At 69.8% G+C, this 114,895-nt stretch carries 96 protein-coding genes, 1 tRNA gene and 9 pseudogenes (1 of these 106 running past the window's edge); 44 read left to right on the forward strand and 62 right to left on the reverse strand.

What is annotated here, in order from left to right:
• Nucleotides 1-1,138 carry the 3' portion of a hypothetical protein gene (locus tag ACQPZW_RS45175; protein WP_433792142.1) on the forward strand. The gene continues 248 nt to the left of window position 1, outside the view, so 1,138 of the gene's 1,386 nt are visible here — the last part of the coding sequence; its start codon lies beyond the left edge, outside the window; its stop codon occupies nucleotides 1,136-1,138.
• A 5-nt stretch (nucleotides 1,139-1,143) separates the two neighbouring features.
• On the opposite strand, the gene ACQPZW_RS45180 is transcribed toward ACQPZW_RS45175, so the two are convergent.
• Together ACQPZW_RS45180 and ACQPZW_RS45185 are read right to left on the reverse strand one after the other, a co-directional pair.
• The gene (locus ACQPZW_RS45180) at nucleotides 1,144-1,968 is read right to left on the reverse strand and encodes a phosphotransferase family protein (protein ID WP_433792143.1); all 825 of its coding nucleotides are present in this window, start codon (nucleotides 1,966-1,968) and stop codon (nucleotides 1,144-1,146) included.
• Nucleotides 1,969-2,269: 301 nt separating this feature from the next.
• Complete coding sequence (locus ACQPZW_RS45185; protein WP_433792144.1) at nucleotides 2,270-3,061, reverse strand: alpha/beta fold hydrolase; 792 nt, start codon at nucleotides 3,059-3,061, stop codon at nucleotides 2,270-2,272.
• 146 nt (nucleotides 3,062-3,207) lie between these two features.
• Between ACQPZW_RS45185 and ACQPZW_RS45190 the strand changes: the two are divergent.
• The 4 genes and pseudogenes from ACQPZW_RS45190 (at nucleotide 3,208) to ACQPZW_RS45205 (ending at nucleotide 8,488) form a co-directional block, all read left to right on the forward strand.
• A pseudogene (locus ACQPZW_RS45190) lies at nucleotides 3,208-4,709 on the forward strand (AlkA N-terminal domain-containing protein).
• Nucleotides 4,710-4,851: 142 nt separating this feature from the next.
• Complete coding sequence (locus ACQPZW_RS45195; RefSeq protein ID WP_433792145.1) at nucleotides 4,852-5,346, forward strand: methylated-DNA--[protein]-cysteine S-methyltransferase; 495 nt, start codon at nucleotides 4,852-4,854, stop codon at nucleotides 5,344-5,346.
• 41 nt (nucleotides 5,347-5,387) lie between these two features.
• Nucleotides 5,388-7,925, forward strand: coding sequence for a valine--tRNA ligase (valS, locus tag ACQPZW_RS45200; RefSeq protein WP_433792146.1), 2,538 nt, complete (start codon nucleotides 5,388-5,390; stop codon nucleotides 7,923-7,925).
• A gap of 23 nt (nucleotides 7,926-7,948) precedes the next feature.
• Complete coding sequence (locus ACQPZW_RS45205; protein WP_433792147.1) at nucleotides 7,949-8,488, forward strand: hypothetical protein; 540 nt, start codon at nucleotides 7,949-7,951, stop codon at nucleotides 8,486-8,488.
• A 108-nt stretch (nucleotides 8,489-8,596) separates the two neighbouring features.
• Here the strand turns inward: ACQPZW_RS45205 and ACQPZW_RS45210 are convergent, their stop codons facing one another.
• The gene (locus tag ACQPZW_RS45210) at nucleotides 8,597-9,373 is read right to left on the reverse strand and encodes a hypothetical protein (protein WP_433792148.1); all 777 of its coding nucleotides are present in this window, start codon (nucleotides 9,371-9,373) and stop codon (nucleotides 8,597-8,599) included.
• Between the two features lie 54 nt (nucleotides 9,374-9,427).
• On the opposite strand from ACQPZW_RS45210, the gene ACQPZW_RS45215 reads away from it, so the two are divergent.
• Nucleotides 9,428-10,561: a DNA recombination protein RmuC gene (locus ACQPZW_RS45215; RefSeq protein ID WP_433797825.1), complete on the forward strand. Its 1,134-nt coding sequence runs from the start codon at nucleotides 9,428-9,430 to the stop codon at nucleotides 10,559-10,561.
• Here the strand turns inward: ACQPZW_RS45215 and ACQPZW_RS45220 are convergent.
• The gene (locus ACQPZW_RS45220; protein ID WP_433792149.1) at nucleotides 10,558-11,529 is read right to left on the reverse strand and encodes a 4-hydroxy-3-methylbut-2-enyl diphosphate reductase; all 972 of its coding nucleotides are present in this window, start codon (nucleotides 11,527-11,529) and stop codon (nucleotides 10,558-10,560) included. The genes ACQPZW_RS45215 and ACQPZW_RS45220 overlap by 4 nt on opposite strands.
• Nucleotides 11,530-11,702: 173 nt before the next feature.
• On the opposite strand from ACQPZW_RS45220, the gene ACQPZW_RS45225 reads away from it, so the two are divergent.
• Genes ACQPZW_RS45225 through ACQPZW_RS45240 form a run of 4 tightly spaced genes read left to right on the forward strand, consistent with a single transcriptional unit; the run spans nucleotide 11,703 to nucleotide 13,999 of the window.
• The gene (locus tag ACQPZW_RS45225; RefSeq protein WP_433792150.1) at nucleotides 11,703-12,029 is read left to right on the forward strand and encodes a hypothetical protein; all 327 of its coding nucleotides are present in this window, start codon (nucleotides 11,703-11,705) and stop codon (nucleotides 12,027-12,029) included.
• A gap of 9 nt (nucleotides 12,030-12,038) precedes the next feature.
• Nucleotides 12,039-12,560: a hypothetical protein gene (locus ACQPZW_RS45230; protein WP_433792151.1), complete on the forward strand. Its 522-nt coding sequence runs from the start codon at nucleotides 12,039-12,041 to the stop codon at nucleotides 12,558-12,560.
• Nucleotides 12,561-12,569: 9 nt separating this feature from the next.
• Complete coding sequence (xseA, locus tag ACQPZW_RS45235; RefSeq protein ID WP_433792152.1) at nucleotides 12,570-13,796, forward strand: exodeoxyribonuclease VII large subunit; 1,227 nt, start codon at nucleotides 12,570-12,572, stop codon at nucleotides 13,794-13,796.
• A complete protein-coding gene (locus ACQPZW_RS45240) occupies nucleotides 13,796-13,999 on the forward strand; it encodes an exodeoxyribonuclease VII small subunit (protein WP_433792153.1) in 204 nt (67 codons plus the stop codon). Before xseA ends, ACQPZW_RS45240 begins: the two co-directional genes overlap by 1 nt.
• Before the next feature lie 84 nt (nucleotides 14,000-14,083).
• Here ACQPZW_RS45240 and ACQPZW_RS45245 read toward each other — a convergent pair whose 3' ends face one another.
• Nucleotides 14,084-14,554: a DUF4245 domain-containing protein gene (locus ACQPZW_RS45245; RefSeq protein ID WP_433792154.1), complete on the reverse strand. Its 471-nt coding sequence runs from the start codon at nucleotides 14,552-14,554 to the stop codon at nucleotides 14,084-14,086.
• A 339-nt stretch (nucleotides 14,555-14,893) separates the two neighbouring features.
• Here ACQPZW_RS45245 and glpX point away from each other — a divergent pair.
• Nucleotides 14,894-15,918: pseudogene (gene glpX / locus ACQPZW_RS45250) on the forward strand (class II fructose-bisphosphatase).
• Between the two features lie 363 nt (nucleotides 15,919-16,281).
• Here glpX and ACQPZW_RS45255 read toward each other — a convergent pair.
• The 4 genes from ACQPZW_RS45255 to ACQPZW_RS45270 form a co-directional block, all read right to left on the reverse strand.
• Nucleotides 16,282-16,899: a rhomboid family intramembrane serine protease gene (locus ACQPZW_RS45255; protein ID WP_433792155.1), complete on the reverse strand. Its 618-nt coding sequence runs from the start codon at nucleotides 16,897-16,899 to the stop codon at nucleotides 16,282-16,284.
• Between the two features lie 44 nt (nucleotides 16,900-16,943).
• On the reverse strand, nucleotides 16,944-17,708 hold the full coding sequence (locus ACQPZW_RS45260) for a S1 family peptidase (RefSeq protein WP_433792156.1): 765 nt from the start codon (nucleotides 17,706-17,708) through the stop codon (nucleotides 16,944-16,946).
• 77 nt (nucleotides 17,709-17,785) lie between these two features.
• A complete protein-coding gene (locus ACQPZW_RS45265) occupies nucleotides 17,786-18,475 on the reverse strand; it encodes a lytic transglycosylase domain-containing protein (RefSeq protein WP_433792157.1) in 690 nt (229 codons plus the stop codon).
• Between the two features lie 198 nt (nucleotides 18,476-18,673).
• Complete coding sequence (locus tag ACQPZW_RS45270; RefSeq protein WP_433792158.1) at nucleotides 18,674-20,086, reverse strand: PhoH family protein; 1,413 nt, start codon at nucleotides 20,084-20,086, stop codon at nucleotides 18,674-18,676.
• A 277-nt stretch (nucleotides 20,087-20,363) separates the two neighbouring features.
• On the opposite strand from ACQPZW_RS45270, the gene otsB reads away from it, so the two are divergent.
• Nucleotides 20,364-21,170 carry a trehalose-phosphatase gene (gene otsB, locus ACQPZW_RS45275; protein WP_433792159.1) on the forward strand — a complete coding sequence of 269 codons (807 nt, stop codon included), beginning with the start codon at nucleotides 20,364-20,366 and terminating at the stop codon, nucleotides 21,168-21,170.
• A 352-nt stretch (nucleotides 21,171-21,522) separates the two neighbouring features.
• On the opposite strand, the gene ACQPZW_RS45280 is transcribed toward otsB, so the two are convergent.
• Both ACQPZW_RS45280 and ACQPZW_RS45285 read right to left on the reverse strand, forming a co-directional pair.
• Nucleotides 21,523-22,293, reverse strand: coding sequence for an isoprenyl transferase (locus ACQPZW_RS45280; RefSeq protein WP_433792160.1), 771 nt, complete (start codon nucleotides 22,291-22,293; stop codon nucleotides 21,523-21,525).
• A gap of 158 nt (nucleotides 22,294-22,451) precedes the next feature.
• Nucleotides 22,452-24,257, reverse strand: coding sequence for a phosphoenolpyruvate carboxykinase (GTP) (locus tag ACQPZW_RS45285; protein ID WP_433792161.1), 1,806 nt, complete (start codon nucleotides 24,255-24,257; stop codon nucleotides 22,452-22,454).
• A 310-nt stretch (nucleotides 24,258-24,567) separates the two neighbouring features.
• Between ACQPZW_RS45285 and ACQPZW_RS45290 the strand changes: the two genes are divergently transcribed.
• The 3 genes from ACQPZW_RS45290 to ACQPZW_RS45300 are packed head-to-tail and all read left to right on the forward strand — an operon-like array spanning nucleotide 24,568 to nucleotide 26,462.
• The gene (locus ACQPZW_RS45290) at nucleotides 24,568-25,332 is read left to right on the forward strand and encodes a sigma-70 family RNA polymerase sigma factor (RefSeq protein WP_433792162.1); all 765 of its coding nucleotides are present in this window, start codon (nucleotides 24,568-24,570) and stop codon (nucleotides 25,330-25,332) included.
• Nucleotides 25,313-25,867: a GtrA family protein gene (locus tag ACQPZW_RS45295; RefSeq protein WP_433792163.1), complete on the forward strand. Its 555-nt coding sequence runs from the start codon at nucleotides 25,313-25,315 to the stop codon at nucleotides 25,865-25,867. The genes ACQPZW_RS45290 and ACQPZW_RS45295 overlap by 20 nt, the downstream gene beginning before the upstream one ends.
• A gap of 37 nt (nucleotides 25,868-25,904) precedes the next feature.
• Nucleotides 25,905-26,462: a GtrA family protein gene (locus ACQPZW_RS45300; RefSeq protein WP_093619256.1), complete on the forward strand. Its 558-nt coding sequence runs from the start codon at nucleotides 25,905-25,907 to the stop codon at nucleotides 26,460-26,462.
• On the opposite strand, the gene ACQPZW_RS45305 is transcribed toward ACQPZW_RS45300, so the two are convergent.
• Genes ACQPZW_RS45305 through ACQPZW_RS45315 form a run of 3 tightly spaced genes read right to left on the reverse strand, consistent with a single transcriptional unit; the run spans nucleotide 26,426 to nucleotide 28,671 of the window.
• Nucleotides 26,426-26,986 carry a PH domain-containing protein gene (locus tag ACQPZW_RS45305; RefSeq protein WP_433792164.1) on the reverse strand — a complete coding sequence of 187 codons (561 nt, stop codon included), beginning with the start codon at nucleotides 26,984-26,986 and terminating at the stop codon, nucleotides 26,426-26,428. The two genes, ACQPZW_RS45300 and ACQPZW_RS45305, sit on opposite strands and share 37 nt — an antisense overlap.
• A gap of 4 nt (nucleotides 26,987-26,990) precedes the next feature.
• Complete coding sequence (locus ACQPZW_RS45310; protein ID WP_433792165.1) at nucleotides 26,991-27,812, reverse strand: biotin--[acetyl-CoA-carboxylase] ligase; 822 nt, start codon at nucleotides 27,810-27,812, stop codon at nucleotides 26,991-26,993.
• 22 nt (nucleotides 27,813-27,834) lie between these two features.
• The gene (locus ACQPZW_RS45315; RefSeq protein ID WP_433792166.1) at nucleotides 27,835-28,671 is read right to left on the reverse strand and encodes a hypothetical protein; all 837 of its coding nucleotides are present in this window, start codon (nucleotides 28,669-28,671) and stop codon (nucleotides 27,835-27,837) included.
• A gap of 125 nt (nucleotides 28,672-28,796) precedes the next feature.
• Between ACQPZW_RS45315 and ACQPZW_RS45320 the strand changes: the two genes are divergently transcribed.
• Complete coding sequence (locus tag ACQPZW_RS45320; protein WP_433792167.1) at nucleotides 28,797-30,359, forward strand: acyl-CoA carboxylase subunit beta; 1,563 nt, start codon at nucleotides 28,797-28,799, stop codon at nucleotides 30,357-30,359.
• Between the two features lie 67 nt (nucleotides 30,360-30,426).
• Here ACQPZW_RS45320 and ACQPZW_RS45325 read toward each other — a convergent pair whose 3' ends face one another.
• The 4 genes and pseudogenes from ACQPZW_RS45325 to ACQPZW_RS45340 all read right to left on the reverse strand — a co-directional run.
• A complete protein-coding gene (locus ACQPZW_RS45325; RefSeq protein ID WP_433792168.1) occupies nucleotides 30,427-31,167 on the reverse strand; it encodes a M50 family metallopeptidase in 741 nt (246 codons plus the stop codon).
• A gap of 23 nt (nucleotides 31,168-31,190) precedes the next feature.
• Nucleotides 31,191-31,409: a hypothetical protein gene (locus tag ACQPZW_RS45330; protein WP_433792169.1), complete on the reverse strand. Its 219-nt coding sequence runs from the start codon at nucleotides 31,407-31,409 to the stop codon at nucleotides 31,191-31,193.
• A 56-nt stretch (nucleotides 31,410-31,465) separates the two neighbouring features.
• Complete coding sequence (locus ACQPZW_RS45335) at nucleotides 31,466-33,187, reverse strand: hypothetical protein (protein WP_433792170.1); 1,722 nt, start codon at nucleotides 33,185-33,187, stop codon at nucleotides 31,466-31,468.
• Nucleotides 33,188-33,369: 182 nt separating this feature from the next.
• A pseudogene (locus tag ACQPZW_RS45340) lies at nucleotides 33,370-34,605 on the reverse strand (serine/threonine-protein kinase); the annotation flags it as partial.
• 101 nt (nucleotides 34,606-34,706) lie between these two features.
• Here ACQPZW_RS45340 and ACQPZW_RS45345 point away from each other — a divergent pair.
• The 7 genes from ACQPZW_RS45345 (at nucleotide 34,707) to ACQPZW_RS45375 (ending at nucleotide 42,181) form a co-directional block, all read left to right on the forward strand.
• Nucleotides 34,707-34,904, forward strand: coding sequence for an acyl-CoA carboxylase epsilon subunit (locus ACQPZW_RS45345; RefSeq protein WP_433792171.1), 198 nt, complete (start codon nucleotides 34,707-34,709; stop codon nucleotides 34,902-34,904).
• Nucleotides 34,905-34,990: 86 nt separating this feature from the next.
• Nucleotides 34,991-35,392, forward strand: a complete 402-nt coding sequence (locus tag ACQPZW_RS45350; RefSeq protein ID WP_433792172.1) for a hypothetical protein — start codon at nucleotides 34,991-34,993, stop codon at nucleotides 35,390-35,392.
• Between the two features lie 56 nt (nucleotides 35,393-35,448).
• Nucleotides 35,449-36,714, forward strand: coding sequence for a hypothetical protein (locus ACQPZW_RS45355; protein WP_433792173.1), 1,266 nt, complete (start codon nucleotides 35,449-35,451; stop codon nucleotides 36,712-36,714).
• Nucleotides 36,715-36,762: 48 nt separating this feature from the next.
• A complete protein-coding gene (locus ACQPZW_RS45360; protein ID WP_433792174.1) occupies nucleotides 36,763-37,857 on the forward strand; it encodes a S8 family serine peptidase in 1,095 nt (364 codons plus the stop codon).
• Between the two features lie 162 nt (nucleotides 37,858-38,019).
• On the forward strand, nucleotides 38,020-38,634 hold the full coding sequence (locus ACQPZW_RS45365; RefSeq protein WP_433792175.1) for a Maf family protein: 615 nt from the start codon (nucleotides 38,020-38,022) through the stop codon (nucleotides 38,632-38,634).
• 775 nt (nucleotides 38,635-39,409) lie between these two features.
• Nucleotides 39,410-41,155 carry an acetyl/propionyl/methylcrotonyl-CoA carboxylase subunit alpha gene (locus tag ACQPZW_RS45370; RefSeq protein WP_433792176.1) on the forward strand — a complete coding sequence of 582 codons (1,746 nt, stop codon included), beginning with the start codon at nucleotides 39,410-39,412 and terminating at the stop codon, nucleotides 41,153-41,155.
• Between the two features lie 312 nt (nucleotides 41,156-41,467).
• Complete coding sequence (locus tag ACQPZW_RS45375) at nucleotides 41,468-42,181, forward strand: DedA family protein (protein ID WP_433792177.1); 714 nt, start codon at nucleotides 41,468-41,470, stop codon at nucleotides 42,179-42,181.
• Here ACQPZW_RS45375 and ACQPZW_RS45380 read toward each other — a convergent pair.
• Nucleotides 42,135-43,535: an NAD(P)H-quinone dehydrogenase gene (locus ACQPZW_RS45380; protein WP_433792178.1), complete on the reverse strand. Its 1,401-nt coding sequence runs from the start codon at nucleotides 43,533-43,535 to the stop codon at nucleotides 42,135-42,137. The genes ACQPZW_RS45375 and ACQPZW_RS45380 overlap by 47 nt on opposite strands.
• Nucleotides 43,536-43,622: 87 nt before the next feature.
• Here ACQPZW_RS45380 and ACQPZW_RS45385 point away from each other — a divergent pair, with 87 nt between their 5' ends.
• Nucleotides 43,623-44,084 carry a gamma-glutamylcyclotransferase gene (locus ACQPZW_RS45385; protein ID WP_433792179.1) on the forward strand — a complete coding sequence of 154 codons (462 nt, stop codon included), beginning with the start codon at nucleotides 43,623-43,625 and terminating at the stop codon, nucleotides 44,082-44,084.
• Here ACQPZW_RS45385 and ACQPZW_RS45390 read toward each other — a convergent pair.
• Nucleotides 44,081-45,058, reverse strand: coding sequence for a GNAT family N-acetyltransferase (locus tag ACQPZW_RS45390; protein WP_433792180.1), 978 nt, complete (start codon nucleotides 45,056-45,058; stop codon nucleotides 44,081-44,083). The genes ACQPZW_RS45385 and ACQPZW_RS45390 overlap by 4 nt on opposite strands.
• Nucleotides 45,059-45,276: 218 nt before the next feature.
• Here ACQPZW_RS45390 and ACQPZW_RS45395 point away from each other — a divergent pair, with 218 nt between their 5' ends.
• The gene (locus tag ACQPZW_RS45395; protein ID WP_433792181.1) at nucleotides 45,277-46,941 is read left to right on the forward strand and encodes a methionine--tRNA ligase; all 1,665 of its coding nucleotides are present in this window, start codon (nucleotides 45,277-45,279) and stop codon (nucleotides 46,939-46,941) included.
• Here ACQPZW_RS45395 and ACQPZW_RS45400 read toward each other — a convergent pair.
• The 3 genes and pseudogenes from ACQPZW_RS45400 to ACQPZW_RS45410 form a co-directional block, all read right to left on the reverse strand.
• Nucleotides 46,898-47,634 (reverse strand): annotated as a pseudogene (locus ACQPZW_RS45400) (SCO6745 family protein). The gene ACQPZW_RS45395 and the pseudogene ACQPZW_RS45400 sit on opposite strands and share 44 nt — an antisense overlap.
• 73 nt (nucleotides 47,635-47,707) lie before the next feature.
• Entirely contained in the window at nucleotides 47,708-48,661 is a 954-nt protein-coding gene (locus ACQPZW_RS45405) for a hypothetical protein (RefSeq protein ID WP_433792182.1), read from the reverse strand.
• 1 nt (nucleotide 48,662) lies between these two features.
• Nucleotides 48,663-49,295, reverse strand: a complete 633-nt coding sequence (locus tag ACQPZW_RS45410) for an MBL fold metallo-hydrolase (RefSeq protein ID WP_433792183.1) — start codon at nucleotides 49,293-49,295, stop codon at nucleotides 48,663-48,665.
• Between the two features lie 160 nt (nucleotides 49,296-49,455).
• On the opposite strand from ACQPZW_RS45410, the gene ACQPZW_RS45415 reads away from it, so the two are divergent.
• Nucleotides 49,456-50,331: a DUF4349 domain-containing protein gene (locus tag ACQPZW_RS45415; RefSeq protein ID WP_433792184.1), complete on the forward strand. Its 876-nt coding sequence runs from the start codon at nucleotides 49,456-49,458 to the stop codon at nucleotides 50,329-50,331.
• 290 nt (nucleotides 50,332-50,621) lie between these two features.
• Here the strand turns inward: ACQPZW_RS45415 and ACQPZW_RS45420 are convergent, their stop codons facing one another.
• The gene (locus ACQPZW_RS45420; protein ID WP_433792185.1) at nucleotides 50,622-51,878 is read right to left on the reverse strand and encodes an amidohydrolase; all 1,257 of its coding nucleotides are present in this window, start codon (nucleotides 51,876-51,878) and stop codon (nucleotides 50,622-50,624) included.
• Between the two features lie 217 nt (nucleotides 51,879-52,095).
• Nucleotides 52,096-53,660, reverse strand: a pseudogene (locus ACQPZW_RS45425) (acyl-CoA mutase large subunit family protein).
• A 206-nt stretch (nucleotides 53,661-53,866) separates the two neighbouring features.
• Here ACQPZW_RS45425 and ACQPZW_RS45430 point away from each other — a divergent pair.
• Nucleotides 53,867-55,831 carry a protein kinase domain-containing protein gene (locus ACQPZW_RS45430; RefSeq protein ID WP_433792186.1) on the forward strand — a complete coding sequence of 655 codons (1,965 nt, stop codon included), beginning with the start codon at nucleotides 53,867-53,869 and terminating at the stop codon, nucleotides 55,829-55,831.
• 23 nt (nucleotides 55,832-55,854) lie between these two features.
• On the forward strand, nucleotides 55,855-57,504 hold the full coding sequence (locus tag ACQPZW_RS45435; RefSeq protein WP_433792187.1) for a phospho-sugar mutase: 1,650 nt from the start codon (nucleotides 55,855-55,857) through the stop codon (nucleotides 57,502-57,504).
• A gap of 43 nt (nucleotides 57,505-57,547) precedes the next feature.
• Here ACQPZW_RS45435 and ACQPZW_RS45440 read toward each other — a convergent pair whose 3' ends face one another.
• From ACQPZW_RS45440 to ACQPZW_RS45450, 3 genes are read right to left on the reverse strand one after another with little or no spacing between them, the layout of a single operon-like run.
• On the reverse strand, nucleotides 57,548-58,234 hold the full coding sequence (locus tag ACQPZW_RS45440; protein WP_433792188.1) for a GOLPH3/VPS74 family protein: 687 nt from the start codon (nucleotides 58,232-58,234) through the stop codon (nucleotides 57,548-57,550).
• A gap of 17 nt (nucleotides 58,235-58,251) precedes the next feature.
• Nucleotides 58,252-61,587, reverse strand: coding sequence for a bifunctional glycosyltransferase/CDP-glycerol:glycerophosphate glycerophosphotransferase (locus ACQPZW_RS45445; protein ID WP_433792189.1), 3,336 nt, complete (start codon nucleotides 61,585-61,587; stop codon nucleotides 58,252-58,254).
• Nucleotides 61,580-63,685: a bifunctional glycosyltransferase/CDP-glycerol:glycerophosphate glycerophosphotransferase gene (locus ACQPZW_RS45450; protein WP_433792190.1), complete on the reverse strand. Its 2,106-nt coding sequence runs from the start codon at nucleotides 63,683-63,685 to the stop codon at nucleotides 61,580-61,582. Before ACQPZW_RS45450 ends, ACQPZW_RS45445 begins: the two co-directional genes overlap by 8 nt.
• 304 nt (nucleotides 63,686-63,989) lie before the next feature.
• Between ACQPZW_RS45450 and ACQPZW_RS45455 the strand changes: the two genes are divergently transcribed.
• On the forward strand, nucleotides 63,990-64,478 hold the full coding sequence (locus tag ACQPZW_RS45455) for an NUDIX hydrolase (protein ID WP_433792191.1): 489 nt from the start codon (nucleotides 63,990-63,992) through the stop codon (nucleotides 64,476-64,478).
• A 276-nt stretch (nucleotides 64,479-64,754) separates the two neighbouring features.
• Here ACQPZW_RS45455 and upp read toward each other — a convergent pair.
• A pseudogene (gene upp / locus ACQPZW_RS45460) lies at nucleotides 64,755-65,386 on the reverse strand (uracil phosphoribosyltransferase).
• Nucleotides 65,387-65,446: 60 nt separating this feature from the next.
• Here upp and deoC point away from each other — a divergent pair.
• The 7 genes and pseudogenes from deoC (at nucleotide 65,447) to ACQPZW_RS45495 (ending at nucleotide 73,051) form a co-directional block, all read left to right on the forward strand.
• Nucleotides 65,447-66,376 carry a deoxyribose-phosphate aldolase gene (deoC, locus tag ACQPZW_RS45465; protein WP_433792192.1) on the forward strand — a complete coding sequence of 310 codons (930 nt, stop codon included), beginning with the start codon at nucleotides 65,447-65,449 and terminating at the stop codon, nucleotides 66,374-66,376.
• 40 nt (nucleotides 66,377-66,416) lie between these two features.
• A pseudogene (locus tag ACQPZW_RS45470) lies at nucleotides 66,417-67,840 on the forward strand (aldehyde dehydrogenase family protein).
• Nucleotides 67,833-68,669 carry an aldehyde dehydrogenase family protein gene (locus tag ACQPZW_RS45475; RefSeq protein ID WP_433792193.1) on the forward strand — a complete coding sequence of 279 codons (837 nt, stop codon included), beginning with the start codon at nucleotides 67,833-67,835 and terminating at the stop codon, nucleotides 68,667-68,669. The pseudogene ACQPZW_RS45470 and the gene ACQPZW_RS45475 overlap by 8 nt, the downstream one beginning before the upstream one ends.
• A gap of 92 nt (nucleotides 68,670-68,761) precedes the next feature.
• A complete protein-coding gene (locus ACQPZW_RS45480; protein WP_433792194.1) occupies nucleotides 68,762-69,625 on the forward strand; it encodes a DNA primase in 864 nt (287 codons plus the stop codon).
• A 24-nt stretch (nucleotides 69,626-69,649) separates the two neighbouring features.
• A complete protein-coding gene (locus ACQPZW_RS45485; protein ID WP_433792195.1) occupies nucleotides 69,650-70,096 on the forward strand; it encodes a hypothetical protein in 447 nt (148 codons plus the stop codon).
• The gene (locus ACQPZW_RS45490) at nucleotides 70,093-72,126 is read left to right on the forward strand and encodes a transposase (protein ID WP_433792196.1); all 2,034 of its coding nucleotides are present in this window, start codon (nucleotides 70,093-70,095) and stop codon (nucleotides 72,124-72,126) included. The genes ACQPZW_RS45485 and ACQPZW_RS45490 overlap by 4 nt, the downstream gene beginning before the upstream one ends.
• Before the next feature lie 220 nt (nucleotides 72,127-72,346).
• The gene (locus tag ACQPZW_RS45495; RefSeq protein WP_433792197.1) at nucleotides 72,347-73,051 is read left to right on the forward strand and encodes an HAD family hydrolase; all 705 of its coding nucleotides are present in this window, start codon (nucleotides 72,347-72,349) and stop codon (nucleotides 73,049-73,051) included.
• A 134-nt stretch (nucleotides 73,052-73,185) separates the two neighbouring features.
• Here the strand turns inward: ACQPZW_RS45495 and ACQPZW_RS45500 are convergent, their stop codons facing one another.
• From ACQPZW_RS45500 to ACQPZW_RS45520, 5 genes are all read right to left on the reverse strand, one after another.
• Entirely contained in the window at nucleotides 73,186-73,773 is a 588-nt protein-coding gene (locus tag ACQPZW_RS45500; protein WP_183222624.1) for a GTP-binding protein, read from the reverse strand.
• A 1-nt stretch (nucleotide 73,774) separates the two neighbouring features.
• Nucleotides 73,775-74,155 carry a DUF742 domain-containing protein gene (locus tag ACQPZW_RS45505; protein WP_433797827.1) on the reverse strand — a complete coding sequence of 127 codons (381 nt, stop codon included), beginning with the start codon at nucleotides 74,153-74,155 and terminating at the stop codon, nucleotides 73,775-73,777.
• Nucleotides 74,156-74,286: 131 nt separating this feature from the next.
• Entirely contained in the window at nucleotides 74,287-74,691 is a 405-nt protein-coding gene (locus ACQPZW_RS45510; RefSeq protein ID WP_067706828.1) for a roadblock/LC7 domain-containing protein, read from the reverse strand.
• Nucleotides 74,688-78,131 carry a sensor histidine kinase gene (locus ACQPZW_RS45515; protein WP_433792198.1) on the reverse strand — a complete coding sequence of 1,148 codons (3,444 nt, stop codon included), beginning with the start codon at nucleotides 78,129-78,131 and terminating at the stop codon, nucleotides 74,688-74,690. Before ACQPZW_RS45515 ends, ACQPZW_RS45510 begins: the two co-directional genes overlap by 4 nt.
• Before the next feature lie 452 nt (nucleotides 78,132-78,583).
• Nucleotides 78,584-79,705 carry an adenosine deaminase gene (locus ACQPZW_RS45520; RefSeq protein WP_433792199.1) on the reverse strand — a complete coding sequence of 374 codons (1,122 nt, stop codon included), beginning with the start codon at nucleotides 79,703-79,705 and terminating at the stop codon, nucleotides 78,584-78,586.
• A 26-nt stretch (nucleotides 79,706-79,731) separates the two neighbouring features.
• On the opposite strand from ACQPZW_RS45520, the gene ACQPZW_RS45525 reads away from it, so the two are divergent.
• On the forward strand, nucleotides 79,732-80,535 hold the full coding sequence (locus ACQPZW_RS45525) for a putative RNA methyltransferase (protein ID WP_433792200.1): 804 nt from the start codon (nucleotides 79,732-79,734) through the stop codon (nucleotides 80,533-80,535).
• Here the strand turns inward: ACQPZW_RS45525 and ACQPZW_RS45530 are convergent.
• The 12 genes and pseudogenes from ACQPZW_RS45530 to trpS form a co-directional block, all read right to left on the reverse strand.
• Complete coding sequence (locus tag ACQPZW_RS45530; RefSeq protein WP_433792201.1) at nucleotides 80,532-81,212, reverse strand: DUF4272 domain-containing protein; 681 nt, start codon at nucleotides 81,210-81,212, stop codon at nucleotides 80,532-80,534. The genes ACQPZW_RS45525 and ACQPZW_RS45530 overlap by 4 nt on opposite strands.
• Before the next feature lie 6 nt (nucleotides 81,213-81,218).
• Nucleotides 81,219-82,496: a thymidine phosphorylase gene (locus ACQPZW_RS45535; RefSeq protein ID WP_433792202.1), complete on the reverse strand. Its 1,278-nt coding sequence runs from the start codon at nucleotides 82,494-82,496 to the stop codon at nucleotides 81,219-81,221.
• Complete coding sequence (locus ACQPZW_RS45540; protein ID WP_433792203.1) at nucleotides 82,493-83,209, reverse strand: cytidine deaminase; 717 nt, start codon at nucleotides 83,207-83,209, stop codon at nucleotides 82,493-82,495. The genes ACQPZW_RS45535 and ACQPZW_RS45540 overlap by 4 nt, the downstream gene beginning before the upstream one ends.
• A 115-nt stretch (nucleotides 83,210-83,324) precedes the next feature.
• Nucleotides 83,325-84,593, reverse strand: a complete 1,269-nt coding sequence (locus ACQPZW_RS45545) for an ABC transporter permease (protein ID WP_433792204.1) — start codon at nucleotides 84,591-84,593, stop codon at nucleotides 83,325-83,327.
• 4 nt (nucleotides 84,594-84,597) lie between these two features.
• Nucleotides 84,598-85,797, reverse strand: coding sequence for an ABC transporter permease (locus tag ACQPZW_RS45550; RefSeq protein WP_433792205.1), 1,200 nt, complete (start codon nucleotides 85,795-85,797; stop codon nucleotides 84,598-84,600).
• Nucleotides 85,794-87,275 (reverse strand): ABC transporter ATP-binding protein, encoded by a 1,482-nt coding sequence (locus ACQPZW_RS45555; protein WP_433792206.1) that lies wholly within the window; start codon nucleotides 87,273-87,275, stop codon nucleotides 85,794-85,796. Before ACQPZW_RS45555 ends, ACQPZW_RS45550 begins: the two co-directional genes overlap by 4 nt.
• Before the next feature lie 159 nt (nucleotides 87,276-87,434).
• Nucleotides 87,435-88,525: pseudogene (locus ACQPZW_RS45560) on the reverse strand (BMP family lipoprotein).
• Between the two features lie 199 nt (nucleotides 88,526-88,724).
• Nucleotides 88,725-88,952 carry an SCO4848 family membrane protein gene (locus ACQPZW_RS45565; protein ID WP_433792207.1) on the reverse strand — a complete coding sequence of 76 codons (228 nt, stop codon included), beginning with the start codon at nucleotides 88,950-88,952 and terminating at the stop codon, nucleotides 88,725-88,727.
• Between the two features lie 21 nt (nucleotides 88,953-88,973).
• Nucleotides 88,974-89,351 carry a hypothetical protein gene (locus ACQPZW_RS45570; protein ID WP_433792208.1) on the reverse strand — a complete coding sequence of 126 codons (378 nt, stop codon included), beginning with the start codon at nucleotides 89,349-89,351 and terminating at the stop codon, nucleotides 88,974-88,976.
• A 7-nt stretch (nucleotides 89,352-89,358) separates the two neighbouring features.
• Nucleotides 89,359-90,279 carry a YihY/virulence factor BrkB family protein gene (locus ACQPZW_RS45575; protein ID WP_433792209.1) on the reverse strand — a complete coding sequence of 307 codons (921 nt, stop codon included), beginning with the start codon at nucleotides 90,277-90,279 and terminating at the stop codon, nucleotides 89,359-89,361.
• Nucleotides 90,280-90,405: 126 nt separating this feature from the next.
• Nucleotides 90,406-90,830: pseudogene (locus ACQPZW_RS45580) on the reverse strand (2'-5' RNA ligase family protein); the annotation flags it as partial.
• 5 nt (nucleotides 90,831-90,835) lie between these two features.
• Entirely contained in the window at nucleotides 90,836-91,861 is a 1,026-nt protein-coding gene (gene trpS / locus ACQPZW_RS45585) for a tryptophan--tRNA ligase (protein WP_433792210.1), read from the reverse strand.
• A gap of 131 nt (nucleotides 91,862-91,992) precedes the next feature.
• On the opposite strand from trpS, the gene galE reads away from it, so the two are divergent.
• The 4 genes from galE to ACQPZW_RS45605 all read left to right on the forward strand — a co-directional run bounded on the left by galE (nucleotide 91,993) and on the right by ACQPZW_RS45605 (nucleotide 95,261).
• Nucleotides 91,993-92,967 (forward strand): UDP-glucose 4-epimerase GalE, encoded by a 975-nt coding sequence (gene galE, locus ACQPZW_RS45590; RefSeq protein ID WP_433792211.1) that lies wholly within the window; start codon nucleotides 91,993-91,995, stop codon nucleotides 92,965-92,967.
• Entirely contained in the window at nucleotides 92,964-94,106 is a 1,143-nt protein-coding gene (gene galK / locus ACQPZW_RS45595) for a galactokinase (protein WP_433792212.1), read from the forward strand. The genes galE and galK overlap by 4 nt, the downstream gene beginning before the upstream one ends.
• A gap of 36 nt (nucleotides 94,107-94,142) precedes the next feature.
• Nucleotides 94,143-94,334, forward strand: coding sequence for a hypothetical protein (locus tag ACQPZW_RS45600; protein WP_433792213.1), 192 nt, complete (start codon nucleotides 94,143-94,145; stop codon nucleotides 94,332-94,334).
• A 216-nt stretch (nucleotides 94,335-94,550) separates the two neighbouring features.
• Nucleotides 94,551-95,261, forward strand: a complete 711-nt coding sequence (locus tag ACQPZW_RS45605; protein ID WP_433792214.1) for an ATP-binding protein — start codon at nucleotides 94,551-94,553, stop codon at nucleotides 95,259-95,261.
• Between the two features lie 42 nt (nucleotides 95,262-95,303).
• Here the strand turns inward: ACQPZW_RS45605 and cysN are convergent, their stop codons facing one another.
• From cysN to ACQPZW_RS45655, 10 genes are all read right to left on the reverse strand, one after another.
• Complete coding sequence (gene cysN, locus ACQPZW_RS45610) at nucleotides 95,304-96,602, reverse strand: sulfate adenylyltransferase subunit CysN (protein ID WP_433792215.1); 1,299 nt, start codon at nucleotides 96,600-96,602, stop codon at nucleotides 95,304-95,306.
• Nucleotides 96,602-97,513, reverse strand: coding sequence for a sulfate adenylyltransferase subunit CysD (cysD, locus tag ACQPZW_RS45615; RefSeq protein ID WP_433792216.1), 912 nt, complete (start codon nucleotides 97,511-97,513; stop codon nucleotides 96,602-96,604). The genes cysN and cysD overlap by 1 nt, the downstream gene beginning before the upstream one ends.
• A gap of 55 nt (nucleotides 97,514-97,568) precedes the next feature.
• Nucleotides 97,569-98,441: a 3'(2'),5'-bisphosphate nucleotidase CysQ gene (locus tag ACQPZW_RS45620; protein ID WP_433792217.1), complete on the reverse strand. Its 873-nt coding sequence runs from the start codon at nucleotides 98,439-98,441 to the stop codon at nucleotides 97,569-97,571.
• Nucleotides 98,442-98,471: 30 nt separating this feature from the next.
• Nucleotides 98,472-100,025, reverse strand: a complete 1,554-nt coding sequence (locus ACQPZW_RS45625; RefSeq protein WP_433792218.1) for a sugar transferase — start codon at nucleotides 100,023-100,025, stop codon at nucleotides 98,472-98,474.
• 261 nt (nucleotides 100,026-100,286) lie between these two features.
• Nucleotides 100,287-100,874: an aminoacyl-tRNA hydrolase gene (pth, locus tag ACQPZW_RS45630; protein ID WP_433792219.1), complete on the reverse strand. Its 588-nt coding sequence runs from the start codon at nucleotides 100,872-100,874 to the stop codon at nucleotides 100,287-100,289.
• 84 nt (nucleotides 100,875-100,958) lie between these two features.
• A complete protein-coding gene (locus ACQPZW_RS45635) occupies nucleotides 100,959-101,564 on the reverse strand; it encodes a 50S ribosomal protein L25/general stress protein Ctc (RefSeq protein ID WP_433792220.1) in 606 nt (201 codons plus the stop codon).
• 376 nt (nucleotides 101,565-101,940) lie between these two features.
• Nucleotides 101,941-102,921, reverse strand: a complete 981-nt coding sequence (locus ACQPZW_RS45640) for a ribose-phosphate diphosphokinase (RefSeq protein ID WP_043533348.1) — start codon at nucleotides 102,919-102,921, stop codon at nucleotides 101,941-101,943.
• 110 nt (nucleotides 102,922-103,031) lie between these two features.
• Nucleotides 103,032-104,474 (reverse strand): bifunctional UDP-N-acetylglucosamine diphosphorylase/glucosamine-1-phosphate N-acetyltransferase GlmU, encoded by a 1,443-nt coding sequence (gene glmU, locus ACQPZW_RS45645; protein WP_433792221.1) that lies wholly within the window; start codon nucleotides 104,472-104,474, stop codon nucleotides 103,032-103,034.
• A gap of 76 nt (nucleotides 104,475-104,550) precedes the next feature.
• A tRNA-Gln gene (locus ACQPZW_RS45650) sits at nucleotides 104,551-104,621 on the reverse strand.
• Between the two features lie 36 nt (nucleotides 104,622-104,657).
• Nucleotides 104,658-105,545 (reverse strand): helix-turn-helix domain-containing protein, encoded by an 888-nt coding sequence (locus ACQPZW_RS45655; RefSeq protein ID WP_433792222.1) that lies wholly within the window; start codon nucleotides 105,543-105,545, stop codon nucleotides 104,658-104,660.
• A gap of 116 nt (nucleotides 105,546-105,661) precedes the next feature.
• Here ACQPZW_RS45655 and ACQPZW_RS45660 point away from each other — a divergent pair, with 116 nt between their 5' ends.
• The gene (locus tag ACQPZW_RS45660) at nucleotides 105,662-106,264 is read left to right on the forward strand and encodes a TetR family transcriptional regulator (protein WP_433797829.1); all 603 of its coding nucleotides are present in this window, start codon (nucleotides 105,662-105,664) and stop codon (nucleotides 106,262-106,264) included.
• Between the two features lie 31 nt (nucleotides 106,265-106,295).
• On the opposite strand, the gene ACQPZW_RS45665 is transcribed toward ACQPZW_RS45660, so the two are convergent.
• The 4 genes from ACQPZW_RS45665 to rsmA form a co-directional block, all read right to left on the reverse strand.
• Entirely contained in the window at nucleotides 106,296-106,757 is a 462-nt protein-coding gene (locus ACQPZW_RS45665) for a DUF4383 domain-containing protein (protein WP_433792223.1), read from the reverse strand.
• Nucleotides 106,758-106,835: 78 nt separating this feature from the next.
• Nucleotides 106,836-108,635 carry an ABC-F family ATP-binding cassette domain-containing protein gene (locus ACQPZW_RS45670; protein ID WP_433792224.1) on the reverse strand — a complete coding sequence of 600 codons (1,800 nt, stop codon included), beginning with the start codon at nucleotides 108,633-108,635 and terminating at the stop codon, nucleotides 106,836-106,838.
• Nucleotides 108,636-108,642: 7 nt separating this feature from the next.
• On the reverse strand, nucleotides 108,643-109,596 hold the full coding sequence (locus tag ACQPZW_RS45675; protein WP_433792225.1) for a 4-(cytidine 5'-diphospho)-2-C-methyl-D-erythritol kinase: 954 nt from the start codon (nucleotides 109,594-109,596) through the stop codon (nucleotides 108,643-108,645).
• Nucleotides 109,597-109,729: 133 nt separating this feature from the next.
• Nucleotides 109,730-110,617 carry a 16S rRNA (adenine(1518)-N(6)/adenine(1519)-N(6))-dimethyltransferase RsmA gene (gene rsmA / locus ACQPZW_RS45680; RefSeq protein ID WP_433792226.1) on the reverse strand — a complete coding sequence of 296 codons (888 nt, stop codon included), beginning with the start codon at nucleotides 110,615-110,617 and terminating at the stop codon, nucleotides 109,730-109,732.
• Between the two features lie 58 nt (nucleotides 110,618-110,675).
• On the opposite strand from rsmA, the gene ACQPZW_RS45685 reads away from it, so the two are divergent.
• Nucleotides 110,676-111,098, forward strand: a complete 423-nt coding sequence (locus ACQPZW_RS45685) for a hypothetical protein (protein ID WP_433792227.1) — start codon at nucleotides 110,676-110,678, stop codon at nucleotides 111,096-111,098.
• 175 nt (nucleotides 111,099-111,273) lie between these two features.
• Here the strand turns inward: ACQPZW_RS45685 and ACQPZW_RS45690 are convergent, their stop codons facing one another.
• A complete protein-coding gene (locus ACQPZW_RS45690) occupies nucleotides 111,274-112,182 on the reverse strand; it encodes a TatD family hydrolase (RefSeq protein ID WP_433792228.1) in 909 nt (302 codons plus the stop codon).
• 70 nt (nucleotides 112,183-112,252) lie between these two features.
• On the opposite strand from ACQPZW_RS45690, the gene ACQPZW_RS45695 reads away from it, so the two are divergent.
• Nucleotides 112,253-113,287 (forward strand): hypothetical protein, encoded by a 1,035-nt coding sequence (locus ACQPZW_RS45695; RefSeq protein WP_433792229.1) that lies wholly within the window; start codon nucleotides 112,253-112,255, stop codon nucleotides 113,285-113,287.
• 54 nt (nucleotides 113,288-113,341) lie between these two features.
• On the opposite strand, the gene ACQPZW_RS45700 is transcribed toward ACQPZW_RS45695, so the two are convergent.
• The gene (locus tag ACQPZW_RS45700) at nucleotides 113,342-114,781 is read right to left on the reverse strand and encodes a hypothetical protein (protein ID WP_433792230.1); all 1,440 of its coding nucleotides are present in this window, start codon (nucleotides 114,779-114,781) and stop codon (nucleotides 113,342-113,344) included.
• Between the last annotated feature and the right edge of the window lie 114 nt (nucleotides 114,782-114,895).

A 114,895-nucleotide genomic window follows, 5' to 3' on the forward strand; every position in this document is an offset into this window, starting at 1 on the left:
TTCGCCACAGACAGGGAGCGCAGATCTACTTCTCGATGGCGTGAGGTATCTGCCGGAAAGCTCCCGTGCGATAGATATTCTCGAAGGACTTACCGATGCCGACATGGGTGATTACCCGTTGGCCACGAAGGCTCAATGGGATCCAACGGTCTCACCCGGAATTATCACGGGCTATCTCTTCGCGGCATCAAGCTGGGAACCCTCACCCAGCGAATTTGATGCTGGCCTAGGGCTCGCGGCACGCATCCGAGCTACAGTCAGGAACCTAACAGAACTCGAATTCCAGTACGGTGGCGGTCATACCCGGAAAATGCTCCTGGCCTACTGGAAATCCGAAATTCTGCCCGAGCTTCGTAACGGTCACAAAGGACTTGCCCGGCAAGAATTGTTTGCTGCGGCGGCAGACGCTGCCGAGGTGCTTGGATGGAATGCGTACGACGCCGGTCGACACGGCACCGCGCAGCGATACTTCGTCCAAGGATTGCGGCTTTCCCGTGAAGCCAACGACGCGGTAATGGGTGGGCAAATCCTTTCAAACCTGAGCCATCAGGCAAACTATCTCGGCAATTTCAATGAGGCCGTACACTTTGCACGGGCAGCTCAAAGCGCAACCACGGGAAGGGCATCCGCAACAGTGAACGCAATGTTCCTCGCGATGGAGGCTCGTGCACTCGCCAGCCTTGGCGATTCGCGGGGATGCGGCGCCGCCCTCAACAGGGCAGAGCAGGAATTTGCGAGGCGTCGACAGGAGGATGACCCAGAATGGATTTCCTACTTCGACGCCTTTGAACTAGCCGGTGAGGCAGCGCATTGCTTCAGGGACCTGGGGCACTCGCGTCAGACGCAGATTTTTGCCACACAGGCGATCGATCCAGAGCTAACACCTGCTAGAACCCGGTCGTTTATCTGCATCGTGCACGCGGATGGCGCATTGGCGGACGGCAACCTAGATGAGGCACTATCTCTCGCGTCTCAGTCGGTCGAGCTAGCGGGGTCGCTTCAGTCGAGTCGTCACGGCCGGTACCTCTCTGACTTCTACGGCTCCCTTACAGGGGGACGACACATCAAGCATCCTGCCGTAAAAGCATTCGCGGACCTGCTGCGATCAAAGCACCCAGAAATGGTTCATTCGGATTAGGGAAACTAGAACGGGCGCCACTTAGCCTTGATCCCGTCGCGGATCGTTCGCATCCTGACTTGAAATTCGTCAGCAATGTCGGATGATTCGCCGATATTCTGCATCAGCCATGTAGTCATCTTCAGCTCATGAACCCGCCGCAGGATCGCGTATCCCTCACTCCATGATCTGACGTCGTAGCCATAAGCAGAAGCAAACGCACCATATTCTTCCTCAGTCCACCAACCCGCCGTTTCATATTCGGTGGCGGTCATCGCTAGGTCCCATTCCGGTTGCCCCCAAGCGAATCTCTCAAAGTCGATTAGGACTGGCACACCATCGCGGATCATTATATTTTCCGAGTGCGCATCTCCGTGTGTCGGGGCAGACGCAAGGGGAAAGCAGAGTGACTCCAACTTCAACCGGAGTTCCCCAAGGTTCCTTAGAAGAAAATCTTTGTCATTCGATGGAATCTCCGCCATTCTAATCCGGGATTCCACTCGCCCTAAGATGTCTTCGTCCGGGAGCACAAAAGCGGTTGGCCTCCCAAGCGCGTGCAGTCGGCGAAGCACTGTTCCAAGTGTCCCGATATCTCGGCGGTCGCCATCCCTTCCCTCGATATAGCGCCAAAAGGTGACGGGATGCCCACTTACCTCGATAGGCTGGTCGATTGCCACCGCCTGGGCCGCAGGAAATTTTTCCTCCGCGAGCCAGCGGGCTACGTTCACCTCATTCACGGCATCAGCCCAGTAATCCATTGTCCGGGCAATGCGTACTACCGTCGATTCAACCGGAAGGTAGTAGAGAGCATTTTCGCCCAACCGTAACGGCCGAGCATCCGTCGAATCCACTCCGGTCACCTGGCAGCTATCGGCTAGCACTCGGGCAGCCAGCCGCGCGGTAAAGGGCGGCACAGTGGGGCTAGGCATGGCTTCACCTTACGGTCGGCGCGGTTATGGAGCCGCCGGGGATACGTGAGCAACGATCCATGCCGGCAGACGGTGCCGAGCCGGGCTGAATCCGGGCCGGGCGGGCCGAGGGGAGCGATGACGGGCCGCGAAGCAGCGCGTTCGAGCTGGTCAGCGTGTTCGTATGTCTCGTCAGACGATACCGATGCTGAGGCTCACGGAACGCCAGTCTACGCAAGCGTCATCAGAAGAACTTCCGCAGTTCGGCGGCCACCGTTTCCGGCTTGCCGCTGTCGTCGGCGGCGAGATGACCGACACCGGTCAACGTCACCCGTCGCACCCGCGGCAGGACGGGCTCCAGGCCGTTCAAGACCCCTTTGAGGTACGCCGGGGAGCGGTCCCCACCCAGCAGGAGCGTCTCCGCCGTCACCGACCGGTACATGCCCAGTGGGCCGGCCGCGTCCTCGACGACCGCCGCGTCCAGGCGCATCGTCGGGATCAGGTCACCGATACGCCTGCCCTCGCCGGCCCGGATCGCGAGCCCCAGCAGCGGGATCAGGGCCGCGCGTGGTGCGTACCGAAGATCGCCTGTGCCTTTCGCGGCCGTGACGAAGGCCGCGGCCCGGCGCCCCCGGGAGAGCTCCTTCTCGAACCGCGGAAGCCACGCGACCGGGTCATGATCACCATGCTTGAGCGGCGGCTCGTAGAGCGCCAGCCGCTCGATCGGCAGCTCCATCGCCGCCCGAAGCGCGATGACCGCGCCGGAGCTGAGGCCGAACACGTTGCGCGCGCCCGTCTCGTCGAGCACCGCCGCCAGGTCGCTGATCTCGTCGCGCAACCCGTGGCCCGGACGCGCCGGGCCGCTGCGCCCACGACCGCGCCGGTCCGGGACGTACACGGTGAAGTCGCCGGCCAGCGCACGTGCCAGCTTCGTGAAGTTGCCCGAGGTCTGCATGCCGCCGTGCAGAAGCACGACCTTGGGCCCGCCCCCGAAGGCGCGCCACCGGATGTCGATCCTTGTCGCCTGCCCCATCATGTCGTCAACCGTAGTTGACACCTTCCGACGCGTCAACCAGAGTTGACATCAGCCCTCCCCTCCGGAGGCGACGGCCCCTCGACCCGACACGGTCATGTCCGAATCCCGCCAGCCGAACCCGGCCCACCGGGAGCAGACTCGACGACATGGAGCTGGACTTCGAGCACTGCTACCGGGCCGTCGACAGCCGCGACCCGCGGTTCGACGGATGCTTCTACACCGCCGTACGCACCACCGGCATCTACTGCCGGCCCTCCTGCCCGGCCGTCACCCCGAAACGGGAGAACGTCACGTTCTACCCCAGCGCGGCCGCCGCCCAGCGCGGCGGATTCCGGGCCTGCCGCCGCTGCCGCCCCGACGCCGCACCCGGCTCCCCCGAATGGGACACCCGCGCCGACACCGTCGGCCGTGCCATGCGACTCATCGGTGACGGCGTCGTCGACCGCGAAGGCGTCCCCGGACTCGCCGGACGACTCGGCTACACCGAACGGCACCTCAACCGCATGCTCACCGCCGAACTCGGCGCCGGGCCACTCGCGCTCGCCCGCGCCCAGCGCGCCCAGACCGCACGGATCCTCGTCGAGACCACCGACCTCGGGCTCGCCGAGATCGCGTTCGCCGCCGGGTTCGGAAGTGTGCGGCAGTTCAACGACACGATGCTCGAGGTCTATGCGCGGTCGCCGAGCCAGATGCGGGAGAGACAGCCCGTCGGGCGGGGCGAGGCCGGGGTCGTCAACCTGCGGCTCGCGTACCGGCCACCACTGCACGCCGAGTCGCTGCTGTCGTTCTTCGCCGGACGGACGCTGCCCGGCGTGGACGAGGTCGTGGACGGCGCCTACCGGCGAGGACTCGACCTGCCGCACGGAAGGGCGACCGTCACGCTGCGGCCCGGCGACCGAGTCGTTCACGCGACGTTGCAGCTCGACGACGTACGCGATCTCGCGCCGGCCGTCGCCCGGTGCCGGCGGCTGTTCGACCTGGACGCCGACCCGGTCGCCGTCGACGGGTTGCTCGGTGCGGATCCGGCGATGGCGGCTGCGGTGGCGGGTGAGCCGGGGGTGCGGGTGCCGCGTGCGGTCGACGGGTTCGAGATGGCCGTCCGGGCGGTGGTGGGGCAGCAGGTGAGTGTGGCGGGGGCCCGGACGACGCTGGGGCGGATGCTGCGGGCGGCGGGCGGGGGCGGCGCTGTGACCGCTGGACAGGTCGCGCCGGTCGCTGTGAGGGGGCTGGGGAACCCACCCCCATCCCCCAAACCGATACCACCGCGCGGCTCGCCGGTTTCCCGGCGGCCGACGTCGTCGCCGCCCTGCCGGACGCCGCCTTCGGCATGCCGGCGGCGCGCCGCGCCACCATCCGGGCCCTGGCCGAGGCGGTAGCCGACGGCAAGCTCGACCTCGACCCCACCGCCGACCGGACCGAGACGGTCAACCGCCTGACCGAGCTCCCCGGCATAGGCCCGTGGACCGCCGGTTACGTCGCCATGCGCGCGATAGGCGACCCCGACGTCTTCCTTCCCACCGACCTGGCGGCCCGCCGCGGCGCGGAGGCGCTGGGTCTGCCCGCCACCGCGAAAACCCTTTCGTCGTACGCCGAGCGCTGGCGTCCCTGGCGCTCCTACGCGTTGATCCGCCTGTGGCGTGCCGCGTAACCGAACCTACCTCTCAGCGTCCCCCGCCCACCGGTTGTCCACATTGCTGAAAGTGCCGTCGCGGTTGTCCACAGGCGGCCCGCTTTCCGCCCCGCGGACCGCGGGAACGCGCCACGCTGTAGCCCCCACCGAGGAGGAAACGATGTTGCTCCATTCGACCCTGGACACCCCCGCCGGCCCGTTCACCATGGTCGTGGCGAATACCGGGGCGGTGCGCGCGGCCGGTTTCACCACCGACGTCGCCGAGTTGCTGAAACTGGTGCATCCGGTGTTGCTGGAGCCTGCCCGTCCCGGTGATCCGGGCGATGTGGGCCCGGCCGTCCGGGCCTATCTGGCGGGTGACCTGACCGCGATCGACGGGATCGAGGTGGAGCAGCACACGGCCGGCGCGTTCATGTCGCACGCGTGGCGGGTGATGCGGGGCATCAAGCCGGGCGCCCCGGTGACCTATACGGGCTTCGCCGAGTTGTCCGGCCGGCCGGCGGCGATCCGTGCGGCGGCGGCTGCCTGCGCGCGCAATCCGGTGGCGCTGTTCACCCCGTGTCACCGGGTTCTGCGGACGGACGGGTCGCTCGGCGGCTACCGCTGGGGCCTGCACGTCAAGGAGTGGCTGCTGCAGCATGAGTCGGCTGGTTAATCACATGGCGACGCGGTGGCGCCGGTCCTACGCTGACCGGCATGACTGATACGGGAACCGGGCGCCACGGTCTCCCCGAGCGGCCGTCACTGGACGGGCTCGAGGAGAAGTGGGCGCCGCGCTGGCAGGAGGAGGAGACGTATGCGTTCGACCGCTCGAAGGAGCGGGCCGACGTGTACGCGATCGACACACCTCCGCCGACCGTATCGGGCTCGTTGCACATCGGGCACGTCTTCTCGTACACGCACACCGACACGGTCGCGCGGTTTCAGCGGATGCGCGGCAAGGCCGTCTTCTATCCGATGGGGTTCGACGACAACGGGCTTCCCACGGAGCGCCGGGTCCAAAACCTGTTCGGTGTCCGTTGTGACCCGTCGCTGCCGTATGACCCGTCGTGGGAGCCGCCCGCGAAGCCGTCGAAGGACCCGGTCTCGATCTCGCGGCGCAATTTCGTCGAGTTGTGCGGCCGGTTGACCGTCGAGGACGAGAAGGGTTTCGAGGCGCTGTGGCGGCGGCTCGGGCTGTCGGTCGACTGGGGTTTGACGTATACGACGATCGGCGGCAAGGCGCGGGCCGTCTCGCAGCGGGCGTTCCTGGCGAATCTCGCGGCCGGTCAGGCGTATACGGCGGAGGCGCCGACGTTGTGGGACATCGGGTTCCGGACGGCGGTCGCGCAGGCGGAGCTGGAGGATCGGCAGCGGCCGGGTGCGTATCACCGGCTGCGTTTCCACGGTCCGGACGGGCCGGTCGAGATCGACACGACGCGGCCGGAGCTGCTGCCGGCGTGTGTCGCGCTGGTTCATCATCCCGGCGATCCCCGCTTCGCGGGTCTCACATCGGTCCGCACTCCGTTCTTCGACGTCGAGGTCCCGGTCCGGGAGCACCCGCTCGCGGCAGCCGACAAGGGTACGGGCATAGCCATGGTCTGCACGTTCGGTGACCTGGCCGATGTCACGTGGTGGCGCGATCTGGCCCTGGACACGCGGGTGGTGCTGGGCCGGGACGGCCGGTTCCTTCCCGATGCTCCGGCGGGTGTCCCGGTCGCGGCCTATCAGGGGCTGGCCGGGTTGACGGTCAACGCGGCGCGGGCCGAGATGGTCCGGGTTCTGCGGGAGTCGGGTGATCTGCTCGGTGAGCCGACGCCGATCACGCATCCGGTCAAGTTCTACGAGCGTGGCGACCGGCCGTTGGAGATCGTGACGAGCCGGCAGTGGTTCATCCGTAACGGCGGGCGCGACCCGGGCTTGCGGGAGGAGCTGCTGGGCCGGGGCAGGGAGCTGCGCTGGGTTCCGGAGAGCATGCGTCACCGCTATGAGCACTGGGTCGGTGGCCTGACCGGTGACTGGCTGATCAGCCGGCAGCGGTTCTTCGGCGTCGCGATCCCGGTCTGGTATGCGCTGGATGCGACCGGGGAGCCCGACTACGACCGGCCGCTGCTGCCGGATGATGCGGCGTTGCCGGTCGACCCGTCATCGGACTGTCCACCCGGTTGGTCCGAGGAGCAGCGGGATGTTCCCGGCGGGTTCACCGCGGATCCGGACGTCATGGACACGTGGGCGACGTCGTCGCTGAGCCCGCAGATCGTCACGGGCTGGAGCACCGATCCGGATCTGCACGCCCGTACGTATCCGATGGATCTGCGGCCGCAGGGTCAGGAGATCATCCGGACGTGGTTGTTCTCGTCGGTGTTGCGGGCCGGCCAGCTTGCCGGGGGCCTGCCGTGGCGGCGGGCGGTCCTGTCCGGCTGGATCCTCGACCCGGACCACAAGAAGATCTCGAAATCGCTGGGCAACGAGGTGGAGACACCGATCCAGCTGCTGGAGCAGTACGGGTCGGACGCGGTTCGGTACTGGGCGGCGTGTGGCCGGCCGGGGGCGGATCTGGCGTTCGAGCCGGCCCAGTTGAAGGTCGGGCGACGGCTGGCGACGAAGTTGCTGAACGCGTCGAGGTTCGCGCTGGGTCTGGGTGCGGCGGACGCGTTGCGGCAGCCGGTGACCGAGCCGCTGGACCGGGCGATGCTGGGCCGTCTGGCGGAGGTGGTCGTCACGGCGACGACCGCGTTCGACGACTATCAGCACACCGATGCTCTACAGGCGACGGAGACGTTCTTCTGGACGTTCTGCGACGACTACATCGAGCTGGTCAAGAATCGGGCGTACGCGGAGGGCCCGGGCGGTGACTCGGCTCGGGCGGCTCTGGCCACGGGGCTGTCGGTTCTGTTGCGGTTGTTCGCGCCGTTCCTGCCGTTCGTGACCGAGGAGATCTGGTCGTGGTGGCGGTACGGGTCGGTGCACCGTTCGACGTGGCCGACCCGGTACGAGTTGACCCGGGCGGCGCCGGAGAGCGATCCGTCGCTGCTTGATCTGGCCGGTGAGGCGCTGCGGCAGGTCAGGCGGGCCAAGTCGGACCGGAAGCTGTCGATGCGGACGGAGGTTCCGCTGGCTGAGGCGCTCGGGCCGGCTGATCTGCTGGACCGGCTGGAGTCGATCGACGGTGACTTCCGGGCGGCTGCGCGGATCGGCAAACTGGACCTGCTCCGGGACCGCACCCCAGAGCTGGTGATCGCCTGCGCATTCTGAGCGGGACGGCCACCATAGGAGGCATGTCGATCGCACCTGAGGAGGTCCGGGCTCCGGCCCGGGACGCGGTGTTGTTCCGGTCGTCGCCGGCCCGGACCTTCGTCATGGTGTTCGTGGTGCTGATGCTGGCCTACCTGGCGGTCTCCCCGGTCGTGGGGTGGATCGCCGGGGACAGCGGGGACCCGTGGTGGGTGACCGCTCTGCAGGCGTTGCTCATCGGGGCGACCGTGGCGGGCGCGTATGCGGTGTCGGCACGGGCGGCGCTGTCGACGTGGGTGCGGGTGTCGTCCGGCGGGCTGGAGCTGGCCGCTCAGGAGTCCGATCCGATCCTGCTGGACTGGGCGGACATCGCGGCGGTGGTGATCCGGCGGGACGGGTTGCGGACGCTTCTCGACGTGGTTCCGGTGGATCTGGACAGCGTGCACCCGGTGCAGGAGGGTGACAGCGGCGGGCCGGTGTTGGCGGATACGCCGCGCGGGCCGGCGTTCACCGCCGATCTGACGCAGATCTGGCCGAGCCCACGAGCGCTGCGCCGCGCCATCGACCATCACATGAGCCGCTAGGCGATTCGCAAGCCGCCCATGTAGCCGCTAGGCGATTCGCAAGCCGCCCATGTAGCCGCTAGGCGATTCGCAAGCCGCCCATGCGGTGCTTGCTGCCGGGGAGCGGCTTCAGAAGTCGAAGCCGCCGCCACCGCCGAAGTCGCCGAAGCCGCCGCCGATGTCGCCGCCCCCGAAGTCGCCGCCGGAGAAATCGCCGCCGCTGGGATCGCCGCCGGCGAAGTCGCCGCTGAAGTCGCCACCGGCGAAGTCGGTGCCGGTGAAGTCGGTGCCGGTGAAGTCGCCGAACTCCGGGGAGAACAGGGCGTCGAAGATGAGCATGCCGCCGAGAACTCCCGCGCCTGCGCCGAGAGCCGTCCGCCAGACCGGCGTCGAATACCAGCCGGACGGCACCGGGCGGCCCTCGACCCGGCCGCCGGGGTAGTAGTAGGGGGTGTCGGAGCCCGGGCGGGGCCCGGCCTTGTACGAGTGGCCCTGCACGGTCACCTCACGCTCGTGGGTGATCTGGCCGGTGTTGTGGGCGGAACTGAGCGGCGGCAGGTCGGGGCCGGGGTCGAGGCCCATGGCCAGGCGCGCGGCCCGGGCGTAGGTGAGGCCCTCCAGCGCCGACTCGCGGGCGAACTGGAACTGGCGGACCGAGTTGGCGGTCTGCAGTTGGCCTCCGGCGGCGTTGTAGCGCTCGCTCGCGTCGGCGAGTGCCTGCCGTGCGGCCGGCTCCTCGGAGGTGAGGTTCATGACCTGGCCGCCGAGCCGCTCATACCACCTCTGGGCGTCGGCCCGGGCGTCGTCGAGCTCGGTCTGGCGCCGGGCTTTGCCGCCTCGCTGGGTGGCCGCGATGACCAGGCCGGCGAGCACGACGATGAGCAGGATCAGCAACACGCCCTTCATGTTTCCCACGGTACCCCCGCATGTCGCGGGTTCCCGGTCTGGCAATCTTCGATGGTGACGTTCTCGACACTGGCCGTGATTCTTCTCTGTCTGGCGGCGGGCGCTGCGGTCGGCTGGCTGGCCGCGCGGGCTCGTGCGGCGACCGACATCGCCCGGCTGGAGGCGACGGTGGCGGCTGCCCGGGATGGTGAGCAGCGGCTGGAGCAGTCGCTGCGGGCTCTGTCCTATGAGGCGACGGCGCAGTCGCAGGAGGCGGTGGCACGGGCGGTGGCGCCGCTGCACGACACTCTGCGCCGCTATGAGGATCGGGTCGCCCAGTTGGAGCACGACCGGATCGACGCGTATGCGGAGTTGCGGGAGCAGGTGCGGGCGATGGGTGCGGTGTCCGGGGAGCTGCGGACCGAGACGAGGCAGCTGGTGGCGGCCTTGCGGGCGCCGCAGGTGCGGGGCCGGTGGGGTGAGCATCAGTTGCGGCGGATCGTGGAGGCGGCGGGGCTGCTGGAGCACTGCGACTTCGCCGAGCAGGTGACGGCGGCGACCGACGATTCCGGGGTGCGCCCGGATCTGGTGGTGCGGCTGCACGGCGGGCGGACCGTGGTGGTGGATGCGAAGGCGCCGCTGGAGGGCTATCTGTCGGCGATGGAGGCCCGCGACGAGCACACCCGGGACGGGCATCTGGATCAGCATGCCCGGCATCTGCGGGCACACGTGGACGCGTTGTCGGGGAAGCGGTACTGGTCGGCTTTCGAGTCGACGCCGGATTTCGTGGTGCTGTTCGTGCCGGCGGATCCGTTCCTGGATGCGGCGTTGCAGCGGGATCCGTCGCTGATGGAGCACGCGTTCCGCCGCAACATCGTGCTGGCGACGCCGGCGACGCTGATCGCGATGCTGCGGACGGTGGCGTACTCGTGGCGGCAGGAGGCTCTGACCCGGAACGCCGCGGCGGTGCACGGTCTCGCCCGCGAGTTGTACGGCCGGTTGTCCACACTCGGCGATCATGTGGACAAGCTGGGTACGGCGCTGGGTGGGGCGGTGACCGCCTACAACCGGGCGGTGGGGTCGCTGGAGTCGCGGGTGCTGGTGAGCGCCCGGAAGCTGGCCGAGATGGGCGTCTCGGACGAGGAGCTCTTTCCGCCGGTGCAGGTGGAGACGGCTCCCCGGCAGCCGCAGGCTCCCGAGTTCAGCTAGGCGCCGGCTGCGGCTGCGGCCTTCATGTCCTTGCGCAGCTCCTGCGGCAGGGAGAAGGTGAGGCGCTCCTCGGCGGTGGTGTATTCGGTGACCTCGCCGAATCCACGGGACGCGAGGTGGGCGAGGACCTCCATGACGAGGTCCTCGGGGACGCTGGCACCGGACGAGACGCCGACCGTGGTGGCGCCCTCCAGCCACTCGTCCTGGATCTCGGAGGCGTAGTCGACGAGGTGGCCGGCCCGGGCTCCGGCGCCGAGGGCGACCTCGACGAGGCGCACCGAGTTGGACGAGTTGGTGGAGCCGACGACGATGACCACGTCACAGTCGGGGGCGATCTCCTTGATCACGTGCTGCCGGTTGGACGTGGCGTAGCAGATGTCGTCGCTGGGCGGTGACTGGAGCAGCGGCAGCCGGGTCTTGAGGCGGGCGACGGTCTCCATCGTCTCGTCGACGGAGAGGGTGGTCTGGGACAGCCAGACGACCTTGGCCGGGTCACGGACGACGACGTTGTCGACGTCGTCGGGGCCGTCGACGAGCTGGATGTGGGCCGGCGCCTCACCGGCGGTGCCGATGACCTCCTCATGGCCCTCGTGGCCGATGAGCAGGATGTCGTAGTCCTCGGCGGCGAACCGTTTGGCCTCGTGGTGGACCTTCGTCACCAGCGGGCAGGTGGCGTCGATGGCCTTGAGCTTGCGCTCGCGGGCCTGCTCGTGGACCTCGGGGGCGACGCCGTGGGCGGAGAAGACGACGGTGGCGCCCTCGGGCACCTCGTAGTTCTCCTCGACGAAGATCGCGCCGCGCGCTTCGAGGGTGCTGACCACGTGTTTGTTGTGCACGATCTGCTTGCGCACGTAGACCGGGGCGCCGTAGAGCTTCAGCGCCTCCTCGACGGTCTGCACGGCGCGGTCGACACCGGCGCAGTAGCCACGCGGCTTGGCGAGCAACACCCGCTTACGAGGTTCAGTCACCCCGCCATGGTACGTGGCAGGTCGCGTCCCCCGCCCGTGTGAGACGTGGGGCACAGGCCGTGCATACTGCCCGGTCATGACGAGTCGCATCATTCGAGTGACGGTGGGTCAGCTGACTCTCACCTTCGGCATGTTCTGGCTGGTCATGAGCGTGACAGGACCGGATCCACGGCATGTTTCGGCGGGCTTGGCGGCGGTCGGGGGCGATCGGGCTGGCCGGTACGGCGGCGGGGCTGATCGTGCGGACCATCACCACGGGCGGGATGTTCGGCTGGTTCGAGGACCGGGGCTGGCCGTTCGCCTGGCTGGGCCGTGGCGCGGTGGCGGACGGTCTCGACGAGGCGCGCCGGCAGGCCGTGGCAGAAGGATGGGCCCTCGACCCGACCCGGCTCGTCGTGGATGTGATCGTGTGGGCGTACGCCGGCCTGGTGTTGATCTGTGTTCTCGGTCTTGCCGTGCGCGCGCAAAAGGCACGCGGGAACCCGGAGAGGCCGGAATAATCCCAGTTCATGAGCATGGAGCAGTGGCCGTCGATCGCGGCCGTGCTCCGTGTGATGACCGGCTGGTTCCTGATCGGGATCGGGCTGCTGAATCTGGGCGTCGAGGTCGACGGCGGGCTGTCCGGGGCGTATCTGGTCTTTCATCTGATGCTCGCCGCCGGTGGTGTGCTGCTGCTGTTGCGGCGGCGGCCGGCGCCGGGCCGTGCCGGGTCCGCGCTGGCGGCGGCCCTGGTCCTGGTGGCGATCGTGGCGACCGCCGTCCCGCACACGTCGGGCTGCTGCATGGAGGACTATCCGGGGCGGCACGGCTATCCGTTCCCGTTCCTCGGCGTGGGGGGCGGGCTGCACCTGGCCCCGCTGTACCTGGTCGCCGACCTGATCTTCTGGAGTTGTGCGGGCCTGCTGGCCGTGGTGGCGCTGGCGGGGATCGAGCGGGTGCTCCCGGAACGGCGCACCCCGGTGGACCTGAGCCGATATCACGCGTACGCCGAGCCGTCGCCGCGCGGCGAAAATGTCGGTGGGCTTACGTAATCTGGCCGGGTGAACGAGCCCGAGAGCGCGCCGCGCAGCTCCGCCGACGAGCCATGGCCGGTCCGCGTGGTCAGTCAGAAGATCACTGCCTGGATCAGCCGGCTCGGCTGGGTCTGGGTCGACGGGCAGGTCGCGCAGATCAGCCGCCGGCCCGGCTCCAACGTGGTGTTCCTGACCCTGCGTGACCCGTCGGCTGATCTGAGCCTGACCGTGACGACCAGCCATGACGTGCTGCACGCGGGCGCGCCGGAGCTGGCCGAGGGCGCACGGGTGACGTTGCACGCCAAACCGGAGTTCTATCCCGGCCGGGGCACGCTGAGCCTGCGGGCCGACGAGATCCGCCAGGTCGGCATCGGTGAGCTGCTGGCCCGTCTGGAGAAACTGAAGCGGCTGCTCGCCGCGGAGGGGCTGTTCGCCGTCGAGCGCAAGCGGCGGCTGCCGTTCCTGCCGGGCCGGATCGGGCTGATCACCGGGCGGGCCAGCGCCGCCGAGCGTGACGTGCTGATGAATACGCGGCGTCGCTGGCCGTCGGTCGACTTCCGGGTGATCAACGTGCCGGTGCAGGGCCCGACCGCGGTGGCGCAGCTCATCGACGCGTTGAAGGTCCTCGACGGTGACGACACGGTCGACGTGATCGTGATCGCGCGGGGCGGCGGCAGTGTCGAGGACCTGCTGCCGTTCTCCGACGAGGCGCTGTGCCGGGCGGTGTTCGCGGCACGGACCCCCGTGGTCAGCGCGATCGGCCACGAGACCGACGCGCCGTTGCTCGACTATGTCGCCGATGTGCGGGCGTCGACGCCGACCGACGCGGCGAAACGGGTGGTGCCCGACCTGGCCGACGAGCAGCGCCTGATCGCGCAGGCGCGGGGGCGGCTCGACCGGGCGGTGCTCGGCCTGATCGATCGGGAGCGGCACCGGATCGACGCGTGGCGGTCCCGGCCGGTGCTGGCCCGGCCGGAAGCGCTGATCGGGCAGCGCGACGCCGAGGTGACGGCGTTGCGTGACCGGGCCGGCCGCAGCCTGGAGCACCGGCTCCGGCGGGCCGACGACGCGCTGGAGCACACCGTCGCCCGCCTGCGTGCCCTGTCCCCGGCCAAGACGCTGGAGCGTGGCTACGCGATCGTGCAACGCCCCGACGGCCAGGTGGTCCGCGCCGCGGACGAGGTGGCCGCGGACGACATCCTTCGGATCCGGCTCGCCGATGGCGAGCTGCGAGCAGCAGTGACGGAGAGCTGATGAGCGACGAGAAACTGTCCTACGAGCAGGCGCGCACCGAGCTGGCGTCGGTGGTGGAGCGGCTGGAGCAGGGCGGCGGCACCCTGGAGGAGTCGCTGGCGCTGTGGGAGCGCGGGGAGAGACTGGCCGACGTCTGCCATCGCTGGCTGGAGGGGGCCCGCGAGCGGATCGAGGCGGCCCGGGCCGCCCGCGCCGACGGCTGACGCCCGCTTGGGGAGCGGCCGGGCCTCGCCTCGTACCTGCCCCTTCCGGGCTCGCGGGCCGGGCCTTCTCTCCCCGGACCGGAGTCAGAGGGCGGACGCGAGCTTCTCCAGGTTGGTGGTGTCGGCGCTGTTTCCGAGGATCACGATCGTCCGGGTCTGCTCGGTGACGATCAGGGCGGTCTCGTCCTCCCGCCCGGTGTAGCGCATCCAGGTGCGCTCACCGGACCGGTAGGCGCCGACCCGCTGGCCCTGGGCACCGACTTCGGCGGGGACGAGCGTGGCCGCCTCGACGGTGCTCTGTACGAGCAGGATCGGCTTGCCGTCGGGGTCGACGTAACCGAGCCGCAGGGTGGCCCCGGTGTCCTCGCGGCGGAAGTTGGCCGACGTCACGTGCCAGTCGTCGCCGAGACCGGCCGGCCGGGCCACCGGGAACTCACGCGTGGCCAGCTCGATCGATGAGGTCGGGTCGACCGAGATCGGCTTGTCGCCGTCGAGGACGACCCGGTAGAAACCGAGGAACAGCGCGATCGGCACTAGGAGCACCAGCAGCGACATGACCATGTCGCGTGGTCGGCGCTCCTCCCGCGCGGCAAGGCGCGGGCCCGCGGACGGCCCGACGGCGGACGGCCCGGCAGAGGACGGCCCGGCAGCGGACGGCTCAACCCCGGACGACCCGGGAGCGGCCGGCCCGGGAGATGGCGCCGACGGCCCGGGAGGTGGCGCTGACGATCCGGCGGCGGGTGCTTCGACTGCGGGCGCCGGCGGTTCGGCGGCGGGGGTGACGGCGGGTTCCACAAACCCCATTGTTAACCACGTCGCTGAAACGGGACTCAACACGTCCTCGGATGCCAGGATCGGAGGGATCACACCCCGCAACGTCGCGAGGAGGCCGCCGTGCCCGCCCGAGTCCCTCAGGATCTCGACCGCAACATCGCCCTCGACCTCGTCCGCGTGACCGAGGCCGCCGCCATGGCGGCCGGTCGCTGGGTCGGCCGAGGAGACAAGAACGGCGGTGACGGCGCGGCCGTCGACGCCATGCGCAAACTCATCAACTCGATCCAGATGCGCGGCGTCGTCGTCATCGGCGAGGGTGAGAAGGACGAAGCGCCGATGCTCTTCAACGGGGAGCAGGTCGGTGACGGCACCGGGCCGGAGGTGGACGTCGCGGTCGACCCGATCGACGGCACCACCCTGATGAGCAAGGGCATGCCCGGTTCGATCGCGGTGCTCGCGGTCGCCGAGCGGGGCGCCATGTTCGATCCGAGCGCGGTCTTCTACATGGACAAGATCGCCGTCGGGCCGGACTGTGCCGACGTCGTCGACATCGATGCCGGGGTCAAGGAGAATCTGCGGCGCATCGCCAAGGCGAAGCGGTCCAGCGTCTCCGACGTCACGGTCTGCATTCTGGATCGTCCGCGTCACGCCAAGCTGGTCGAGGAGGTGCGGCAGGCGGGTGCCAACATCAAGTTCATCTCGGACGGCGACATCGCCGGCGCCATCTCGGCGGCCCGTCTCGAGTCCGACGTCGACGTGCTGATGGGCGTCGGCGGCACCCCGAGGGAATCACCGCGGCATGTGCCCTGAAATGTCTGGGTGGGACGATCCAGGCCAAGCTGTGGCCGCTCGACGACGCCGAGCGGGAGAAGGCGATCGGCGCCGGTCACGACCTCGACCGGGTCCTCTCCACCGACGACCTGGTCACCGGTGACAACTGCTTCTTCGTCGCCACCGGCGTGACCAGCGGCGACCTGCTGAAGGGGGTTCGCTACCGCTCGGGCGGCGCGCATACCCAGTCGATCGTGATGCGGTCCAAGAGCGGCACGATCCGGGTCATCGACTCCTACCACCGGCTGGAGAAACTGGCCCTCTACTCGGCCGTCGACTTCGACGGGCATCTGCCGACGGTCCCGCACTCCTGACCATTCCCGGTCAAAACCTTTCGGGGGTACGGGTCGGCCCACTCCGCCCGACCGGGACCGTCCCGTGGCTCCCGCGCGACGCGGGCGCCACTCACGACCGCAGCGCGACCGCCGGGCTGATGCGGTGGGTGCCGCATACACCCGGCGGTCACGCCGTGGCAGGGATGACCGCCTGCGCTGATGCGGCGCCTTCCGCATACACCCGGCGGTCACGCCCGGGCCGGGATGACCGCCTGCGCTGATGCGGTGAGTCCCGCATCAGCCCGGCGGTCGCGCCCGGGCCGGGAGGAGCGCCTGCGTCGCGCGGACGCGGCGGGACGGCCCGGATTCGGCGGGGCGGGCCGGCCCGTACCGCACAATGGCCTAACGCCGCCGGAAGACGACCGCGGCGACCATCCCACCGAGCAGGCCCAGCAGGTGCCCCTGCCAGGAGATGCGCTGGTCGGTGGGCAGGACGTTGAAGAACTGGTACCAGTAGAGCAACCCGACGAACGCGGCGACCGCGAAGTGCCACCAGCTGCGTTCCACCACGCCGCGGACGAGCAGCAGGCCGAGATAGCCGAAGATGACGCCGCTGGCGCCGACGACGACCGTGTCGGGGTCGCCGATGAGCCAGACGCCCACACCGGACACCGCCGCGATCAGCACGGTCGACCAGATGAACCGGCGTGCGCCGCCGGCCATGACGAACGTGCCGAGCAGGATGAGCGGGATCGCGTTGCCGTAGAGGTGCTGCCACCCGTCGTGCAGGAACGGGCTGAACAGGATGCCGTCGATCCCCGCCATCGAGCGGGGGATGATGCCGCCGGCGAGGTCGAGGGTCCCCGAGCCGAGGCCGACGTCGATCGCCTCGATCAGGAACAGGGCCGGGATGATGGCGCACATCGTCACGAACGCGCGCCCCAGCGATGCGTAGAAAGCCTCGGTGCCGAACCGTCCCGCCTCGTCGGAGCGTGCGGCGGCCGCCCATTCGTAACCCATGTCGTCGATGGTGGCAGGACACGGCGAGCACGGCCACCCGAGTATCAGCTCAGCTTGTGGGCCGCTTTCTGGATCTCGTCCCGGAATGTCGCGATCTGCGTATAGACGCCGAAGTAGCCGTCGCGGGCACATCCGAGGCCCCAGCTGACGATGCCGACCTGCACCCACCGGCCCAGGCGGTCGCGGCGGACCATGGGGCCGCCGGAGTCGCCCTGACAGGTGTCGACGCCGCGCCGTCCGGCGCAGATGGAGTCGCCGCGGACCAGGGTGACGCCGGCCTTGCGGTAGGCCTTCGCGCACTCTTCGTCCGGGATCGTCGGGACGGTCGCGTAGTGCAGCCGTCGTTCCTGGGCCGGCGACGTCTCCCGGGTCTGCCCCCAGCCCATGACGGTGAAGTCGCCCTCGTCGACGTCGTCGGGCGTCAACGGCAGGGTGGGCAGTGTCAGCTCGCGTTCCAGGCGGACCACGGCCCAGTCGTCGCCGCTGGTCTCGGTGACGAAATCCGGGGAGCGGTAGACCTCCACCGACTTGACGGTGATCGCGGAACGCGACTCCAGGTCGGTGGCGCCGGCGGTCACCGTGATCCGGTCGTTGGGGCCGGTCGGGCCGACGCAGTGCCCGGCGGTGAGGACGAGCCGGGGTGCGGTCAGGGCGCCGCCGCAGCCCATCGAGAGGCGGACCGCCCAGGGGAACCTCCCGTCACCGGCGATCTTGCCGCCGACGACGTCACGTGCCGGCGCCCGTCCGGATGCCGCCCGTGCCGGCACGTCGGCGCCCGCCAGAGCACAAACCAGAAGGCAGATCGCCACTTTCCGGACCATGTGGACATTTGATCACAGCAAAACGGGGCCGCGCGGAAAGCCGCGCAGCCCCGTCTCGAAGTTCGTCAGTACCAGCCCACGTTCTGCGAGTGGCTCCACGCGCCACACGGGGTGTTGTAGCGGCCCTTGATGTAGCCGAGACCCCACTTGATCTGCGTGGCCGGGTTGGTCTTCCAGTCCGAGCCCTCCGACGCCATCTTCTCGCCGGGCAGGGACTGCGGGATCCCGTACGCCCCGGAGCTGCTGTTGAGGGCCTTGTAGTTCCAGCCGCTCTCCTTCTTCCACAGCTTGTCCAGGCACGGGAACTGGTCGAGCTTGAAGCCGTCCTCGAGCATGAGCGCGCACCCGATCTCGCGGCTGCCGCTGTACTCGCTGCAGGACTCCGGGATGTCGCCGGTGTAGCCGACCGGGCCGGACGCCTCCTCGGCCTTCTTGGCCTTCTCGGCCTCCTTGGCCTCGATGACCTCTTTCTCCAGCTTCCGCGCCTTGGAGGCGGCGGACTGAGCCTCGGTGGCGGCCTTCGCGGCGGCGGCCTCCTCGGCGACCACGCGGTGCGCACGGGCCGCTGCGTGGTCGGCCTGACGAGCCTTCAGCAGCCGCATCTCGTCCTCGTTGGCCTGCAGGACGAGTTGCGCCCGAGCGCTCTGCTGTTGGACTTCCCGGTTCTGACCCAGGTACACACCGCCGGTGAGACCCAGAACGAGAAGACCGACCGAGGCCGCACGGACACCCATCCGGCTCCAGAGCCGCTTCACGAAGATTCCCTTCGTCGGGGGCAAGGAAACGGCGCGTCATCACCCCGGGCGGGGTGGACCGCGCCGCATGTTGCTCGCCGAACACCATGGCGCAACGTGAAGTGGATGTGAAACGCCAGCGTGGCTATGTGACTTTAGTCACACGACTTACCGGTTGAATCCGGCACTAAATAGCCACGCTGGCGTTCTCAAGATCTCTTACAGCGGGATTTCCTCCAGCAGGTCGGTCACCACCTCAGCAATCGGCGAGCGCTCCGATCGCGTGAGGGTCACGTGCGCGAAGATCGGGTGACCCTTCAGCGCCTCGATCACCGCGGTGACACCGTCGTGCCGGCCGACCCGCAGGTTGTCGCGCTGGGCGACGTCGTGGGTCAGCACGACCCGCGAGTTCTGCCCGATGCGGGACAACACGGTCAGCAGCACGTTGCGTTCCAGTGACTGCGCCTCGTCGACGATCACGAACGCGTCGTGCAGGCTCCGGCCCCGGATGTGGGTCAGCGGCAGCACCTCCAGCATGCCGCGGGCCAGCACCTCCTCGACCACGTTGGCGTGCACCACCGCACCCAGGGTGTCGAAGACCGCCTGCGCCCAGGGCGACATCTTCTCCGACTCGCTGCCGGGCAGGTAGCCGAGCTCCTGGCCGCCGACCGCGTAGAGGGGACGGAACACCACCACCTTCTTGTGGCGGTTGCGCTCCATCGTCGCCTCCAGGCCCGCGCAGAGGGCCAGCGCCGACTTGCCGGTACCGGCACGGCCGCCCAGCGACACGATGCCGATCTGCTCGTCCAGCAGGATGTCCAGCGCCACACGCTGCTCCGCCGAGCGGCCCCGCAGCCCGAACGCGTCCCGGTCACCGCGGACCAGTTTGATCGACTTGTCCGGGTTGACCCGGGCCAGCGCCGAGCCGCGCGGCGAGTGGATCACCAGGCCGGTGTGGCACGGCAGGTTGTCCCCCTCGTCCACCTCCAGCTCCTCGCCGGAGTAGAGCGAGGCCACCTGCTCCTCGGTCAGCTCCAGGTCGGCCATGCCGGTCCAGGTGGGGTCGCTCGCCTGGCCGTGCCGGTACTCGTCGGCGGTGATGCCGACCGACGCGGCCTTCACCCGCAGCGGCATGTCCTTGCTGACCAGCGTCACCTCACGGCCCTCGGCGGCCAGGCCCAGCGCCACCGAGAGGATGCGGGTGTCGTTCGAGTCGTTGCGGAAACCCAGCGGGAGCACGCTCTGGTCGGCGTGGTTCAGCTCCACCCGCAGCGTGCCGCCCTCGTCGTTGCAGAGCACCGGGTGGTCCAGACGGCCGAACTTGATCCGCAGCTCGTCCAGCATCCGCAGCGACTGCCGGGCGAACCAGCCGAGCTCGGGGTGGTGACGTTTGCCCTCCAACTCGGAGATGACCACGAGAGGCACGACCACCTCGTGGTCGGTGAACCGGCGGAAAGCCGCCGGGTCGGACAGCAGGACCGAAGTGTCCAGGACGAAGACCCTGCCGGCAGTGGCGGGTTCCGCGTCGGCGTGCCTGTCCCGGGCCCTACGGCGACCCGTCGTGGCACTGCTGCTGGAGACCTTGTCGGCCGGGTTCGCATCGACCCCGGCATCGGTACGGCGAGATGTCACAGGCCTGCTCCAGCGGGCGTGCAACCCGGTACGCCCGCGGTCCGCCACCTACCGGTCGCCGGCCCTCTGCACGGGGTCGGATTGCGGTCCCCGTGGCGCAGTCGTCGCAGGTCCGGGCCGACCGGCTGGCCCGGGACGACCCCGCGCCATGACTCAAACGCTAGCGGTCAACTACGTCCCGCGGTAGTGCGCAAAATCGGGCACCGGAGGGTGACGCTCGCCTCCCCGACCAATCGCCAGGCTTAAAAGACGACCATCCGCGGGTAATCTGACTCCCGTGGCAGAGACTGCGCGTCCGACACACCCGCTGACCACTGACGAGGCGTGGGCGTTCACCGCTTCACGCGCCTCCGCGACCACGTTCTTCTTCGACTTCGACGGTGTCCTTTCGCCTGTCACCGACGACCCCGACGTCTCCCAGCCGGTGCCCGAGGTGCTCGGCGTTCTGGAGCGTCTGGCCGACTCGGTCGCCCGAGTGGCGATCGTCTCCGCCCGGCCGGTCAGTTTCCTGCGCTCCCGGTTCGAGACCCTCGACAATGTCGACCTGCACGGCCTCTACGGCCTCGAGGTCTGGCACGACGGCCAGGTCGTCACCGAGCCGGCCGCCCTCGACTTCGTGCCCGCCATGACGGGGCTGGCCGAGCAGGCCCGCACCGAGCTGCCCGCTGAGATCCTCGTGGAGTACAAGAGGCTCTCCGTGGCCCTGCACTACCGCACCGCCCCCGACCAGAGCCGTGCCGTCGAGCGCTGGGCGCACGAGCAGGCCGAGCGTCTGGGGCTGCGCATCCAGCACGGCCGCATGGTGGTCGAGCTGAAGCCACCGGTCGACCAGGACAAGGGCATGGTCATCACCGAGGGCGTCCGCAACGCCGGCTGCGCCTGGTATTTCGGTGACGACATGTCCGACATCAAGGCTTTCGACGCGCTGCGCGCCCGCGAGGCCGTCGACCCGGCCTTCTTCGGCATGGCCGTCGCCGTGGCCAACCCCGAGACCGGCGCCGAGGTCTCCAGCGCCGCCGACCTCACCCTCGAGTCCCCCGACGCGGTGGCTGCCTTCCTCACCGAGGGCCTGCGCCGCTTCTGACCCTATTTTTCGGTACGAGCCAGGCGGCGCCCGACCGCACCCGGGGCGTCCCGTGGCTCCCCCGCGACGCCCGACGGGCTCCCGACCGACAGCGCGTCCGCCGGGCTGAATGCGGTGGGCCGCGCGACGCGGACGATGCACCAGCTACCCGGGCGCCCTGCCGCTTTGCGTCAGGGACCACCGGATCAGCCCGGTGCGGGCGCTGCGGACACGCAGTTGCTTTGCGTCTGGGACCACCGCATTCAGCCCGGCGCGGGCGCTGCGATCGTGCCTGCCGCCTGCGTCGCCGGGGAGGCTCGGGACGGGGTGGGATGCGGTGGTGGGGTGACCGGCTCGTACCGGATGAAGGCCTTCAAGCGCCGTAACGTCTCTGGCGGGAGGCGTAGGACCGCAACGCCCGCAGGAAGTCGATGCGGCGGAAGTCGGGCCAGTTCGCGTCGTGGAAGTAGAACTCGGAGTGGGCCGACTGCCACAGCAGGAAGCCGGACAGGCGCTGCTCGCCGCTGGTGCGGATGACCAGGTCGGGGTCGGGCTGGCCGCGGGTGTAGAGGTGCTCGGCGATGTGCTCGACGTCGAGGGTCTCGGCGAGCTCCTCGATGGTGCCGCCGGTCGCGGCGTGCTCGTAGAGCAGGGAGCGGACCGCATCGGTGATCTCGCGGCGGCCACCGTAGCCGACGGCCATGTTGACCTCGACGCCGTCGCCGCGGTTGCGGGTCTTCTCCTGCGCGGCCTTGAGGGTGGCGGACGTCGGGGCGGGCAGCAGGTCGAGGGCGCCGACCATCCGCAGACGCCAGGGATTGCCCTCTTCGGCCAGCTCGGTCGCCAGATCTTCGATGATCTTGACGAGGGGGTCGAGCTCGGCGGCCGGGCGGCGCAGGTTGTCGGTGGCCAGCAGATAGAGCGTCACGTGCTCGATACCGGACTGGTCGCACCACGACAGCAGGTCCTTGACCCGGGTAGCGCCGACGCGGTGGCCGTCGTTGGGGTCGACGAAGCCCATCTCCCGGGCCCACCGCCGGTTGCCGTCGCACATCACGCCGATGTGCTGGGGCACGGGCTTGCCGGCCAGCTTCGCCGCCAGCCGCCGCTCGTAAAAGGTGTAGACCAGAGAACGCAGACTCATCACCCCAAAGCGTAGCCACCCCCGCCCAGGGCTCAAGCGGGGCGGCCCGGCATGGGGCCGTCCGCGAGGAGGATGCGCCCGATCGTGCGAGCGCGCGCATCCGCCGACCGGCCGGTCCCGCCCGCGGCGTCGTTGCCGTGGGCGGGACCGGGCGGTTGTCATGCGTCGGCGAGCCGCGCCTTCAGCGCGTCGAGCTCGGCCCAGAGCACGGCCGGAAGCTTGTCGCCGAACTTGTCGAACCATTCGGTCACCTGCGGGATCTCCGCCCGCCACTCCTGCGGGTCGACCCGCAGCACCGCCGCCAGGTCAGCCGGGTCGATGTCGAGGCCGGTCAGGTCGAGGGCGTCGGGCGTGGGCACGTGACCGATCGGGGTCTCGATCGCGTCGGCCTTGCCGTCGAGGCGCTCGCACACCCACTTGAGGACCCGGCTGTTCTCGCCGAATCCGGGCCACAGGAACTGGCCCTCGTCGCCGCGGCGGAACCAGTTGACGTAGAAGACCTTCGGCAGCTTGGCGGCGTCGCCGGACGCACCCTTGGCCATGTCGATCCAGTGCTGGAAGTAGTCGCCGGCGTGGTAGCCGATGAACGGCAGCATCGCCATCGGGTCGCGGCGGACCACGCCGACCTGACCGACCGCGGCCGCGGTGGTCTCCGACGACAGGGTGGCGCCCAGGTAGACCCCGTGCACCCAGTCACGGGCCTCGCTGACCAGCGGGATCGTGGTCTTGCGGCGGCCACCGAAGAGGATCGCGTCGATCGGCACGCCACGCGGGTCGTGGTATTCGTCGGCGAGGATCGGGCACTGCTCGATCGGCGTGCAGAAGCGGCTGTTCGGGTGGCTGGAGACGGCCTCGGACTTGGGCGTCCAGTCGTTGCCCTTCCAGTCGGTCAGGTGCGCGGGCGGCTCGCCCATGCCCTCCCACCAGATGTCACCGTCGTCGGTGAGCGCCACGTTGGTGAAGACCGAGTTGCCCTTGGCGAGGGTGCGCATGGCGTTCGGGTTGGTGTGGAAGTCGGTGCCGGGTGCGACACCGAACAGGCCGAACTCGGGGTTGGTGGCCCACAGCCGGCCGTCCTCACCGAACCGCATCCAGGCGATGTCGTCACCGACGGTCTCGACCTTCCACCCGTCGAGAGTCGGCTCCAGCATCGCCAGGTTGGTCTTGCCGCACGCCGACGGGAACGCGCCGGCGATGTACCGCACGACGCCCTCGGGCGAGGTCAGCTTCATGATCAGCATGTGCTCGGCGAGCCAGCCCTCGTCGCGGGCGGCCACACTGGCGATCCGCAGCGCGAAGCACTTCTTGCCCAGCAGCGAGTTGCCCCCGTAACCCGAGCCGAACGACCAGATCTCCCGCGTCTCCGGGAAGTGCGAGATGTACTTCGTCTCGTTGCACGGCCAGGCGACGTCCTGCTGACCGGGCTCCAGCGGCGCGCCGATCGAGTGCAGCGCCGGCACGAAGTCGGCGGCGTCGCCCATCACCTCGAGGACCTCGGCGCCCATCCGGGTCATGATGCGCATGCTGGCCACCACGTACGGGCTGTCGGTGAGCTCGACGCCGAACATCGGCTCGGCCGCGTCCAGCGGGCCCATGCAGAACGGGACGACATACATCGTGCGGCCCCGCATGCAGCCCCGGTAGAGCCCGGTCATCAGCTGCTTCATCTCGGCCGGGTCCATCCAGTTGTTGGTGGGACCGGCGTCGGCCTCGTCGACCGAGCAGATGAAGGTGCGTTCCTCGACCCGCGCCACGTCGGACGGGTCGGTACGCGCCCAGAACGAGTTCGGTTTCTTCTCCTCGTCGAGACGCACCAGGGCGCCCCCGTCGACGAGCTCGTCGGTGAGACGGGTCCACTCGGCCTCGGAACCGTCACACCAGACGATGCGGTCGGGTGTGGTCAGGGCGGCGACCTCGTCGATCCACGCGAGTAGTCGCGGGTGGGAGGTAGGGGGCTGAGTCAAGGTGAAGCTCCTTCGGTCGGCACTGACCTATGACTGATCAGCCGGTAAACCGGCTCTGTCATGGGGGAGTCACGTCAGCGTAAGCCCGACTGAGCATTGAGTTCATCGGTTACTCCTGTGGACAACCGCACAATCTTTGGCTGCTTTGCGCGCAGACGAGCGATTCTTCGCCGCAAAGCGCAACTGTGCGCAAGGTGGCCGGATCTGACCGAGCCACACCGTCGCTCTCGACAACTTTCACAAAAAGGACTTATCAGCTTAGAATTTCGCGTATCGGGCTTTCTTCGCAGTTCCTGCCACTGGAGGCGGAATGACGATGCCGGGCGACGACGCGGACTCGGACACCGGCTTGCTCGCCGCGGTCCGGTCCGGCGACACCGCCGCGTACGGCACGCTCTACGAGCGGCACCACGCGGCAGCCCGCAAGTTCGCCTTCGGACTCGTTCACGACCCCGCCGACGTCGACGACCTGGTGGCCGAGACGTTCGCCAAGGTGTTCGCGACGCTACGGGCCGGACGGGGACCACTCGTGGCGTTCCGTGCCTATCTGCACACCACCATGCGCCACCTCCGCTACCAGCGGGCCCGGCTGGACCGCCGACTGGAGTTCACCGACGACCTGACCCGCTACGACGCCGGCGAGCCGTTCACCGATCCGGCTCTGGACCGGCTTGAGCGCACCTTCGCGGCGGCCGCCTTCCGGCAGCTGCCCGAGCGCTGGCGCGACGTGCTGTGGCAGACCGAGGTCGAGGGCAGCACTCCCGCCGAGCTGGCGCCGAGGATGGGCCTCACCCCGAACGCCGTGGCCGTGCTCGCCCACCGGGCGCGCGAGGGACTGCGCAGCCTCTATCTCCAGCAGCACGTGGCGGCGGCCGATCACCCGGAGTGCCGATGGGCCGGCGAGCGACTCGGCGGCCAGGTGCGGGGACGGCTCGCGCCGCGTGACGCCCATCGCATGGGTACGCATCTCGGATGGTGCTCGGACTGCCGCAACAGGCTCGCGGAGATCCGCGAAGTCGACGGCTTCCGTCACGCTCCGTATCGCCAGCGTCACCATGCCGAGACGTCCGGTTAAGACCCGGCAACGAGGACAGCGATGGGTGACCTCCGCCGGTACCCTCGGATCCGTGCCCCCCAAACCTCCGCAGACGACCACCCTGCGCACCCGGATAAGGGGACTCGTCCGCGAGTTGGGGAGATTCGGCATCGTCGGGGGCATCGCCTTCACCGTCGACTTCGTGCTCTTCAACATCCTGCTGCGGGCGGGGCTGGAGACACTGACCGCCAAGGCCGCCTCCACGATCGTGGCCACCACCATCGCGTTCTTCGGAAACCGGTTCTGGACCTGGCGTGACGGTGAGCACACCAACATGGCACGGCAGTACACGACGTTCTTCGTACTGAACCTGATCGGCCTGGGTATCGCTCTGGCATGCCTCGCGATCAGCCACTACGGCCTCGGGCAGATCTGGCCACAACTGCAGAGCCCGCTCGCTGACAACATCGCCGGCGTCGGTGTCGGGACAGCACTCGGTACCATGTTCCGCTTCTGGTCCTACCGCCGTTTCGTCTTCCGGGTCACTGCCGCCCCGGCGTCAGTTTCACAGTGACTCGGCGTAATCGCCCCCGTTCCCGTAAGGTTGCCCAATGCCCTCAGCCAGTCCGCTGACGGAACGCCTCCGCCGGCTCGCCCCCGAAGCCATCGCCTTCGGCATCATCGGCGCCGGCAACACGCTGCTCTATCTCGCGATCTACTGGGTGGCGATGCCGATCGGCCCGGTGAAGGCGAGTGTCCTCGCCACCGTGATCACCACCACGCTGGCGTACGTGGCGAACCGCTACTGGACCTACCGGCACCACACGCGGACCGCGTTGCGCCGGGAGTACACGCTGTTCTTCGGCTTCAACCTGGTCGGCATGGTCATCCAGTCCGGCATGACCTACCTCGGCAAGTACGGCTTCGGCCTCTCCGAGCACGACGACAAGTTCCTGTTGCTCGGCATGACGACCGTCGGCATCGGCATCGCCACGGTCTTCCGCTTCTGGGCGTACCGGACGTTCGTCTTCCTGAAGCCGCCGGTCGACGGCCATGAGGGCGCCATCACCGACATGGACGCGACCGCCGGGTTCGCCGAGCTGAGCGCGATCGACGAGCCGGGCAGCGTGGCTCACCTCGATCTGCGGCCCGAACTCGACCCCCGCTGAGGCTGCGCCACCTCTTCCTCCTCCTCGGAGTCGTCGGCGGCCGGGGCCAGCTCGATCAGCTCGTAGAGGGTGCTCTGCACCAGCTGCGCGGCGGGCACCCCGGCCAGCACGGCACGCTGATCCCCGATCGAGTCGATGGTGAGCGTGCCGCTGCCGAGGATCCGGTCCAGCAGGGACTGTGTCAGGGCGTGATCGTTGATCCGGTTGAGCGGCAGGTCACGCCGCTCCCGGTCGACGATGCCCCGCTGGGTGAGCAGTCGCTCGCCGGTCAGCACATACTCGGTGCAGCGCCAGTCGAGCAGCGGGTGCAATCCGTAGCGGCCGCCGTAGTAGACCGTGATCGCGGCGACCAGCAGCAGGCCGATCCGGCCGCCGTCGGTCGACGGGAGCAGCACCAGGCCCATGATCAGGCCGGCCACCGCCAGCAGCACCACCACGACCGGCAGCACCACTGCCTTCCAGTGCGGACGCAGATGGAGGACGATCTCCTCCTCGTCCGCCAGAACATCCTCGGGGAACGCCACGCCGTCAGCGTACGTGCAGCACATCCCCCGCCGAGACACGGAATTCCGTGCCTTCCTCCGTACGGACCACCAATTGGCCGTCCCGATCGACCGACAGCGCCTCGCCGGACCGCTCCCCGCCGCCCGGCAGCAGCACCCGCACCCGGCGGCCTATCGTCGCGCAATGCCGCTGGTAGGCGGCGAGCAGCCCGCACATCTCGGCATCGCCGCCGGCCTCGCGCCACCCCTCATACCACCGGGCGGTGCCGCGCAGCAGCGCCCGCAGCAGGGGGCTCCGGTCCGGTTTGTCGGCACCGGCGACGAGCAGCGAGGTGGCCGGCGCCCCGGTGGTCTCCGGCAGCTCGTCGGCCCGGGTGCTGACGTTCAGCCCCACCCCGATCACCACGGCGTCGCCGGACACCTCGGCCAGGATCCCGGCGCACTTGCTCTCACCGACCAGGAGATCGTTGGGCCATTTCAGTGCGGCCTCCACCTCGGCCACCCGGGCCACCGCCTCGACCAGCGCCACCCCGGCCAGCAGCGGCAGCCAGCCGAACGCCGACGTGGGCACCCCCGGCCCGGGGCGCAGCAGCACACTGACGGTCAGGCCGGCCCGCGGCGGCGACACCCACTGCCGGTCCCGCCGCCCACGCCCGGCGACCTGGCTCTCGGCCACCACCACGAGACCCTCCGGCTCACCGGCCGCGGCGGCCGCCGCCGCATCGGCGTTGGTCGAGCCGGTCTCCTCCCGCACGTCGATCCGCGACCACAGTCCACCGGGTACGACCAGCGCGCGGGTCAGCGCCCGTGCGGACAACGGCGGCCGGTCGAGCTCGGTGTAAGCCATCCCGGCAGCCTAGCCGGATCTGTCAGTGCGGCCCCGCGCTGTGCTTGCTGATGTAGGGGCCGGTCGGCCGTGGACGCGGGCTGGGCCGGTCCTCGGTCTCGTCCGGGACGACGCGCCGGGACTGGGCGTCACGTTCGGCCCAGGACAGCGGCAGACGTACCCGCGGCTCGCGTGGCGGCCACTCCGGCGCCGGGCCGATCGGCGCCACCGGCGGGTCGAACCCGGTCGACGGCTCGTAGTCGGGCACCGGCGGCAACGGCGCGATCTCCGCGGGCTGGAAGAGGTCGTCGGGCAGCGGGGTCCAGTAGTCGCCGGGCTGCCGCTGGTCGACGTCCAAATCGGTGTAGCGGCCCGCGTAGCCGCCCGGGTTCTCGACGTCGCGCCGTGCCCAGGCGAGGCCGTCCGGCTCCGGCTCGCGGCGGCGCCGGCGGGGAGGAGGCCACGCCTCGCCGTCGGGGTAGCCGTGGTCGTCGTAGCCGAGGCGCTCGTCGTCGTCGTACGGCGGCTCACCGAAGTGCTCGTCCTCCTCGTCGGCGAGCCCGATCTCCTCGTCGGCGAGCCCGATCGACGCCAGACCGGTCGGGTTCGCGTCACCTTCGGCGGGCCGGCCACTGAAGGCGGCCGCCAGCCTCCGCCGGCGCTCGGGCCTGGGCTCTCTCTCGTCCGCGGCGGCGTCCACCGTGGCGGGCGGTCCGGGATGGGACCTCGCGACGGATTCCGGGCGTCGACGGCGAGAGGATGAGCCGGCACGGTTCGCCCGACGAGCGCCGCCACCGAAGATCACGGTGCGGAAGCTGATCAGTGTGGCGAGGCCGCCTGCGATGAAGGCGAGCCCGGCCGCGGTCATCCAGTTCGTCACGCCGGTAGTAACGAATGGGGCATTGGGTATGAAACGCACGCGTAGCGACGCCCTCCGTGTGCGACGCCGCTCCAGTTACGATGCTGATCGTTGCCTGAACGATCGCTCAGAGGGCGGAGACCTTCGTGACGACAGAGCCCGACATCCACACCACCGCCGGCAAGCTGGCTGAACTCGCCCGGCGCACCGACGAGGCCGTCCACGCCGGATCCGCGCGCGCCATCGAGAAACAGCATTCCCGCGGCAAGAAGACCGCACGCGAACGCATCGAGCTGCTGCTCGACAAAGACTCCTTCGTCGAGCTCGACGAGCTGGCCCGGCACCGGTCCACCGCCTTCGGCCTGGAGCGGAACCGGCCGTACGGCGACGGTGTCGTCACCGGCCACGGCACCATCGACGGGCGCCAGGTCTGCGTCTTCTCCCAGGACTTCACGGTCTTCGGCGGCTCCCTCGGAGAGGTCTTCGGCGAGAAGATCGTCAAGGTGCTGGACCTGGCCATGAAGATCGGCTGCCCGATCATCGGGATCAACGACTCCGGCGGCGCCCGCATCCAGGAGGGCGTGGTCGCGCTCGGCCTCTACGCCGACATCTTCTTCCGCAACGTCCGGGCCAGCGGCGTCATCCCGCAGATCTCGCTGATCATGGGGCCGTGCGCGGGCGGTGCCGTCTACTCCCCCGCGATCACCGACTTCACCGTCATGGTCGACCAGACGTCGCACATGTTCATCACCGGGCCGGATGTGATCAAGACGGTCACCGGTGAAGAGGTCGGGATGGAGGAGCTGGGCGGGGCGCGGACCCACAACACCCGCAGCGGCAACGCCCACTACCTGGCCAGCGACGAAGAGGACGCGATCGAGTACGTTCGCGCGCTGCTCTCGTACCTCCCGAGCAACAACCTCGACGAGCCGGTCGTCTTCGACGCCGTCGACGCGCTGGACGCCGATCTCGAGCTCGACACCCTGATCCCGGACTCGCCGAACCAGCCGTACGACATCAAGAAGGTCGTGGAGACCGTCGTCGACGAGTTCCTCGAGGTCCAGCCACTCTATGCGCAGAACATCGTGGTCGGCTTCGGCCGTGTGGAGGGCCGGCCGGTCGGCGTCGTGGCCAACCAGCCGATGAGTCTCGCCGGGACACTCGACATCGCCGCCTCCGAGAAGGCCGCGCGCTTCGTGCGTACCTGTGACGCGTTCAACATCCCGGTGCTGACGTTCGTCGACGTGCCCGGCTTCCTGCCCGGCACCGGCCAGGAGTGGGACGGCATCATCCGGCGCGGGGCGAAGCTCATCTACGCGTACGCCGAGGCGACCGTTCCCAAGGTCACCGTGATCACCCGTAAGGCGTACGGCGGGGCCTACGACGTGATGGGGTCCAAGCATCTCGGCGCCGACGTCAACTTCGCCTGGCCGACCGCGCAGATCGCCGTCATGGGCGCACAGGGCGCCGTCAACATCCTCTACCGGGGCGAGCTCGCCGCCGCCGAGGACCCCGCGCAACGACGGACCGAGCTGATCCAGGAGTACGAGGACACGCTGGCCAACCCGTACATCGCGGCCGAACGCGGTTACGTGGACGCGGTCATCCAGCCGTCACAGACCCGCGCCCAGGTGACCCGTGCGCTGCGGATGCTCCGCACCAAACGGGAGACCCTGCCGCCCAAGAAGCACGGCAACATCCCGCTGTAACACGGGCTCCGCTTCGCTCCGCGGCAAACGCCTACCACCTCACCGGCGGCGTTCTGCGGTTCAGGAGTTACGTGGTGGACAAGGCCGGCAGCCACTGGCCGGCCAGCAGGAACGCGCCGGAGACCAGGGCGATCAGGTTCACGACGAGGAAGACGCCGACCCAGAACAGCGCCGGCAGGTGGGTCAGCCGGGCCAACTGGTCGGCGTCCGAATCGCGCATCCGGCCCCGGCTGCGCAGACTCTGCAGCTCGAAGACCGGGCGGACACCGCCGAAGAGCAGGAACCAGACGCCGGCGTACGCGAAAGCCGCCTGCGTCTCCGGCTCCGCATACCAGGACACGGCGAACACGATCGCGCCCGTGACCAGCAGCGACACCACGCCGAACAGGTTCCTGATGTTGATCAGCATGAGGAGCAGCAGCGCCACGGCCAGCCACAGCAGCAGCGTGATCCGGTTGCCGCCGAGCAGCCACGCACCCAGCACCCCGACCAGCGACGGCGCGATGTAGCCGCCGAGCAGGGTCAGGATCATGCCGAGGCCGGTCGGGCGGCCAGCCGACAGGGTCAGGCCGGACGTGTCGAACTCGAGACGAATGCCCCGCAGCCGGCGCCCGGTCAGCAGGGCGATCAGCGCGTGCCCGCCCTCATGGGCGATGGTGACGGCGTTGCGGGCCACCCGCCACACCGGCCGGACCGCCACCGCGAGAAGACCGGCCACCGCAGTGAGCAGCACCAGCATCCCGGGCGGGTCGGGCTGGGCGCCCAACAGCTGGTCCCAGAGATCAGTCACACCGTCGATCGACAACACGCCGGGGACTGTAGCCGATCCGGCTATGCGCGTCGCCTCATGACGGCCTTGACCGGCTCCGGGTCGCGGCGGCCGAGCGACCGGGCCGCGAACACACCGGCGGTCACCGTCACCGCGAGAATGGTCAGGACCAGCATCAGCGCGACCAGACCGGTGGACGCCACGATGATCGCGACGTCCGCCGCGGCCACCAGCATCCACAGGGCGATCGTGGTCTTACCGCCGTGTCGTCGGCAGCTCATGATGCACCTCCATCCGTGATGCTGGATAACTACCCAACATCATGAATCTCACGCACCTACTTCGCCTGGAACCCCGCGTAGATGTTCGCCAGGTCGCCCTTGGCCGCTTCCCAGTCCGAATCCACGGTGTACCACGTCAAGACATAGGTGGTGCTCTTGACCACGAAGACCCGACGAACCACCCGCTGCTTGGTGCCCCCGCTCGCGTTGCGGGAGTACTCCAGGTCAGCGGCCTGCACGCCGTTGAAGTCCTTGACGGTCGGCCCGGACCGGTCATAGCCGGTGTTTCGGTCCCGGTTGAGGTAATCGACCGGGTCGTTCTTGCCGGGCACGATGTCGATGCGGATCTGCCGGCCGTCGCCCCAGTTGAGCGTCGTCCCGTTGCCACCGCCGCCGCCGCCCGAAACGCTCTTCGGAACCGGGAAGCTGTAACCCTGACCCTGGTAGAGGCGCCAGCCGGCCGGGATCCCCGAAGCTGCCGAGGGTGAGGGTGAGCTCGGCTGCGCCGGGCTCGGCGACGTCCCACCGCTCTGCTTCGGCCCCTCCGACCTGCCGCCACCCGGCACCGCCGGAGCGGACGCGCCGGTCTGTGCCTTGGTCAAGTCCGGGTCGTTCGCGTCGTCCTCGCCGAACGCCTGCACCACGATGATGCCGACGAGCAGCAGGAACGTCAGAACGATTCCCAAGCCGATGGCGGCCTGGCGGCGGGTCAGCGTCGTGCCGAGGATGGTTATCCCATTGGTACGGCGTTCGACCGGCCGCATCTGCATCGGCGTCCACGCCGGACGGCTCGGGCGGGCGAACCCGGGATCCGCCTCCAGGTCGCCGACCACCTGGGTGGCGGGCTCGTTCGCGGTGATGATGCGCCGGCGCGGTGGCATGCTGACCACCGACGTCTTGTCCTCGTCGGCCGCCGGGCGTGGCCGGGCCATCGGGAGCAGCAGAGACGTCTTCTCCCCCTCGGCCGCGGGCGGCGGCGGGAGGGCGACCACCGAGGTCTTGTCCTCGTACTCGGCCGGCGTCTCCTCGACCTCGGCCTTCGCCTCCGGCTCGGCTACCGCCGGCTCGTCGGCCGGTGTCGTCTTCTCGTCGGTGACATCCGTCGCCGCCACGGGTTCGTCGCCGGCTTCCGTCGGCGCGGGCGTCTCCGCCTCGGCGTCGACCGCGCCCGGCCGCTCCGGGGCGTCCGGCGTTTCCGGCTGCTCCGGCGTTTCCAGACCGGCGGCGGCGTCCGATGCGTCGGCTGTTTCCGGCGTGCCGGCGGACTCCGGCTTCCCGGATGTCTCCGGCTTCTCGGATCTCTCCGACTGCTCCGCCGCTCCCGGCTTCCCGGCGGCTCCTGACCTCTCCGCCGCTCCCGACTTGCCGGTGGCTCCCGACTGCGCGGTGGCTTCCGACTGCGCGGTGGCTCCCGACTGCTCGGGTGTTCCCGACTTGCCGGTGGCTCCCGACTGCGCGGTGGCTCCCGACTGCTCGGGTGTTCCCGGCTTCTCGCCGTCGGCCCCCGACGCGGCCGGGGCCTCGCCGCCGGTGGACGGAGCGTTACGCGGGGTCACCACGGGGAAGCCGGACGTCGCCTGGGCGAGGGAACGCTCGTGCTCGGGCGCAGCCTGCTTGCGGCGGTGGGCGGCCACGTCGGCGGCGGTGAAACCGGTGCGGAGCGCGTTGGTGGGCGCGTTGCTGCCGACGGCCGGCGGCGTGTCCGTCGGCCCGGCGCCCTGTGCCGAACCCGGCGCGGGCCTCTGACCTGCGCCGGAGACCGGCTTCTGCGGGGTCACCGGGACGGAGGCGGACGGCGTGGCCTGACCCGCGGCGGACGGCGTGGCCTGACCCGCGACCGGCGGCGAGGCCTGACCTGCGACCGGCGGTGTGGCCTGACCGATTCCGGGACGGCGCACCTGACCCGACGCGGGCGGCGGCGCCTGGCCCGAGACGGGGCGGGGGCTTGGCCCGAGACGGGACCGGGCGCCCGGCCCGTGGTCGGGCGCGGCTGCTGAGAGGTGGGACGCGGAGGCTCGCCCGCTCCGGGTGGGGACGCGTGGCCCGTACCGCTGAAGGGGTTGAAATCGTCGCGAACCGGAGGTGTGTCGAGGCGCGTCGGGTCGAGTGGTTTGGCGCCGCGGCGCGGCGTTTCCGGCGGCTGGCCGCCGACCTGGGCCTTTCCGGAGGCGAAATGCGGCGGCCGTCCGTCGGCGGCGGGCGGCTGCACGACCGGAGGGCGCGGATTGGGTACGACCGGAGCCGAACCCGACGCGGTCACCCACCCCGAGCCGGGCAGCACCGGCGGGCCACCCGGACCACTCGGCAGCGACGGACGCTCCCGGCCCGCGCCCGGCCGGCGCATCGTCGGGCTCATCGGGAACGTGATCTTGGAGCGGCGGCCGGCGGCACGCGCCAGCAGACGCTCCGCCTCCTCCGCGTTGATCCGGTGAGCCGGGTCCTTGCGCAGCAGGCCGTTCAGCACCGGCTTGAGAGGGCCGGCGTTACGCGCGACCGGCACGTTCTCCGTCGCCAGCGCGGCCAGCGTGGCGATCGCCGACGGGCGGGCGAACGGCGAGGCACCCTCGACCGCGGCATAGAGAGTGGCGCCCAGCGACCACAGGTCGGCGGCCGGACCAGCCGTGCCGTCCCGCGCCCGCTCCGGGGCGATGTAGGCCGGCGAGCCCAGCACCAGACCCGTCCGTGTCACATTCGGATCACCGGGAACCGTGGCCAGGCCGAAGTCGGTGAGCACCACACGGCCGTCCGCGCCGAGCAGCACGTTGCCCGGCTTGACGTCGCGGTGCATGACGCCGTTGCGATGCGCGGCCCGCAGGGCGTTGAGCACACCCAGGCCGATCTCGGCGGCGCGCAGCGCGTTGAACGGGCCGTCCTGCGCCAGCGTGTCCTGGAGGGAACGTGAGGCCACATACTCCATCACGATCCACGGATCAGCGTCCGTGCTGAGCACGTCGAAGACGCGCACCACGTTGATGTTGTTGAGCCGGGCGATGGCACGCGCCTCACGAAGGGAGCGCTCACGCATCTCCTGTCGCTCGCCCGGGGTCAGCCCCGGAGGCGGCACGAGCTCCTTGATCGCCACTTCTCGGTGCAGGACGACATCGGTCGCTCGCCAGACACGTCCCATCCCGCCCTGACCGAGCGGCGCAATGAGCCGGTAACGATCAGCGACAACGAGTGGGGGAGAAGAAGACATCACGCAGAAAATACCTGGTTCTGTCGAGCGGCCGCGAATTGATCAGCCGAGTGTGGGACACGTGTCACCGGATCTCCGGGCCTGAGTCGTACGCTCGGTTGATGAATGAGGAACCGCTGGTCAGCGTCGTACGAGGAAGCCTAGACGATCATGAGCTGGCCGCGTTGGCCGCCATCCTGGCATCTCGATCCACTTCGGTCAATTACCCCACGCCGTCGCAAGCCCCCTCAGATTGGCTGCGCTCAGCTCGCCCGGGAGCCCACCCCCGCACCTGGCGGACCGCATCCCACCCGCGCTGAGGCGTCATCCACAGGGGGCGGTGGCCCTGGCCAGGATTCGCTAACCTCTCAGAGTCATTCACCGTCTGTCGATGGGAGGCTCGCCGATGCCTGTAGACAACGAACCCGTGCCGAAGAGCACGGTCGGAAACTACGACCTCAGCGAGATCGACGGCATCGAAGCAGACATTGCGGCCATGGAAGAGTTCGCAGCCGGCCTGAAGGCCGACCTCGAGAAGAACTACATGCCTCATGCCAAGGCAGCCGCCGCCAACATGCTCGCCGAGTCGCCGAACGCCAGCGAGTTCTACGAACTCCACCTCTTCCTCTACGCGCACCAACTGGTCCAGGACGCGACCATCCGGAACGTTGACGGCTACGTCGAGGGGACCTACAAGTTCGCCACGTCGGCCGAGGAGATCAGCGCGAAGTACCGCGGCGCTGACGCCTTTTCCCGGGCCAAGCTTGCCGACGTACAGGCCACCTTTGAGGGGAACGGGAACGCCTGATGGCACAGTGGCACGGCGATGGCGGCGGCGGTGACCGGGCTGCACGATTCCCCTACATGCAGATTCCCGCCATGTGGGACATGCTTCGCAACCACGACAGCACAGCTCACCGAAAGGCGATGGAGGGCTGGCGCCAGTCGTACGAACTAGTCTTGATGCACCGAACTCAGGTTGAAAAGTACAAGGAGAAGCTGATCACGGCTTGGCCGCCGTCGCGCAACAAAGCGGCAGCCGCCTACATCGAGCGCCTCGACAACCTCATCGAGAACCTCACCGAGACGTATAACGCGGCAATCGCCAACCACCGGACCTACACGACGATCATCGGCGCCGTCGACGCAGCCAAGTGGGAACTGGACCGCATCCAGCAGGAACACTCGACAAACCAAACGGCTCTCGACAAGTACACGGCGGAACTGGCTTCCCGTCCTGTCCACTACGGGAAATACGTCGTCCCGGAGACCAAGCCTTCACCTGTCGCCGCCGGCCGACAGGAGGAACTGCACCTGCAGGCTGTAACGCTCATGACCTCACTAACCGTCGAACTCGCCCAAGCCCAGACCGCCCTCGTCACCCCTAGGCCATACTCGCCGAAAGCGGTACGCGACGACGGGACTGAGCCACTCGGTTCAGGTGGCGTAAGTTCAATACTGCCGGGTATCTCGTCTTTCTCTGGAAACACCAAGGCCCCTACGAGGATTTCAAGACCTAGCAGCTCGGATAGAGGTGCGGCTAGACCCACCACGGGAACGAACCTGGGGAAGACTGAGCCGCCGCCGGGCAGAGCCCCGTCAATCGGGCCAATCCTTGGCGGAACAAAGCAGCCCGTACTGCCCGCGCCGCCTGTTGGTACGCCTACGACACCGCCGAATTTCACGCCGAGTGCAAATTTCCCCGAATCGTTCAATATTCCTCCGGCTCAAAATCCTTCCGCCTCACCCATTACGGTTGCGCCCAGCAAGACACCGAACGGCATCCAGTTTGGTACAACTCCACCGGCCGCCGGAACACGAGGCGCCTCTGCACTTCACGGAGGCGTGATCGGCGGCGTGCCGCCGATCGGTGGCATGCCCTCCGGAAGGGCGGGGCAGCTAGGATCCCCGACCCGTGCGGGCCAGAAAATCAACCCGGTCGGCGGCCTGATCGGACAGGATCATGGCGCGCGTCCTCCGCAACGTTCTAGCTCACAGCGAGATGAGGAGACGCGACCTCAATACTGGGATCCGGACAATCCTTGGGAAACCGAGTCCGGCATGGACCCCATACTTTTCCCTCGGGACGAACAGCGCATCGACCCCGGACCCACAATCGGTGGACGATAAGTGAGTGTCGGCAGGCAGCTAGCGGCCTTCACGTGTACTTTCCTTGCCATGGCACTCTGTGCTGCCACTCCAGCCAAGGCCGACCAGATACGTTCCGCACAATGGCATCTGGAGTTTCTGCACATCTCCGAGGTCCACCGAATTACCACAGGTTCAGGCTCATCAGTGGCCGTCGTAGATACCGGCGTGTCACCCCACGTTGACTTTTCCCGCAATCTACAAAAGGGAACAAATACCGGCCCTGGCGGCGACGAGACTGGGCGAGTCGACGAAAACGGACATGGCACCATGATGGCAGGCATTATTGGCGCACATGGCCACGGTTCCGGCGCCGGCATCATGGGCATAGCTCCGAATGCTCGAGTAATACCCGTGAAGACTGCCGCCAAAATTTCCAACGGTCTAGGCATTCCTGCTGGCATAAAATGGGCGGCCACATCCGGGGCGAATGTAATAAATGTATCAGGATCTGTGGCAATTTCGCGAGAGTTAAACGAATCAATAGCTGCAGCATTAGGGTCCGACGCTGTCGTTGTCGCAGCCACTGGAAACAGGTCCGATGATCCAGAAGTCGCCCTTCCAGCTGCACTACCAGACGTACTGGCCGTAGGAGCCACCGATCAAAATGGTAGGCTCGCCAACTTCTCAGTCACCGGGCCCGAGGTTGACATCTGCGCGCCCGGCGTAGACATAGTCACCACAGACCGCAATAACAAATACGCCAAGGGTAGGGGGACCTCCCAGGCAACGGCTATTGTTTCGGGGGCAGCAGCTCTCGTTCGGGCTAGATTTACGGAGCTTTCGGCGCCTGAGGTTATTCATCGGCTTACTGCTACCGCTGATGACAACGGGCCTCCTGGTCGCGATAATCAATGTGGATATGGGGTACTCAACATTGTCAAGGCTTTGACCGCTGATGTGCCTCCACTCCATCCATCGGGAGGCGCGGCGTCGACCGCGCCCAGTGGCGCGCCCTCGGCTAGAACCTCGACGTCTTCGGGTGGCGCGACCTCCAACGAGATGGCTGCTCCGGACCCCGCGAGGTCCAATCTGCTGCTCGTCACGGGGATCGGGGCTGTAGTTGTAGCCGTGGGAACGGTTGCAGCCTTGCTGGTTCGGCGCCGGCGACGAATATCTTCCTGAACGAGGCTTCCCGACTGCCGCAAGGAACTGTCGGCGACTTGTGACTTACAGAAGAGACGAGGGCCCCTACGGGGCGGTAGCAGCAGGTTTAACGTAGAAGGTGGCTGTAACACGCCGGTTGCTCACTGTTTTACATCCGTGGGGCTTGTAGGCTCGATTGTCGTGCAGACCGACATCGCGTATCGCCTGATTCTTGCCTCTGCTAGCCCTGCTCGGCGGGCTCTGCTCACTGGGGCCGGGATCGACGCTGAGGTGATCGTCAGTGGCGTGGACGAGAGCGTCGTCGATGCCGATGACGCCTATACGACCAGTCTTGCGCTCGCTCGGATGAAGGCTCGTACGGTGGCCGCCAATCTGCCGGCGGATCCGGCGGCCTTGGTACTCGGGTGCGATTCGGTGCTGGCGTTCGAGGGGGAAGTGTTCGGGAAGCCGGACAGTCCGGACGAGGCTGTCCGGCGGTGGACGGCCATGCGCGGGAAGTCGGGAGTACTACACACGGGGCATCATCTGACCGGGCTGGTCAGTGGGCTCCAAGCGGAGGCGGTCGGTACCACTACCGTGCATTTCGCTGATGTCACCGACGCTGAGATCGAGGCCTATGTGGCTTCGGGTGAGCCGCTTCAGGTAGCGGGTGCGTTCACTCTCGATGGGCGGGGCGGCGCGTTCGTTGAGCGTATCGAGGGCGACCCAGGCAATGTGATCGGCCTCTCGCTTCCGCTGCTTCGGCGCCTGCTCGCCGACATGAACATCCCGATCACATCTCTTTGGCGCCGCTGACTCGCATTAAGAGCGCTGCGTCATTCGCCCGATCGGATTCGGGGGCGGAGGGAATCGCGTCAGCTTCACGCTTCTGGGTAGGTCAGGCTGTTGCAGTGGCTGCACCCACTACCCGAATCGGGCTCCGCTCGGCTGATCAGAGCGCTCGCCGCGCCCCATAACCAGGTGTGGTTGCGCGCGGCGCCCTACCGGCGGCGGCAAACGCACCCTGCCATGGCATCGGGTGACTGCCGCGGCGAGGTGACACGCATCAACCACCCGGTGCGGCGAGCTGCACTGAGCCGCCTGCACAGCGGGGGGTAGCTCCACCCAATGACCGCCCGGTAAAAGAAGCGAAACTGAACGCACCCGCCCAGTGCAGCAGACCCCCGCAGAGCTCAGCACCGCCGGCGACGAGATCGAGGGTCAGCCGGCGAATCCAGTTGAAACCCGCGTCGGGGTTCGGCCGCTGGAGAAGGATCCTGACGAAGCCGATCGCGAAACCGTAGAAGGTTTCTAGGCTGGCCAGCAGAGCGCATCGAACAGAACAAGGCGTGACGACGCGAGCCCGGCGGGCGGGTGGGCCAAGCAGGGCGGGATATGGACAGGCGAGCGGAACATGAGGCCAACGGCCGGACGATCAGACCGCGGAGTGACATACTCCACCCCACTGGTCGGCGAAAATCGGTGAATTGGGATTAACTTACCGACCGCAGGCACACGGTCTCCGAAGGATCCGGAATCGCGGTGGAAGCGGCGGGACTGAACGACCTGAGGAACCGTTAGGCTCATAGCCGTGCGGAAGATATTGATCGCCAACCGTGGCGAGATCGCCCTCCGGGTCATCCGGGCCTGCAAGGACGCCGGCCTCACGAGCGTCGCCGTCTATGCCGACAGTGACCGGGACGCGCTTCACGCGCGCCTGGCCGACGAGGCCTACGCGCTGGACGGGGAGACCGCCGCCGAGACCTATCTCCGCATCGACAAGCTGCTCGCGGTGGCGAAGCGGAGTGGCGCCGACGCGGTGCACCCGGGCTACGGTTTCCTCTCCGAGAACGCCGAGTTCGCGCAGGCCGTACAAGATGCGGATCTGACCTGGATCGGGCCGACGCCGCAGGCGATCCGCGACCTGGGCGACAAGGTCACCGCGCGGCACATCGCGCAGCGTGCGGGGGCGCCGCTGGTGCCGGGAACGGCGGATCCGGTCGCGGAGGCGGCCGAGATCGTCGCTTTCGCCGAGGAGCACGGGCTACCGGTGGCGATCAAGGCGGCGTTCGGCGGCGGTGGCCGGGGGCTGAAGGTGGCGCGGACGCTGGAGGAGATTCCGGCGTTGTTCGAGAGCGCGACGCGCGAGGCGGTGGCCGCGTTCGGGCGTGGCGAGTGTTTCGTGGAGCGCTATCTGGACCGGCCACGGCATGTGGAGGCGCAGGTTCTGGCGGACACGCACGGCACGGTGGTGGTGGTCGGCACGCGGGACTGTTCGTTGCAGCGCCGCCATCAGAAGCTGGTGGAGGAGGCTCCGGCGCCGTTCCTCAGTGACGAGCAGCGGACGAAGATCCACGAGAGCGCGAAGGCGATCTGCCGGGAGGCGGGCTATCACGGCGCCGGGACGGTGGAGTATCTGGTGGGCCAGGACGGGACGATCTCGTTCCTGGAGGTGAACACGCGTCTGCAGGTGGAGCATCCGGTCAGTGAGGAGACCGCCGGCATCGATCTGGTCCGGGAGCAGTTCCGGATCGCGGCGGGCGAGAGGCTGGCGTTCACCGAGGATCCGGCGCCGCGCGGCCACGCGATCGAGTTCCGGATCAACGGGGAGGACGCGGGGCGCGGCTTCCTGCCGGCGCCGGGGACGGTCAACCGGCTGCAGTGGCCGTCGGGGCCGGGGGTGCGGGTCGACTCGGGTGTCACCGAGAAGGATGTGATCGGCGGCAACTTCGACTCGATGCTCGCGAAGATCATTGTGACCGGCGCCACACGCGCCGAGGCCCTGGAGCGGTCGCGGCGGGTGCTGGACGAGACGGTGATCGAGGGCATCGCCACGGTGCTGCCGTTCCACCGGGCGGTCGTTCGCGACGAGGCGTTCACCGGCGAGCCGTTCACCGTGCACACCCGCTGGATCGAGACCGAGTGGGTCAACGAGGTGTCGCCGTTCGCGGCGCCCGCGCCGCCGGACGGCGAGAAGGAGGACCGCGAGACCGTCGTGGTCGAGGTCGGCGGGCGGCGCATCGAGGTGCGGCTTCCCAAGAACCTCAGCAGTGGTACGGTCGCCGGCCCCACCCCCCGACGGGCTCCGACTCGCGCTCAGGGTAAGGCGCAGGCCAAGGTGGCCACCGGTGGTCTTGCCGCCCCGATGCAGGGCACGATCGTGAAGGTCGCCGTGCAGAACGGTGACGAGGTCGCCGAGGGTGACACGATCGTCGTGATCGAGGCGATGAAGATGGAGCAGCCGTTGCAGGCCCCGAAGGCGGGCACCGTGGCGGGCCTGTCCGTCGAGCCGGGCACGACCGTGACCGCCGGCACCGTGATCTGCGAGATCAACTAGCCGGGTCGCACGACGTCCACCGGGGCAGGGTCTCCACGGTGGACGGGACATCGGTGCATCAGGGGCGGGCCGCCGATACGGGACCTATCGACGGCCCGCGGCCACGCGCCGTCAGTGCGGCACGGGCAGGTCAACGGTACGCCGGGCACAGGCGTCGGGCGCAAACCGGGAGCGGCTCCGGATGCCGGGCCGTAGCGTGTCCGGCATCACCGCGGAAAGTGCCGGACCGAGCGCATGCTGTGAACACAGCGCTTTCTCAGCCGGCCTCACGCAGAATGCCGGGAGTCCCGAAGCCGCGAGGTGGCCGCACCGATGACCGAACTGCTGACCCTGTTGGCGACGCCTGCGTGGGCCTATCTTGCCCTGTTCGCGTTCCTCACGGTCGACGCTCTGGTCCCTGTGGTACCCACCCAGGCCATCATGATCACCTCCGGCGCCCTCACGGTGTACGGGAATCTGGAGCTGGCCCTGGTGATCGCGGTCGGCGCGCTCGGCATGTTCGCCGGTGACGGCATCGCGTTCGTGCTGGGCCGCTCGACCGGCTCCCGGATGGGCATGCTTGCGGCCCGGTTCGCGCCGCACCATTCCGAGTCCGAGTCGCGGACCAGGCGGGCGGCCGAGCGGTTCACCCGCGGGCTGCGCCGGCCCGGCCCGCTCGTGGTGCTGCTCTGTCGATTCGTGCCGGGTGGCCGGATGGCCTCCGGATACAACGCGGGCCGCACCGGCTACCCGATCCGCAGTTTCGTCGGGTATGACGGCGCGGCCGCGCTGACGTGGGCCGCCTACGGCGGACTGGTCGGGCACCTGGGGGGCACCGCGATCACCCAGTCCGCCTGGCGGCTGTTCGCCCTGGCCGCCGGCGCCGCGGTGGTCTTCGGCGCCGCCGGCTGGGCGCTGGCCCTCTTCGGGGGTCAGAAGAGCGATCAGACAAGCGATCAGACAAGCGAACTGCCGAGCGGCCGAAGGAGCGGGCCGACCGCTACTGCACCTCGTGCAGCATCAGCTGACGTGCCGCTTCCGCGATAGACCCCGACAGCGAGGGGTAGATCGTGATGGTGTGCGCCAGCTGATCGACGGTCAGGTTGTTCTCGATGGCCATGGTGATCGGCAGGATCAGCTCGCTCGCCTTCGGCGCCACCACGACACCACCGACGATCTGCCCGGTCGCCGGCCGGCAGAACAGTTTCACGAACCCGTCCTGCAGCCCCGACATCTTGGCCCGCGCGTTGCCGGTCAGCGGCAGCATCACCTGGCGCGCCGGGAAGCGGCCCGAGTCGACCTCGTTCTGCGAGACTCCGACGGTGGCCAGCTCCGGGTCGGTGAAGACGTTCGCCGACACGGTCCGCAGCCGCAGCGGGGCCACGGCCTCGCCCATGGCGTGCCAGATGGCGATCCGGCCCTGCATGGCCGCCACGCTGGCGAGCGGCAGGACACCGGTGCAGTCGCCGGCCGCGTAGATGCCGGGGACGTTGGTACGCGACACCCGGTCCACGGCCACGTAGCCGCTGTCGGAGACCTCCACCCCGTACTCCCGCAGACCCAGCTCGGTCGTGTTGGGGATGGCACCGACCGCCATCAGGCAGTGCGAGCCCTCGACGATGCGCCCGTCGGAGAGCGTCACGCGTACCCCGTCGCCGGTGTTCTCCACCGCGTCGCCCCGGGATTGACTGTGAATGGTCATGCCCCGCTCACGGAAGACCCGCTCGATCGCCATCGCGGCGTCGGCGTCCTCGTGGGGCATGACGCGCTCGCGGCTGGAGATGAGCGTCACCTTCACACCCATCGCCAGGTAGGCGCTGGCGAACTCGGCGCCGGTCACGCCGGAGCCGATCACCACCAGATGGCTGGGCAGCTCCTCGAGGTCCCACACCTGGCGCCAGTCGAGGATCCGCCGGCCGTCCGGCCGGGCCGTGGGCAGCACCCGCGGGGTGGCCCCGGTGGCCAGCAGCACGGTGCTCGCCTCGACCGGGTAGGTCTCCCCACCGTCCGGGGTGATCAGCACCTGGTGGGTGTGCCCCAGCCGGTCCTCCCCGAGCCGGGCCCAGCCCCGGACCACGTTCACCCCGGCCTTGACCAGCTTGGTCTGGATGTCACCGGACTGGGCGAGGGCGAGTTTCTTGACCCGTTCGTTGACCGCTTTCGCGTCGACGCTGACCCCGGACAGGCCGGAGGACCGGATTCCGAACCGCTCCTCGTGGCGGTAACCGGTCATCACCTCGGAACTGGCGATGAAGGTCTTGGACGGCACGCAGTCGGTGAGCACACACGCGCCACCCGGCCCCTCCGCCTCGACGAGCGTGACGTCCGCCCCGAGCTGCGCGGCGACCAGAGCCGCCTCATATCCGCCCGGTCCGCCACCGATGATCACGATCCGACTCACGACAAACCGACCCCCAAAAACCATTAGACGTGCCGACACGCACTCCTCATATTCTCACCACCGCTCGCTACGACTATCGTCGTCGCCGTGCGTCACTACGCCGCGTATGGCTCGAACCTGGATCCCGCCCGCATGCGGGCCTACTGCCCACACTCGCCGATGGTCGGCGTGGGGTGGGTGGAAGGCTGGCGCCTCACCTTCGCCGGTGAGGGAGAAATGGGCTGGGAGGGGGCGGTAACCACGATCGTCGAGTCACCCGGCGACCGGGTCTTCGTCTCGCTCTATGACGTCCACCCATGGGATGCGTCACAGCTCGACGAGGTCGAGGGGGTGACTGCAGGGGCGTACCAGAAGGTAACCGTGCGTGTATCGACGCTGGACGGAGACGTACCCGCGTGGGTCTACGTCTTCACCGGCTACGAGGGCGGCCTGCCGACCGCGTGGTATTTGTCGGAGATAGCGAATGCGGCCGAGAAGGCCGGCGCGCCCGACGACTACGTCGCCGATCTGCGCGGCCGGCCCACCGGCACGGCGTCCCCGGAGATCTAGCCCGCTCCGACGCTCGCCGCCGCCTCGACCGTGGTGCGGTAGATGTTGGCCCGGTACAGCGCGTCCATGCCGACCTTGAAATACAGGCTCGCGGCATCGGTCGGGTTGGCCAGGTCGACACCGAGACCGGCCTTCGGCCGTCCCTTCGCGGCGTAGGTCGCGAAGGCGCGGCGCAGCAGGGCCTCGCCGACACCCCTCTTGCGGTACGCCCGGAGCGTCGCGAGATGCTTCACCCAGCCCTCGGAGGTGTCCTCACCACCGTCGCTGGACTGGAGGACGCCGACGATCAGCCCGTCCGCCTCGGCGACGAACCACTCGTCGAACGGGGTGCCGGGCTTGGCGATCTGCTCGCGCCAGCCGTCGAACGGGATCGCCCGGTGGTCGGAGTCGACGAACGCGTCCTCGATCACCGAGTGGAAGTCCCGGAGCTCGGTCTCGTCCTCGTGGCGGACCGGACGCACGGTGATGCCGGCCGGCGGCTCCGGGGCGACCGGCGAGAACCCGTCGAGCGACATCTGCATCCGGGCGAACTGCTTGAGGAACACGAACCCGGCGTCGGTCAGCGCCGCGATCAGCTCGGTCTCGCCCGGGATAGCCCCGGACCGCACCTCGTAGACCGGGTGCCCCAGCTCGGCGGCCCGCTCGGTCATCCGGACCATCAGCAGCTCGAGCAGCGGTTTCAGGGCGGGCAGGCCGCTGCCGGGCCAGAAGTAGACGTTTGCCATGTCACGGGCGCCGCCGGTGGAGTTACCGGGGAACGACCAGCCGACGATCCTGCCGGAGTCGTCGAGGGCGAGCAGGCAGTCACGGGCCATGTCGGTGTTCGGCGTGGTGAGGTCTTCGCGCACCTCGTCGGCGGTGTAGTCGGGCTCCCCCACCGCGGCGATGTCGCTGGCGTGCACCAACTCGAGGATCGCGGGCACGTCGTCGAGAGTCGGCCGGCGGGTGGTCCAGCCCGGGGGAAGTTCCGTCATGCGGGCATCGGACCACGGCGTACCCGCCCGTGCCAATCGAGTTTCGCGGGCCGCCCGGGGCGCCTACGATGGCCGCATGCAGTCGCGCCGTGAGTCGATGACGCGCCCCTTCCCGGGGCTCCTCGCCGTGCGCTGACCAGATCACACGAGCAGGCCCCGTCCCGTCGGGGCCGTGGTTCGGCGTCTCCCCGTCCGGGACCGGGCGGAAAGAGACGATCATGAACACCTTCTACGTGACGACCGCCATTCCGTACGTCAACGCCGCCCCGCATCTCGGGCACGCGCTGGAGCTGGTGCAGGCCGACGTGCTGGCGCGGCACGCCCGGTCCCGCGGGCGCCCGGTGCGGTTCCTGACCGGCACCGACGACAACGCCCTGAAGAACGTCACCGCGGCCCGTGCCGCCGGGGTGGACGTGCGCGCCTTCGTCGACGCGAACGCCGCCCGCTTCGCCGCCCTGCGCGAGCCGCTGTCGCTGTCCTTCGACGACTTCGTCCGGACCAGCGCCGACGCCCGGCACACGGCCGGCGTGGCCCGTCTGTGGCGGGAGTGCGCGGCCGCGGGTGACTTCTACCGGCGCACCTATCAGGGCCTCTACTGTGCCGGCTGTGAGCAGTTCTGGGCCGCCGTCGAGCTCGCCGACGGGCTCTGCCCCGAGCATCGGGTGGCCCCGGAGCCGGTCGCCGAGGAGAACTGGTTCTTCCGGTTGTCCCGCTACACCGGCCGGATTCTGGAGCTGCTGGAGTCCGGGCGACTGCGTATCGAGCCGGCCGCCCGGCGCAACGAGGTGCTCGCCTTCGTCCGGGCCGGCCTGACCGATTTCAGCGTCTCCCGTCCGGCGGCCCGGGCCGGTGGCTGGGGCATCCCGGTTCCCGGCGATCCGGATCAGGTCGTCTACGTCTGGTGGGACGCGCTGGCCAACTACGTCACCACGCTCGGGTACGCCGGCGACGACCCCCGCTACCGGCGCTGGTGGTCCGGTCCGGGCGAGCGGGCGCACGTGGTCGGCAAGGGCATCGTCCGGTTCCACGCCGTCCACTGGCCGGCCCTGCTGCTCTCCGCGGGTCTGCCCCTGCCCACGTCGATCCTGGTCCACGACTACCTGTCGGCGGACGGGGCGAAGCTGTCCAAGAGCGCCGGCAACACGATCGACCCGTTCGCGCTCGCCGGCCGGTATGGCGCCGATGCCGTGCGCTGGTGGCTGGTGCGCGAACCGGCCCGGGTCGGTGACACCGACTTCACCGTCGAGCGGCTGATCCGGCGGGCTGACGGCGACCTCGCCAACGGGCTCGGCAATCTGGTCAACCGCACCCTCTCGCTGGCCTGGAGGCATCGCGGGGGCCGGGTGCCGGAGACCGTGCCCACCGGCCCGCTCGGGGCGGCGTGTGACCGTCTGGCCGGCCGGATCGACCGGGCGCTGCACGACTTCGACTTCCGGGCCGCCACCGACGCGCTGGTGGCCGTGGTCGACGAGGGCAACCGGCTGGTCGAGGCCGAGCGCCCGTGGGAGCCGGCCGCCGACGCCCGTCTCGACGCGGTGCTGGGTGCCCTGATCACAGCCTGTCGCCTGGTCGCCGCCGAACTGTCCCCGTTCCTCCCGGACGGCGCCGCCCGTCTCCGCGACCGTCTCCTCACCGGCGACCGGGTGGCCCGCCCCGAGCCGGCCTTCCCCCGCATCGCCGGCGGCCGACCGCGACCGGGCACCACGGAAACGCGGGACCGGCACAGCGGACCGGACGGCAGCCCGACGGCGCGGGACCGGCACAGCGGACCGGACGGCAGCCCCGCGGCGCGGGACCGGCACAGCGGACCGGACGGCAGCCCCGCGGCGCGGGACCGGCTCAGCGGGCCAGCCGGTGGCCCAGCGACTCGAGCAGACCCGTGAACTCGATGCGCTCGGACTGGTCGAGGGCGGCGTAGGCCTGGCCGGCCAGCGAGTCGGCCACCGCGTCGGACCACATGAGGCGGCGGATCAGCGGGCCCGACGGAGGGTACGGCCCCTGCCAGCCGAGCGCCACCGCGCCGGTCTCGCCCTCCGGGCCCGCGATGATCGCCTCGAGTGGGGTGAGCCCGCTGGCCCGGACCGCCAGGACGTGCACGCCCAGGCGGTGCTCGTGCAGCTGGTGCAGCAGCATCGCGGCCCGCGCCCCGGGTGTGGCCGCCGGCGCCGGCATGGCCCGCCACGCGGCGTAGAGGGGCAGTCCGGCGGTGTCCACATGGTCGGTGATCCGGCCCGCCAGGTCGATCAGGCGGGCCAGCCGGGGAAACCCGCCGAGGTGTTCGTCGCCCCATTTGCAGAGCTCACCCAGGTGCCATTTCGCGACCTCGCTCGGGGCGGACGCTTTCACCGCCGCCTCCCAGCCGTCGGTGACCGCCTCCGGGGCGATGAACGCCAGCACCGCGGCCACCGTCTCCGAGCGCACCTCGCCGAGCGCCCCGGCCCGCGCCGACACGTGGTACGCCCACCCGGACAGCCCCAGCAGACGAGCGCCCTGAAGGGTCCGGGGGATTCCGAGAAGGCCCGGAGGATCGCGGCGAGTCCCGTGCGAGCGTGGGCGGCGGCCTGTTCGGGGGTCACCTGCCCGATTCTGCTCTCCCTGACCGTCTAAAGAAAATCTCCATCGATCGTCCGAAGAGAACGCTCCCCCGTTCTATGTCGCCTCCAACTCGTCGAGGGCCGCCTGCACGTCCCCGACCCGGCGCCGGGCTGCCGCGGAATCCCGTTCGGCGGCGCGGCGGGCCAGTTTGCGCCGGGCCACGTCGGCGACCGCCTCGGTCCGCCGCCGTTCCAGCTCGGCGAGCTCGGCGTCGAGGTCCTCGACCAGATGACCGGCCTCCCGCTCGGCGTCCTCGGCCCGTTCCAGCCGCCCGTCGGCGCGCCGTTCGTCGGCTCGCGCGGTGGCCAGCTCCCGGTCGAGCTCACGCCGGCGACGCTCGTTCTCCCGGCGCCGCCGCTCCTGCTCCCGGCGGCGCTGCTCCTCGACGGCAGTCTCCCGCGCCGACAGCGACGGCGGCTCCGCCGGGGAGGGTGGCCCGGCCCCGGAGGACGGCTCCGCCGGCGGCTCCGAGGAACCGGCCGCCGAGGAGGCCGGCTCGTCGGTGACCAGCCGCAACCGTGGTCGTGGCACCTCACCGAACCCCGCATAGGAGACCGCCCGGATCAACCGCCCGGACCGCACCTGCTCGGCGATCTCCGGATCGGCCAGTGCCGCCGTGAACGTCGCCTCCACATCCCCGAGCGGCAGTTTCCCGGCAGCGGTCCCGGACTCCTCGACCGCGAGCCGGCGGGCGGCCGACACCAGCGACGACACGAACTGCCGCCGCTGAGTGGACAGCTCCCGCAACTGGTCCCCCAGCAACTCCCGCTGTGCGGCCCGCAACGCGGCGGCGAGCTCGACCAGCTGCTCGATCAGCTCGGGCCGTCGCAGCGCCACGAGGTTGACCACCCAGGCCGCCACGGTCGGCTTCTTCAGGGCGGCGAGCCGCTTGGCGGTGTCCCGGTCACCGGCTTTGCGGGCGTCCTCGATCGCGGCCGCGCGGGCCGCCACGAACCCGTCCGGCGGCGCCTCGTACAGCCGCCGGACCACGGCGTCGATGCCGAGCACGTCAGTCCAGCGGGGTGCCCGGCGCCACCTGCCGGAACTTCGTCTCGGAGAAGCTCTCCAGGTGCTTGCCGTAGACGGCCGCCCCACGGTCGTTGACCAGTCCGTCGTGCAGTGCGAAGGCCCGCCCCGGCCGGACCCCGCGGACGAACTCCAGCGACTCGGCGATCGTCGCCCACGGCGCGTTCAACGGCACGAAGAGCGTCTCCACCTCGACGTCCGGCGCCACGAACGAGTCACCCGGGTGGTAGAGGTTGCCCGCCCCGTCGTCGACGAGGAACCCGAGGTTGGCGAAGACCGGCACGTACGGGTGAATGATCGCGTGTTGCCCGCCGAAGGCCCGGACCCGGTAGCCGGCCGCCTCGAACTCCTGCCCGGCGGCGACCGCGGTGGTGGCCGCCGCGACGTCGGCGAGCAGTGGGAGCACCGCCTCGTGCGCGAAGATCCGCAGTTCCGGTCGCCGGGCGACGGCCGACGTGACGGCCGCGACGTCGAGGTGATCGAAGTGCTCGTGGGTGATGAGCACCGCATCCGCGCCGTCCAATGCGGACGCTTCGGAGAACTCGCCGGGATCGACGACCAGCACCCCCGCCCCTTCGACGCGTAGGCAGGAATGCGTGAACTTCGTGACGCGCACGGGACCCCTCCGCTGCTGTTTCGTAACCGCTCACCCCGCAGTCTGCCGGAACCGGGATGTGCGTGCCGCACGTCCCACGGTCAGTGAAGACTCAGATCGGAGCTGCCATGAGAAAACGGGGAATCATCGCGGCGTTGCTGGCGGGCATGATGCTCGCCGGATGTGGCGCCGACTCATCGGATATGGGCGAGAACACCGCGGCTCAGCCGGCCGGGGGCGTGCCGAGGGCGGCGCGGCCGCCGAGCGGGCGCCGCAGCAGGCCGGCGGGGCCGCGCCGGAGCAGGCCAAGGACACCGCCGCACAGGCACCCGACCTGCGAATAGACCAGCGATCGATCATCTACACCGGGTCGATCACGGTCCGGGTCAAGAACGTCAACGACGAGGCCGCCAAGGTCACCGGCATCGCCGCGGGCGCCGGCGGTTTCATCGGCGGCGACGAGCGGCACACCGGTGACGGGTCGTCCACGGCGACCATCACCCTGCGCATCCCGGCCGACAAGTTCTCCGCCGTCGTCGACCAGATCGCCGGCATCGGCGTCGAGGAGAATCGCGGCATCAACACTCAGGACGTCACCGAGGAGGTCGTCGACCTCGACGCCCGGATCGAGGTGCAGAAGGCGCGGGTGGAGAGCGGCAAGCGTCTCCTCGCCGAGGCGAAGTCCCTCGACGACCTGGTGATGCTGGAGCGCGAGGTCGCCTCCCGGGAGTCGGATCTGGCGTCGCTGGAGGCCAAGAAGCGCCGGCTGAGCGATCTCACGTCGCTCTCCACGATCACGGTCATCCTGCTCGGCCCGAACGCGACCGTGACCGACGACGGCGACGACCCGGCCGGTTTCCTGGGCGGGCTCACCAACGGCTGGAACGCCCTGGTCGCCTCGCTGGGCGTGCTGCTCACCGTGCTCGGCGCGCTCCTACCGTGGATCATCGCCCTCGGCCTCCCGGCATGGGCGATCCTCCACCTGCTACGCCGTCACCGGCGCCGCAACACCCCGGTGGTCGCCCCGGCCCCCGAGATCTCCACTTCAACCCCCTGATCCGGCACGCCCCACCCAGCCCCACACCGAAAAAGGCATAGCCAAAGCACCATCCGCACCGTCCAATACAACCCTTGGCGTGGTCCCGGCCGCCCCTCCGGGCCGCCGCCGACGCGAGGACGTAGCCACAGAACGGCCCGCAAAACGCCGCCGGTGAGGAGGCGACTGATTTTTCGACGCCCGCGGGGTTTGCGGGCGGCGGAAAATCACTCGCCTCCTCACCGGTTAAAAGGCGTTTTGCCGCGGAGCGAAGCGGAGCCAGCAAGCTCAGCCAGCCAGCTCAGCTCAGCTCAGAATGCGCCTGTCGACAACGCGGCCAGAGCGGTGTGGGCCATCACCCGGACGCCGTAGCCGATGCAGCTCTCGTCCACGTCGAAGTCGCCTTGGTGCAGGTCGTGGCGGACGTCCGAGCCGGGCCGGCCGGTGCCGAGCCGGATCATCGCGCCCGGCACGTGCTCGAGGTAGAACGAGAAGTCCTCGCCGCCCATGCTGAGCTCGGCCTCGACGACCCGGTCCGCGCCGAGAGCGGCCCCGGCCGCGCCCGCGATGATCGCCGACGCCATCCGGTCGTTGATCACGGGCGGGACTCCGCGGATGTAGTTGACGTCGACCTCGGCGCCGGTCGGCGCGACCACCTCGCGGATCAGCTTGGTGATCAGCTCGGGGGCGTCCCGCCAGGCTTCCCGGCTGAGGACCCGCACGGTGCCGCGGACCTCGCCCGCGCCGGGGATCGCGTTGAACGCCTGCCCGGCGTGCACCGACCCCCATACCAGGGAGAGTCCGGCGCGCGGGTCCATCCGGCGGCTGAGCAGCGCCGGGACGTCGACGATGATCCGGCCGAGGGCGTGCACGAGGTCGGCGGTGAGGTGCGGCCGGGCGGTGTGCCCGCCGGGCCCGCTGAGCTTGACCTCGACCGCGTCGGCGGCGGCGGTGAACGGCCCGGAGCGGACACCGACCAGCCCGGCCGGCAGTTGCGGGTAGCAGTGCAGGGCGTAGATGGCGTCGACGTCCTTGAGCGCGCCGGCGGCGATCACCTCGGGCGCCCCGGACGGCATGGCCTCCTCGGCCGGCTGGAAGATCAGCCGGACCCGGCCGGGCAGCAGGCCCTGCTCGTTGAGCTGGGCGAGCGCCATGCCGAGGCCGAGCACGATGGTGGTGTGCACGTCGTGGCCGCAGGCGTGGGCCTGGCCGTCGACGGTGCTGCGGTAGGGCACGTCCTTGAGGTCCTGCAGCGGCAGCGAGTCGATGTCGGCGCGGAAGGCGATGGTGCGCGGGCCTTGGCCGATGTCGCAGACGACCCCGTTGCCGCGCGGCATCATCCGCGGGGAGAGACCGGCGACGACCAGCTCACGGGCGATGAGGGCGGCGGTCTCGAACTCGGAGTGTGACGGCTCGGGGTGTGCGTGAATGTGCCGGCGAATCGCTACGAGCTCGGCGCCCCTGGATGCGAGCCAGCGGTCCAGCCGGCCGGGGAGCGGGTCGGTTCCGGGCAGCTGCCCGGGCCACGACGTATCGGCGCCTTCCGGCGCCTCCAGAGCAGTAGTCACTTCGGCTTCCGTATCACTCTCGAAGATTCGTCGGTTTACGCAACGCGCGACAGCCTAGTCCCGTTTGTCGTGACGCTGTGTAACGGTCGCGTAAAGAGGTGCTCACGCCCCGGCCGAGGTACGGCGGGCGCAGAGGGAGATCGTCCCTGCCCGCCAACCCCTCAACGGGTAGTGGATCGCGGAGGTGACGCGACACACTACGAGTACGTCGAGCAGCTCAGAACCGTTCGACGGGGCGGTGTACGCCCCATACCCCGCGGAGGGTGTGACACACCTCCCCGACGGTGGCACGGAGACGCAAGGCCTCTTTCATCAACGGTAGGACGTTCACACTTCCGGCGGCGGCCTTCGCCAGATCTTTCAATGCGTCCTGGACAGCCGGGCCGTCCCGGTCCTCCCGGAGGCGGGCGAGTCGGGCCACCTGGGCGACCTCGATGGCCGGATCGACCCGGAGCGGCTCGTACTTCTCCTCGGACTCGGCGACGAACCGGTTGACGCCGATCACGACCCGTTCGCCGCTGTCGATCTCGGTGGCGATCCGGTACGCGGACGCCTCGATCTCGCCTTTCTGGAAGCCCTGTTCGATGGCGTCGACGGCGGAGCCGTACTCGAAGACCCGGTCGATCAGTGCGGTCGCCTCCTTCTCCACCGTGTCGGTCAGCGCCTCGACCGCGTAGGAGCCGGCGAACGGGTCCACCGTGCCGGTCAGTCCGCTCTCGTAGGCGAGCACCTGCTGGGTGCGCAGGGCCAGCCGGGCCGATTTCTCGGTGGGCAGGGCGAGGGCCTCGTCATACGAGTTGGTGTGCAGCGACTGGGTGCCGCCGGCGATCGCGCCGAGTGCCTGGATCGCCACCCGGATCAGGTTGACCTCGGGCTGCTGGGCGGTGAGCTGGACTCCGGCGGTCTGGGTGTGGAAGCGGAGCATCAGCGATTTGGGGTCCTTCGCCCCGAACTCGTCGCGCATGATCCGCGCCCACATCCGGCGGGCTGCCCGGAACTTGGCGATCTCCTCGAGCAGGGTGGTCCGGGCCACGAAGAAGAACGACAACCGGGGCGCGAAGTCGTCGACGGCCAGGCCCGCGGCGATCGCCGCCCGTACGTACTCGATGCCGTTGGCCAGGGTGAACGCGATCTCCTGCACGGGCGACGCGCCGGCCTCGGCCATGTGGTAGCCGGAGATCGAGATGGTGTTCCACTTGGGGATCTCGGCCCGGCAGTAGGCGAACGTGTCGGCGACCAGCCGCAGCGACGGCTTCGGCGGGAAGATGTACGTCCCGCGGGCGATGTACTCCTTGAGGATGTCGTTCTGGATGGTGCCCTGCAGCGCCGACCCGGGACGCCCTGCTCCTCCGCGACCAGTTGGTAGAGCAGCAGCAGCACCGAGCCGGGCGCGTTGATCGTCATCGAGGTGGAGACCCGGTCGAGCGGGATGTCCTTGAAGAGCAGCCGCATGTCGTCGATCGAGTCGATCGCCACACCGACCTTGCCGACCTCGCCGTGCGCGATCGGCTCGTCGGAGTCGTAACCCATCTGGGTGGGCAGGTCGAAAGCCACGGAGAGGCCCATGGTCCCGGCCGCGAGCAGTTGATGGTAGCGGGCGTTCGACTCGGCGGCGGTCCCGAATCCGGCGTACTGCCGCATGGTCCACGGCCGTTTGGTGTACATCGTCGGATAGACGCCCCGGGTGTACGGATATTCACCGGGCTCGTCGGATCCGGCGCCCGCGGGCACGTCGGCAGGCCCGTACACCGGCTGGATGGGAAACCCCGACTCTGCATTCACAGATGAAATCCTAAGACTCGTTAAGGCGTCCGACCGTGAGGAATTTGCCACCCTGCGTCCGTCGGCCCTCAACCCTCGGCCACTCGGCCATCACGGAGGGTCGAAGTGTCGTGAACAGTGATGTCGTGACTTTCATTCGGGGGGTGACGGCAGGCAAGATAGCGGGGTTGGTCGACAGCCCCTATACCCCCTCGGTGGCATCCTCAGTGACTCAATCTCCGACGTGGAGTGGCGGTAACGCGGCTCCCCCCAGCGGACGCGCCGCCCCGGGCACGCTCATCGGCGGGCGGTACACGCTGCGCGCCGCGGTGGGTCACGGCGGCATGGGAACGGTGTGGCGGGCGGCGGACACGCTGTTGCGCCGTGACGTGGCGATCAAGGAGGTCATCCTCCCGCCCGGCCTGGCCCCGAGCGACCGTGACGCGATGTATGAGCGGACCATGCGCGAGGCCCGGGCGGCGGCGGCGCTGCAGCACCCGGCCGTGGTGCAGGTCTACGACGTCGTGCACGAGAACGGCCGTCCCTGGATCGTGATGGAGCTGCTGGACGCGCGCAGCCTCGCCGACATGGTGATCGAGGACGGCCCGGTCTCCCCGCGGGTGGTGGCGAAGATCGGCATCGCACTGCTCGGCGCCCTCGAGGTGGCCCACGCGCACGGGGTGCTGCACCGCGACGTGAAGCCGGCGAACGTGCTGATCTGCGGTGACGGACGCTGCGTGCTGACCGACTTCGGCGTCGCCCGGATGCCCACCGACGTGCAGCTGACCACGCCGGGCATGGTCCTGGGCTCGCCGCACTTCATCTCGCCGGAGCGGGCCATGGGCCACGAATTCGGCCCGCCGAGCGACCTGTTCTCGCTGGGTGTCACGCTCTACACCGCGATCGAGGGCCGTCCGCCGTTCGACAAGGGCGACCCGATCGAGACCATGCACTCGGTCGTCGAGGACCCACCCGCCCCGGTGGTGCGCGCCGGCTCGCTGACCCCGGTGCTGATGGGCCTGCTGGAGAAGAACCCGGCGCAGCGGATGGACGTGCAGACCGCCCGCACGATTCTGCGGCAGCAGCTGGCCGGCCCGCTGGCCAGCAAGAACCCGCCGCACATGATGACCGATCCGTATTCGGTGGTCCCGTCGCCGCGACCGGTCAGCCCGGCACCGGCCGAGACCCAGCAGATCCCGCCGCAGCCGAGCGGTCAGATCGGCGGCCGCGCGATGCTGACACCCGGCGAGTCGCTCACCGACCACCTGGCCAAGCTGGACCAGCAGAACTCGGGTGGTCGCCGCCGGGCCCCCGAGCCGCCGGCGCCGACGGGCCCGGGCGCGATCGCGCCGACCGGCGCGATGCCGGCCCACAAACTGCCCAACAACAGCGGCCGCCCGCCCCTGCCCGACAACAACGGCCGCCCCGGCGGTGACACGACCAGCGTCATCCCGCCGCAGGGGCCGTGGGGTCAGCAGCCGCCCGGCGGCCGCCCCGGCACCGTGGTGATGAGCCCGGCCGCCAAGCGCCGCACCACCATCGACAAGGTGGTGGGCACCGCCAGGGAGACGACCGGGCGCGCCGTCACCACGTTCAAGTCGTGGCCGCGCAACAAGCAGCTGATCTCCGGTGGCGCGGCCGCCGCCGTGGTCCTGGTGCTGGTGCTGGTCTTCGCCATGAGCGGATCGGCCGACCCCGCGCCGACCACGCCACAGGCGGGCGGGCAGCCGAGCAATGCCGCCGCGGCCGATGTCGAGACGCAGCCGTACAAGGGCAACGCCGCGGTCAGCGTGGATGTGCCGGCCGGCTGGACTCGCGCGGCGGGTGGCGTCTACGTGGAGTACATCGACCCCGCGGACAGGACCACCAAGGTCCGTGTCCTGGTCGAGTCGGGCAAGGTTGCGCCGACCAAGTTCGTCACCCAGACCGCTCCGGCCGGGCTCAAGAAGGGCAGCTCCTGCCCTGACCCGTTCCAGTCGCTCGCCACGCAGGAGGTGACGATCGCCGGTAACCCGGGCGCCGAGTTCGAGTACACCTGCGGCGAGGGCGCCGACATGCGTCACGGCATCTGGCGGATGACCACGGTCGGCGGCAAGATGTACAGCTTCTTCCTGACCACGACGGATGCGAAGTTCGCCGACTACCGGAAGTACTACGACGTCATGGCGGAGACGTTCCAGCTCAACCTGTGACGGCTCTGTGCTATCAATCCCTGATGGCACCAGAAGTTGATGTTGACCTGATCGCCCGGGCCGAGGCCTGGCTCGCCGACGATCCCGATCCGGTGGGCCGGGCCGAGTTGCGCACGGTCCTGGACGGCTTACCGGGCACCGCGGCAGAGCTGAGCGACCGGTTCGCCGGGCCGCTCACGTTCGGCACCGCGGGGCTGCGTGGCCGGCTCCGCGCCGGGCCGAACGGGATGAACCTCGCGGTGGTGACCCGCGCGGCGGCCGGTCTGATCGGCTGGCTGGCCGCTCAGGGCGGCGAGGGCCCGCTGGTGATCGGCTACGACGCCCGGCACGGCTCCCGGGACTTCGCCGAGCGGACCGCCCGGGTCGCAACCGGGGCCGGGCGGGCGGCGCTGCTGCTGCCGGGCCCGCTGCCGACGCCGGTGCTGGCGTACGCGGTGCGGGCGCTGGACGCGGTCGCCGGGGTGATGGTCACGGCGAGTCACAATCCGCCGCAGGACAACGGCTACAAGGTCTATCTGGGCGCGAGCCTCGGTGGCCCGGCCGGGTCCGGGGCGCAGATCGTGCCGCCGGCCGACGCCGGCATCGAGGCGGCCATCCGGGCGGTGGAGAGCGCCGCGTCGGTTCCGCTGGGCGATCCGGGCACGGTCCTCGGGGAGGAGATCCTTGCGGGGTACGTCCGGAGCGCCGCCGCCGTGCTGTCCCCCGGCGGCCCGCGTGACCTGACCATCGCGTACACCCCGATGCACGGGGTCGGCGCCTCCACCGCGGCCGCCGCGTTCGCCGCCGCCGGTTTCCCGGCCCCCGCGATCGTCGCCGAGCAGGCCGAACCCGATCCGGCGTTCCCGACCGTGGCGTTCCCGAACCCGGAGGAGCCGGGCGCCATGGACCTGCTGCTGGCGCTGGCCGCGCGGACGGGCGCGGACCTGGCGATCGCCAACGACCCGGACGCCGACCGCTGTGCCGTGGCGATCCCGGCCGGTGACGGGTGGCGGCCACTGCGCGGTGACGAGTTGGGTGCGCTGCTCGCCGACCACCTGATCCGCCGTGGCGTCCCCGGCCTGTACGCGACCACGATCGTCTCGTCGTCGCTGGTGGGCCGGCTGTGCGCGGCCCGCGGAGTGCCCTACGCGGAGACCCTGACCGGCTTCAAGTGGATCGTGCGGGCCGCCGAGGACCTGGCGTTCGGCTACGAGGAGGCGCTGGGGTACTGCGTGGCCCCGGCCCTGGTCCGGGACAAGGACGGCATCACCGCCGCGCTGACCGTCGCCGAGCTGGCCGCCGCGCTGAAGACGGAGGGCCGCACCCTGGCCGACCGGCTGGACGAGCTGGCCGCCGAGTTCGGGCTGCACGCCACCGATCAGCTCTCGGTACGGGTCGACGACCTCGCCGAGATCGGGCGGGCGATGACCCGTGCCCGGCAGAGCCCGCCGGCCACCCTGCTCGGCGCCGCCGTGACCGAGGTGCTGGACCTGCTGCCGGAGAACGACGTGCTGACGTTCCGCACCGCCACGGCCCGGGTCGTGATCCGGCCGTCGGGGACGGAACCCAAGCTCAAGGCGTACCTCGAAGTGGTCGAACCGGTCGCCGAAGGCGGCCATGCCGAAGCTCGTGACCGTGCCGCGACCGCTCTCGCCGCGCTGCGCACCGAGATCGCCGCGACGCTCGGCGTGTAGGACGATCCGCCCCGGGGCTTCGCGGAAGCCCCGGGAGACGGCGTCAGATCGGCTTGGGGGCGCCCAGCGCGGCCTGGATGGCCCGGCCCAGGGTGGCGACCACCAGCGCGACGCTGGGCCGCACGATGGAATCCTCCAGGGTCACGTCACCGACGAAGCCGGCATTGCTGGCGATCTCCTCGAGCCGCTCGTGTGCCCGGTCGGCCTCGTCGGCCGGGAGCTTGAGCGCCGGCTCCATCCGTGCCGCGACGAGCAGGGTGGCCAGCGCGGCCGTCCGCTCGTCGGGCAGGGTGTTGCCGGTCAGCGCGGCGGCCAGCCGGCCGCGGATCTCCGCCTCATACGCCGGATCGGTGGTCGGGTAGCGGTGCACGTGGATGACGCCCAGCTGGGTCTCGTCCACATCCTGCACCACGCCCCGGGCGCACAGGTCCTCCAGGACCCGCGTGCGCAGCCGGTGCCGGAGGCGCTGCAGCCACTGGGCCGGTGTGTGCGGCTCCTCCGTCGAGATCTTCTCCAGCACGGCGTCGGCCACCGGGTCGCCGATCGGTGTGGCGTCCACGACCTTCAGATAGCCGTCGGCCGCGTAGGCAACACGATTCGCCAGAGCGAGATCGATCAGAATGGCCGCGGCCATACCGAGATCGAGCCCGATCCGGGATCCGGTCGCTTTACCGCTCTGGTCGTCATACGCGAGGAGGAGCAGTTCCTCGGCGAGGGGGATGGACGTCATGTCCGAACGATAGTTGCTCAACGCTCGGCCGCCATCATCCAGTCGACGAGCTTTGCCGCCGCGCCGCCCTCTCCACCGGCCCCGTGCGTCGCCGCGAAGGCCTCCGCCCGGTGCCGGTATTCGGCGACGATCGCCGGAATGTCGGACAGGGCGGCCGCCACCTCGGACGACTCCCGCAACAGTGGGCCCGGAGCCTCCCGCTCCAGGTCGACGTTGAGACCCGGGGAGCTCTCGAACTCCTCCAGGTCCGGCACGTAGAGCAGAGCCGGCCGGCCGGTGCTGGCGTAGTCGGCGAGCAGGGCCGAGTAGTCGGTGATCAGCATGTCGGTGGCGAGCAGAAGTTCACTCACCTGGGGGTACGCCGTCACGTCGAGCACGCCGTCCACCTGGCCCATCACGTCGTCCGGGACGCCGGGGTGGCGGCGCACCAGCAGGCGGTGGTCCGGTGGCAGGGCGGTCACGACGCCGAGCAGGTCGAGCAGCCGGCCCGGGTCGCTGGCCCCGCGCCGGCGCAGGTCCGAGGGGCGACGGGTCGGCGCGTACAGGACCAGGCTGGTCTTCTCCGGCAGCCCGAGAAGCTGCAGCACGTGGGCCTTCGCGGCGTCCCGGTCGATCGCGGACAGCAGGTCGTTGGCGGGACGGCCGTACTCGAGCACCGTCCCGTCGAAGCCGAGCTCCTCGCGCAGCACCGGGGTGGCGGTGGGGCTCGGCGAGGCCACCGCCGTCCACGACGCGGCGTCCGAGCGCAACTGGTCGATCAGGGTCTGGCCGAGCGGGTGAGCGCTGGCCAGGGCGCCGGACCGGGCCACCGGCCAGCCACCGGCCAGCCGCAGCACCACCTGGCCGGGCGCGGGCTTGAACCAGAGCGGCAGGTTGTCGTTGGTGACCACCCACCGGCTGGTGGCCAGTGCCGCATACCACGCCTCGGAGCCGAGCGACACCGCCTCGACACCGTCTGGCAGCGGCTGGCCGCGGTCCACTGTCCAGAGCACCGCGGGCGCGTCCGGCCGGGACCGCAGCTCGGCGAGGATCGCGGCCGGGTCGTCGAAGAACCGGCGGCCCGGTGCGGCGTCGAGCAGCACCACGTCGCGCAGCGCCGGCCGGCCCGAGGCGGGAAAGTACCGCTTCAACAGGCGGTTGTGCTCCTCCGGCCCGGTCTCCGGGACGATCAGGTCGAGGACCGCGCGGTCGTTGGGGCCACCGCGCATGCGGCCCTGCACCCCGCCGATCTCCGGGCCCTCGAGCGGCAGCGCCGCCAGCACCGCGGCGTCGAAGGCCAGCGGCGTAGTGGTCTCGTGGCGGTTGCCGGGCGCCCGGAACGTCAGATCCCAGGTGCCGGCGACCAGCGGCAGGCGGCCGGCCAGCGTCGGGACGCGGGCCGGGTCGATCGCCACCTCCCAGCGCCCGTCCACCACCTTCAGCGGCAGGCCCAGGTCCTTGCGCCGGCCCCGCAGGCGGAGCAGCAGCTGACCCTCGGCGGGAACCGGGCTGTCGCCGCTGAGCACCAGCACGCCGTCGGGCCGCCAGCTGATGTCGGTGACCACCGGGCCCTGCGGGCGGGTGGCGATGGAGACGGCACGGTTGCTCTCGGCGACGGTGGTGAACACCTCGTCGCTGCCGTACGCCGTCCGCATCGCCCGGTAGTCGTCCCCCGCCATCAGCCGGACCGTCTCCCCGGTCACCAGCTCCAGCAGGAAGCGCTGCCCGTAGTGCCCCTCGGCGTGGTTGTCGTCGCGGACGTCCAGCGCGATCCACGCCAGCGGCACCCGGGCGGTGAACTCGCGGCCGTCCTCGCCGATCTCGGCCTGCACGGTGTGCGAGACGATGCCCGCGGCCCGGCACAGCCGGATCTGGGCGCTCTCCCGTCGCTGGCGCAGCCGGCCCACCAGGACCAGGTCGTCGCCGTCGCGGTGGGTGCCGGTGAGCCAGCCGTCCGCCTTGATCACGGAGACCCGCAGATCGCCCTTGGCCGCGAACGGCATCACCCAGACGCCGGGCGCGACCGGGATCCGCGGCATCACCTCGGTCCAGTCGGTGGGGACCTGGACCACGGTCTTGCGGACCTGCAGGCCCTGGGTCACGGCGGCCGCGATGGTCCACTGGCCGGGCTGCCACGAGCTGCCGGAACGCAGCGACTCGGGCTTGAGCCGCAGCACGAAGCCGCCGGCCTGCGAGCGTGCCCAGATCGGGATCCGGCGGCCCTCGGCCGGGTTGCTGGCCCAGAACACCTTGAGCCGGCCGGTCCGGGTGCTCGGCGCCGCCGGGGAGCCGATCGAGCCGGTCAGCACGAGCTTGCCGTTCTCCCAGGTGACCGAGCGGACGACCGCCTCCACATGGGACGCCTTGACCGGCTTGGCGTTGAGCCGGTAGCCGTGGTCGATGAGCTCGATCAGGTCGTCGAAACGGCCCTGGTTGATCAGCTTCCAGTGCGGGCGGATCTCGGCCGGCAGCTCGCTGATCGCCGACGGCTCCACCTGCTTGAGGTAGGCGCGGGACAGCTCCATGAAGGTCGACTGGAACTCCGGCGTCGCCGACGGCAGGAACTTGAAGTAGTTGCTCAGCTGGTCCTTGATGGACAGCTTCAGGAACTCCTGGCGCAGGTCCTTCTCGCCGGCACGGGCGAGGGCCTCGGCGGCCAGGTCGATCGAGTGGAACCGGTCCACCAGGTTGCGCATGTCGCCACCGGACTGGGTGATCGACCGCACCGCACCCTCGCGGAGCCGCCAGAAGTAGATCGTCCCGGCGACCACGGCGACCTTCTTGGCCAGCGCGTGCGCCGGCACGGTGACCGGGGCGTCCTCGTAGAGCCGGCCGACCGGGAACGCGAAGCCGTGCCGGTCGTAGAAGCTCCGGCGGAACAGCTTGTTCCAGATCGTGCGGTCGGCCAGAAGCGTCTTCCGGGTGGAGACGTGAGCGTCCAGTTTGGTCTTGGTGATCGCGGTCTTGTGCGGCGCGCCGCGGTGCGTGCCCCGTGAGGTGAGCCGCACGACGCCACCGGTGGCGAAGTCGGCGCCTTCGGCCAGGGCGCCGACCAGCACCTCGTACGCGTGCGCCGCGAGCAGGTCGTCACTGTCCACGAAGGCCAGGAACTCCCCGGTCGCGGCCGGCAACCCGGCGTTACGGGCCGCGCTGAGGCCGGCGTTGGACTGCCGGATCAGCTGGAACCGCGGGTCCGCGGCGACGTACTCCTCGGCGATCGCGGCCGAGCTGTCGGTCGACCCGTCGTCGACCAGGATGACTTGCAGATCGGTGTAGGTCTGGGCGCGCAGGGAGTCCAGACAGTCCCGCAGGAACGGCTCGACGTTGTAGATCGGCACGATCACACTGACCAGGCCGGGCACCAGCTCAGACAAGGGGTTCCCCCAGGAAGACGCGGCGGACGACCCGTTCGGCGGCGTGACCGTCCTCCAGGGAGCAGAACCGCTCCCGGAAACGGCCCCGTGCCTGCCGGGCGGCCTCGTCGTCGATCGCACCGGTACGGAACGCCTCGACGAGCGCGTCGAAAGTGCGGACGAACGTGCCGGGATGGTCGGCTTCCAGGTCGAAGGAGACGCCGCGCACCGCTTTGTAGACCTCCCAGTCCGGCGCGAAGATGATCAACGGCCGGTTGAGCACCGCGTAGTCGAACATGACCGACGAGAAGTCGGTGATCATCGCGTCGGACGCGATGGCCAGGGTCTCGACCGATGGGAAGCCGGACACGTCGAGCACCCGGGGGTGCCGTGGCGGGAAGCCGATCGAGTCGTAGAAGTAGTGGCCTCGCAGCAGCACCCGGACGTTCGGGCCGAGGGCCTCGGCCAGCTCGTCCACGTCCAGTGGCGGAGTGAAGACGGAGTGCCACTCGCGGTGCGTCGGCGCGTAGAGCACGACCTGCTCGTCGGCGCCCAGACCGAGCTCGGCGCGGGCCGCGGCGACGTCGTCCGGGCCGGCCAGGGCCAGCCGGTCGTTGCGCGGGTAGCCGGTCTCCAGCGTCTCCCCCTTGATCGGGAACTGCCGGTCCCAGAGAAGCGTGGTGTGCCGGTTCGCGGTGATGCTGAAGTCCCACTTCGCGAGGTTCAGCCGCATCCGGTCGGGGTTGAAGCCGCCCAGCGAGGCGGGGAAGCGCGGCTGATCCAGGCCCATGGTCTTGAGCGGCGTGCCGTGGTGGGTCTGCACCTGGATCTGCTCGGGCCGCTTCACCACGTCCGGCGGGAAGGTCGCGTTGTTGATCATGTACTTGGCACGGGCGATCGTCCGGAAGTACTCCTTCGTCCCCGGGTGGACCACCGGCACGCCCTCGGGCACCTCACGGGCGCCGCGCTTGACCACCCAGACGCCCCGGACGTGCGGCGCCAGCTCCTTGGCCTTCTCGTAGATCGCGGCCGGGTTGCAGGCGTACCCGCGGTACCAGTACGCCCCGTACACCGCGAGGCTCTCGTCGACCGGGAGCCGCAACTGCTGCTTGTAGTAGCGCAGCAGGTTGGCCTTGCGCAGCGTCGACTTGGCCTTGCCCGAGGCACCCCGGGCCTTGCCGACCACCCCGCCGACCGCCCCGCGGCCACGGCGCAGCACGCGGTAGGCCGAGTACGAGTCGGAGGCGAGCAGCTTGAGCCGCAGGCCGCCGAGGCCGCCCGGGCGTGGAGCCGTCCGCTTCTCGTGCTTGCGCAGCAGCCCGGAGATCTCGGTGAACATCGCGCGGCGCGCCTTCTCCGGCACCCGCGAGCCGTTGTCCACGATCGCGAGCAGCTCGCCGATGGCCCGGTTCAGCACCCGGCGGCGGGTCTTCGGGTCGGCCTGCTCCACAACGGACAGGCTCAGCACGCGGTCCCACTGCCGGACCGCCTCGATGTGCCGCTTCGACTTCCCGCGCAGCGAGCCCTGCCGGTCCATCCGCTGGATGTAGCAGGGCGGTTCGAGCGTGGCCACGTTGTCGGTCGCGGCCAGCACCGCGTAGCCGAAGGCGAGGTCCTCATACCACTCGGACTCGAAACGGATGCCGGCGTCGATCAGGAACTGCCGTCGCACCACCAGACCGCCCAGGGGCGGCGGGGCGACCGTGAGCGCCTCCACCCCGGTGCGCGCCTTCTTCGGCGTCACGGAGCGGGTCACCTTACGATTCCACCGCTCGCGTGCGACGCCGACCAGCAGCACGTCGGGCTTCTCCTCGGCGAGCCGCGCCTCGACGGCCGCCAGGGCGCCCGGGGCGATCCGGTCGTCGCCGTCGACGAACCACACATACTCACCGGTCGCCCGGTCCAGCCCGGCGTTGCGCGCGGCGCCCGGGCCGACATTGCTCTCGAGGTGGATCGCGAGGACCCGTGGATCAGCGGCGGCACGCTCGTCGATGACCTGGCCGCCGTGATCGGGGGACGCGTCGTCGACCGCCACGACCTCCACGTCCCCGACGGACTGCTGCTGCAGGATCGAATCCAGACATTCGTTCAGATAACCCTGCACTTGCCACGCAGGCACGACTAAACTGGTCAAGTTCGGCATAGGTGGACGCAGACCATCCGTGTGACGTCGTCGAGGAAGCGCCCACAGTATCATCGACGCCAACGGAGACCGTCATTAAGATGACCATCTAACTTCGACCCCGTAGCGGCGGCGATAGGCTGTGCGGGCTGCGGTTTCGGTTCCGCCGGAGCGCACGGCCCCGCGGTGGTGATCACGGGCGGACGAACGTCTCGTTTCCCCCGCCTGTCGGCTGATGCCGGATCGGGCTTATCCCCTTTGTCAGGCTGGCTTATCCCCTTTGTCAGGCTAGGGTGCATCGGTGCGAGCAGTCCTGGCAACCCTCGGATACGTCTTCTCCCCCGACCGCAGCCGCATCCTGATGATCCGGCGGGACGCCCGGCCCGACGACATCCACTACGGCTACTACAACGGCCTCGGCGGCAAGCTGGAGCCCGGTGAGGACGTCGTCGCGGGCCTGCGCCGGGAGATCCACGAGGAGGCCGGGATCGACTGCACCGGCATCGAGATGGCCGGCACGATCTCGTGGCCCGGCTTCGGCCGCGACGGCGAGAACTGGTTCGGCTTCCTCTTCCGGATCACGTCGTGGACCGGCACGCCGCACTCGTCCAACGACGAGGGCAGCCTGCACTGGGTCACCGTCGAGGATCTGCTCTCCGGCGAGCTCCCGATGTGGGAGTCCGACCGGCACTTCCTGCCCCTGGTCTTCGCCGAGAAGCCCGAGGTGTTCCACGGCGTCATGCCGTTCGCCTCCGGCAAGGCGCTCAGCTGGGACTTCAACACCATCTAGGGGTACGGCCAGCCCGTCTCCGCCGCATCGGGACAGTCCCGCCGGCGCCACGCGACGCCCGCGTCACTCCCGGCCTCCATCGCGCCCGCCGGGCATGTGCGGTGGTCACCGGCCCCACTCCCGGCCGGTGTGCGGCCGGGAGTCAGGCGGTGTGAGCGGGACGGGCGCACCAGCCCGGCAGGCGCGCTGCGGTCCGGTGGCCCGGCCGCCTCGCGTGGTGGCCACGGGCGGCGGCTGATGCGGTTGTCCGGGCGATGGCCGTACCGTATGAAGGGCTCAGAAGCGGCGCATGCCGCCGAACTGGCGGTCACCGGCGTCGCCCAGGCCGGGCACGATGTAGGCCTTCTCGTTGAGGCCCTGGTCGATCGAGGCGGTGACCAGGCGCAGCGGCAGGCCGGAGCCTTTCAGGCGCTCGACGCCCTCGGGGCGGCCAGCACGCAGCAGATGATGATGTCGGTGCAGCCGCGGTCGGCGAGCAGGCGGCAGCAGTGCAGCAGCGAGCCGCCGGTGGCCAGCATCGGGTCGAGGACCAGCACCGGCTGGCCGGTCAGGTCGGCGGGCAGCGACTCCATGTAAGCGCGCGGCTCGTGGGTCTCCTCGTCGCGGGCCAGGCCGACGAAGCCCATCGACGACTCGGGCAGCAGCGCGAGTGCGGCGTCGGCCATGCCGAGCCCGGCCCGGAGCACCGGGACGATCAGCGGCGGGTTGGCCAGCCGGGTGCCCTCGGTGGCCGCGACCGGCGTCTCGATGGCGTACTTCTCGACGGCGAAGAGACGGGCCGCCTCGTAGACCACCATGGTGGTCAGCTCGTGCAGCGAGGCACGGAACACACCGGAGTCGGTGTCGGTGCGCCGCATCGCGGTGAGCCGGGTCTGGGCCAGGGGATGATCTACGACAAGGACGTCCACGGGCAACAACCTATCGTTCAATCAAGATCAACTGTCACAGGGTTGCGTAGAATCCCTTTCATGACTGTGACAGCGTCCGCCGCTCTGTCCGATCTCCGCTCCTTCCTGCACGGCCTGCCCGGGGTCGACAAGGTGGGCGTCGAGGCGCGTGCGGCGGCGCTCGCCACCCGCTCGATCAAGGCCGGCTCCAAGGCCGAGGCCATCGACCTGGCCATCCGCATGGTCGACCTGACCACGCTGGAGGGCGCCGACACGCCGGGCAAGGTGCGCGCGCTGTGCGCCAAGGCGCGCCGGCCCGACCCGGCCGACTCCTCGTGCCCGCCGGTCGCCGCGATCTGCGTCTACCCCGCGATGGTCGGGGTCGCCGCCGCGGCGCTCGCCGGCTCCGGGGTGCACCTGGCCAGCGTCGCCACCGCCTTCCCCTCGGGACAGGCGCCGCTCGAGGTCAAGCTGGCCGACACCCGCGACGCGGTGGCCGCCGGGGCCGACGAGATCGACATGGTGATCAGCCGGGGCGCGTTCCTGGCCGGTGAGTACACCAGGGTCTTCGACGAGATCGTGGCGGTCAAGGAGGCCTGCGGCGGCGCCCACCTCAAGGTCATCCTGGAGACCGGCGAGCTCGGGACGTACGACAACATCCGGCGGGCGTCCTGGCTGGCGATGCTGGCCGGCGCCGACTTCATCAAGACGTCGACCGGCAAGGTCGCGGTCAACGCGACACTGCCGATCACGCTGGTCATGCTGGAGGCGGTCCGCGACTTCCGGGAACGGCACGGCCGGATCATCGGGGTCAAACCGGCCGGCGGCATCAAGACCACCAAGGACGCCGTCAAGTACCTGGTGCTGATCAACGAGACCGTGGGCGACGACTGGCTCAGCCCCGACCGGTTCCGCTTCGGCGCCTCCTCCCTGCTCAACGACCTGCTCATGCAGCGCACCAAGCTCACCACCGGCCACTACGCCGGCCCGGACTACTTCACCCTGGACTGAGTTCATTCTCGGGCGGCCCCGCCGCCGGTTGGAAGGCCACATGTTCGAGTACGCACCGGCGCCGGAATCGCGTTCGGTAGTAGATATCGCCTCCTCCTACGGGCTGTTCATCGACGGCTCGTTCGACAGCGGCAAGGACGGCGACGTCTTCAAGACGATCAACCCGGCCACCGAGGAGGTGCTGGCCGAGGTCTCCACGGCCGGCCCGGAGGACGTCGACCGCGCCGTGGCCGCCGCCCGCCGCGCGTTCGGCCCCTGGTCGGCGCTGCCCGGGGCGGAGCGCGCCAAATACCTGTTCCGCATCGCCCGGATCATCCAGGAGCGGTCCCGTGAGCTGGCCGTCCTGGAGTCGCTGGACAACGGCAAGCCGATCCGGGAGTCACGCGACGTCGACCTGCCACTGGTCGCCGCACACTTCTTCTACTACGCGGGCTGGGCCGACAAGCTGGGGTATGCGGGTTTCGGCCCCGACCCCCGGCCGCTCGGCGTGGCCGCCCAGGTCGTCCCGTGGAACTTCCCACTGCTCATGCTCGCGTGGAAGGTCGCACCCGCGCTGGCCACCGGCAACACCGTGGTCCTCAAGCCGGCCGAGACCACCCCGCTGTCCGCGCTGTTCTTCGCCGACGTGTGCCGTCAGGCCGAGCTGCCGCCGGGCGTGGTCAACATCGTCACCGGGGCCGGCGACACCGGGGCGTACCTGGTGGCCCACCCGGATGTGGACAAGGTCGCCTTCACCGGCTCCACCGAGGTGGGCCGGGAGATCGCGCGTGCCGTCTCCGGCACCGGCAAGCGCCTCACCCTGGAGCTCGGGGCAAGGCCGCGAACATCGTGTTCGACGACGCCCCGATCGATCAGGCCGTCGAGGGCATCGTCAACGGGATCTTCTTCAACCAGGGGCACGTCTGCTGCGCCGGGTCGCGCCTGCTGGTGCAGGAGTCGATCGCCGACGAGCTGCTCTCCTCACTGAAGCGCCGGATGGCGACGCTGCGCGTCGGCGACCCGCTCGACAAGAACACCGACATCGGCGCCATCAACTCGGCGGCCCAGCTGGCGCGCATTAAAGAATTGTCAGAAATAGGAGCATCGGAGGGCGCGGAGCGCTGGTCGCCGGAGTGTCCGCTGCCGGACCGCGGCTTCTGGTTCGCGCCGACGATCTTCACGGGCGTCACCCAGGCCCACCGGATCGCCCGGGAGGAGATCTTCGGGCCGGTGCTGTCGGTGCTCACCTTCCGCACCCCGGACGAGGCGGTCGCCAAGGCCAACAACACGCCGTACGGCCTGTCCGCCGGCATCTGGACCGAGAAGGGCTCCCGGATCCTGGCCGTGGCCGATCGGCTGCGAGCCGGTGTGGTGTGGGCGAACACGTTCAACAAATTCGATCCGGCGTCGCCGTTCGGCGGCTACAAGGAGTCCGGTTACGGCCGCGAGGGTGGCCGGCACGGACTGGAGGCGTACCTTGCCTAAGACATCGAAGGTCTTGGAGACGGCGACGCGGCTCACCGTCCGTAAGACCTACAAGCTCTACATCGGCGGCAAGTTCCCGCGCAGCGAGTCAGGACGGACGTTCGTGGCAGACGGCGACAACGTGGCCCTCGCCTCCCGCAAGGACGCCCGGGACGCGGTGCTCGCGGCGCGGGCCGCCCAGCCGAAGTGGGCCGGTGCCACGGCGTACAACCGGGGCCAGGTGCTCTACCGGATCGCCGAGATGCTGGAGGCGCGCCGGGGCGAGTTCACGGCGCTCGGCGTCCCCGGAGACGAGGTGGACGCCGCCGTCGACCGCTGGGTCTGGTATGCGGGCTGGTCCGACAAGATCGCCCAGGTCACCGGTGGCGCCAACCCGGTCGCCGGGCCGTTCTTCAACATCTCCGCCCCCGAGCCCACCGGGGTCGTGGCCGTGGTCGCGCCGGCCTCGCTGCTCGGCCTGGTCAGCGTGATAGCCCCGGCGATCGTGACGGGGAACACGACGGTCGTGCTGGCGGCCGGCCCACAGGTGGCGATCACCCTGGCCGAGGTGCTGGCCACCTCCGACGTACCGGGCGGCGTGGTGAATCTGCTCACCGGGCGCTACGCCGAGACCGCCCCGTGGCTCGCCTCGCATGACGACGTCAACGCCCTGGACCTGACCGGCGTCGACCACCCCGACCTGGCCGGCGAGCTGGAGCGGGCCGCCGCGGGCACCCTGAAGCGGGTGATCCGGCCCCGGGCCGCGACCGACTTCACCGCCGATCCGGGCCTGCGGCCGATGACCGCGCTACTGGAGACCAAGACGGTATGGCATCCGAAGGGCTACTGAGCCCACCGGGGACGCTGTCACACAGCGTTGCCGACTAGGGTGTGTGCCCAGAGTCACCCGTCCCACCACCCCCAGATCACCCGGAGGTCACCGTGACCAGCCAGTCCGACGAGCCCGAGGCGTCCGCGCCGGTGGCGGAGAAGTCCTCGACCGAGGGGTCTTCCGGGCGGGAGCTTTGGGATCAAGTCCGCATCGAGCCGGTGGAGATCGCCCTGCCGGGTGGGGTGGGCCTGACCCTCCGGGCGTACCGGAAGGCGTCCGAGCTCACGCCGACCGAGGTCGAGGTCGATGAGGACGACCCCTTCGAGGCCCGCAAGCGCCGTGCCGAGGAGGACGAGGAAGAGGTCATCGTCGACGAGGAGTACCAGGCGCTCCTCGCCGAGGGCGAGACCGGGGAGAGCAAGGGCGACTCCACCGAGGAGCCGGACCCTGCCGACTTCGAGGACGACCCGGCCGCCCAGGCGGACGATGAGGAAGTACCCATGTTCCTCAGCCACAAGGGCCGACTGCTCGCTTTCAAGAGCGCCGAATCGCTCGTCTCCTTCCTTCGTTCGGGTGCTCCGCACGATCTCGCACAATTGGACACCTGGGGTGACCTGGCCGAGCGGGTACAGTCGAGCGACATCGACCCGCAGCCGGAGGACCGCTACGAGCTCGACCTCGTGGTGGAAAACCTGCGCGGCGGTCACGACACGTGGGATCTGCCGCTGCTCATCAACGCCGGCGAGGTGGCCCGTGACCTGGGTTACGCACTCCGCATCAAACCGGTGATCCTGGCACTGGCGCCCGGCTCGCCGCTCGACGATCTCGACGAATCCCTCCGGACCGCGGAGAAGGGCGGTATGGGTGGTTACTTCGGACGTCGCCGGTTGAAGAAGATCGGGGCACAGCAGGCCAGCCTGGGTTGGCGCTCGGTGATCGGCAAGATCTCTGCCGCTGTGGACTGGCGTGACTGACCGATTACCAGGGAGTATCAATCCTTGGCCAGTGAGAAGCACCCCCGGGAGGAGGACGACGCCGTGGCGCTCGTGCGCGTGTACTGCGGTCTGGCGTCGGCTGATGATTCGGTGCGTTCGGCTTCGGCCGCGCCGCTGACCATCGCCGTGGTGGATGACGCGGGCCGGTTGCTCGGCGTCCATGAGATCAGCGACGACCCGGCCGGCTACGCCCTGCTGGGAACGCTGCTCGTGGAACGGACGACGGGCTTCAGCGACGCTGCGGTCGCCGCCGACAGCGACGATCACGTCGTCACCTCGCTGCTCACCGCGGCCGGGCGGCCACTCGTGGTGGTCGACGACGACGACGCCGACGACTTCGCCGAGCGCTTCTCCGACGACGACTCCCCGAGGAGATCTCCGCGCCGCTGGCGGCCCGGCGGGCCGTCGGCCTGGCCCGGGCCCTCCAGGCCGGCGCGATCGCCGCGGTGACCCTTCCGGCACCGCGCGAGCTGGTCAGCTACAAACCCGTCCTCGCGGCGCACGTCGCCATGCTGCTCGGGCGCAACTCGGCGGCCGTCGCCCTGCGTGAGGTCCTCCGCGAGCTGTATCCGGCCGCCCTCCGGGCGTACCCGGATCCCGCACACCACCTGGCGCTCGCCGTTCTCGACGCGGTCCCCGAGCCCGGCCGGCTGACCGGCCGGGCCGGCGACCCGACACACCTCCTCCGGGAGATCGCCGCCGAGCTGGCCCGCGCCGGTGCCGGCAGCGAGAGCGAGCTGATCGCCGCCGTCACCGCCCTGCACGTGGCGATCAGCGAGTCGCCGCGCCGGGGTGGCGTCAACAAGTCTCTCGCCCCGGCCGCCGCCGAAGCGGTCCGCCAGGCGATCGCGGCCGTCCGCGCCTGCGACGCCGCCTGCACGGCCCTGGTCGGCACACTCGCCGCCCGGGCCACCCCGCAGGGCGCGAGCCCCGGCGTCGGCCGCCGTGGCACGCGTCGCGAGCCCGCTCCGCTGCAGCCGGTTCCGAGCGGCGACAACGGCTCCCGGTTCGGCCGGCGTGGCCGTCCCGAGCCGTCCTCGACCGGCAGCGGACCGGCCATCCCGCAGCCGATGACCCCTCCGCCGGTCGCGCCCGACCCGATCGGCCCGCCCCCGATGGCCCCGGCCGCGGCGAACGGTCTGCCCGGCCGTGCCGGCAGCCCGCTGAACCGGCCGGTGTCGGTCCCTCCGCCGCCGCCCGGCATGACGCCGATCACGCCCGGTTCCCGTCCGGTCCCTGGCTCGCGCAACCCGGCCGTGCCGTCCTCGGCGCAGCCCGCCGGGTCCAGCCCCGCCGACGCCGGGGAGCCGTTCCGGCCCACCCTGTCCAACGCGGAGCTCACCCGGGCCCGGGCCGAGCGCCAGCGCACGGTCATCCCGCCGCGCCCGTCCACGCGGCAGCCCGCCGCCAACGGCTCGGCGGCCGGCCCCACCGACTTCAGCCTCCCGATGCCCACCCAGCGGCCCGGTCAGGAGGTCGCGGAGCCCGGCTCCCGCGCCAACTGGCCGCTGCTGAACAGTGAGAAGGACGAGGCCGCCCGCCCCGAGCTGCCCACTCGCTCCGAGCTGCCGTCCCGTGGCGACCTGCCGTCGCGAGGTGACCTGCCGTCCCGAGGCGAGCTGCCGTCCCGCAGCGACCTCTCGTCCCGGGCTGAGCTTCCTTCCCGTGGTGACCTGCCTTCCCGTGGTGACCTGCCTTCCCGTGGTGGGGACCTGCCGTCACGTGGTGGGGACCTGCCGTCACGTGGTGGGGACCTGCCGTCGCGGCCGATCTCATCGCGGCCGGCGCCGGCAGCCGCCTCGGTCAGCTCGCCGGCCGGTGGCCGGGTCCGCCCCCCGTGGCAGGACAACCTGGAGGCCCCGGCCCCGCTGTCCAAGGAGCCGCTGCGCCGCGTCGACCAGGCGCGAAACAGCAGCGGCCGGGCCCGTCTACCCGGGCTCGACCAGCTCACCGGCACTCCACCGCTGCGTGTCATCGACGACGAGCGCCCCAGGATCACCGCACTGGACCGCAGCTCGGCCCCGCCGGTCCCGGCCGACAGCAGCGACGGCGACCTGCTGATCTTCGCGGCGGCCCGGTCGGCGTGGTTCACCGGCACCACCGAGTCCGACGGCGACGTCAACTGGTCCAACCCGAACGACAGCGGCTGGCGCGCGGCACAGAAGGCGGCCACTCCGGCCATCGCCGCGGAGACCTCGGCCGGCCTGCCGAAGCGGGTGCCCCAGGCCAACCTGGTCCCCGGCTCCCCGCTTCGTGAGGAACGCCCGCTCCGGATCGTCCGGGACGCCGCGTCGATCGCCGCACACACCACCGGCTACTTCCGTGGCTGGCGGCGGGGGCAGGAGATCGGCGGCTTCGCGATGGGCGGACGGCCGGGCCGCGAGGCCGCGGGCGGCTGGGACTTCAGCCGCGACGGCCAGCCCGCCGACGAGTACCGCAGCAACAGCAACAACAACAACGCGGGGTATGGCGGACGCTGACTCCCGCACCACACGAAAGAAGGCCGTGACCTCCGGGTCGCGGCCTTCTCGGTTACCCGGCCACACCCTCGGCGCCACTGATCCCGGGCACACCGGTCACCGGGCCGCCGATCTCCGGCACACCGGCCTCCGGGCCGCTGGACTCCGGGAGGGGATGCCCCGTCGGCCGGGATCGCGTGCCGGTTTCCGGCTCTCCCCGGGCTGCGCCGAAAATGGCGGGATGCGCGCGATCATCTTCGACTTCTTCGGGACGTTGACCGACCCATCCGCCGAGCTGCTGCGCAAGGAGACGCTGCAGACGACCGCGGTGGCGCTCGGGGTGGACCCGGAGAGGTTCTGGGCCGCCATGGTGTCGAGCTTCCCGGAGCGCATCGTCGGCGCCTACGGCGGCACCCGGGACACCCTGTGCGCGATCGCACGGCAGTGCGGCGCCGACCCGGACACCGAGCGCCTCGACCGTGCCCTGACGACCCACCGCGCGGGCGCTGAGCGGGTCCGCACGCCCCGCAGAGGTGCCCTTGCGGTACTCGACCACCTCCGCGCCCTCGACTACCGCCTCGGGCTCATCAGCGACTGCTCCAGCGAGCTGTTCGAGGCGTGGCCGGACACCGCCTACGCGTCCCGGATCGACGCCCCGGTCTTCTCGTGGCAGGAGAGGATCCGCAAACCCGACCCCCGGTTGTACGCCACCGCCGCCGCCCGCCTGGGTGTGCGGCCCACCGACTGCTGGTTCGTCGGTGACGGCGGCAGCCGGGAGCACGATGGCGCCCGTCGGGCCGGCATGCGCCCGGTGCTGGTCACCAACGCCGGCTACCCGGGTGTCGGCGGGCTGCGCAGCGACCCCGACACCTACGTGCCCGAGGACCGGATCGACGAGCTCGACGAGCTGATCCGGTTCATGGGATCGAGCCATGACAACGGGTGATCACTCATATACGATGGCGATCGGCCGCAAAGCGCGCGAAAGCCCCGCTCCGGTCGACCGACGTTCCGGCCGTTCAGAGCGGGGCTTTCGACCGCTTGGAGCGGGGCGCCTGCTGAGCTGGGTGCGACTGCTGGTCAGGCCGGAGCCGTGGCCCGCGTGCGACGCATCGTGAGCACATACTCGACGAGCGAGATGAGCACGTTCTTCGTCGACTCACGGTTACGGGCGTCGCAGCTCACCACCGGCACGTCCGACGAGATCGCCAGAGCGTCCCGCACGTCCTGTGCGTTGTGGTACTGCATGCCGTCGAAGCAGTTGATCGCCACCAGGTACGGCAGCCGCCGATGCTCGAAGAAGTCGATGGCGGCGAAGCAGTCGGCGAGCCGACGCGTGTCCACCATGACCACCGCACCGATGGCACCCCGGACCAGCTCGTCCCACATGAACCAGAACCGCGTCTGGCCAGGCGTTCCGAAGAGGTAGAGGATCAGGTCACGGTCGATGCTGATCCGGCCGAAGTCCATGGCCACGGTGGTGGTCATCTTGCCCGGCACCTGCCGGTTGTCGTCGACACCCACACCGGCCGAGGTCATGATCGCCTCAGTGGTCAGTGGGGTGATCTCCGAGACCGACCCCACCAGCGTCGTCTTGCCAACGCCGAAGCCACCGGCGATGACAATCTTCGCCGATGTCACGCGTCCCGCAGCGGGACGGTGCGACATGTCAGAGCCTGCGAAGTCCACTCAGCACCCTTTCCAGCAGTTCCGTGCCTACCGCGTCGGTCTCGTCGTCCAGCGAGGTGGGCTCGTACACCGCGACCAGGCCGTCAGTGGCCATGTCAGCGACGATGATTCGTGCCACACCGAGCGGCAGTTGCATGCGTGCGGCGATCTCGGCAAGCGACTGAACTCGGCCGTTGTCGCACATCGCCGCGATGTACTGATGCTCGCTTCCACCCTGCCCGCCGCGACTGATCCCGGATCGGCCACGCACGGTTGTCTCGACCAGCGCTTCCAGCGCTATCTCAAGCTTCGGCCGGGTCCGACCGCGGGTCATGGCGTACGGCCTGACCAGCGCGCCAGTCGGCTCATCGCGTTCAGGCATCGTCACCCTCAACCCCTCCCTCGGCCCCTCGAAGTGTATTGGTTATCAAAGCTTTTACCAGTAGCCGGCTGAGCTTACTCGGGCCGTAAAACCCCAGACAAACCCGTGGATGACCCCGGCCCACTACCGCTTCAGCCCAGCACCCCGGCCGCCGAGCGCGGCGCGGGAGTCAGAGCCTCGCCGACCCGGTCGACCAGGAGAGCCATCTCATAGCCCACCTGCCCGACGTCGCAGCTACGAGCCGCGAGCACCGCGAACGAGGAGCCGTCGGAGATGGACATCAGGAACAGGAAACCGTTGTCCATCTCGACGACCGTCTGGAGGACGGCGCCACCCTCGAAGCAGCGTGCGGCACCCTGCGTCAGGCTTACCAGGCCGGACGCGATGGCCGCCAACTGGTCGGCACGGTCCCGGGGGAGGTCCCGCGAGGACGCCAGGAGCAGCCCATCGGCGGAGACCGCGATCGCGTGCGCGACCCCGGGAACGCGGTCAGCGAAGTTGGCCAGGAGCCAACCCAGATCCTGAGTAGATGTCATGCCTCATGCTCCTTGCCAGCCTGCGAGGGCTGCTGCCCTCCCGGAGTGTCCTCCAGGTTGGTCGATTGTTCCTTGGTGCGACCGCGCTGCACACCGCGGTGGTAAGCGGAGAGTAGCCCGCGAACCCCCTCGGGCGTACGGCGCTGGACGGAGGTACCGCCCCGGTCGACACCACCGGGGACGAGTTGAGCCATCGGCGTGCGCTTCGGAAGGCCCGCCGTAGTGGTGACCTCGACGGGCGCCTCGGCAGCCGCACGGGCCGCCTGCCATCCGTCGTCGGCCGCTGTCCGCCACGGGTTCGCGGCCGGGGCGCCACCGTTGCTGTAACCTGCCGCCGCCGCAGCCGGAGCACCGACAGTAGCCGGATCGAGGTTGCGGGGCTCGGGCGATACCGCCTGCTGCGGCACACCCGCGGTGCGGACCGGTTCCCCGGTCGGGATGCGCTGCGAGACGACCGACTCCTCGCCGGCCCCGGAGACCTTGGGGCGGGCCGGGGCGTCGTTTCCGGGCGTCGTCGTGATGAACCACGCCGACTCCAGCTCCCGGAAGATAGGCAGCTCCATGGTCTCGTCCGCGAACGGGACCGCGCCCTCCCGGGCGGAGGCCATCTGGGCCGCGGCGGTGGCCTGCGCCTCCGCCGGGTCCGGTGCGGCCGGCAGGGCCGGTGACGCCGGGACCGGAGCTGTCTGCGGGTTGCTCGGCCGGGCCACCTGCGGCTGCGCCTCGAAGTTCTCCGGGCGGAACCGCGGGATCTCGGCAGTCATGTCGAGCGCGGCGGCCAGGTTCTCCGGCACGTGCGGTGTGGCGGGCTCGCGCTCCGCGGCGACCGGCGGCCAGGCCGGCGGTGCCGAGGCGAACGAGTTGCGCTGGTCGAGCGGCGATCCGGAGGTCGGCGAGGCCGACACCGGCTCGATCTGACCCGAGTACGGGGACGCCGACACCGGAGGAGCGGGCGACACCGGCGGGGCCGAGATCGGCGGAACCGGGGGCGCCGACACCGGCGGCATGAACGTGTTCCGGCCGTGGCTCTCCGGGTTTGAGGGGAGCTGGCGCGGGATCGTCGTACCGAAACCGTTGATGTCGTTGTCCGGCCGGAACTCTCCGCCGTTGCGGCGCTGGGCCAGCTCGTCGAGGCCCGCGAAGCCCTGGGGACCGGACGGCAACGGCGGGATGACCTCGTTGCTGCGCGGACCGTGGAACCCGTTGGCCGAGCCGTTGCCGTTGCCGTTGAAGCCGCCGCCGTTGGCGTTGAACCCACCGAAGCCGGCCGGAGCCGCGCCGGTGAGGTCGGACCACGCCGGGACCGCGCCGTACGACCCGTTCGAGCCGTTCGACCCGTTCGAGCCGTTGGAGCCCGGGTAGCCGCCGCTCTCCAGAGCCAGCGGCTCACCGAACGGCAGGCCGGAGCCCGGACCGCCGTCGAAGGTGCCACGGCCCTGGACCTGGGCGGTAGCCGCCGCGGCCAGGACGGAGACGGGCAGGCCCACCTCGGCGACGGTGCCGCGCTCGCGGTCCGCCGGCCGGAGCTCGACACGCACCGCGTGCCGGTTCGCCAGCCGGGCGACCACGACCAGGCCCATCATCCGGGAGACGGCCACGTCCACCGTGGGTGGGTTGGCCAGCCGCTCGTTGAGGTCGCGGAGCTGCTCACGGCTGATACCGATGCCGTGGTCCTCGACCGTGAGGATGGCGTTGTCACCGACGCGCCGTGCCTCGACCAGAACGTTGGAGTTCGGCGGGGAGAAGGCGGTCGCGTTGTCGAAGAGCTCGGCGACCAGGTGGACCATGTCGTTCACGGCGTGCGCCGCGACCTCGATGTCCCGGTCGATCATGCCGAACTCGATGCGGGTGTAGTGCTCGACCTCGGACTGCGCGGCGCGCAGCACGTCGATCAGAGCGGCCGGCTCACGCTGGACACGGGTCGAGTCGGCGCCCGCGAGGACCAGGAGGTTCTCGTCGTTACGCCGCATTCGGGTGGCCAGGTGGTCGAGCTGGAAGAGCTCGGCCAGACGGTCCGGGTCCTCCTCGCCGCGCTCCAGACGGTCCAGGTGACCGATGAGCCGGTCGACCAGGATCTGTGAACGACGGGCGAGGTTGACGAACATCGTCGCGACGGAGGCGCGGAGTGCGGCCTGCTCGGCCGCGGTCCGGACCGCCTCGAGGTGAACCGCGTTGAACGCCTCGGTCACCTGCCCGAACTCGTCCCGGCTGCGCACCGGGAGAGGCTCGGCGATCTGGTCGGCGACCTGAGCCGGGGTGAGCGACGCGGAGAGCGCCGGGTCACGCAGCCGGCTCACCGCGTGCGGCAGGCCGAACTGGGCGACGGCGAGGGCGCCCTGACGCAGCTCACGTAGCGACCGGGCCATCGACCGGGCGACCAACCACGCGAAGAGGATGGCCAGGAGCAGCATGCCGAGCAGCAGGCTGGTCTCCAGGAAGACGTCCTGGTTCGTCTCGTCCCGCAGGTCGGTGGCGTCCGACACGATCTTCTTGTCGAACTCGACCTCGACCTGGCGGAAGAGCGAGTTGTAGCCGGCGAGCGCCTCTTCCCACTGGGCCGAGTTGAACGGCAGCGGGTCGGTGGACTGGGTGGACCGGAAGTCGAGCGGGCCGGTGTAGTTCTCAGCGGCCTGCTTCTTCTCACCGTTCACGGTGTTGTTGAAGTAGTCGACCTCTTGGACCGTACCGACCGCGTTCAGGGTGTCGACCGCCAGCTGGTAACCGGTGACGGTCTCCAGCAGATCCCGGCGGTGCGTGTTGTCGAACTTCTGGTCGGCGACCATCTCCTGGCCCAGGTAGCGCTGCTGGGAGATGTAGTCCTTCGCCCGGGCGACCGCGGCGACGACCCTCAGGTGGTCGCTCAGCTCCTGGTTGTTGGCCAGCTGCGCGGAGATGTCACGCACCTGGAGCAGGTCCTCGACGAGCCGGTCGTACGTCTCCAGGACGTTGTCCTCGTCCTCGTCGCCCTTGGCGACGCGGCTGCGGAAGGCCGGCAGGTCCTCGATGTTGCGGTCCAGGCGGAGAAGCAGCTGGCCCACGTTGTCGGGAACGTCCTCCAGAGCGCCCTTCTGCTGAAGGTACGGCTCCTTGGCGTCGTCGACGTCGGGGTGCTCGTCGTTGTAGAGCTTGACAGCGGCCTTCATCGGCTCGCTGTTCTTGGGGCTCTTGGCGATCATCACGCCGTAGGTCCGCTCGGCCTGCAGGTGGTCGACCAGACCACCGGCGGCCTCGGACAGCACCGAGAGGGTGCGCGCGCGCTCCGCGTTACTGGCTTCGTCGATGTGGTCCACGAGGCCGTTGACACCGACGACGATCGTTGCCACCGTCGGCACCAGCATGATCAGGCCTAGTTTGGACCAGATCGGTAGGTCTCGGAGCCGACCCGCAGGTCGACTGAGACGCGACATGACGCCATTCGCGCTGTTGGGGCGCTTGCTCACGTCACCGTCCTCCTGATTCGGGCCCGGCATTCGGCTCGCCAGGCACCGCACACGGCCGACTCGCCGACGTCGGGCCCCGAGATTCCATCACGACAAGTGTCAAAGAGAAAGAGCAGGCGGACACGGACCGGTTGTGTGACGCGATGTTGCAACCTCGTAGTTGGACATCGCCGGTCTCAATATCACTACCCGTGGAGCAGCACATCTCTCAAGGTCACTTACTCGATCGGCCCAGCATTGGGGGGTGGGTGCAGGCCGACCGGGTCCCGATCGTAGTCGATCGCGATAGAAGTGACGATGACTCGGTTCCCCGCGATCGGCAAGGCGAGGTGCCAGAGTATGCCGACTTTGCAGGCGGCAGTCTAGCCGAACGGCGGGGTGCCCAAGTCGCACGGTCGATTTCTTTTGACGTACGTTCGTCCGAATCCAATTATGACCCGATATAGGAGTCTTCAGGCGAGCAGTTTGGCGTACGCCGGCTTGATCACCTCGTTGATGAGGACCAGCCGCTCGTCATACGGGATGAACGCCGACTTCATGGCATTGATGGTCAGCCACTGGAACTCCATCCAGCTCCACCCGAACGCCTCCGCGAGCAGCGTCATCTCCCGGGACATCGACGTGCCGCTCATCAGCCGGTTGTCCGTGTTGACCGTGACCCGGAACCGGAGGTCGTGCAGCAGCTTGATCGGGTGCTCGGAGATCGACGGGGCGGCGCCGGTCTGCACGTTCGACGACGGGCACATCTCGAGCGGGATCCGCTTGTCCCGGACGTAGGCGGCGAGACGGCCCAGGACCGGCGGCGCCGAGTGGGTGCCCCCGGTGACCGACGGGGCGCTCGGCCCGTCCGCCGTGACCGTGATGTCGTCGATCAGCCGTACCCCATGACCCAGACGGTCCGCGCCGCACCACTGGAGGGCCTGCCAGATCGACGGCAGGCCGAAGGCCTCGCCGGCGTGGATGGTGAAGTGGAAGTTCTCCCGCTGCAGGTACTCGAAGGCGTCCAGGTGCCGGGTGGGCGGGAAGCCCGCCTCGGCGCCGGCGATGTCGAAGCCGACGACGCCGCTGTCGCGGTAGCGGACCGCGAGCTCGGCGATCTCCTGCGACCGGGCGGCGTGCCGCATCGCGGTGAGCAGGGTGCCGATCCGGATGGGTGTGCCCCTGCCTGCCGCCTCGGCGCAGCCCTCCCGGAACCCGGCGTGCACCACCTCGACCACCCGGTCCAGCGTGAGACCACGCTCCAGGTGCTGTTCCGGGGCGTACCGGATCTCGGCGTAGACGACGCCGTCGGCGGCCAGGTCGAGGGCGCACTCCTTGGCCACCCGGTGCAGGCCCTCCTCGGTCTGCATCACCGCGACGGTGTGCGCGAAGGTCTCCAGGTACCGTTCCAGCGAACCGGAGTCGGCGGCGGCGACGAACCACTCGCCCAGCCGTTCCGGATCAGTGGAGGGCAGTTGATGTCCGACCTTCTCGGCGAGCTCGACGATGGTGGCCGGCCGCAGTCCACCGTCCAGGTGGTCGTGCAGCAGGACTTTCGGGGCCTTGATGATGTCGGAATGTGCGATGCCAGCCATCAGAAGAGCCTAGAGGGAAGCGCTCGATGATCGACGGAGCAATTCCGTATCTGCGATGCCCGGTGTGCCGGGAACCACTCGCCCGCGAGGAGCGGACGCTGCGCTGCCCACGGCGGCACAGCTTCGACATGGCCCGTCAGGGGTACGCCGACCTGAGCGCCGGGCGCCTGCCGCACGTCGGTGACAGCGCCGAGATGGTGGCCGACCGGGCCGCCTTCCTGGCCGCCGGGCACTACTCGTTCATCGCCGGAGCGCTGGCCGGGCATCGGGCGGACGGGCTGGTGCTCGACGCCGGCACCGGGACCGGCGACTACCTGGCGAGGTTCCTGGACGCCTCTCCGGCCGCGACCGGGCTGGGGCTCGACGTCTCCAAGCCGGCGCTGCGGCGAGCCGCACGGGCGCATCCGCGGGCCGCGGCGGTGCTCACCGACCTGTGGCGGCCGCTGCCGGTGGCCGACGCCGCGGCGAGTGTGATCCTCGACGTCTTCGCGCCCCGCAACGGTCCCGAGTTCCACCGGGTGCTGCGGCCCGGCGGCGTCCTGCTCGTGGTGACCCCGGCCGCCGACCATCTCGCCGAGCTGATCACCGCGCACGGGCTGATCCAGGTCGACCCGGACAAGGCGGCCCGGGTCAGCGGCAGTCTCGGCGATCACTTCACGCTCGACGGCAGCGTGACCCTGCGCCGTGAGCTGAGACTGACCGCGGCCGAGGCGCGGACGCTGATCGGGATGACCCCCAGTGCGCGGCACGTGCCCGCCGACGAGCTGCCCACCCACGACCTGACCGTGACGGCCGCCGTCGATGTGGCGGCCTACCGGCCGCGTCGCTAGACGGAGAGATCGACCTCTTCCCACTCGGGGGGCGCGTCATGGTAGGGCCCTTTGAAGACCACCGCCCACTCGAGCGCCCACCGCCGCTGACCGATCGCGTTGCTGTCCACCTCGCCGGGCAGCGACCGGCCGTTCTGCTCCGCCTCCTGGTAGGCCCAGTCCAGGCAGTAGTAGAGGTCGAGCAGGACCGCGGCCTCGATCGGGTCACGGACCGCGACCAGTGACCGGGACCGCCAGCTGGCGAAGGACTCCCCCGCCGGCAGGTCCGGCATCTGGGCCATCATCCGGTCGTCGGGCGCCACCGTGGGATCGAGGTGCCGGCTCAGGCCGAGCAGCCAGGCCAGTGCGAAGACCGCGTCGTGGTGCAGCACGAAGGAGCGGTGGTCGCCCTTCGCGCCGATCACGAACTGCCACTCCGGCGGGGTGACCTGCTCCACGAGGTGTGAGCCGAGCAGCCAGCTCATCGCGGCCTCGGTGGGCATGCCGAAGCAGCGGGCGACGACGACGTGCAGCACCGAGGCACGGGCTTCCAGCTCCGCGGTGGGGCGCAGCTCGACGGTGTCACCCGCCTCCCAGACCAGCGGAAACGCCAGCGGGGGCAGGGGCAGGCCGAGACGGGCCAGCTCGTCGAGACTTGCCTCGCGGACCGCACGGGGGTCGGGGGCGGCCTTCTGCATGGCGGCTCAGGCTATGCGGTCGAGCAGGAGCGGGGAAGAGGCGGGCGGCTCGGCGCCGACCACGATCGCGCCGGCGGCGTCCGCGCGGGCCGCCGGGATCCGGGCCTCGTCGTCGGCGCGCAGCTCGAGCAGCACGTCACCGGCGCTGACCCGGTCACCCGGACGGACCCGCAGCTGCACCCCGGCGCCGAAGCTGACCGGGTCCTCCTTGCGGGCACGCCCGGCACCCAGCCGCCAGGCGGCGATGCCCACCCCGTACGCGTCGATCGAGGTCACCACGCCGTCCTCGGCGGCTCGCAGGACCTCGGTGTGCGTGGCCGTGGGCAGCGGCGCGTCCGGGTCGCCGCCCTGTGCGCGGATCATCGCCCGCCACGTGTCCATCGCCTGGCCGCTCGCCAGCACCTTCTCCGGGTCGGCGTCCACACCGGCGGCCGCCAGCATCTCCCGGGCCAGAGCCAGAGTGAGTTCCACCACATCGGACGGTCCGCCTCCGGCAAGCACCTCCACCGACTCGGCGACCTCGTTGGCGTTGCCGATGGCCAGACCCAGCGGAGTGCTCATGTCGGTGAGCAGAGCGACCGTGGTGACGCCGCTGTCCTTGCCCAGCTGGACCATGGTGCGGGCCAGCTCCTGCGCGGTCGCCAGGTCCTTCATGAACGCGCCGGTGCCGACCTTGACGTCGAGGACCAGCGCGCCGGTGCCCTCGGCGATCTTCTTGCTCATGATCGAGCTGGCGATCAGCGGGATCGCCTCGACCGTGCCGGTGACGTCCCGCAACGCGTACAGCTTGCGGTCGGCCGGCGCCAAGCCCTCGCCGGCCGCGCAGATGACCGCGCCGATCTCCTGCAGCTGGCTCTTGAACTGGTCGTTGCTGATCCGGGCCTGCCAGCCGGCGATCGACTCCAGCTTGTCCAGGGTGCCGCCGGTGTGGCCGAGGCCGCGCCCGGACAGCTGGGGCACGGCGACACCGCACGCGGCGACCAGCGGGGTCAGCGGCAGGGTGATCTTGTCACCGACGCCGCCGGTGGAGTGCTTGTCGGCGGTCGGCCGGGTCACCGAGGAGAGGTCCAGCCGCTCGCCGCTGGCGATCATCGCGGCCGTCCAGCGGGCGATCTCGGCGGGCGTCATGCCGCGCAGCAGGATCGCCATGGCGAGCGCCGACATCTGCTCGTCGGCGACGACACCCTTCGTGTAGGCGTCGACCACCCAGTCGATCTGGGCGTCGGTGAGCACGTGGCCGTCCCGCTTGGCCCGGATCACGTCCACCGCTGCGAATGCAGTCACGGCTTTTCCTCTTCCCAACGCTGCGGGATGCCCTCCGGGGCCTCTCCCTCGCCGGCCCAGGACAGGCCGCCCTCGGCATCCACCACCACGACCCGCGGAGTGCGCACCAGGCCCCAGGCGACCGCAGCGGCCGTCGTGGGCAGGTTCGGCCCCTCCTCCAGGATGCCCTTCTCCTCGGTCGAGCCCGGCTCGCCGGACGACCGCTCCCAGTAGCCCGTCCAGATCCTCGTGCCACCGGAGATGTCCGGGTGCACGAAGACCGTCCCGCGGCCGCGCCACTTGGCCAGATCGGCCGGGACGTCAGCGGCGCCGACCGGGCCGGTCACCCGCTCCATGTCCTCGTAGCCGAACGCGTGCGGCAGCAGCTCGGTCATCCGTAGCGGCCGGGGCACCGCCTCGACCAGCAGGTCCGGGCCGCCGTGCTCCCACAGCAGCTGACGGCAGCGGCCGCACGGCATCAGCGGGGCACCTGTCGCGTCGACGCAGGAGACCGCCACCAGCCGGCCGCCGCCGGTCGCGTGCAGCGAGCTGACCAGGCCGCACTCGGCGCACAGCGTCATGCCCAGCGAGGCGTTCTCCACGTTGCAGCCGACCACCGTCCGGCCGTCGTCGACCAGGCCGGCGACGCCGACCGGGAAGTCTGAAACCGGCGTGTACGCCCGGCGCATCGTCTCGATGGCGGCCGCTCGCAGGGCCGCCCAGTCGATCTCCATGACGCCGATTCTGCCGTACGGGCGGGAGGGTTTTCACCGCGGCACCGGTACCGGGTGAAGGTAAATGATCTTGAAACAGGGCGGAAACCCCGGGCTCCCGCCCTGTTTCGAGATCTCAACCCTTGATGTACGGCAGCCCGTCCGCCGCCGGAGCACGGACGCGCCCGACCAGTCCCGCCACCGCGATCAGCGTCGCCAGGTAGGGCAGCATGTTCAGGAACTGGCTCGGCACCGGGCTGTCGATCGCGCCCAGATAGGTCGCCAGCTTCTGGGCGAAGCCGAAGAACAGCGCCGCGCCGAACGCACCGAACGGGGTGTAGCGGCCGAAGATCAGCGCGGCCAGGGCGATGAAGCCGGCGCCCGCGGTCATGTTCTTGGTGAAGTTGCCGGTCGCCACCAGCGTGAAGTAGGCGCCGCCGATACCCGCGACCACGCCGCCGAGCAGCACGTTCATGTATCGCAGTCCGCGCACCCGGATGCCGACCGTGTCGGCCGCGGTGGGGTGCTCGCCGACCGCCCGGGTCCGCAGACCCCACCGGGTCCGGCTGAGCCCGAAATGGATCACCACGACCAGCGCGAGCGCGATCCAGACCAGCAGGTTCGACTCGAACAGCACCGGCCCGATGACCGGGATGTCGGCCAGACCGGGGATCCGCCACTCGGGCATCTGCGGCGGGGTGTTGTAGGTCTGCGCGTCGGGCTGCATCAGCCGCTCGTAGAGGAAGCCGGTGATGCCGAGCGCGAACAGGTTGAGCACCATGCCGACGACGGTCTGGTCGACCAGGTAGCGGATCGACAGCACGGCCAGGATCGCGGCGATGATCACGCCACCGATCGCGGCACTGATCAGGCCGGCCCAGACGCTGGTCGCCATGGTGCCGACCAGCGCTCCGGCGAACGCGCCCATCAGGAACTGGCCCTCGATCGCCACGTTCACCACACCGGACCGCTCGCCGAGCACACCGGCGAGCGCGCCGAGGATCAGCGGCAGCGCCAGCTGCAGCGTGCCGTCGGTGGTGTCCACCAGCGGCATGAACTCGCCCGCCACCTGCCAGCACAGGAAGGACAGCACGAAGGCCAGGATGCCCACGCTCAGCAGCGCGTTGGCCCAGCGCTTGAGGAGCCCGGCGAAGAGCACGGCGCCCGCTGCCACGGCCAGCAGGCCGAAGAGCACCGCGCCGAACTGGCCGTTGATGGAGAGGGCCGCGCCCTCGGCGTCCTCGCTCAGGGTGAACCGGGCGGGCTCGCTCGGCGCCAGCGCGCCGAACACGGCGGCGGCCACGCCGCCGATCAGGATGAGGGCCAGGCCGAGACGTCGCTGCCGGATCCAGAACGGTTCCGGCGCGGCGACCTCGGTCGGCTCCTGCACAGTCGCGGTCGACATGTCCTCAGCCCTTCGCCAGGGAGGCGCCGAGCCCGGCGGCACGGGCGGCACGTAGACGGAAGATCGCCTTCACCAGGGCGGGAGCGGCGATGAAGATGACGATGAGGGCCTGCAGCACGGTCACCAGCTCGAGCGAGATGCCGGAGTAGGACTGCATCCGGTTGCCGCCGGCCCGCAGGGCGCCGAACAGCAGCGCGGCGAAGAACGTGCTCCAGGGACGGTTGCGGCCGAGCAGCGCGACGAGCAGTCCGTCGAAGCCGATGTTGCCGGCCACCGACGGGGTCAGGGCGTGCGCGGTGCCGAGCACCTGGGTGGCGCCACCGAGACCGGCCAGACCACCCGCGATCGCCATGAGCAGCACGTACGTCCTGCTGACGCTGATGCCGGCGGTCTTCGCGGCGTGCGGGTTGGAGCCCACCGCCCGCAACTCGAAGCCGAACGACGATCGGTTCAGCAGCCAGGCGACCCCGGCCGTGACCAGCAGCGCGAGGATGATGCCCAGGTGGACCCGGAGCTGACCGCCGGGTGACGGCAGCATCGCGGCGTCGTCGACGACCTTGCTGATCGCGTCGGTCTTGCCCGGGGCCTGGATGCCCTTCTGGATGACCAGCCAGGACAGGAAGAGACCGGCGGTGTAGTTGAGCATGATCGTGGTGATCACCTCGTGCGCCCCGGTCCGTGCCTTGAGGAAGCCCGGGATGAAGCCCCACAGCGCGCCGCCGAGGACACCGGCGATCAGCGCGACGATCAGACTCAGCACGATCGGCAGGCCGAACGAGAAGCCGGCCACACCGGCCGCCATGCAGCCGAGCACAGCCTGGCCCTGGGCGCCGATGTTGAACAGGCCGCCGCGGAACGCCAGCGCCACCGACAGGCCGGTGAAGACCAGCGGCGCCGCGTAGGTGAGCGTCTCGGACAGCGGCGCGAAGGCCTGCTGCCAGGTGGCGGTGCCGGCGAACCAGGCCGAGAACACCTGCGGGTCGCCGAGGGCGCCCTTGAGCAGGTCACCGTACGCGGTGCCGACCAGAGTCCAGCTGGCCTCGATGGCGTCGGCCGGGCGGGCGGTGAAGTAACCGAACTTCGCCAGCACGTCGGCGTCCGAGACGATGATCAGAACCGCACCGATGAGCACGGCCAGGACCATCGACAGGATCGTCAGCACGACGTTGTTCGCGGACCAGAGTCTCCGCAGGAACCCGGTCACTTCTCTCCCTCCGGCGTTGCGCCGGTGATGCCGGCCATGAGCAGACCGATCTCCTCGCGTGGCGTGTCCGGCGAGACGATGGCCAGGATGCGGCCGCGGTACATCACCGCGATCCGGTCCGCGAGGCCGACCACCTCGTCCAGCTCGCTGGAGACCACCAGCACCGCGGTGCCCTGGTCACGCTCCTGGATGATCCGGTTGTGGATGAACTCGATCGAGCCGACGTCCACACCACGGGTGGGCTGCGACGCGATGAACAGGCGCAGTGGGCGGGACATCTCCCGGGCCACCACGACCTTCTGCTGGTTGCCGCCGGACAGGGTGCCGACCGGGGTGGCCGGTGACTGGCAGCGGATGTCGAACTGCTCGATCCGCTCCTTGGCGTTGCCGTCGACCTTGCTCAGGTCGATGCTGAACGCGTTGCCGTACGGGCTGCGGTCGTACATGTCGAGGACCAGGTTCTCCGCGACCGAGAACTCCTTGACGACACCGTCGTGGCTGCGGTCCTCGGGGATGTAACCGACGCCGGCGCGCAGCACCTTCTTGGTGCTCATCCCGACCAGCTCGTCGTCCTCCAGGTGGATCGAGCCGGCCCGGACCTCACGCAGGCCCATCACGGCCTCGACCAGCTCGGTCTGGCCGTTGCCCTGCACGCCCGCGACGCCCAGCACCTCGCCGGCACGGACCTCCAGGTCGACGCCGTCGACAGCGCGCACGCCCCGGTCGTCGTCGGCCACCAGGCCGGAGATCTTCAGGACGCTGCGGCCCGGCTCGGCCGGCGTCTTGTCCACCTCGAGACTCACCGCCCGGCCGACCATCAGGGCGGCCAGCTCGTCCTCGCTGGTGTCCGGGGTCGCGGTGCCGACGATCTGCCCGCGGCGTACCACGGTGATCCGGTCGGCGATCGCCTTGACCTCTTTGAGCTTGTGGGTGATGAAGACGATCGACTTGCCCATCGCGGTCAGCGACCGCATGACGGTGAGCAGCTCCTCGGTCTCCTGCGGGGTGAGCACGGCGGTCGGCTCGTCCAGGATCAGCAGGTCCACGTCGCGGGTCAGGGCCTTCACGATCTCGACACGCTGCTGCGCGCCGACCGGCAGGTCCTCGATGAGCGCGTCGGGGTCGACCGGCAGGCCGTACTTCTTCGAGGTGTCGATGACGTCCCGGCGGGATCGCCGGCGGTCGAGCCAGCCGAGCGGGCCGCCGCGGGTCTCCTCCGCGCCGAGCGCGATGTTCTCGGCCACGGTGAAGACGGGCACCAGCATGAAGTGCTGGTGCACCATGCCGATGCCGGCGGCGATCGCGTCGCGGGGACTCTTGAAGACGAGGGGCTCGTCGTTGACGAGGATCTGGCCCTCGTCCGGCTGGAGCAGCCCGTAGAGCTGGTTCATCAGGGTCGACTTGCCGGCGCCGTTCTCGCCCAGCAGGGCGTGCACCTCGCCGGGCTCGACGGTGATGTCGATGTGGTCGTTGGCCACCAGGTCGCCGAAGCGCTTGGTGATGCCGCGCAGTTCCAGTTTCAGCGGAATCTCCCGACGTCGCGTGCTAAGCCTGGTGGACGGTGGAATGCGAGCCGCCGCTCGGCTGCGGGTGGTGACCCGCGGCCGGGCGGCGGCCAGATGTTACCTACCCGAGGGTCACTTCGGCGCGCTGGCCGACTCGACCTTCACGGTGCCGGCGATGATGTCGTCCTTCAGCTTCGTGAGCTCGGCCTTGAGGCCGGCGTCGACCTTGGTGTCGAACTGGTTGAACGGCGCCAGCGAGACGCCCTCGTTCTTCAGGTCGCCGACGTAGCCGGGGTGGCGGACAGGGCCTCGCCCTTGGCGCCCTTGACCACGGCCTCCTTGACGGCCTCCTCGATGTTCTTGACCACGGTGCTCAGGAACACGTCGCAGTACTGCGCGGCGCTCTTGCAGCCGTCCTGGTCGACCCAGATGACCGAGACCTTGCCGGCGGAGTCCTTGGCGACCGCGGCGGTGCCCAGACCGGTGCCGCCGGCGACCGGCATGATCACGTCCGCGCCCTGGCCGACCAGGGTCTGGGTGATGCTCTTGCCCTTGTTCTGGTCGATGAAGCTCTCGGCGAAGCTGCCGTTCTGAGCCTTCTTGTCCCAGCCGAGGACCTGGACGTTCTTGCTCTTGACCGTGTTGTAGTGCGCGACGCCGTCGGCGAAGCCGTCCATGAAGATGGTCACCGGAGCGATCTTGAGACCGCCGTAGGTGGCGACCTTGCCCGACTTCGAGTAGCCCGCGGCGAGGTAGCCGGCGAGGAACGCGGCCTGGTGGGTCGCGAACTGCATCGGGTAGACGTTGCTGTTGCCGCTGTTGCTGTCCACGATCCCGAACTGGGAGCTCGCGCTCTCCTTGGCGACCTTGGTGGTCACCTCGCCCATCAGGCCACCGACGGCGAGGATGAAGTTGCAGCTCTGCGAGACGTAGCCGCGCAAGCCGGGCTCGTAGTCGGCCTCGGAGGAGGACGCCACGTACTTCGGCTCGACGTTGCCGGCTTCCTTCTGGGCAGCCTGCAGGCCGGCCCAGGCCGACGCGTTGAACGACTTGTCGTCGATGCCACCGAGGTCGGTGACCATACAGGCCTTGTAAGCGGCCGCGGCGCTGGCGCTGGAGCCCGGCGTGCTCTCCTTCGGCGCCTCACCACAGGCGGCAGAAGCGAGCGTCAGCCCACCTGCCGCGAGAATCGCCACGATCCGCTTCCCACGTACTGGGCGCAAGACGCCCTCCTTCCGCTGCACACCGAGGTCCTGTTACTCGGGTGAATCTCAGGCGGGAGCGTATCCCCGGGCCACGACCGAGACCGAACATCGGTACGGACTGTTGGCGCACCGTTATACCGCCGCAATCACCCTGGTCGCGGCACGTCGCTTTCGGCTGGTTCAGGAGGGAATTGCGCTCGTGACGCGAAACACTGAGTTAACGTTCAGCGCGGCGCCACGCCCGTACGCCGAGCACGCCGACGGTCGTCCCGATGGCCAGTGAGGCGATGATCAGGAGGGCGTGGACCCAGAGGAAGGCGGTCGGGGCCGAGCCGTCGAAGGAGCGGTCGTCCTTCCAGATCGCCACCCCGAACCGGGGCCAGATGACCCAGGTCCACACGCCGACCCCGATCAGGAACGCCGCCCAGCGCTTGTCGATCACCACGGGGCCAGTATCCCAGTGCGGTCAGGCGGTCAGCCTCCCGGCTATCCGCCGCCACCCGGCCAGCACCTCGGCGGGCTCCGGCGGCTCCTCGGGGTACTCCTGCGCCACCAGCGGCTCGAAGTCCTCGGCGTCCGGGCCCTCGGCGGCCGACCGGACCAGGTCGATCTCCTTGCGGATCGCGTCCACCCCGTCCAGCGGCAGCATCGGCTCCACCACCGCCATCAGGTCGTCGTCGATGACGACGGCGCGGGCCAGCGCGAGCGCGTGACGGCGCTCGTACGGCCCGCAGACGATCGGCTCCCAGTCCTCCGAGTCGTCGAGCGATCCGAAGGTGATGACCCACGGCTGCTCGGCGATCGGCGAGCCGGGTGGCAGGTGCAACGTCACAAGGGTGCCCATCGGCCCATCATCGCGGGCGGTCGTGCCGGATCCAGATGTTTTGCCCCACCGGGGCGGTCTTGTCGTCAGCCGACAGATCGACCACCCGGCCGTGTGGGCTGGTCGCCGCCCAGGCCGCGCCGAACAGCAGCAGCTGATTGAAGACGTACAGGTAGACCAGCGCACCGACGGCGGAGCCGACCAGTCCGTACGCCGGATTGCGCTCGACCAGGCCCACGAACGACTTGCCCACGGTGTTGAGCAGCATGATCCCGATGCCCACCTGGAGCACCGGCGGGGTCATCCGGCGGGCCGTCATCCGCAGCCGGGGCACGGCCGCCAGCAGTGCCGCGGCCAGCAGCATGTTGACCGCGAGCGTGAGCACCCAGCTCACCACCGAGAGGGTGGTCGCGAAGCCGCCGCCGGCCAGCCAGTGCAGGAACCGCTCCAGACCGTAGACGGCGAGCTGGGAGAGGGCCAGCAGGAGCAGCAGCCCGACCAGCACGACCAGGTCGACGGCCTGGCGGATGCCGATGTAGCCGGGCTGCTCGCGCACCCGCCAGATCAGCCGCTGCGACGACCGGATCGCCTCGACCCAGCCGATGCCGGTGAAGGTCAGGCCGATCAGGCCGACGATGCCGACACTGCCCTTGCTCTCCAGAATGGCCTGGATGTCCAGGAACGGCAGGTTCTGATGGAGGAAGTCGCGGACCAGGGCCAGCAGCTCCACATTGGCGGTGAGGAGCCAGCCGAAGATCGAATATCCGATCAGCAGGAGCGCGAAGACCGCGAAGAAGCCGTAGTAGGCGATGGCCGCGGCCAGCCGGCCACCCTGGACGCTCTCGTAGCGCAGGATGGCCCGGCAGAAGTGGTCGAAGTACGGCGAGCGGTATCGCACCGCCAGAACCCGGGCCGCGGTCGCGTCGTAGGCCCGGTCGATCGGATTCACCGGCCGACCGTATCGGACACGTCAGCTTCCGAGTGGGAAGTCCCGGCGTGGCCGCCAGGGCCCCTCGCCGCCGTGGGAGAACAGAGTGAACGCCGAGACCTCGAAACGGGCCGAGAAACCGGCCAGATCCTCGAAGACCGCGTCCAGCGCCTCCGCCGACACGTCCTGCGCCACTGTGACATGCGGATGGTACGGAAACCGGGTGTCCCGGTTGACGTCCTCCGAGCGGGTGATCGCCTCGGCCAGCAGCTCGCACTCGCTGATCCCCTGGGCCAGCGTCACGAACACCACCTCGGTGACCGGCCGGAACGTGCCGGTCCCCGAAGGTGGACGGTGAACGGCTGCTGGGCCGACGCGACCGACTCGAGATGCTTCTCGATCGCCGGCAGCGCGTCGGCCGCCACCTCGGTCGGGCCGAGGAGCGTGACATGCGCCGGCGTCCAGGCGGCCTGCGGATCGCCGGCCTCCGCACGCCGGCGGGTCAGCGCCGACCCCCACGGCTCGGGGATGTCGATCGCCACGCCGATACGGGTGATGCCCGGCTGGGACATCCCGGTCAGGCTTCGCGGGCGGGGCTGAGGAAACCCACGTTCCGGTACGCCCGGGCGAGCGTCACCGCGGAGACCGCACGAGCCTTCTCCGCGCCGACCGCGAGCACCTTGTCGAGCTGGGCCGGGTCGTCGAGGTAGAGCTTCGTCCGCTCCTGGAACGGCTTGACGAACTCGACGAGCACCTCGGCCAGGTCCTTCTTGAGGTCGCCGTAGCCACGGCCCTCATACGCCTCGAGCAGCTCGTCGATGGACCGGTTGGTGAGTGCCGCGTAGATGGTCAGCAGGTTGCTGACGCCCGGCTTGCCCTCCTCGTCGTAGAGGATCTCGCGCCCGGTGTCGGTGACCGCCGACTTGATCTTCTTGGCCGAGCGGGCCGGGTCCTCCAGGAGCTCGATGATGCCGTTCGGCGAGGAGGCCGACTTCGACATCTTGCTCGTCGGGTCCTGCAGGTCGAAGATCTTCGCGGTGTCCTTGACGATGTACGGCGAGGGCATGTTGAAGGTCTTGCCGAACCGGGTGTTGAACCGCTGGGCCAGGTCGCGGGTCAGCTCCAGGTGCTGCCGCTGGTCCTCGCCGACCGGCACCTGGTCGGCCTGGTAGAGCAGGATGTCGGCGGCCTGCAGGATCGGGTAGGAGAACAGCCCGACGGTGGTGCTGTCCTGCCCGGCCTTGGCCGACTTGTCCTTGAACTGGACCATCCGGCCGGCCTCGCCGAACCCGGTGATGCAGCTGAGCACCCACCCGAGCTGCGCGTGCTCGGGCACGTGCGACTGGACGAAGAGGGTGCAGCGCTCCGGGTCGAGCCCGACGGCGAGCAACTGGGCCGCGGAAATCCGGCTTCGGTTACGAAGGATCTTCGGATCGTGTCCCATGGTGATGGCGTGCAGGTCGACCACGCAGTAGAAGGCGTCGTGCGTGTCCTGCATGGCCACCCAGTTGCGCACCGCGCCCAGGTAGTTGCCGAGGTGGAAGGAATCGGCGGTCGGCTGGATGCCGGAGAGCACTCGCGGGCGGCGGGCAACGTCGGACATGGGCGCCATTGTGTCAGCCCCGGCCCGGGAACCGCGAATCCCCTGCCGGTTACGCCGATGTTTGAACCTGTTGACCTTTGATCGTTTCTGGGAGATTGTAGGATCGTCCGCACAAAGAAAGGGCCTCAGTCGTGAAATTGCTCGTCACCGGCGGCGCCGGGTACGTCGGCAGTGTGACCAGCAGGCTACTGCTGGACGCGGGCCACGAGGTGGTCGTGCTCGACAACCTGCGCACCGGGTTCCGCGAGGCGGTGGCGCCCGACGCCACCTTCGTGCAGGCCGACATCGCCGACGCCGGACAGGTGCTCACCCCGGACGCCGGGTTCGATGCGGTGCTGCACTTCGCCGGCCTGATCGCGGCCGGTGAGTCGATGGCCAAGCCGGAGCTCTACTGGCATGAGAACGTGGTCAAGTCGCTCGCCCTCCTCGATGCGATCCGCGCCGCGAAGGTACCGCGTGTGATCTTCTCGTCCACCGCCGCGGTCTACGGCAACCCGGTCGAGCTGCCCATCACCGAGTCCGCGATCAAGGCCCCGACCAGCACGTACGGGTCGACGAAGCTCACCTTCGACCTGGCGCTGACCTCGGAGGCGTTCGCGCACGGGCTGGCCGCAATCTCCCTGCGGTATTTCAACGTGGCCGGCGCCTACATCGCCGAGAGCCACGAGATCGGCGAGCGCCACGACCCGGAGACGCACCTGATCCCGATCACCCTTCAGGTGGCCGCCGGCAAGCGGGAGAGACTTCAGCTGTTCGGTGACGACTACCCGACCGTGGACGGCACCTGCGTGCGCGACTACATCCACGTGGCCGACCTGGCGCGGGCGCATCTGCTGGCGCTGGACGCCACGGTCGCCGGCGAGCACCGCATCTACAACCTGGGCAACGGCAACGGCTTCTCCAACCGGCAGGTCGTCGAGGCGGCCCGCGAGGTCACCGGCCACGAGATCCCGCTGGAGATCGCCGCCCGGCGTGACGGCGACCCGGCCACCCTGGTCGCCTCGTCCGACCGGGCCCGCGCGGACCTCGGGTGGACGCCGGAGAAGAACACGCTCCAGGACATGATCGGCGACGCCTGGACCTTCTACCGGAAGCACGTGGCATGAGCGTCGTCGAGACCGCTGAGAAGACCTTCACGCAGGCGTACGGGACAGAGCCGGCCGGGCTGTGGGCGGCGCCCGGACGGGTCAACCTGATCGGCGAGCACACCGACTACAACGACGGGTTCGTGCTGCCCTTCGCGCTGCCGCAGCGGACCGTGGCGGCGGCCGGTCCCGCGCCGGACGGCCGCTGGTCGGTGTGCTCCACGCTGGCGCCGGAGCCGGTCGTCTTCGGGATCACCGAGCCGGGTGAGGTGACCGGCTGGGGGGCGTACGTCGCGGGTGTCGTCTGGGCTCTGCAGGACGCGGGGTTCGAGGTCCCGCCGGCGCGGATCGCGATCGCGTCGGACGTACCCCTCGGATCCGGTCTGTCCTCGTCGGCCGCGCTGGAGTCGGCCGTGCTCACCGCGCTGATCGACCTCGGTGGCCTCGATGTGCCGACGGAACGTCGGCCGGCGATCGCGCAGCGCGCCGAGAACGTGTATGTGGGAGCGCCGACCGGGATCCTCGACCAGTCCGCGTCGATCCGCTGTCTCGAAGGCCGCGCGCTGTTCCTGGACTGCCGGTCCTACGAGGTCGAGCAGATCCCGTTCGACCTGGCCGGCGAGGGCCTGGCCATCCTGGTGATCAACAGCAACGCGCCGCACCAGCACGTCGACGGCGAGTACGGCGAGCGCCGCAAGAGCTGTGAGGCGGCCGCCTCGGCCCTCGGTGTGCCAGCGCTGCGCGACGTCTCCACCGCCGAGCTGCCGCAGGCCCTGGAACGGCTCGACGACGATGTGCTGCGCCGCCGGGCCCGGCACATCATCACCGAGAACCAGCGGGTGCTGGACACCGTGTCGCTGCTGCGTTCCGGGCGGGTCCGGGAGATCGGCCCGCTGCTGACCGCCTCGCACGCGTCCATGCGCGACGACTTCGAGATCACCGTGGACCAGGTCGACGTGGCGGTGCAGGCCTCACTCGATGCGGGGGCGTACGGCGCACGGATGACCGGCGGCGGTTTCGGCGGCTGCGTGCTCGCCCTGGTCGACGCCGACCGTGCCGACGCCACGGCGGCCGCGGTCGCCGCCGCCTACGAGCAGCGGGGCTTCACCGCACCGACGAGCTGGGTGGCCACGGCCGGCCCCGGCGCCGCCCGGATCTGACGCTTCGACATCTCTGCTGCGGGTATGTCCGGTCCCATGACGACCGAACAGCACCCGCAGCAGAACGAGCCCAACGAGTTCGGCTTCGCCGGGGAGGGCACCGGGCCGGAACCCGGCCGACAGGAGTCCACCGACGTGGACGCGGAGGCCGTCGCGGTGCCCGCCGACGACCTCACCGGCCCGCTCACCCGGACCCTGGAAGAGGCCACGGGCCGCGACGAGGGCTGAGCGGCGGCCACTCATCTGAGGGGCCGGGGTAGGCCGTTCACCTGATCACCCGCAGGAGCGAGACCAGGGGCTCAGGGAACGGCGCCGGACTATCGTGACGGCATGGGGGTAAGCCCACCGTATCTTCACGATGACACACCGCATCTTCACGATGACACCGAACGAGGTGTCAGCGTCAGCGTCGAAGCCGCCGAGGACGCCGCAGTCTCCGTGCTCATGGTCCGCGGTCCCTGGGACGCCCGGCTCAGCCTCAACGTGTCCGTGTCGCTGCGACGGTGCTTCACCGAGCATCCGGACGGACTGATCGTCGATCTCTCCGGGCTGTGCGACCCGCACGGCGAGAGCGTGTCCACCTGGATGACCGCCCGGGCCTTCGCGTCGAGTCTGGACCCGCCGGTGCACCTGGCCCTCTGCGTGCCGCCGGACCTGCCGCTCGCCGACCGCATGCAGGGTCTCGGCGCCGGCCGTTTCCTGCCCGTCTATGCCAAGGTCCGCCAGGCCCGGGTGGCGCTGTCCGGCCGGATACCGGGTGACCACCGGCTGAGCCTGACCCTGCGGTCCGACCCGGAGGCGCCGAGCCTGGCCCGCAACCTGATCACCGACGCCTGCCTGAGCTGGGGCCTGGTGCATCTGCTGCACCGCAGCCGGCTGGTCATGTCGGAGCTGGTCACCAACGCGATCGAGCACGCCGGCACCGACATCCGGGTGACGGTGTGCCGCCGCGGCGCCGGAGTGCAACTGTCCGTCGCCGACGGAGACCCCCGCCTGCCCCGGATCCTGCCGGTCTCCCGCCCGCGTCCCGACCTGCCACTCGACGAGCGGGGCCGTGGGCTGCGGACGGTCGCCGGGACCGCCGCCCGGTGGGGCGCCGTCCCGACCGAGACCGGCAAGATCGTGTGGGCGACCCTCGTCAGCGCGCCTCGATGACCATCCCGGCACCGACCGTCCGGTCGGTGCCGTCGCCTCCGCTCAGCGCGCCTCGATGATGATCCCGGCGCCGACCGTCCGGTTGGTGCTCTCGTCGATCAGGATGAAACCGCCGGTGGTGCGGTTGCGGCGGTACTCGTCGGCGAGCAGCGGCACGGTCGTGCGCAGCTTGACCCGGCCGATCTCGTTGAGGCTCAGCTCGCCGGCCGTCTCGTCGCGGTGCAGCGTGTTCACGTCGAGCCGGTACTGAAGGCCGCGCACCACGGTCCGGGCGGTCCGGGTGGTGTGCTTGATCGCGTACTTGCCGCCGACCCGCAGCGGGGCCGTCTCGTCCATCCAGCAGACCATCGCCTCGATGTCCTGCGCGACGGCCGGCCTGTTCTGCGGGCGGCAGATCATGTCACCGCGCGAGATGTCGATCTCGTCGGACAGTCGCACCGTCACCGACATCGGCGGGAACGCCTCGTCGATCGGGCCGTCCGCGGTCTCGATCGCCGCGATCGTGCTGGTCAGCCCGGACGGCAGGACCATCACGTCGTCGCCCGGCTTGAGGATGCCGGAGGCCACCTGCCCGGCGTAACCCCGGTAGTCGGTGACCGTCGTCGACTGCGGGCGGATCACATATTGCACCGGGAACCGCACGTCGACCAGGTTGCGGTCACTGGCGATGTGCACGTGCTCCAGATGGTGCAGCAGCGACGGACCCTCATACCACGGGGAGTTCTCCGACCGGCTGGCGATGTTGTCGCCGTTGAGCGCCGAGATCGGGATGATCGTCAGGTCCGGGGCGTCGAGTTTCGCGGCGAACGAGGTGAACTCGTCGGCGATCCGCTCGAACACCTTCTGGTCCCAGTCGACCAGGTCCATCTTGTTGACGCAGAGAACCAGGTGCGGCACGCGCAGCAGACTCGTCAGGAACGCATGCCGGCGGGACTGCTCGACCAGGCCCTTACGCGCGTCGACCAGGATCAGCGCCAGGTCGGCGGTGGACGCGCCGGTCACCATGTTCCGGGTGTACTGGATGTGGCCCGGGGTGTCGGCGATGATGAACTTGCGCCGCGGCGTGGCGAAGTAGCGGTACGCCACGTCGATCGTGATGCCCTGCTCACGCTCCGCCCGCAGACCGTCGGTGAGCAGCGCGAGGTTCGTGTACTCGTCGCCGCGGGACGCGCTGGCGCTCTCCACGGCCTCGAGCTGGTCCTCGAAGATCGTCTTCGTGTCGAACAGCAGCCGGCCGATGAGGGTGGACTTGCCGTCGTCGACACTGCCCGCGGTGGCGAACCGCAGCAGGTCCATGCCCCGGGAGGAAGCGGCGTCAGGCTCGAGAACTGCCTGGCTCATCAGAAGTAACCCTCTCGCTTGCGGTCTTCCATCGCGGCTTCGCTGACCCTGTCGTCGCCGCGGGTCGCGCCCCGCTCGGTGATCCGGGTGGCCGCCACCTCGTCGATCACCTTCTGCACGGTGTCCGCCTCGGAGAGCACGGCCGCGGTCTGCGACGCGTCGCCGACCGTCCGGTACCGCACGCGGCGGACCTCGGACGTCTCGCCGTCGCGCAGCCTGATGAACTCGTTGACGGCGTAGAACATCCCGTTGCGCTCGACGACCTCGCGATCGTGGGCGTAGTAGATGCTCGGCAGCGGGATGTCCTCCTTGGCGATGTAGTGCCAGACGTCCAGCTCGGTCCAGTTGGACAGCGGGAACACCCGGATCGACTCGCCCGGGTGGCGCCGCCCGTTGTAGAGCGACCACAGCTCGGGCCGCTGGTTCTTCGGATCCCACTGGCCGAACTCGTCGCGGAAGCTGAACATCCGCTCCTTGGCGCGCGCCTTCTCCTCGTCCCGGCGGGCGCCGCCGAAGAGGGCGTCGAACCGGTACCTCTCCTGGGCGGCGAGGAGCACCGGCGTCTGGATCCGGTTGCGGGTGCCGTCCGGCAGCTCACGCACCTGGCCGGCGTCGATCGCCTCCTGCACGCTGGCGACCACCAGGTTCAGGCCGAGGGTGGCGACCCGGCGGTCCCTGTACTCCAGGACCTCCGGGAAGTTGTGGCCGGTGTCGATGTGCATGACCGGGAACGGGATGCGCGCCGGCGCGAACGCCTTCTCCGCGAGGCGCAGCATCACGATCGAGTCCTTGCCGCCGGAGAAGAGCAGCGCGGGGCGCTCGAACTCGGCCATCACCTCACGCATGACGAAGATGCTCTCCGCTTCGAGGGCATCCAGATGTGATACGCGATAGGGCTTCGTCTGGCTCATGGGTTCTGTCCCCAGACCTTTCTCCGGTGTCGGCCGGGCAGGGCAGACGTCATTGTTACGGAAGATGCCTCTGCAACGCAGCAAGCAACCGAGGAGCGAGATCTTTGCGACAGACGACGAGGTCAGGCAACTTCGGATCGGCCTGGTTATAGACCAGCGGGCTCCCGTCGACACGGGACGCGTGCAGACCAGTGGCCAACGCCACAGCGACCGGTGCGGCCGAGTCCCACTCGTACTGGCCACCGGCGTGCACGTACGCGTCCGCCTCGCCGTTGATCACCGCGGCGATCTTCACCCCGGCCGAGCCCATCGGCACCAGCTCGGCGCCCAGGCCCTCGGCCAGCGCGGTGACGAACGCCGGCGGGCGGGTCCGGCTCGCCGCGATCCGGATGGCGCCACCGGTCGCCGACTCCAGCGGCATCGGCGGATAGGCCGGCGCGTGATCGGTGGCGAGCGTGCAGTGCCGGGCCGGCATGGCCACCGCACCCGCGGTCAGCCGGGCCGGCGCCGACGAGTCGGCCGTCCACAGCGCCACGTGCACGGCCCAGTCGTCGCGGCCCTCCTCGGAGAACTCGCGGGTGCCGTCCAGCGGGTCGACGATCCAGACCCGGTTGGCGCCGAGCCGGTCCGGGCGGTTGCCCTCGGTCCACGCGACCCGGGAGTGCTCGTCCTCCTCGGAGAGCACCGCGTCGGCCGGACGCCAGCGGGCCAGCTCGGCGCGCAGCAGGTCGTGGGCGGCCTGGTCGCCGGCCGCCTTGAGGGCCTTGCCGTCCTCGTGGCCGGTCTCCGCCCGGACCTGGAGGAGGATCCGGCCGGCCCGGTCGGCCAGCCAGCGAGCGAAGGCGGAGTCGTTGACCGGTGGCGTGCCGCCCTCACCGGCCTCGCGCGGAACCGCTATGCGTGCCGACACCTTCGTCTGCTCGCCCATCTCTCGCTCCCTCACTCCAGTACGCGCCTGTCAGTAAGCTCCCGACGACCGCGCCACGGCGGTCACCGTCCTGAGCAGGATCACCAGATCCAGGCTCAGCGACCAGTTCTCCACGTAGCGCAGGTCGAGCCGGACCGCCTCCTCCCAGGAGAGGTCCGACCGCCCCGACACCTGCCAGAGACCGGTCATCCCCGGCTTGACGGCCAGCCGGCGCCGCACGTCGTCGGCGTAGGCGGCCACCTCGGTCGGTAGCGGCGGCCGCGGGCCGACCAGCGACATCCGCCCGGACAGGACGTTGAGCAACTGCGGCAGCTCGTCCAGCGAGAACCTGCGCAGCCAACGCCCGACCGGGGTGACACGCGGGTCGTCGCGGATTTTGAAGAGCACACCGTCGTGCTCGTTGAGGTGCCTCAACTCGGTAAGCCGGGCTTCGGCGTCGACATACATGCTGCGGAACTTGAAGATCCGGAACAATCGGCCATCACGTCCCACGCGCACTTGGCGAAAGAGTACCGGGCCGCGTGACGTGAGGCCCACACAGAGCGCCACGACCAAGAGCACCGGACCGAGAAGGATCAGCAGCAGCAGCGCCCCGAGCCGGTCCACGAGCTCTTTGACCAGCCGCGATCCACCGTGCAGCCGCGGATGCTCGACGTGCAGCATCGGCAGGCCGTCGAACGGCCGGATGGTGGTGCGCGCTCCCGCCACGTCGACCAGGGCGCTGGCCACCACCAGATCCACCTCGTCGCGCTCCAGCCGCCAGGCCAGCCGGCGCACCGAGGCGCCGTCCAGCTCCGGACAGCTGAGCACCACGACCGTGTCGGCGTCGGCCCGCTCCACCGCGGTCGCCACGTCCTCGAACGAGCCGTAGACCGGCGGGTCGGTCACCCCGATCCCGTCGGCCCCCGGCGGCAGGCAGGCGCCGACCACCTCCAGCCCGTGATAACGCTCCCGGCGCAACTGCCGGGTGATGCCGATGACAGACAGCTCATGACCGACCACGATCACGCGCCGGAGGCTCTCGCCGCGCGCCCGCGCCAGATGCAGCCGCTTACGCAGCAGAAACCGCAACACCACGATCGCGGCGATCGCCAGCGGGAAGGCGACGAGGACATAGGACCGGGCAAGATCGAGATTCAGCGCGTACGACACGACGGCCGCACCGCCGATGAGCCCCGCCCCGCCCCGCAGCACCCGCTGGTACTCGTCCGAGCCGACGAACAGGTACCGCCGCTCGTAGGCCCGTGCCGCGACCAGGACCAGCAGCAGCGCCACCGGCATCAGCGCCGAGCAGACGAGATACATCCGGTTCCAGGCGGTGACCGAATCCCCGAACCGGACGATGAACGTGCCCGCCCCCGCCACCACACCGGCGCTCAGATCCGTCAGGACCAGCGCCCGCACATACCGGCGCTCCCAGTCCTGCCGCCGCGACAGCACGGCGTGCCGGCCCCGGCTCCGCAGGAACGGCCGGGTCGCCATCGACCGGTCACGGGCCGGAGCCACGTGCCGTTCGGACGCCTGATTACGGATCGGATCGGGCTCACCCTGCACGGCCTGTGGTCGCGCGTTCTCCACACCCATCGCGGGGACCGGGATCCGGGCGTTGCGCCCGCTCCGGCGTTCGGCGGGACGCTGCGGCCCCTGATTGACGGCCTTCGCCGTGCCCCCGCGGCCACCCCCGGAAGAGTCGCCGTGGGCTCGGTCAACGCGTCCGCCCGGTCCTCGGACACGTCCTGCGACATCCTCGAGCCCTCCCCGTCACGTCGGCCACGCACCGAAATTCGTGCGTCCGAGTGACCAACGGTCGGGCCGCGAGTGCGTCACGGCGTCGTCAGGCGGTGATCAACTTCCGTGGTACTTGTTCTGCGCCCACTCGACACCCTCGACGACGATCGCCTCGGCCACGTCGGCCGCCCGGTCCACCAGGAAGTCCAGCTCCTTGCGCTCCGCCGCGGAGAAGTCGGAGAGCACATAGTCGGCCGGTTCCTGCCGCCCCGGGGGCCGGCCGATGCCCACCCGCACCCGCGCGTACTCCTTGCTCGCGAGTGACTTCGACATCGAACGGAGCCCGTTGTGACCGCCCTCGCCTCCGCCCCGTTTCGCCCTTACCTGCCCGAACGGCACATCCAGCTCATCATGCACCGCGATCACATTCGCCACCGGGACTTTGAAGAACTGCGCCAGCGACACCACCGGGGTGCCCGACAGGTTCATGTACGTCAGCGGCTTGAGCAGGATCACCTTCGGCCCACCGAAGGACAGCCGCCCCTCGGCGACCTCCGTCTGCGCACGCTTCGCCCGCCCGAACCTCGCACCCATCCGGGAGGCCAGCAGATCGGCCACCATGAAACCCACGTTGTGCCGGTTGCCGGCGTACTCCCGGCCGGGGTTACCCAGGCCGACCACCAGCCACGGCGCCTCGTCGCTCACTTCCCCTGCCTCCACATGCACATCAGGGAAAGTGCCGCCCGGCACTTTCCCTGATATCTGGCTTACCGCTGCTGCGAGACGGAACTACTCCGCGCTCTCGCCCTCCGCCGGGGTCTCGCCCTCAGCCGGGGCCTCCTCGTTCGACTGGGCCGCGTTGATGACCGCGAGCACCGTCTCGGCGTCGACGGCCAGCTCCACGCCCTTCGGCAGCTTCACGTCGCCGGCGGTGATGTGCGAACCCGCCTCCAGACCGTCGATCGACACCTCGAGCTCCGACGGGAGCTGCAGCGCGTCGGCGATCACGGCGACCGTGTTCGACTCGTGCACGATCAGGGTGTTCTTGGCGGCCTCACCGGTCAGGGTGACCTGGATGTCGACCTGGATCTTCTCACCGCGCTTCACGATGAGCAGGTCCACGTGCTCGAACGTGTCACGGATCGGGTCACGCTGAATCGCCTTCGGCAGCGCCAGCGTGGCGGCCGAGTTGCCGGCGATGTCGATCGTGAAGATCTGGTTGATGCCGCCATGACGGATGGCGGCCGCGAACTCACGAGCCGGAAGGGCGATGTGCTGCGGCTTCTCGCCGTGGCCGTACAGCACGGCAGGCACGAGGCCGGCCCGGCGCGTGCGGCGAGCACCACCCTTGCCGAACTCGGTGCGGGGCTCGGCGCTGATCTTTACCTCGGACACGGGGAAACTCCTGAAACTCTTCGATGCGGGCTGCGTCTAAGTCTGCGGCTGCGGTATCCGGCAGTGCTGCGTGGTCACCTTTGACAAATGCGAGCCGTCAAAGGTGAACGGTGTTCGGCGCTGCCGGGCAAGGGGGCGCGCTGGGCACAGGCCCGGAGCACCGCGTCGATGACGGCGCCTCGAGCGGGCTGCGAACCTCAACAGCCCACGAAGCACCCTCGCCGTGGCAACCGCACTAGCTTACCTGCCACGATCGTGCATCGGTCAGCGGGTCCGCCCGGCTAGCGACGCCTGCGAAAAAAGCACTCCCCTGATGCAAGTTGCACCCCATGGGAAAGGCGCCCACCGATCGGCAGGCGCCTTTGGGTAGATCTTGTTAGCTGAGACCACCGAACAAAGTGGTCACCGAACCGTCGTCGAACACCTCACGGATCGCCCGCGCCAACAGCGGCGCGATCGACAACACAGTGATCTTGTCGAGTCGCTTCTCCGGAGACAACGGCAGCGTGTTGGTCACCACCAGCTCACTGATCCTGCTGTTCTTCAAGCGCTCGGTCGCCGGGTCGGACAGCAACGCGTGAGTCGAAGCCACGATCACATCGGCCGCACCCTCCTGGAACAGGATGTCCGCCGCCTTGGCGATCGTGCCACCGGTGTCGATCATGTCGTCGACGATCAGGCACACCCTGCCCTCGACCTCACCGACCACCCGGTTCGCCACCACCTGATTGGGCTTCAGCGGATCACGGGTCTTGTGGATGAAAGCCAACGGGCAGCCACCCAACCGGTCCGTCCACCGCTCGGCCACCCGCACCCGGCCCGAGTCGGGAGCGACCACGGTCATCGGACGACCCGCATACTTCTTCTGCACGTAATCGGCCAGGATGTCCATCGCGAACAGGTGATCCACCGGGCCGTCGAAGAACCCCTGAATCTGCGCGGTGTGCAGGTCCACCGTGAGAATCCGGTTGGCCCCGGCGGTCTTCAACAGATCCGCCACCAGCCGCGCCGAGATCGGCTCCCGGCCACGGTGCTTCTTGTCCTGCCGCGAATACGGATAGAACGGCAGCACCACGGTGATCCGCTTGGCCGAACCCCGCTTCAGCGCGTCGATCATGATCAGGGTCTCCATGACCCACCGGTTCACCCCCTCGGTCACCGACTGGACGACGAAGGCGTCCGAGCCACGCACCGAGTCCTTGAACCGGACGAAGATCTCCCCGTTGGCGAACTCATACGAATCCGACGGCGTCGGCGCCACGCCGAGCACCTGGCCGATCTCCTCCGCCAACTCGGGGAAACCCCGGCCGGAGAAAAGCATCAAACTCTTACGGTTCTCGGCGACGATGCTGCCCATCGACTCGCTGCTCCCGTGGTAGGGGGTGGGGTTCGCAGTGAAGTATCCCTTGCGGCAACGTAACCGCCACGTTTCGAGGCCCGCGCGTGGGATGGCTCACCCCGGCTGGATCACTCCTGGTCAGAGGTGGTATCCGCAGCAGCCTCGGCAGCCGCCGCCGACGCGGTGCCCGGCCGCTTACGGACCGTCCAGCCCTCGATGTTGCGCTGCTGCGCGCGTGTCACACCCAGATTCCCGGCCGGCACATCCTTGGTGACGGCACTACCGGCCGCCACATACGCCCCCGGACCGATCTCCACCGGAGCGATCAGCACCGAGTCCGACCCGACGAACGCCGCCTCACCGACCGTGGTGCGGCTCTTCCGCACACCGTCATAGTTGGCGAAAATCGTACCCGCGCCGATGTTGGCCCTCGCGCCGATCGTCGCGTCACCCACATAGGTCAGGTGCGGCACCTTCGCACCCTCACCGAGCTCGGCGTTCTTCGCCTCGACGAACCCACCGATCTTCGACTTCGCGGCCATCCGCGTGCCCGGGCGCAGGAACGAAAACGGTCCGACAGTCGCCGACGGTCCCACCGACGCGCCGATCGAATGGGTCCGCAACACCGTCGCGCCGGCCGCCACCGTGGTGTCGATCAACGTCGTGTCCGGCCCGATCACCGCGCCCGTCGCCACCGAGCTCGAACCCAGGATCTGCGAATTCTGATCGACGACCGCATCCGGCTCCAGGGTGGCGGTCACGTCGATCCAGGTCGTCGCCGGATCGAGCAACAGCACCCCGGACCGCATCCAGGCCTCGTTGACCCGGTCACGCATCAGCACCCGGAGCCTCGCCAACTCGGCCCGATCGTTGCAGCCCAGCGTCTCGATCGCGAACTCGGCCACCTCGATCGCCACCGGGTGCCCCTGAGCGGCCAGGATCCCGAAGACGTCCGTCAGGTACTCCTCGCCCTGCGCGTTGTCGGTGGACAACTTACCGAGCGCCTCACGCAGCAGCACCGCGTCGAACACGTAGATCCCGGAGTTGATCTCACGGATCCGGCGCTCCTCGTCGGACGCGTCCTTCGCCTCGACGATCCGCTCCAGGTTGCCGTCGGCACCCCGGACGATCCGGCCCAGCCCGCCCGGCACATCCACCTCGGCGCTCAGCACGGTCGCCGCCGCCCCGGCCCGCTCGTGCGTGGCCAGCAGCGACTCCAGCGTCTCCGGGCGCAGCAGCGGAACGTCGCCGCTGAGAACCACCACGGTCCCGGCCAGGTCGGGCGTCGCGTCCAGGGCGATGCGCACGGCGTGCCCCGTCCCGTTCTGCTCGGCCTGCAGCACCGGGGTCGCCTCCGGAGCGACGTCCGCCAGGAACGCGGTGATCTCGTCGGCCTTGTGCCCGACGACCACCACGGTCCGGTCGGTCTTGATCGCGGCGGAGGTGGCCAGCACATGACCGAGCAGAGTGCGCCCGAGCAGAGGCTGCAGCATCTTGGGCGTGGCGGACTTCATCCGCTTGCCCTCACCGGCGGCGAGGACGACAACGGTACGGCTGGGGGCCTGGCTCACGCGAGAACTCCAAGTTTTGCGATAGGCGATATCCGCATACAACGCAGCCCAGCGTCGGCCCCGCCGCGGACGCAAGCTCCCGGAGGAGGATTCGAACCCCCATAAGCGGCACCAAAAGCCGCGGTCCTGCCATTAGACGATCCGGGATCTATTCGGACATTTCCCTTCGGTCATGCCCACCGGTCACATGATAGCGGGCCGACTTCGTTCCAGATCCAGGGCGACCCCCTCCATCACCGCTTCCGTTTCCCAGTAGAGGGTTCTCGACTTGAGAACAGTCACGACGAGACAGCCTCGATAAGACTCCCCCACGTTCTGCCGAACGGTCACCGGGTTGTGCTTTTTGAGAGTAGGGCGCTGAAAGGCCTCGACTGGGACACCGACCACCTTGGCCCACCATGCCGCCGCCTCGACGACGTTCGAGGACTCATGGATGCTGAGCCGGAACTTGAGCCGGTCCGCGTTGACGCCCAGCACCGCCTGGTATCGGAGGAAGAGCAGGATCAGCCGCGGATCACTGTTGATGAACTGCATCTGAATCGCGTTCGCCCGCCACGGCTTCTCCTTGGCCCCTTCACACCAGTAGGCGACTGCACCCAGAAGGATTACCTCCCGATCCGAAAGAGAGCCGACCCAAGCCGACCGACCGGCCAGGGTCTCTTCGCGCTTCTTGTCCCTCTCTCGACGGTATGGCTCCCATCTGGCCTCGGCGACAGCCCTGGAATGCCGACTGCGACGCTCGGCCGCAGCCTCCGGCGAGCCATCGAGCGGCAAATCCCGAGTCCAGAGGTATGCCGACGATTTGGACACGCCCAGCGTGGCCGCGATCTCCGGCACCGTCCGCCCTTCTCTCCGTAACGCGGCGGCTTTCTGCCGCACCTCGTCCTTGGCGTTGGGGAGGCGTGTCCACTCCGGTGGCTCGATGCCGCGCAGCCATTCCGTCAGCGTGCCGTTACCGACGCCGAAGATCTTCATGAGCTGCGACCGCGACAGTCCGGGATCGACCCGCAGCCTGCGCGCCTCGGCCCGCATCTCGTGGTGGCGACTAGTTGCTGTATCACTAGTGGTCATGGTTCGAGGCTAGCGGGATTTCGAGCAGGGGTGTAAGTGGTGGATTGTGCCAACCCTGGCAGGATGGCCGGGTGACCGAGCGCCGGGAGAGCGATGAAAAGCAACGACGGGTGCGGATGCCCGCCGCTCAGCGCCGGGAGCAGTTGATCAGGGTCGGTCGGCAGTTGTTCGCCGAGCGGGGCTTCGATGCGACCACCGTCGAGGAGGTGGCGGCTCGGGCGAGGGTGTCCAAACCGGTCGTCTACGAGCACTTCGGCGGCAAGGAGGGCCTGTACGCGGTGGTCGTCGACCGGGAGGTGCGCGCCCTACTGGACCGGATCACCACCGCGCTCACCGCCGGCCATCCGCGGGAGCAGCTCGAGCAGGCGGCACTGGCCCTTCTCGACTACATCGACGAGGAGCCGGACGGGTTTCAGGTGCTTGTCCGCAACTCGTCGGTGCTGTCCGCGTCGGGCAACTTCTCGAGCGTGATGAACGATGTCGCTCATCAGGTGGAGCACATCCTGGGCGCCGAGTTCAAGAGCCGGGGGCTGGACCCGAGGTTCGCCGAGTTGTATTCGCAGGCGCTGGTGGGGATGGTCGCTCTCGTGGGCCAGTGGTGGCGGGAGGCGCGCAAGCCCAAGAAGGAGATGGTCGCCGCGCATCTGGTCAATCTGGCGTGGAACGGGCTGTCTCACCTGGAGCCGAAGCCCGGATTGCAGACGCGCCGGGTCCGCTGACTGCGGAACCCGGCGCACTGGGAGGCCTCGGTCAGGCGGTGCGGCCCTCACGGACCTGGCGCGGCGCGCCGGCCTGCGACTTGGGGGCGGTCTTGCTGTACAGGCTGACCGTGATCAGGAGCAGGCCGACCAGGTAGGTGACGACGACCGTGGCCATCGTGAATCCGAAGATGTTCACCTCGTCGGTGCGCAGCACGCAGAGCGAGTAGCTGCCGAGCACCAGCAGGCCCCACCCCAGATACTGATCGACGGCGACGTCGATGTTGCGGCCGACCGCGGTGCCGAGCAGGACGAGCGCGCCGAGGGCCAGCGAGATGATGGACCACAGGAGGTTGCTGCCCTGGCCGAGCGCCCGCACGCCGGGGCCGGTGAATTCCTCGCCGGAGGTCGAGATGAACCCGATGATGCCGAACGCCACCAGGTAGGCGCCGGTGACGAAGCCGACGATCCGGTAGATCGGCCGAAGCGGGTGATTGACCGGGGTGTGCGCCATGGTTCCGTCTCCAAGGTCAGATGTCTTCGAGCAGATTCTCGCGTATCCCCGACAAGCGGCGCAGGCACACCCCCCGGATCAGCTTTCGGACACCTGTTCCGCCAGTTCGAGCCAGGCTTCTTCGGTTTCGGCTTTCTCCTGCTGAACGGCCTTCAACTGGGCTTCGAGCTCGATCAGCTTGTCGTAGTTGCTGCCGTGCACGGCCAGGCTTTCGTTGATCTTGGCTTCTTTGTCGGACAGCTTCTCCATCTGGCGTTCCAGACGGGCCAGGTCCTTCTTCGCCTGGCGGAGCTCACCGGTGGAGAGACCACTTGCGGCCGGCGTCGCTTCCGGAGAGCCCTTCGGGGGTACGGCCGGAGCGCCCGGCGTGGAGACGCGAGCAAGATACTCGTCGATCCCGCCCGGCAGATGCACGAGCCGCCCGTCGCCGAACATGCCGAACACCTTGTCGGTGACCCGCTCCACGAGGTAGCGGTCGTGGCTGGCCACCACCATGGTGCCGGGCCACGAGTCCAGCAGGTCCTCCAGCGAGGCCAGGGTGTCGGTGTCGAGGTCGTTGGTCGGCTCGTCGAGCAGCAGCACGTTGGGCTCGGCGGCGAGCAGGCGCAGCATCTGCAGACGTCGGCGCTCGCCACCGGACAGGTCGCTGACGGGTGTCCAGATCCTCTTGTCGGTGAACCCGAAGACTTCGGCCAGCTGGCCTGCGGACAGCTCACGGTCACCGAGCTTGACCCGTTTCGCGACCTCTTCCACCGCCTCGAGCAGGCGCAGGTGCCCGGGTAGCTCCCTCAACTCCTGGGAGAGGAACGCGGGCCGGACCGTCGACCCGGTGACCAGGCGGCCCCCGGCGGCCTCGGTGACTCCGGCGAGCAGGCGCAGCAGCGTGGTCTTGCCGGCCCCGTTGGCGCCCAGGATGGCGATCCGGTCACCCGGGCCGACCTGCCAGGTCAACCCCGGGAAGATCGTCTTCGGTCCGGCTTTGAGCTCGACCGACTCGAGGTCGTAGACCTGCTTGCCGAGCCGCGTGGTGGCGAGGCGTTGCAGGCTGACCTGGTCGCGCACCGGCGGCACGTCGGCGATCAGCTCGTTGGCCGCGTCGATCCGGAATTTCGGTTTCGACGTCCGTGCCGGGGGGCCGCGCCGCAGCCAGGCGATCTCCTTGCGCAACAGGTTCTGCCGGCGGGCCTCGACGGACGCGGCGACCCGCTGGCGCTCGGCCCGTGACAGGATCCAGGCGGCGTAGCCACCCTCGTAGGTGTGCACCTGCTCGTCCACGACCTCCCAGGTCATGGTGCAGACCGCGTCGAGGAACCAGCGGTCGTGGGTGACCACGAGCAGTGCACCCCGGCGGGCCAGCAGGTGTTTGGCGAGCCAGTCGACACCGGCCACGTCGAGATGGTTGGTGGGCTCGTCGAGGATCAGCAGGTCGCTCTGCCGGACCAGCAGCGCGGCGAGGGCGACCCGGCGGCGCTCGCCACCGGACATCGGCCCGACCGCAGTGTCGAGCCCCAGGTAGCCCATGCCGAGACCGTCGAGAATCGTGCGGACCCCGGCGTCACCGGCCCACTCGTGCTCGGCGCCCATGCTCTGCGGCAGCCAGGCGGTGCCGAGCACGACGTCACGCACGGTCGCCTCACCGGCGAGGGTCAGTGACTGCGGCAGCGACGCGACGCGGAGGTCACGGCGATGGGTCACCCGGCCGGAATCCGGCTCCTCGGACTTGGCGAGCATACGGAGAAGGGTCGATTTACCTGCGCCGTTGAGACCCACGATGCCGATGCGGGCGTCGTCGTCCAGCCCGAGAGACACGTCGGTGAGCAGCTGACCGGCAGCTCCATAACCCTTGCTGACCCGGTCCAGGTTGATGATGTTGGCCACGATGCCTCTAGATTACCCGCGCGCCCGGCTGCGGTCCGCGGGCGGTGACCGCCGCCCGGCACACCTTCGCCGCGGTCAGCTCGGCCGCCACCTCCTGCGCGTGCGCGGCGTCGGCGGCCAGGAAGACACAGGTCGGGCCGGAACCGGACACGAGGCCCGTGATGGCGCCCGCCTCGTGGCCCGCTTTCAGCACGTCGGCCAGCTGCGGCCGCAGCGACAGCGCCGCCGCCTGCAGGTCGTTGCCGAGAGCGGCGCCGAGCACCTCGGGGTCACGCTGGCGCATCGCGGCCATCAGCTGGTCGGGGCCGGCCAGCGGCACGGGCGGCGCCGGCTGGTCGGCGGCACGCAGCCGGTCCAGCTCGCGGTAGACCGCCGGGGTCGACAGGCCGCCGTCGGCGATCGCCACCACCCAGTGCCAGGTCGTCGGGCGGGCCAGGATCGGGCTGACCGCCTCGCCGTGGCCGGTGCCCAGGGCGGTGCCGCCGTGCAGCAGGAACGGGATGTCCGAGCCGAGCTGTGCGCCGACCTCGGCCAGCTCGTCGCGTGACATGCCGAGGCCCCACAGCAGGTCGCAGGCGATCAGGGTGGCAGCCGCGTCGGCGCTGCCCCCGGCCAGGCCACCGGCGAGGGGGATGCTCTTGCGCAGGTGCAGCCGTGCATACGCCGGGACGCGACCGCGGGCGGCGAGCGCCCGGGCGGACTTGATGATCAGGTTGCTCTCGTCGAGCTCCAGCTCACCGGTGCCCTCACCCTCCATGGTCAGGGTGAGGGTGTCGCCGCGGCGGGCGGTGAGCTCGTCGAACAGGCTGATCGCGTGATAGACGGTGTTGAGCTCGTGGTAGCCGTCAGGGCGCAGCGGGCCGACCCCGAGATGCAGGTTGATCTTCGCCGGGACACGGACCTTGACGGGGCCTCGATGCGGACGTGGCTCGTCGTCGTCCGGCCCCCACGCCTCCGTCACGGAGTGACGTCCCGGGTCGGGAGCTTGATCTCGAAGGGCGCGCTCGACACCAGCCGCGTATCCGCGTCACCGGCCTGCCTGCGCCCCCTCGGACCGGGCGACCACATGGCATGACCACCAACCGGCTCCGCGGTCATGAGTCCACCTCCTGGGGCTCTGTGCCGGACGCGCTGAGCTTACCGCCGGGCACCGACGGTTTCGCTGCCGCGGCGATCGCGGTGAACTCGCCCACGGTCAGTGCCTCGCCCCTGGCCTGCGGGCTCACCCCGGCCGCACGCAGCACCGCCTCCGCGTTGCCGGGACCACCGGCCCAGCCGGCCAGTGCGGCCCGCAGCGTCTTGCGCCGCTGCGCGAACGCCGCGTCCACCACCGCGAACACGTCGGTCCGGTCGGCGCCGGCCGGTGGCTCCCGTTTGGTGAAGGCGACCAGCCCGGAGTCCACGTTGGGCACCGGCCAGAACACGGCGGGCGGCACCTTCCCGGCCGCCTTCGCCTCCGCATACCAGGCCAGTTTGACCGAGGGCACGCCGTACACCTTCGAGCCGGGGCCGGCGACGAGCCGGTCGGCGACCTCCTTCTGCACCATCACCAGGCCGCCGCGCAGCGAGGGCAGCTCGGCCAGCAGGTGCAGCACCACCGGCACGGCCACGTTGTACGGCAGGTTCGCCACCAGCATCGTCGGCGCCGGGTCGAAGGCGTCCCCACGGATCCTGAGGGCGTCCGCCAGGTGCACGGTCAGGTGGGCGGCGGTGACCGTCTCGGGCAGTGCCTTCGCCAGCGTGGGGTCGATCTCCACGGCGTGCACGTGCCGCGCCGCCGCGGCCAGGCCCAGCGTCAGCGAGCCGAGCCCGGGGCCGACCTCCAGGGCCACGTCGTCGGGGCGCAGCCCGGCAGCGGCGACGATCCGCCGGATCGTGTTGGGGTCGTGCAGGAAGTTCTGGCCGAGCTTCTTGGTCGGCGCGACGCCGAGGCGCGCGGCCAGCTCCCGGATCTCCGCCGGGCCGAGAAGTGATTCCGCCATGGCCAGAGCCTACGGTGGCCCGGCGGAGCCACTGGACACCGCCGGGTAGTAAGGAGTCATGACGGAGTTGCTGGAACTGCGTGGAGTGGTGGAGGCCTCCCCCGACGCGGTCGCCGCCGTTCTGCTGGACGTCGGTCCGGGCGGTCGCTCCCCGCTGGCGGTCGCCGGCGCGGTCGAGCACGACGACGGCGGCGAGTTCGTGGTGATCGTCGAGGGCAGCCGGATGACGGTGACCGTCGACCGCGCCGCCCGGTCGGTGTCCTTGCAGGGCGAGTGGTGGTATCGCGGTGTCACCTCGGTGGAGCCCGACCCGCGTGGCTCCCTGCTGGTCCATCGCATCTACAACGTCGCGCCGGGACACCGCTGGGCGGTGCGCATGGTCGCCCGTGGCCCGGTGAACGCCGCCCCGGCCACGTTCGCCACCCACCTCGAGCACCTGAGCCGGCTGCTCGGCGTGGCCGCCTGGGTGGTCACCGATTGAGCCGGCTGGTCGGCGGCGCCGTCTCAGCGGTGCCTGAAGGGCACCGGCGACCAGTCGGTGAACCACGCAACCGGCCCGGCGGTCGCGTTGCGGCCGGGAGTGGCCGCGGTCTCGCGGTGTAGTCCGGAACTGCCACGGATTCGGCGGGGACCGGCCGGCCCGTACCACATCGGGGTCATGACCAGGGGCCGAAGACCTCGTCGCCGTTCGCGGAGATGGTGGCGCACAGGGTGTCGAGGTCGGTGCCGGAGGCGTCGGCGAGAGCCCGCATGGTGATCGGGATCAGGTAGGAGGCGTTGGGGCGGCCCCGGTAGGGCGTCGGCGTCAGATAGGGCGCGTCGGTCTCGACCATCATCTGTGCCGGCGGGGTGATCGCCGCCGCCTCGCGCAGCCGGCCGGCGCTGGCGAAGGTGACGGTGCCGGCGAAGCTCAGGTAGTAGCCACGGCGGACGCACTCGGCGGCGAACTCGGCGTCACCGGAGAAGCAGTGCAGCACGACCCGGTCCGGCGCGCCCTCGGAGTCGAGGACCCGCAGCACGTCGGCGTGCGCGTCCCGGTCGTGGATGATCAGGGCCTTGCCGTGGCGCTTGGCGATGGCGATGTGGGCGCGGAAGCTCTCCTCCTGGGCGGCACGGCCCTCCTCGCCGGTACGGAACGTGTCCAGTCCCGTCTCGCCGACGCCACGGACCCGGGGGCGGGCGGCCAGCGCCTCGATCTGCCGCAACGCCTCGTCCAGATCGGACAGGCGGGGCGCCTCGTTGGGGTGCAGGGCCACCGCGGCCAGCACCTGCTCGTTCCGGTCGGCCAGGTCGGCGCCCCAGCGCGACGAGTCGACGTCCACACCGACCTGCATCAGCCGGTCGATGCCGCTCTTGGTCGCAGCGCCGATCAGCGCATCGATCGGGTCACCCTCTCCGGTGACACCGGCCTCCTGGATCGTCAGGTCCAGATGGGTGTGGCTGTCGAAGACCGGGACCGCGAGCGGCTCCGGGGCGGGCGGGAACTCGCCTGCTCGGCGGGACTCCTTGGTACGACGGCGGTCTGAAGGAGACGGACCGGAGGGTGCTGAAGGCATGTGAGACATTCTGCACGCCGAGATTTCCGGTAACCGGGAGTTCATGTGATATCCACCGTGGTCACTTAGGTTGCGGCCCGTGACCGTGACCGGTGAGGACAGCGATCTGGGCGCCGACCCGCTCGACCCACCCCTGATGGCGCCGCTCCGTCGTGACCTGAACTGGCAGCAGGTTCAGGCCATGAGCCAGTCCGTCGGCTACCGGGCCGATCCGGAGTTGCGCCGGATCCGGGCGACCGCCGCGGTCCGCCGGGGCACCCGGATGACGAAGGTGCTGTCCCCGGCCCAGGTCGCCGGCCATCTCGGCGGCTGGCTGCCCTACGGTTTCTGCTATCGCTCGTGCGACATCGCCCACCTGCGCGAGCCCCGCGATCTGGGACTGCTGCGCACCGACGGCATGACCGACGACCATGTCACGTTCGCGCTGCGCTGGCGGGCCGTCGACCCGCTCGACTACGAGGTGCCGTCCGGGACGGCCCAGCCGGGTCTGCCCGGGCTGCCGGGGCACTCCCGGATCGGGCCGATGGTGCTCGGCACCGGGTTCAGCCCGAGCACCGACGATCTGATCCCCGAGTACGTGACGGCCGGGTTCGCGGACCTGCCGCTGTCGGCGAACGCGCAACTGCTCGCCTGCATGCCGGGTGGCGACGAGGTGGTGCTGTACACGTACCAGCCGGAGCAGCACGGATGGCTGCGGCTGGCCGGGCCGCGCTGGCGGAGCCTGCTGTCCGAGATCCCCGGCGGCAGCCCGGACCGGGAGTATGTGCCGTGCACCGCGACGGCCTCGTCGCGGCTGGTCGGACGGATCGACAGCAACGAGTACGAGGCGGTCGCCGACCCGCCCGGCGAGTTCCGGGTGCGGGCGCTGACCCGGGCCGCCCGGTACCCGGTGCAGACCCTGTCCCGGCGGGCCGAGCAGGCGCGCTGGCGGGGTGTGCCGTGCTGGGTGCTGCAGCGCGACGAGACGTGGGCCCGGCTGCGCCTGCTGCGCCCGGACGCCGACACGATCAACGCGGTCGGGGCGCGGTGCTACGAGCGGGGCGTGTACGAGGCGTGGGCGCCGATGAACGAGCTGACCGACCACCACATCGCCGAGATCCCCTACGAGATGTAGGAACAGGCGATGCCCGCCGAACCGGAACGGCTCGACGGGCATCGGAGGCAGAGATCAGCTACGGGTGATCTTCGCGGTGCGGTACGTGGTGCGGAAGTTGTTCGCGTGGTCGTAGGTCCAGGCCTCGACGGCGAAGAACTGGTTCTTGCCGAGACCGGACGGGAGCTTCAGCGTCCACTTGCCCTTGACGATCTTCACCTTGACGCCGGTGGTGTAGCAGTACTTGTAGACGTCGGCGTCGGTGTAGTAGCGCTTCCACTTACGGGCAGCGGTCAGGCAGTAGGTCTTGCCGGTGGAGGTGACCCGGAACGCGGTGACGCCGAGGTGGCGCACACCGGAGCCCTTGTCGGACACGGTTCCCGTGATCGTCTTCCAGGAAGCGGCCCGGCTCGGTGAGGACGGCTTCTTGATCGTCAGGCTGGGCTTCCAGGAGTCCTTGACGATGTTGATGTTGCCGACCGTCTGCCAGGCGCCATAGCCCTTCTGGTCGTTCCCCCACGAGATCTTGATCGTGCGGACGCCGGAGAGCTTGCCGGTGCCGACCTGGACGTACTTCTTCTTGGCGGCGTCCCACTTGTACTGGTAGAGCACAATTCCCGAGACCGACTTGGTGCTCGCCTTGTGGGGCGAGGCCGAGCCGTCGCTCCAATCGATGCGGTACTTCGTCGCACCGGCCGGCACCTTGCCGATGTTGACCTTGAAAATCCCGCCCTGGTACGCGGACTTGCGGCTGAGCGAGGCCTTGCCGGCCGGGACGGTCACCGCGACGTTCTTGGCCGGGATCGCCGAGACGTTGCCGGCCGGGTCGGTGATGGTCACCGTGACCTTGAAGTTGCCGGCCCGGGTGTACGACTTGGCGGCCGCGAAGGTGGTCGGGCTGAGCACGGTGCTCGTGCCGTCGCCCCAGCTCACCACGCGCTTCAGGGTGCTCGGGTCGTCGACCGGGTCACTGAACTCGGTGCCGTTCTGTCCGAACGTGATCGACTGGCCGGTCCACACCGAGGTGTGGTTGAGCCGGAACGACCCGGTCGGGACCGTGGTGTCCGGGTCGGTGGTCCCCGGGTCGGTCGTACCGGGGTCGGTCGTGCCCGGGTCCGTGGTGCCGGGGTCGGTCGTGCCCGGGTCCGTGGTGCCGGGGTCGGTCGTGCCCGGGTCCGTGGTGCCGGGGTCGGTCGTGCCCGGGTCCGTGGTGCCGGGGTCGGTCGTACCGGGATCCGTGGTGCCCGGGTCGGTCGTGCCCGGGTCCGTGGTGCCCGGGTCGGTCGTACCGGGATCCGTGGTGCCCGGGTCGGTCGTGCCCGGGTCCGTGGTGCCCGGGTCGGTCGTGCCCGGGTCGATCGCGTCCAGAGTGGTGGCGAGCGGGGCGCTCTGCCCGGTCGGCGCGTCGGCCGCACCCGGGCTCGCGTAGGCGGGCGAACCCACGAGCGCGCTGCCCGCGAGAAGCGCACCACCGACGACGGCGGCCACCGCGGGCCGCGCGAGGCGAATCTTCACAGAACTCCTTCGAGGGGTGAGAGCCACACGAAGGAGCTGAGCAGTCGGCACGAAACCGTACCGACGAAACGCCCCCGTTCCCCCGTGGCACAGAGAAGGTACCTTCCCGGGCCA

This window comes from Actinoplanes sp. CA-252034 (assembly GCF_050956125.1).
Taxonomy (GTDB): Bacteria; Actinomycetota; Actinomycetes; order Mycobacteriales; family Micromonosporaceae; genus Actinoplanes.

Coding starts and splice junctions, on each gene's coding strand:
- ACQPZW_RS45655 (WP_433792222.1), bottom strand. CDS start 105,545: ATGACCACTAGTGATACAGCAACTAGTCGCCACCACGAGATGCGGGCC.
- ACQPZW_RS45355 (WP_433792173.1), top strand. CDS start 35,449: ATGCAGATTCCCGCCATGTGGGACATGCTTCGCAACCACGACAGCACA.
- trpS (WP_433792210.1), bottom strand. CDS start 91,861: ATGTCCGACGTTGCCCGCCGCCCGCGAGTGCTCTCCGGCATCCAGCCG.
- ACQPZW_RS45640 (WP_043533348.1), bottom strand. CDS start 102,921: ATGGGCAGCATCGTCGCCGAGAACCGTAAGAGTTTGATGCTTTTCTCC.
- ACQPZW_RS45530 (WP_433792201.1), bottom strand. CDS start 81,212: ATGCAGAAGGCCGCCCCCGACCCCCGTGCGGTCCGCGAGGCAAGTCTC.
- ACQPZW_RS45435 (WP_433792187.1), top strand. CDS start 55,855: ATGGCACCAGAAGTTGATGTTGACCTGATCGCCCGGGCCGAGGCCTGG.
- ACQPZW_RS45500 (WP_183222624.1), bottom strand. CDS start 73,773: ATGTCGCACCGTCCCGCTGCGGGACGCGTGACATCGGCGAAGATTGTC.
- ACQPZW_RS45195 (WP_433792145.1), top strand. CDS start 4,852: ATGTTGCTCCATTCGACCCTGGACACCCCCGCCGGCCCGTTCACCATG.
- ACQPZW_RS45510 (WP_067706828.1), bottom strand. CDS start 74,691: ATGACATCTACTCAGGATCTGGGTTGGCTCCTGGCCAACTTCGCTGAC.
- ACQPZW_RS45245 (WP_433792154.1), bottom strand. CDS start 14,554: ATGTCGCTGCTGGTGCTCCTAGTGCCGATCGCGCTGTTCCTCGGTTTC.
- ACQPZW_RS45230 (WP_433792151.1), top strand. CDS start 12,039: ATGAGCATGGAGCAGTGGCCGTCGATCGCGGCCGTGCTCCGTGTGATG.
- ACQPZW_RS45605 (WP_433792214.1), top strand. CDS start 94,551: ATGGTCCGCGGTCCCTGGGACGCCCGGCTCAGCCTCAACGTGTCCGTG.
- ACQPZW_RS45600 (WP_433792213.1), top strand. CDS start 94,143: ATGACGACCGAACAGCACCCGCAGCAGAACGAGCCCAACGAGTTCGGC.
- ACQPZW_RS45545 (WP_433792204.1), bottom strand. CDS start 84,593: ATGTCGACCGCGACTGTGCAGGAGCCGACCGAGGTCGCCGCGCCGGAA.
- ACQPZW_RS45360 (WP_433792174.1), top strand. CDS start 36,763: ATGGCACTCTGTGCTGCCACTCCAGCCAAGGCCGACCAGATACGTTCC.
- ACQPZW_RS45295 (WP_433792163.1), top strand. CDS start 25,313: ATGCCGAGACGTCCGGTTAAGACCCGGCAACGAGGACAGCGATGGGTG.
- ACQPZW_RS45300 (WP_093619256.1), top strand. CDS start 25,905: ATGCCCTCAGCCAGTCCGCTGACGGAACGCCTCCGCCGGCTCGCCCCC.
- ACQPZW_RS45350 (WP_433792172.1), top strand. CDS start 34,991: ATGCCTGTAGACAACGAACCCGTGCCGAAGAGCACGGTCGGAAACTAC.
- ACQPZW_RS45255 (WP_433792155.1), bottom strand. CDS start 16,899: ATGGGTTACGAATGGGCGGCCGCCGCACGCTCCGACGAGGCGGGACGG.
- valS (WP_433792146.1), top strand. CDS start 5,388: ATGACTGATACGGGAACCGGGCGCCACGGTCTCCCCGAGCGGCCGTCA.
- ACQPZW_RS45440 (WP_433792188.1), bottom strand. CDS start 58,234: ATGACGTCCATCCCCCTCGCCGAGGAACTGCTCCTCCTCGCGTATGAC.
- ACQPZW_RS45570 (WP_433792208.1), bottom strand. CDS start 89,351: ATGGGCACCCTTGTGACGTTGCACCTGCCACCCGGCTCGCCGATCGCC.
- ACQPZW_RS45185 (WP_433792144.1), bottom strand. CDS start 3,061: ATGATGGGGCAGGCGACAAGGATCGACATCCGGTGGCGCGCCTTCGGG.
- ACQPZW_RS45390 (WP_433792180.1), bottom strand. CDS start 45,058: ATGACGGAACTTCCCCCGGGCTGGACCACCCGCCGGCCGACTCTCGAC.
- ACQPZW_RS45495 (WP_433792197.1), top strand. CDS start 72,347: ATGCGCGCGATCATCTTCGACTTCTTCGGGACGTTGACCGACCCATCC.
- ACQPZW_RS45660 (WP_433797829.1), top strand. CDS start 105,662: ATGCCCGCCGCTCAGCGCCGGGAGCAGTTGATCAGGGTCGGTCGGCAG.
- ACQPZW_RS45690 (WP_433792228.1), bottom strand. CDS start 112,182: ATGTCTCACATGCCTTCAGCACCCTCCGGTCCGTCTCCTTCAGACCGC.
- ACQPZW_RS45395 (WP_433792181.1), top strand. CDS start 45,277: ATGAACACCTTCTACGTGACGACCGCCATTCCGTACGTCAACGCCGCC.
- ACQPZW_RS45520 (WP_433792199.1), bottom strand. CDS start 79,705: ATGGCTGGCATCGCACATTCCGACATCATCAAGGCCCCGAAAGTCCTG.
- ACQPZW_RS45205 (WP_433792147.1), top strand. CDS start 7,949: ATGTCGATCGCACCTGAGGAGGTCCGGGCTCCGGCCCGGGACGCGGTG.
- cysN (WP_433792215.1), bottom strand. CDS start 96,602: ATGAGCCAGGCAGTTCTCGAGCCTGACGCCGCTTCCTCCCGGGGCATG.
- ACQPZW_RS45525 (WP_433792200.1), top strand. CDS start 79,732: ATGATCGACGGAGCAATTCCGTATCTGCGATGCCCGGTGTGCCGGGAA.
- ACQPZW_RS45665 (WP_433792223.1), bottom strand. CDS start 106,757: ATGGCGCACACCCCGGTCAATCACCCGCTTCGGCCGATCTACCGGATC.
- ACQPZW_RS45280 (WP_433792160.1), bottom strand. CDS start 22,293: ATGAGTCTGCGTTCTCTGGTCTACACCTTTTACGAGCGGCGGCTGGCG.
- ACQPZW_RS45375 (WP_433792177.1), top strand. CDS start 41,468: ATGACCGAACTGCTGACCCTGTTGGCGACGCCTGCGTGGGCCTATCTT.
- ACQPZW_RS45345 (WP_433792171.1), top strand. CDS start 34,707: ATGAATGAGGAACCGCTGGTCAGCGTCGTACGAGGAAGCCTAGACGAT.
- ACQPZW_RS45505 (WP_433797827.1), bottom strand. CDS start 74,155: ATGCCTGAACGCGATGAGCCGACTGGCGCGCTGGTCAGGCCGTACGCC.
- ACQPZW_RS45210 (WP_433792148.1), bottom strand. CDS start 9,373: ATGAAGGGCGTGTTGCTGATCCTGCTCATCGTCGTGCTCGCCGGCCTG.
- ACQPZW_RS45540 (WP_433792203.1), bottom strand. CDS start 83,209: ATGGAGATCGACTGGGCGGCCCTGCGAGCGGCCGCCATCGAGACGATG.
- cysD (WP_433792216.1), bottom strand. CDS start 97,513: ATGAGCCAGACGAAGCCCTATCGCGTATCACATCTGGATGCCCTCGAA.
- galK (WP_433792212.1), top strand. CDS start 92,964: ATGAGCGTCGTCGAGACCGCTGAGAAGACCTTCACGCAGGCGTACGGG.
- ACQPZW_RS45225 (WP_433792150.1), top strand. CDS start 11,703: ATGTTTCGGCGGGCTTGGCGGCGGTCGGGGGCGATCGGGCTGGCCGGT.
- rsmA (WP_433792226.1), bottom strand. CDS start 110,617: ATGGCGGAATCACTTCTCGGCCCGGCGGAGATCCGGGAGCTGGCCGCG.
- ACQPZW_RS45330 (WP_433792169.1), bottom strand. CDS start 31,409: ATGAGCTGCCGACGACACGGCGGTAAGACCACGATCGCCCTGTGGATG.
- ACQPZW_RS45240 (WP_433792153.1), top strand. CDS start 13,796: ATGAGCGACGAGAAACTGTCCTACGAGCAGGCGCGCACCGAGCTGGCG.
- ACQPZW_RS45310 (WP_433792165.1), bottom strand. CDS start 27,812: ATGGCTTACACCGAGCTCGACCGGCCGCCGTTGTCCGCACGGGCGCTG.
- ACQPZW_RS45620 (WP_433792217.1), bottom strand. CDS start 98,441: ATGGGCGAGCAGACGAAGGTGTCGGCACGCATAGCGGTTCCGCGCGAG.
- ACQPZW_RS45625 (WP_433792218.1), bottom strand. CDS start 100,025: ATGGGTGTGGAGAACGCGCGACCACAGGCCGTGCAGGGTGAGCCCGAT.
- ACQPZW_RS45290 (WP_433792162.1), top strand. CDS start 24,568: ATGACGATGCCGGGCGACGACGCGGACTCGGACACCGGCTTGCTCGCC.
- ACQPZW_RS45415 (WP_433792184.1), top strand. CDS start 49,456: ATGTGGCGCCGACTCATCGGATATGGGCGAGAACACCGCGGCTCAGCC.
- deoC (WP_433792192.1), top strand. CDS start 65,447: ATGACTGTGACAGCGTCCGCCGCTCTGTCCGATCTCCGCTCCTTCCTG.
- ACQPZW_RS45685 (WP_433792227.1), top strand. CDS start 110,676: ATGACGGAGTTGCTGGAACTGCGTGGAGTGGTGGAGGCCTCCCCCGAC.